This is a genomic window from Afipia sp. DC4300-2b1, assembly GCF_049895725.1.
Taxonomy (GTDB): domain Bacteria; phylum Pseudomonadota; class Alphaproteobacteria; order Rhizobiales; family Xanthobacteraceae; genus Afipia; species Afipia broomeae.
This window is the reverse complement of sequence record NZ_JAFCSX010000003.1, coordinates 400,001-510,819: the sequence shown is the minus strand read 5'-3', so window position 1 is coordinate 510,819 and position 110,819 is coordinate 400,001. Positions and strand designations below refer to the sequence as shown.

Here is a 110,819-nt window from a genome sequence, read left to right as displayed (position 1 = left end):
TAGCCCTGTATGAAGCAGTCCGTTTTCACAGCACCTGGCAGAGACTATAGCGGCATCTTTCTTGGCGCGATTCTGCTCGGAATCGTCGCAGTTGTTACTGGGCTGGCGCTGGTCGTGAGCTAGCCCAATACTGTTTGCGTCACTCACCGGGGCGGTGGCGGATTTACCATAAGCGCCGACAGGTATATTTTCCCGCTCCGGGAACCACTTGGCGACGCTTACATTAATCCATTCGCGAGACATTCAGGCCGGGCGGGATTGCGCCCAACGACCCGGCAGCATCAGAGCACCCATGATTATCAGTTCGGCATTCGATTACCGTTTCCACCGAAGCCGCGTTGGTTGTTGGTGGTCATTTTCATCCCCGCTTTTCGAGTAACTGCGTGCTCCGTCTCGGTTTCATCATCGGACTGATGGCGATCATCGGGCTGGTCCTCTCCGGTCTCGTCGCCATGAAGGTTTACGATCAGGAACTGTCGCTCGGCCGGAGCGATCTTGCGCGCGCGGTCGATACCCACGCCAGCCTGGTTCAGGAACGTCTGAGCGAGCGCGAATTGCTGGCGCGGGTTGCGGTCGGTCTGTTCCGGTCGCCCTCGACCAATATGGCCAATGCATTGCAGCCGCTGCGGTCGTCGATCTATGCCTTCAAGACCGATTTTCTTGTCGCAAGCTGGGTGGCTCGCATCCAGCGCGCCGATTTCGGCCGGGCCCAGAACGAACTGAAGGCCGCCGGTTTTCCGAACCCGACAATCCGGAACTTCAACGACACGCCATTGAATCCGGAGGCGGTACCCGATCCGGCGACTGTCGTGATGGATGTCGAGCCGCAGAACGATGAAACCAAGACCTTTGTCGGTCGCATGCTGAACAACCATCCGGTGATCGCGCCGATGTTCAACCGTGCGGTGGAGGAGGACAGGCCGGTATCGTCCGATCCCTTCGTGCTGCTGCGTACCGGCGGCCCCATGGGCATCGTGCTGGCCTCGCCGGTGCGGGCGGATACGAGCCCCACCGTTGCAGGTTTTCTGACCATATCCTATCGGCTGGCGCCGCTGATGCTCACCAATGACGAACTGTCGCTGTTCTCGGTGGCGCTGCGTGATCCGCGAAATGCCTCGGATAATCTGATCGCCGATGCGGAAGGAAACGTCAAATCCGTTCCGCTGCAACTTGATGCCGACAATCCGCCCTTGCTGCGGGTCGTTTCGTTCGGCGCGCGGGACTGGACGCTGATCTATTACGCGAAAACGAACGCAGCGACGCGCGCCCAGGAGCTGGCAGGCATTGTCATGCTGATCGGCGCAGCGCTGACCCTGATTTTCTGCGGCCTGTTTGGATACGTGTCCTACAACAACATCCGGCTCAGCCGGGAGATCCAGACCCGCATCGACTTCGAGCGGCGGCTCACGGCTGTCATCGATGAGCTCAATCATCGCGTGAAGAATATCCTTGCCGTAATTCAGTCGATCGTGACCCGCACGATGCGTCACGGTGCCGACATCGACGTTGCACGCGAACTCCTGATCGGTCGCATTCACGCCATGTCGCATGTCGTGTCACTGCTCAGTGAAAGCCAGTGGCAGGGCGTCAAACTCAAGGGACTGTTCGAGTCGCGCGCGATTCCCCACGCGGACCGCATTGCGCTTACGGGGCCGGACATCACCGTCAGCGCGCGCGCGGCGCAAAGCCTGTCGCTGCTGTTTTTTGAACTGGCGTCTCATGCGGATGAGGGCCTGTCGCTGGTCGGCAAGCATCCGCATATTGTCGCCGGCTGGACGGTGTCGGACGAACCCGACCCGGTCTTTAATTTTCGCTGGGAGGAATTCAACACCAGCGCGGCGACGCGCCGCGCCGACAGCGAATTCGGGCTGGTACTTCTGGACCGGGTTGCGCCGGAAGCGCTGGGCGGTACGTCGAAGCGCTACTTCACGGATGTGAGCTACGTCTACGAACTCACGGCGCCGATGGCGACGGTGGTGGACGAGGCTGAAATGGACCGTACCGAGCGCATCGCCAAGCCGGTGAAGAAGAAGCGCTGACCCGGCCGGCAGAGGAACAAACTTTCCCGCGACGAATTAAGCAGCAAACGCTGTCACGCAAAGGAAAGTATGATGGGACGATATCTGCTGTTGTGGTTTCTCGGGATTCCTATTCCCGTTCTGATCCTGATCTGGGCCTTTGGCGGCCTCAACTGAATCGCAAACAATAAAAAGCGGCCACCTCAAGTGGCCGCTTTTTCTGTCTGTTGAGGTGACGGCCTAGCCGCCGCCTCCGCCGATGACGGCGCGAATGGTGTTGTCCGGGCCGAAGTCTTCCGCACCCTCGACGTAGAGCAGGGCGCTCAGCTTCGAGCGTGCGCGATTGACGCGGCTCTTGATGGTGCCGACCGCGCAACCGCAGATGGCTGCGGCATCTTCATAAGAGAAGCCGGATGCACCGACGAGAATAAGCGCCTCGCGTTGATCCTGCGGAAGCTTGTCGAGCGCCGTCCTGAACTCCTCGAACTCCAGATGCGAACTTTGAGCCGGCTGGGACTTCAGCGTCTTGGCATAGCTGCCATCGGCATCCTCAACCTCACGCCGCCGCTTGCGATAGTCCGAGCGGAACAGATTGCGCAGGATTGTGAACAGCCAAGCTGGAAGATTCGATCCCGGCTGGAACGAGTCGATATGCGCAAGTGCACGCAGCAGCGTTTCCTGCACGAGGTCGTCGGCGCGATCGGCATTGCCGCTCAGCGAAATAGCGAACGCACGCAGACTCGGAACGGTGGCGAGAATATCGTCGCGAAGTGAATCAGTGAGAGGCATTAGTCCCTCCCATCTTTTGTCGGTTCTCCGGATATCTGTGAAGCCGCCTCTTGTGAATCAAGCTGACGAATCAGATCGGCAAAGCGATCCGGTACGCCTTGACGCACGACATCGTCGTACATGGCGCGCAACTGATGTCCGATCCTGGATTGAATTTCGGAATTCAGCCCTCCCGGCTTGCCCGGTGGCCTGCTTGACGGCGGCTTTTGATCTTTCATTGGCGTTATCCGTTTTCCCCATGAGCTAACTAGCTAGAAATACGGGAGTTTTTGTCCCCCGGCGAAGCTTTAGCCCGCCTGATCCAGTCATAAACGGGGGGGTAAGCGGAAAGTTCCGACCGGGAGGAACTTTTCTCCGATTTATGCGTAGATAGTCCGAAGCGGGGGAACCGGCGGTCGCTTCAATCGCGTTGCCGGGCCAAACCTGAATTTAAGACCGATTGGAGGGGGTATGTCTCGTTCTCAGCTCGTAGCTGAACATTTGCCACTGTTGCGGCGGTATGCCCGCGCTTTGACCGGAAGCCAGGCATCGGGAGATGCCTATGTCGCAGCCATGCTTGAAGCCCTGCTGCAAGACCCATCGCTGCTGGAAGAAAAATTGGGGCCGCGCGTGGGATTGTTCAGGCTGTTCACGCAGATCTGGAATTCCGTGTCCTTGAACGAGAGCGCCGACAAGGGGCCCGCGCAGGCCTCCGAACAGCGGCTTACAAATCTCACGGCGCTTCCGCGTCAGGCCTTCCTGCTGCTTTCGCTCGAAGGTTTCTCTGAGGAGGAAGTGGCTCATATCCTCGATACGGAAATCACACAGGTTCGTGAACTGGCAGATACTGCCGGCCGCGAACTGGCCGCGGAAATCGCAACCGATGTGCTGATCATCGAAGATGAGACGTTCATCGCGATGGATCTGGAGAGCCTGGTCAAGAACCTCGGACACAATGTCATCGGCGTGGCACGCACCCACACCGACGCCGTTGCGCTGGCGAAGTCCAAGAAGCCAGGTCTGATCCTGGCTGACATCCAGCTCGCCGACGGCAGTTCGGGGCTCGATGCCGTAAACGAGTTGCTGAAGACCTTTGAGGTGCCGGTGGTGTTCATCACCGCATATCCCGAGCGTTTTCTCACCGGCGAGCGGCCTGAACCGGCCTTCCTGATCTCGAAACCGTTCCAGCCGGCCATGGTGTCGGCTGTGGCAAGCCAGGCGCTGTTCTTCCAGCGTAACTCGCGCAGCCGGCCCAAGGCGGCGGCTTCCTGAGACATCAGGCATCGAGCACAAGAGACTGCGACAGAAGCCGGAACGCGGACATCCCGTGCTCCGGCTTTTTGTATGACCGCATTCCAGCGAGACAAAAAGAAAGGGGTGCGGTCGGCATCACCACGACCACACCCCCGTGAGCCGGTCGATTAGGGGCAGGGGGATTGACCGGCTTCGGGGATGACGCCCGCCACGCAAAAGTGTTCCAGGTCGCTCAAAACTTTTTTCTCCGGCGGTGCGCTGCCGAGCCCGGAACGAAAGCCGGGCGGACCACGTTGAATCCGAAAGCCGTGATCATGCGGCATGGCAACGTAGGGGCGGCAGATGTCAAACCTCGCTTCTGGAACTCTCGGAGTGGTGGCCGCGGTGCTGGCACTGGGTGCCGTGCATCTTGAAGTGTCGGCAGGAAACGATTTGCTTGGTCCGGTCCAGCGCGGCGAGGCGGCGGCGGCCATGCCGGCCGGTGAATCGACGGCGGTCAATGTGGATCGTTCGGCCAAGGGCGATCGCGATCCTGTGGCGGCTGTTCGGGGCGGCGTGACGATCTCCTTCAAGGTCCCCGGCATGACCGACTCCTCGGTCATGGTGCGGATGCCTTCGGGTGACGCCGCTGAGGCTGCGCGCAAGGCTCCATCGACAGTTGGTACAGGCAGGGGATCGTCCGCGGGGACACGCCCTGTTGCGTGCGAGCCCGTTGTAAGCGTTCTCACCGCCGTCGCGAGACAGCTTGCGCCTGGGCGCTGCATCACCTGATCCTTCCGCTAAGTCGGCATAAAAAAAGAGCGCCAGATGGCGCTCTTTTTTTATTTTGCGATAGCGGTTTACCCCTCCTCGGGTTCATCGTCGGGAGCTGCGCGGCGGCTCGCCATCACGCCCAGCGCAATGCCGCCGACCGCGATCAGTGGTATAATGCGCTTGAGTCCGATCGTTCGCACGATCTGCAAACCGGCGGCGAGCACCATGGGATCGCTGAGGGCTGTCTGCATGGTGGAGTTCGCCGCTTCAACGGGCCGCTTCCTGATCTGCCGCTTGCGCACGGCATAGCTGATCGCAGCCAGTATCGTCGCCACGAAAAACACTCCGGCTCCCGCGAAGCAGGCTTGCAGGAGGCCGTATTTCTGAAGCACGAAGACGAAGGCGGCCGCACACAGGAACGCCGTCGTGATGAAGAGGCAGACCGCAACCGCAATCGCCAGCGAGGTAAGCCGTAATGCGCTGCCGGTGCTCTCCCGGAAGTCATCCATGAATTTCTGAAGCATCGAGAATCCGATCAATATCCGTCAACGAAAGCATGCATCGGCGCCGCCGGCGGGGTCCGGCAGCGCCAGAAATTTGCTGACATCAACGGCGCCACGTCACCCCGATCAGGAAGCCGAGCCCGACGGCCAGGCCAACGGCGGCGAGGGGGCGTTGAGTGATCGCATCTTCGAGGGATTCCTCAAGCGTGCCGGCATACTCCTGCGCCGCGTCCAGTGCTTCGCTTCCACGCTTGCCGACATCGGACATCACGGAATCGACCTCCGATCGTGCCTGCTTGTAGGCCCGTTTGGCCTGCTTGCGGGCGTCGCCCTTGAATGCTTCGAGTACATCCGAGATCTGGTCTGCGAGTGCTGAGATATCATTTTTCACGGCGTCTACATCCTTCTGAAGGCGTTCATAGGTGGCTTTGTCCGTCATGTTCTTCATTGCGTCTTCACCGTCGGTGCTAGACATCTAAAACTCCCGATAGCCGCATGCTCGGTGCGGAAACGCACCGCGGATGCGAAGGTTCCATCGCTTACCCCTCCGGTAACTGGGTGTCCTTGACCGGCATCAAGTGCTCCTTGAGGACGAGGCCGACGATCAGGATCGGCGACGACAGAAACGCCCCCATCGGCCCCCACAGCCAGGTCCAGAAAGCGAGCGCGATGAAGACCGCGAGCGCATTCAGCGCCAGCCGCCGGCCGATGATCGACGGGGTCACGAAATGTCCCTCAATAAAGGCCACCACAGCAAAGCCGCCTGCGGCCGCCAATCCGCCGGCGAGAGTGGATGATGTGATGACACCTACCGCGGCGAGGACGAGGAATGTCACGATCGGACCGATGATCGGAATGTAGTTCAGCGTTGCGGCGAGTGCGCCGAGACCCGCAGGGTTGGGCATTCCCGTGGCGGCACAGATCAGTCCCGTCGCGATGCCGAGGCCCATATTGATCAGCGTCACCGTCAGAAGATAGCCGCCGAGATTGCTTTCGATCTCGTTCAGGATACGCAAGACGCGCAGCCGCTCGTCACGATCGGTGAAATTCAGCACCAGGGCGCGGCGCAGGTCGGGCCAGCTTGCAATGAAGAGCACGAGGACCGCGAAGAACAGCAGGATCTCGGTGAGCGTTGGAGACAGAAATTCCAGCGTCGGCTGGACCCATTCGATCTTTGGGAAAGAAAAAGTTGGCTCCCCGGGCGTGGCCGGTGTTCCGAACAGAATCTGTAACTGATGCCAGAACGCAAGCGGGCGGTCGAAGACGTGAAACTTGTCCTTCAGCGATGGGCCAAGCTCCGGAAGCCGCGTCGACCATTCCATCACCGGCGCGGAGATCAGCGCAATCATGAAGGCGAGCCCGGCAAAGGTCGCGGACACGATAAGGACCGCCGAGACAGATCGGGGGATTCCGTATCGCTCCAGAAATTTTGCGGCGGGGGAGAGCATCGTTCCGATCACCAGGGCGGTGACCGTGGGCAGGAAGAAGGCCCGCGCGACGTACAGAACGGCAATGACGCTGATAATCAATAATGCAACCAAAGAGAACGAAACAATGTCCGCGCGGCTCACGGCTCGAGGTCGTCGTTCTTTGCGCTCGTCCGGCGGTGTTGTCACCGCCGGATTCCTTGTCTCGCGCACCTCTCGGCGCACGTTGGCCATGGTCAGATTCTGCCGAGCAGCAGAAGAATGACCACGATCACCAGGATGGTGCCGACGATACCTGACGGGCCGTAACCCCAGTTCGCGCTATGGCCCCAGCTTGGAATGACGCCGAGCAGAATCAGAATCAAAATAATGACGAGAATGGTGCCTAGAGACATGACTAAAGTCCTCGATTTGCGCCGGGGCCCACTGTCATGCTCCGGCTTCAGGAACCGCTAACCGTCAGGCAGTCCCAATGTTCCGCCGCCGCGGCTTGAACCTGTTGGCTGCCGGTTCTCACAAATCATTTCGGGATGAGGTGCGTTCGGAACCAAAAGCGGTAAGCCCGCGTTCGCTCTGTATCAGCATCACACGATGCCATCGCAGAACTCGAGGCAGGTCATGACACATTCGATGCAGGCGAATTCAGTGTCTTCGAAATCCATTTCCCGGTTCTTCTCCGCATCCCTTTGCTCCGTCCGCGGTTATGCCGTCGCGGCGATTGCACTCCCGGCCTTTCTGGCGACACCGGCAATGTCTCAAACACTTGGATATGCTGGGGTTTACCAGGGATCGTCTCAAGGGACGTTCTGGTCCGACCAGCGGTCACTGCCATCGCCGGACGTAACCGAGGACGACAGCGCCACGGTTCTGCCCGAGCGGCTGCAGCGCAAGATCGTCTCGTTCGAGAGCCGCGAAGCGCCGGGCACCATCGTGATCGATACCGGCAATACCACGCTCTACTACGTGCTGGGCGGCGGCCGCGCCATTCGCTACGGCGTCGGCGTCGGCCGCGAGGGCTTCACCTGGTCAGGCGTCCAGACCGTATCTCGCAAGGCTGCATGGCCGGACTGGCATCCGCCGGCAGAGATGATCGCGCGCCAGCCCTATCTGCCGCGCTTCGTAGCAGGGGGGCCAGGAAATCCGCTGGGCGCAGCGGCAATGTATCTCGGCTCCAGCTCCTATCGCATCCACGGCACCAACGATCCGTCCACTATCGGAAAGTTCGTCTCCAGCGGCTGCATCCGTCTGACCAACGAGGACGTCCAGGATCTGGCCAGCCGCGTCACGGTCGGCACCAAGGTGATCGTGCTGCCGAAGAGCAGCCGTCTCGAAGCGGGTGTGAGCAAGGAACGAGTGGTGCCGAGGGCAGGCGCGCCGAAGCCGCTTCGCGTCAGCGACACGGCGCCGCACACGTCACAGAACGTCAAATTGTCCGGATTGTATTGAGCGAAAATTTGAGCATGCAGTGTAGCGGATGGACCGAGGCTGAAGGGGGCATGATGCGCCAGGGAAAGTTGTATTACCGGTCGATGGCGGCTGCCGTCGCGATGGGGCTTGCCGCAGTGTCCTTCAGTGCATCGTCAGCGCATGCGCGCGACTTCTTTTCCTCTTTTTTCGGCGGTGCCTTTAACGATAACCCAAGTCCGCAGCCGTCAATGCCGTTCGCATCGCCGTTCGGCGAAGCGCAGGCGAACAGGCGGGTCAACATCTATGGCGGCAGCTATAGCGGCGGATCGACGACGTACTGCGTGCGGACCTGCGATGGCCGCTACTTCCCGGTCACAGCATCTGACGGCCAGACCAAGGCGGAAGCCTGTAGAAGCTTCTGTCCGGCCACAGAAACAAAAATCTTTCACGGCGGATCGATCGACAACGCATCGAGCGATACGGGCAGATCTTACTCGGACCTGCCGAACGCATTCCGCTATCGCAAGGAGCTGGTCTCCGGCTGCACCTGCAACGGCAAGGATTCGGTGGGACTGGCCCCCGTCAAGATCGAAGACGATCCGACCCTGCGCAAGGGCGACATCGTCGCCGGCGCGGACGGGCTGATGGTCGCGAACAGCAGCCGCCGCAGCGCCGCGCTGAATTTTACGCCGGCGCCGAAATCCGTCCGGGAGAAGTTCGAGCGGCTGCCCGTCGTCGCGGCGCAGTAAGCACGACCATGATCGTTGTTCCCTAAAGGGAACCAAACCTCAGTGGAATGGTTGACGTACCGGGATACGGGACATGGCTCTCGCACCCAGCCGAACCGATTCATGAGGGGTTACCATGTCTTTGCTTATCAGCGTCCTGATTACATTCCTGGTCGTCATTCTTGTTCTTTATCTCGTCAACCTGTTGCCGATCGACGGCCGCGCCAAGCAGATCGTCCGCGCCATCGTCATCATCATCGGTATTATTTCGATTCTGAAATATCTCGCGGTGTTTTAAGCGTCAGTTTTTCGGTTTACTGAAGTTGTATCGACCTCCGCTCGTCCCCGCGAAAGCGGGGACCAGATCAGATAACTGGATTCCCGCTTGCGCGGGAATGAGCGGGTGGAGGGTGTTTGGATCAACTCACACGGGCACAGTGCGCGAGACGAACAAAAAGCCCCGGCGATGCCGGGGCTTTTTCAGTCTGAACGAGGTGTCACTTACTTCAGTGTTCCGAACCAGTCATCCACGTCCTTTTTGACCTGGTCCTTGGCATAGCCGTAGCGCTGCTGGAGCTTTCCTTCGAGCTGTTCGCGGCGGCCCTCGATGACATTGAGATCGTCATCGGTGAGCTTGCCCCATTTTTCCTTGGCGGCGCCCTTGAACTGCTTCCAGTTACCTTCAACGCGGTTCCAATCCATCGTCATCCTCCAGTGTTGGAAAGACCGATAACGATGGGGTGGCGCGAACGTTCCCGCTACGCCGCCTTCACGCTGCCGAGGAACACGCGAACCTCACTCTGCAATTCGTCGGACTGTTGCGACAACCGGCCAGCGGCACCAAGTACCTTCTCGGCAGCGGAACCGGTATCGGTTGCCGCCTGCCGTACGCCGCCAATGTTGGCGGTGACTTCCGCGGTGCCTGCCGAAGCGAGCTGCACGTTCTGGGCAATCTCCTTGGTTGCCACGGATTGCTCTTCGACTGCGGCAGCGATGGCGGACGCAATCTTGCTGATGTCGTTGATCGTCGTTCCGATGTTCTGCACCGCGCCGACGGCATCGCGCGTGGCGATCTGAATCTCGTCCACCAGCGCCGAGATTTCCTCGGTGGCCTTGGCGGTCTGGGTGGCGAGGCTTTTGACTTCCGTCGCAACGACGGCAAAGCCGCGCCCGGCTTCACCCGCGCGAGCCGCTTCGATCGTGGCATTGAGCGCAAGCAGGTTGGTCTGCGACGCAATGGTCTGGATCAGCGTGACCACTTCGCCGATCTTCTGGGCTCCTTGGGCAAGCGCCTGCACGGTCTGGTCGGTGCGCTGAGCCTCGGCCACTGCGGTGTTGGCAATGGTCGCCGACTGCGTGACCTGCCTGCTGATTTCGCCGATCGACGATGAAAGCTCCTCTGCCGCCGCGGCGACCGATTCGACGTTGAGCGACGCCGTTTCCGCGGCGGAAGCGACGGCGGTGGACTGCTGGTTGGTTTCTTCCGCGGTCGCCGACATCGATTGAGCTGTCATCTGCATGTCGCTCGACGCCTTCGACAGGAGTTGAACGAGATCGCCGACCTTTCCTTCGAACTCGAGCGTCAGCCGCTCCATCTGCGCGGCGCGGCGTTCCTTTGCCGAGCGCTCGTTGCGCTGCTCGGCTTCCAGCCGCTCGCGATCGATGCCGTTCTGCTTGAAGACCTGCACGGCGCGCGCCATGTCGCCGATTTCGTCCTGCCGCTGCGTGTTCGGCACCTCGGCGGCGTAGTCCTGCTTGGCAAGGCGCGTTACGACGGTGACCAGCTGAGTCAGCGGCGTGACCACACGGCGGTTGAACACGAAATAGAGGATCGCGATAAAAGTGACGGCGGACAGGATGGTCATCACCTCGGCGATGTTGCCCATCCAGCGTGCGCGGTTCTGGGCGCTTTCCGCTTCGAGCCTGGCACGGGTGTTCATCTTGCTCTGGAATTCATCGAGCGGCTGCACGATCACGGCCTTGTTGCGATCGTAGTTCGTATCGAACATCAGCTTGCGGGCCTGCTCGAGATCGCCTTTCTGCACGGCGGCCATCGCCGCTTCCTCGGTCTTGATCAGAGCGTCGGAATTGGCCTTGGCCTTTTCGATCAAGTCCAGTTCAGCCTTCGGCGCGCCGAGCTGGGTCAGGCGCTGGACGACGCGGTCGCGGGTTTTGGTCTGATTTACCTCGCGCCAGTACGTGTCGTAATGCTTCTTCTCGCCGAAAATGGTGTATCGCCGCGCTTCGTTGGTCAGCAGGTCGGAGCCGGCGGCGAGATCGGCGCCCAACTGCTTGAATTCGGCCTGCCGTCCGACCGCCTGCCGTTCGGATTCGATGCTGGCGTCCGCAATCCAGAGACTGGCGCCGGTGACTGCGGCGAGGCCGATCGCGACCATAGAGGACAGCTTCGTGGCAAGCGATGCACGCATAGAGTTCTTCTTCCTTGTTTGAAGCCTGCATTCGCGCAGGAAGGGCGGGACCGTCTTTGAGGGTGGTCAGCGCGAGGCGTGCCACCGAATCGATCATTCACGACCCGTTGTTAAGATGGCGTAAACCGTAAAACGGATGCCATCGGTATCCCGCTCAAACAAAAACCCCGGCGCGTGCGCCGGGGTTTTCATCTTCACGTCAATCAAGTCGGCCGATCAGCCTGCCGCTTTCGCTTCCTTGCGGCGCGCATGCAGGATGAATTCTGTGTAGCCGTTCGGCTGCTCGCGGCCCTTGAAGATCAGGTCGCAGGCGGCCTGGAATGCGACGCCGTCGAACTTCGGCGCCATCGGCTTGTAGAGCGCATCGCCTGCGTTCTGCTTGTCCACGATCGCCGCCATGCGCTTCAGGGACTCCATCACCTGATCCCTGGTGACGACGCCCTGATGCAGCCAGTTGGCGAGGTGCTGCGCGGAGATGCGCAGCGTGGCGCGGTCTTCCATCAGGCCGACATCGTGAATGTCCGGCACCTTGGAGCAGCCGACGCCCTGATCGATCCAGCGCACCACATAACCGAGGATGCCCTGGCAGTTGTTGTCGATCTCCTGCTTGACGTCGTCCGGCGCCCAGTTCGACTGCGACACCGGAATGGTCAGGATGTCCGACAGCTTCGCCTTCGGACGGCTCTTCAGTTCCTTCTGGCGCGCGCCGACGTCCACCTGATGATAGTGCAGGGCGTGCAGCGTTGCGGCGGTGGGCGAGGGGACCCACGCGGTCGATGCGCCGGCCTGCGGGTGCGCGATCTTCTGCGCCAGCATGTCGGCCATCTTGTCGGGAGCGGCCCACATGCCCTTGCCGACCTGGGCGTGACCCGGCAGGCCGTTGGCCAGACCGATGTCGACATTCCAGTCCTCGTAAGCCTTGATCCAGGGCTGCGCCTTCATGTCGTTCTTGCGGATCATCGGGCCTGCTTCCATCGACGTATGGATTTCGTCGCCGGTGCGATCGAGGAACCCCGTGTTGATGAAGCAGATGCGCTGCGCGGCGTTCTGGATGCACGCCTGGAGGTTCACCGTGGTGCGGCGCTCCTCGTCCATGATGCCGACCTTCATGGTGTTGGCCGGAAGGCCGAGCATCTTCTCGACGCGGCCGAACAGATCGACGGTCAGCGCGACTTCATCCGGGCCATGCATCTTCGGCTTGACGATGTAAACCGAGCCCTTGCGGCTGTTCTTCAGCTTGGTCTTGCCCTTCAGGTCGTGAAGCGCGAGCAGGCCGGTAACGGCGGCGTCGAGGAGGCCTTCCGGAATTTCCTCACCCGAGCTGTCGAGCACGGCATCCGTGAACATGTGATGGCCGACGTTGCGGATCAGCATCATGCTGCGGCCGTGCAGCTTCACTTCGCCCTTGCCGTCCGCCGCGGTGTAGACACGGTCGGCATTGAGCGCACGGGTCAGCGTCTTGCCGCCCTTTTCGAAGTCGGCCGACAGCGTGCCGTTCATCAGGCCGAGCACGTTGCGGTAGACCAGGACCTTGTCCTCGGCATCGACGGCGGCAACCGAGTCTTCCATGTCGAGAATGGTCGAGACGGCGGATTCGAGAATCATGTCGGCGACGCCGGCCGGATCGTCCTTGCCGATCGGGCTGTTGCGGCTGATCTGCACGTCGATGTGCAGGCCGTTGTTGACCAGCAGGATCGAGGCCGGGGAGGCGGCATCGCCCTGATAGCCCAGGAGCTGGGCCTTGTTCCTGAGCGCGGTGGCGTTGCCGCTCTTGAGCTTGGCGGCGAGCTGGCCGTGCTCGATGTGATAGCCGGTGACGTCGCTGTGGTTGCCGGTCGCGAGCGGCACGGCGGAATCGAGAAACGCCTTGGCTTTGGCGATGACCTTGTCGCCGCGCGCCTTGTTGTAGCCGCGGCCAGCCTCGGACGGATCGTGCGGGATCGCGTCGGTGCCATAGAGCGCGTCATAGAGGCTGCCCCAGCGGGCGTTCGCCGCGTTCAGCGAGTAGCGCGCATTGGTGAGCGGAACCACAAGCTGCGGCCCGAACATGGAGGCGAGTTCTTCATCGACATTCGCGGTCTGAACTTCCTTTGCGGCAGGCTCCGGCAGCAGGTAGCCGATTTCCTTCAGGAAGGCGGTGTAGGCATTCATGTCGAACGCCTTGCCCTTGTTCGCCTTGTGCCAGCCGTCGATCTTGGCCTGCAGCGCATCGCGGGTGGCGAGCAGTTCGCGGGTCCGGGGAGCCAGATCCTTGACGATTCCGGCAAGGCCGTCCCAGAAGGCGTCGGCTGAAACGCCGGTGCCGGCGGTTGCTTCCTTGGCAATGAAGTCGAACAGAACAGGAGCGATCTTAAGACCGCTGGCGTCGATACGTTTCATGATAAATCCCACGGAAAACGGCGTTTTGAAACGCTGTTTTGAGGCCTCAGGTAAGGTGGTGATGGCCACGGAAAAGTGGCGTCGTGCGGAAGGTTTTAGCGCCAAAGGCGGGCCTATGAGAAGGCCCTTCCCTCGTCCGAAAGGCGTATACCACCCTGTCCGCAGGGGCCGTCAACCGCTGCGTTTCACAAGCCATTCTGCAGCGGTTAGTGGCCAATTCCGCTGTGCGGTACTTCGCTGCTGTACCGTTCCAGCGCCACCTTGATCAGGATAGTGACCAGCGCCAGTGCAGTCAGCACCGTCGCGGCGGCGAAGGCGCCGGCGACATTGTAGTCCTGATAGAGCAGTTCGATCTGAAGCGGCAGCGTGGTGGTCTGGCCGCGGATGTTGCCAGAGACCACCGACACCGCGCCGAACTCCCCCATCACGCGCGCGTTGCAGAGGATGGCGCCGTAGACCACTGCCCATTTCACGTTCGGCAGCGTAACGCGCCAGAATGTGGTGAAGCCGCCTGCGCCGAGCGTCACCGCGGCCTCTTCCTCGTCGGTGCCCTGCACCTGCATCAGCGGAATCAGTTCGCGCGCGACGAAGGGTGCGGTCACGAACAGGCTCGCGAGGAAGATCGCAGGCAGCGCGAACATCACCTTGATGCCGAGAGATTCAAGCAGCGGCCCGAACAGGCCCTGCGAGCCATAGACGAAGAGATACGCGACACCGGCGACGATCGGCGAGATCGAGTAGGGCAACTCGATCAGCGAGATCAGCAGCGTCCGTCCCCTGAACTCGAATTTGGTCACCGTCCATGCCGCCGCGAGGCCGAACAGGATGTTGATCGGCACGACAATCAGCGCCGTCAGCAGGGTCAGGAAAATGGCGTGGACCGTCGCGGGCTCCGAGAGGTTGCGCATGAAAACGCCCACGCCGGAGGAGAGACCCGAGGTGACAATCAGCACCAGCGGCGCCACCAGAAAAAATGCCGTCAGCACCAGCACGGTCCACAGCACGATTCGCCGCGTCACGGTGCCCCCGCCAACGGGGTGATGCATCCACTCGGCCTGTTCGCTGGCGCGATCGGGTATAATGGACATCAGACTTCCCCGCGCCCGACATAGCGCAGGTGCCAGGCCTGCACCGCGTTGGTGAACAGCAGCATCACGAATGCCATCAGCAGCATGATCGTGGCGATCGCCGCCGCGGCCTCATAGTTGTATTCCTCGAGCCGGATGTAGGTCAGCAGCGCGACGATTTCGGTTTTCATCGGCTGGTTGCCAGCGATGAAAATCACCGCGCCGAATTCGCCGAGGCTGCGGGCGAACGACAGTGAGCAGCCGGCAAGGAAGGCCGGGAAGATCGCAGGGAAGATGATCTTCCACAAAATCTGGAAATCGTTGGCGCCGAGCGAGCGGCCCGCTTCCTCGACTTCCGAGCCGAGATCCTCCATCACCGGCTGCACCGTGCGCACCACGAACGGAATGCTGGTGAACGCCATCGCCATGGCGATGCCGAGCGGCGTGTAGGCGACCGCGATGCCGATCCTGTCGAGCGGCGCACCGAACCAGCCGTTCTTGGCGAACAGCGCGGTCAGCGCGAGGCCCGCGACCGCGGTCGGCAGCGCGAACGGAACATCGACCAGCGCATCGAGGATGCGCTTGCCGGGAAACTCGTAGCGCGCCAGCACCCATGCCAGCAGCAAACCGTAAATGGCGTTGAAGATGGTGGCCGCGAAGGCCATCGACACCGTGACCCGGATCGCCGACAGCGTGCGGGGCGACGACAGGATGTCCCAGAGCTGCGCCGCGCCGATGCCTGAGGCTTTCAGCAGCAGCGCGCAAAGCGGAAGCAGGACGATCGCCCCGAGATAGAGGACGGTCGTTCCCAGCGCCAATCCGAAACCTGGGATGACCCGGCGTCGCAAATTGAATCATCCACTTCCGAAGTGAAAGAAACGATCTTTCCCTGTCATTGCGAGGAGCGTAGCGACGAAGCAATCCATTTTCCATAGACCGGTGGATTGCTTCGCTTCGCTCGCAATGACGAAAATCGCCTTATCTGTTGGCGCCGCCAAACAACTGATCGAGCTTGGCGCCGGGATTGAGGTGCTCGGCGTTGACCTTGTCCCAGCCGCCGAACTCCTTTTCGATGGTGACGAGCTTCACCGCCGGGAACTTGTCCTTGAATTTCTCGGCGACGGTCTTGTCGTTCACGCGGTTGTACTGCTTGGCCAGAATGGTTTGCCCTTCCGGCGTGTACAGGAATTCCAGATAGGCCCTGGCGAGCGCCTGCGTGCCGTGCTTGTCGGCATATTTGTCAACCACAGCTACCGGAAATTCGGCGAGCAGGCTCTGCGAGGGCACGACGACCTGATACTTGTCGGCGCCTGCGATGTCGCGGATGCCGTTGGTTTCGGCCTCGAAGGTGATCAGCACGTCGCCGGTCTGACGCTCGACGAAGGTGGTGGTCGCCGCGCGGCCGCCGGTGTCGAACACCGGAACGTTGGCAAACAGCTTCTTGACGAACTCGTCGGCCTTCTCGGCGCTGTCATACTTGGTCTTCGCGTAAGCATAGGCGGCCAGATAGGTGTACTTGGCGTTGCCCGACGTCTTCGGGTTCGGGAAGATCACCTGCACGCCGGGCTTCACCAGATCGTCCCAGTCCTTGATGTTCTTCGGGTTGCCTGCCCGCACCAGGAATGCCGGAAGAGAATAGTACGGAGACGAGTTGTTCGGCAGCCGCTTCTGCCAGTCGGCGGTAATGAGCTTGCCCTTGTCGGCGAGCACCTGCACGTCCGGCACCTGATTGAAGGTGACGACGTCGGCTTCGAGGCCTTCGAGAATGGCGCGGGCCTGACGCGTCGAGCCGTTGTGCGACTGGTTGATGGTGACGTCCTGGCCGGTCTTGGCCTTCCACTGCTTGGCGAATTCGACATTGACCGCCGCATAGAGTTCGCGGGCGATGTCATAGGACACGTTCAGAAGCGTGTTCGGCGTCTGCGCGTGGGCCGCGGTGACGAAGCTGAGGCTGGCGGCGAAAGCGATGAGGGTCTTGCGCAATAGAGTCTCCTGTACGCGTCGAGCGGATTCTTAAATGTTGGCGGCGAGATCGCCGAGTTCGCCGAACAGAACGCCGGTATTTGCCAGCAGCCGCTCAATCTCGTCGGTGGCGTCAGCGACCGAACGTGTCGAGGTGTCGATGGTCAGCTCGGCGTTGGCAGGCGGCTGATAGTCGTTGGCGATGCCGGTGAAGCTCGGCAGGTTGCCCGCGCGCGCCTTGGCATAGTGGCCTTTCGGATCGCGGCTTTCGCAGACCTCGGCCGGCGTGGCGACATAGACCTCGCGGAACAGGTCGTCGGCGATGCGCCGCGCCTGTGCCCGGTCGTCGCTGGAGGGAGAGACGGCGGCGACAATGGCGATATGGCCGTTGCGTGCCAGATGCGTCGCCATCTCGGCAAGGCGGCGGATGTTTTCGGTGCGATCCTTCGGCGAGAACCCGAGATCGCCGTTGAGACCCGCGCGCAAGGTGTCGCCATCGAGCAGCAGCGGTGAACCGCCGCGGCTGAACAGCTTGCGTTCCAAAGCGCGCGCCAGCGTCGACTTGCCCGAACCGGGCAGGCCGGTCAGCCAGACCACGGCGCCGCCGTGACCGTAACGCGCCGAGCGCTCTTCCGGGCGCAGTGCGGATTCGACCGGCACGATGTCGATGGGAATCGCGCGCTGACCGGAATCGACGCTAAGCACGAGGCCGCCGCCCGCGATGCGGCCGTTGACTTCGATGACAAGGCGTCCGGTGCGCGGATTGTCGGTATAGGGGTCGGCTGCGACGGGCTTCGCCAGCGCAATGTCGATTTCGCCGACATGGTTGCGGCCGATCGCGGTCGTCTCGACGCTCGCAAGCTCGCCGGGATCAACAGCCTTGTTGATCTCGACGATGGTGGCGCGGGTCTCCATGGTGCCGAGACGGACCAGAACCGACATGCCTGCTTTCAGCGGCGTATCGTGCAGCCAGAAAATCCGGGCATGGAGACGGCGGGTGTCGCGGGGCGTGGCGTGCGAATGCGCGATGATGTCGCCGCGTTCCAGAAACAGTTCGCGGTCGAGCGTGATGCCGACCGAGCGGCCCGCGCCTTGCCGCGCGAGCAACGGCGTCTGCGGCCAGCTCTCGACCGACTTGACCTTGGCGATCTTGCCCGCGGGCATGATCACGATTTCGTCGCCCGTGCCGATGTTGCCGGATTCGACACGGCCTGCGACGATGCGGCGGTCATCGAACTTGTAGATCGCCTGCACCGGAAACCGCAGCGCCAGCTCGTCCAGCGCCCGTGCCGGGGTCAGCGCATCGAGCGCCTCGACCACCGTGGGTCCGCTGTACCAGTTGATGTTGGCGGTACGTTCGGCAACGCCGTCGCCGTCGCGTGCCGAAATCGGCACGATGGCTGTCGGCGTGACGCCAAGACCAGTGAGATGCGCCGAAATCTCGTCGCTGATCTCCTTGAAGCGCGCCGCGCTGTAATCGACGCGGTCCATCTTGTTGACCACAACGGCGACCTGTTTGACGCCGAGCAGATGCAGCAGATAGCCGTGACGGCGGGTCTGGTCGCGCACGCCTTCGAGCGCGTCGATGATGAGCACTGCGGCATCGGCCTGCGAGGCACCGGTGATCATGTTGCGCAGGAATTCGGCGTGGCCCGGCGCGTCGATCAGCACGACATCGCGCGAGGGCGTGCGGAAACGGATCTGGGTGGTATCGATGGTGATGCCCTGGTCGCGCTCGGTCTGCAATGCGTCGAGCAGGAACGACCATTCGAACGGCATGCCGCGCCGCGCGCTGACGGCCTTCAGCATCTCCAGCTTGCCGTCGGGCAGGCTGCCGGTTTCATGCAGCAGGCGTCCGACCAGCGTCGACTTGCCGTGATCGACGTGTCCGACGATGACGATGCGGACCTGAGGACGGGTCGCACTATGCGGCGCGGGGGCGATTGAAGCCTTGGACTCGATTTTGGAAACAGCGATGTTCATCGGGGCGCTCATCTAACGTCAGAGATAACCGGCGACACGAAGCCGCTCGAAGGCATCTTCGGTTTCGTGGTCGAGCGCGCGTCCGGCACGCTCCGGCACTTTCGTGGCTTTCAGTTCGGCCAGGATTTCGTCGATGTTCGAGGCGTTCGATACAACGGGATTGGTGATGTCCTGATCGCCGAGCGAGCGGTAGCGCTTGCCGTTCTTCGACAGATAGAGCGGGATGATCGGAATGTTTTCGCGCTGGGTGTAGGCCCAGATGTCTTCCTCGGTCCAATGCAGGATCGGATGGATGCGCAGATGCGCGCCCTGCGGCGGCGAGGCATTGAAATGGTCCCAGAATTCCGGGGGCTGATCGCGCACGTCCCAGCCGCCTTCAAGCCCGCGCGGCGAGAATACGCGCTCCTTCGCGCGCGTCGCTTCTTCGTCGCGGCGGATGCCGGCGATCAGTCCGTCGAAACCATACTTGGCGAGTGCGAGCTTCAGGCCCTCGGTCTTGCGCGCGGCAGAGCGTGCGGCGGGCGGCAGCGTCGGATCGATCTCCTCGATCGGCGGGCAGAAATCGACTTTCAGGTCGAGGCCCCATTCCTTCGCGTACTGATCGCGAAAGGCGTACATCTCGGGGAATTTCTTTTGGGTATCGACGTGCAGCGCCGGGAACGGCACCTTGCCGAAGAACGCCTTGCGCGCCAGCCAGATCATCACATTGGAGTCTTTGCCGAGCGACCAGAGCAGCGCGAGCTTCTTCAGCCGCGCGAAGGCTTCCCGGAAAATGTAGATGCTCTGTGCTTCGAGCTCATCGAGATGGTCCATGGAAGGCACGGACAATTTCGAAGGTGTGGAAGAAGTCGCCATGACGTTACTCCATCCCGGACGCGAACGGCGCCCACGGGCCATCGGTTTCGCGGGATGCAGCGGCACTCAGACGGGACGGATCGCCATCCAGATGTGTCATGAGAAGATGCATCTCTTTTGCGCGCGGTTTGTGGTACCAAATTCTAATTTTGCGGCGCAGCGTAGAAGAAATAATTTTCTCTTTATGCCGCTTGCAAGATACATAAATAGAAAATAATTTCAGTCAACCCTGTAAATGGGGAAGCGGAGTTTCGCATGCGGTTTCTGCCGGTGTTCCTTGATCTGCAAACCGGCCCCATCGTTCTGGTGGGGGAAGGCGAGCCTGCGCAGGCAAAATTGCGCCTGCTGCTGGCGGCGGATGCGCGCGTGCGATGGTTCGCGACCGACGGCAATCATGATGTCTCGCGGCTCGATGCTGCGTCGGCCGGGCGCATTGAGCGCGCCGCAGGCGATCCGCTCACCGCCGATCTTTCCAATGTCATTGCCATTCTCTGCGCGGGCGCCGGTGATACCGGTCACGCCATGGCGGCGCGTGCACGCGTCCTCGGCATTCCCGTCAACGTGATGGACGAAACTGCGCATTCCACATTCATTGTTCCGGCCATCGTCGATCGCGGTGACGTTGTGGTCGCCGTCGGCACCGGCGGCACATCGCCTGTTGTCGCGCGCCGTGTGCGCGAGCGCATCGAGGCGCTGCTGCCTGCGCGGATCGGCGATCTCGCGTCCTTCGCCGGGCGCTGGCGCGATTCGATCAAGGCGCGGCTTCCCGACCTGGCGATGCGCCGGCTGTTCTGGGAGCGCGTGATCGACGGGCCGATCGGCGCGGACGTTCTTGCGGGGCGCGTACAGGACGCCGAGCGCAAGCTGATCTCGATTCATGATCCGGTGGCGTTCGCGGCGAGCGGCGGCGAAGGTTTCGTCACGCTGGTCGGTGCAGGGCCGGGCGATCCGGACCTGCTGACGGTCAAGGCGCTGCGCGCATTGCAGGACGCCGACGTCGTATTCTATGACGACCTCGTTTCACCTGAAATTCTCGATCGCGTGCGCCGTGACGCGGCGCGGGTGCCGGTTGGCCGCCGGGTCGGCAAGCCCGGCATCGGGCAGGACAAGATTCATCGTCTGCTGATCGAGGCCGCGCAATCCGGCAAACGTGCTGTGCGTCTGAAAGGCGGCGATCCCTTTATCTTCGGGCGCGGTGGCGAAGAGATTGCGGCGCTGCGTGCGGCCGGCGTTGCTTACTCTGTCATTCCCGGCATCACCGCTGGATTGGGCGCCGCAGCCCAGTCCGAGGTGCCGCTGACCTATCGCCAGGAAGCGCTGCGCATCACCTTCCTGACCGCCCACAAGGCGGAAGATGCCGGCAACGTCGACTGGTCGGCGCTGACCGATAAGAAAATGACCGTCGTGGTCTACATGGGCATGACGGCTGCGCCGACCATTCGCGAAGGCCTGCTGACCGCTGGACGCTCGCCCGACACGCCGGTCGGCGTGTTCGCGCGCGCGACCCGGCCAGATGCCAAGGCCGTGGTCGGCAAGCTTCGCGATCTGCCTGCGCTCGCCGAACAGGTCGAACGCGGTCCTGCAATCCTGATTATCGGCGACGTCGTCGCTCGATCCGCCCCGTGGCGCAATGCGAACCCGGATGACCTCATCTCTGACCTGTTAATGGCTGCCGAATGACCTCACCTCTGCAACAGAAAATCAAAATCACCGGCCCGTCCATCGTCACCGCCAACCGCACCGGCGATGGAGCCGTGATCTATCGTACCGTTTCTCATGGCTGGTCGGTCAGGCTATCCGACGCCGCCATCGTCCGGAACGCAGATGATGCGCGCGCCCTGCTCGCTGAATCTGTCGCCGATGACGTCGGCGCCGTAGGCGCCTACATCGCGCCGGTGGAGATCGGCGAGGACGGTATCCAGCCGGGCAATCTGCGCGAGAAAATCCGCCAGCAAGGCGTCACCATCGATCTTCTCGTTTCGGCCTGAGCCGCGACCCTTCAAGGCAATCGTTATGTATGCTTACGACGAACTCGACCGGACCATCGTCAACGAACGCGTCCTGGAATTCCGCGATCAGGTGGCGCGCCGTCTGTCCGGCGAACTGACGGAAGACGAATTCAAGTCCCTGCGCCTGATGAACGGCGTCTATCTGCAACTGCACGCCTACATGCTGCGGATCGCGATCCCGTACGGGACGCTGTCGTCGAAGCAGATGCGCGCGCTGGCGCATGTCGCGCGCAAGTATGACCGCGGCTACGGCCATTTCACCACCCGGCAGAATATCCAGTACAACTGGATCAAGCTCGCTGAACTGCCCGACGCGCTGGCGGATCTCGCCGAGGTCGGCATTCACGGCATGCAGACCTCGGGCAACTGCATCCGCAACGTGACGTCCGACCAGTGGGCGGGCGTGGCGCCGGGCGAAGTCGAAGACCCGCGCATCTGGGCGGAAATCCTGCGTCAGTATTCGACGCTGCATCCGGAGTTCTCGTTCCTGCCGCGCAAGTTCAAGTTCGCCATCACCGCAAGCGAACACGATCGCGCCGCCATCAAGGTTCACGACATCGGCCTGCGCATTCACAGGAATGCCGCAGGCGAGACCGGCTTCGAGGTGCTGGTCGGCGGCGGTCTCGGCCGCACGCCGTTCATCGGCAAGACCATCAACGAATTCGTCAGCCACCGCGACATCCTGAGCTATGTCGAGGCGATCCTGCGCGTCTACAACCAGTACGGCCGCCGCGACAACATCTACAAGGCGCGCATCAAGATCCTGGTCCACGAGCTTGGCATCGAGAAGTTCAAGCAGGAGGTCGAGGAAGAGTGGGTGCAGATGCGCGACGGCGCGCTGGCGCTCGACAATGCCGAAATCGAGGATATCCGCTCGCGCTTCTTCTATCCGAAGTACGAAAAGCTCTCGGACACGCCGGACGAACTGAAGAAGGCGTTGCTGAATCCGAATTTCGAGGCCTGGTACAAGAACTCCGTCGCCGAGCACAAGCAGCCCGGTTACGGCATCGTCACGCTGTCATTGAAGCCGGTGGGCGGACCTCCGGGCGACGCCACGGCCGAGCAGATGGACGAGATCGCTGATCTCGCGGACAAGTATTCGTTCGGCGAAATCCGTGTCGGTCACGAGCAGAATCTGGCGCTGCCGCATGTCGCCAGGCGCGATCTGCCGGCGCTGTGGCGTGCGCTCGACAGGATCGGGGTCGCGACGCCGAACGTAAACCTCGTCACCGATATCATTGCCTGCCCCGGTCTCGATTACTGCTCGCTCGCCAACGCCCGTTCGATTCCGATCGCACAGGAGATCACCCGTCGGTTCGCCAACCACGACACCGCGAACCTGATCGGCCGGCTGCACATCAATATCTCGGGCTGCATCAATGCCTGCGGTCATCATCATGTCGGCCATATCGGCATTCTCGGCGTCGAAAAGAACGGCGAGGAATTCTACCAGATCACCATCGGCGGCCGCGCCGACGAGAATGCCGTGCTCGGCAATCTCGTGGGGCCTGCGGTGCCGTTCGATCAGGTGGCCGATGTGATCGAGGATATTGTCGAGGCCTATCTGGCGCTGCGCCAGCGTCCTCAAGAGCTGTTCGTCGATGCAGTGAAGCGTCTTGGCGTCGAGCCTTTCAAGGAGCGGGTCTATGCCACTCGTTAAGGGCAACGCCATCGTCACCGACGAATTCGTGCATCTTGCCGACGACGCGGAGATTCCTGCGGACGGCGCGGTGCTGGTCTCGGCCGAGCGGTTTCTTGCCGATCCAGAGAAGGCGCTTTCGCGCAAGGACAAAACCGGCGTGATCTGGCCGAACAACCGCGACGTCGACGATCTCTTGCCATATCTCGGCAGACTGGCGGCGGTGGCGCTGGTGTTTCCGGTGTTCCGGGACGGCCGCGCCTACACACAGGCGCGCCTGCTGCGTGAGCGTTACAAGTTCCGCGGCGAACTCCGCGCAACCGGTCAGGTGCTCCGCGATCAGTTTGTGTTCATGCTGCGCGCCGGGTTCGATGCGTTTGAAGTGAAGAAGCAGAGCGACGCCGAAGCTTTCGCCATCGTCGCGAAGCGTTATTCGGTGTTCTATCAGCCGACCGGCGACGGCCGCGTCACGGCGTTTCACCGCCGGCTGATGCATCTGCCGGAAGGAGTGCGTTCATGACCACTGCTGCACCCTCATTCCTGTCGCAGTCTCCCGAGACACCGTCGTCATCGCTGATCGTTGCCGAAGCGGCCGAACTCGACCGCGCGCTCGCCAAGGCGTCGCCGGGAGAGATCATCGCGGCTGCCATCAAGGCTGTCGGGCGCGACAGGCTCGCCGTGGTGTCGTCGTTCGGCACCGAGTCCGCAGCGCTGCTGAAGATTGCGGCGGATGTCGATCCGGCGATTCCGGTGGTGTTTCTCGACACCGGCTGGCTGTTCGAGGAAACGCTGGCCTATCGCGATACGCTGACGAAGCTGCTCGGATTGACCGATGTCCGCACCATTCATCCGCTGGACGATACACTGGAGCGCGAGGACAAGGACCGCGACCTGTGGTTCTCCAATCCCGATCAGTGCTGTTTCATCCGCAAGGTCGAGCCGCTGGCGCGTGCGCTGTCGTCGTTCGATGGCTGGATCAATGGCCGCAAGCGTTTCCAGGGCGGCGACCGCGCCGCCATTCCGGTCGTCGAGGCCGACGGTGCGCGACTGAAATTCAATCCGCTGGCGAACGCGACGCTGGAGGAACTCAAGGCGCTGTATGCAACGATGAATCTGCCGCCGCATCCTTTGGTCGCATCCGGCTTCACCTCGATCGGGTGTATGCCTTGCACCAGCCGCACGCTTCCCGGCGAGGATCCGCGCGCGGGCCGCTGGCGCGACCGCGGCAAGACGGAGTGCGGGATTCACGTCACCAAAACTTCGTAAAATTTTGCCTTCTTGAAAATCGGTATTTCCTGGAACGTTTGTCCTGCAATCCTGCTAACAATGAAATCCGGTTTCGTTGACATAACCACGCGAGTTCCAGAATTTCACGCCTTCCCTGATGGCGATGATGTCGTCAGTTCGAATGGAGTTTGAAATGGTTCGCCCCAATTCAGTGATTAGCCGTCTTCTCGTGATCGGAAGTCTGATCTGGGCAGGCTCGGCGCTTGCCGCGGATGTGTCGCTGCTCAACGTGTCGTACGATCCCACGCGCGAGCTCTATGGTGATTTCAACAAGGCGTTCGCTGCCGCGTATCAGAAGGACACCGGCAAGAGCATCGAGATCAAGCAGTCGCATGGCGGCTCGGGATCGCAGGCGCGTTCGGTGATCGACGGTTTGCAGGCCGATGTGGTGACGCTGGCGCTCGCCTATGACATCGATGCGATCGCGGGCAAGGGGCTGCTGAAGAAGGACTGGCAGAAGAGCCTGCCGCAGAATTCGTCGCCGTACACCTCGACCATCGTGTTCCTCGTGCGCAAGGGTAATCCGAAGGGCATCAAGGACTGGGACGATCTGATCAAGAGCGGCGTGCAGGTCATCACGCCGAATCCGAAGACCTCCGGTGGCGCGCGCTGGAATTATCTCGCGGCCTGGGGCTACGCGCTGAAGAAGTACGGCTCTGAGGACAAGGCCAAGAAGTTCGTCGGCGACATCTTCAAGAACGTGCCGGTGCTCGATACCGGTGCACGCGGATCGACGGTGACGTTTGTCGAGCGCGGCGTCGGCGATGTGCTGCTGGCGTGGGAGAATGAGGCGTTCCTCGCGGTGAAGGAATTCGGCAAGGACAAGTTCGAGATCGTGGCGCCGCCGCTGTCGATCCTGGCCGAACCGCCGATTGCGGTGGTCGACACGGTCGCCGACAAGAAGGGCACCCGCGCCGCTGCTGAAGCCTACCTGAAATACTGGTACACCAAGGAAGGCCAGGAAATTGCGGCGCGGAATTTCTATCGCCCGCGCGACGCAGCGGTCGGCGAGAAATACGCGGACGCCTTTGCAAAGGTTGAACTTTTCACCATCGACGACGTGTTCGGCGGCTGGACCAAGGCGCAAAAGGAGCACTTCGGTGAAGGCGGTGTTTTCGATCAGATCTACAAGAACTGATCTGATCGCGGAGTGATGGGGGCATCGTGAGCGGAGGAGCAGGACGACGACGGGCATTGCCGGGTTTTGGCCTTACCATGGGGCTGACGCTGACATGGCTGTCGATCATTGTGCTGATTCCGCTCGCGGGCCTCTTCCTGAAGACCTCGGAATTGAGCCTGTTCCAGTTCTGGGACATTCTCACCGCCCGCCGCACCCTCAACGCGCTGAAGATTTCGTTCGGCCTCGCGTTCCTCGCCGCCATCGTCAATCTGGTGATGGGCATGGTGATCGTCTGGGTGCTGGTGCGTTACCGGTTTCCCGGCCGCCGCATCTTCGACGCCATTGTTGACGTTCCGTTCGCGCTGCCGACCGCCGTTGCGGGCGTGGCGCTGACGGCGCTGTTCGCGCAGAAGGGCTGGCTCGGCGCGCCGCTGGCGGAGTGGGGCATTAAAGTCGCCTTCACGCCGATCGGCATTTTCGTTGCGATGATCTTTATCGGATTTCCGTTTGTGGTTCGCACGGTCCAGCCGGTGCTGCTTGATCTTGAAGTCGAGGTCGAGGAAGCCGCCGCAAGTCTTGGCGCGTCGCGCTGGGACATTATCCGGCGCGTGATCCTGCCAAGCCTGACGCCGGCGATCCTCACCGGCTTTGCGCTGGCGTTCGCGCGGGCCGTCGGCGAGTACGGCTCTGTCATCTTCATCGCCGGCAACCTGCCGAACGTCTCGGAAATCGCGCCGCTGCTGATCGTGATCCGGCTGTCGGAGTTTCGTTACGCGGATGCGACGGCGATTGCTGTCATCATGCTGGTCGTCTCGTTCCTGATTATCTTCACCATCAACCGCATTCAACGCTGGGCGCAAACGCGCGGCGTCGCGGTCTCGGTCTGAGCGGCGTCATGGCCACCAAACAACGCATCGCGCCCGCGTATCAGGTCAGAACCGAGCCCGCATTGGTGCGCTGGTTTCTCATCACCATTGCCGTCGGCTTCCTGACGATCTTCGTTGTGCTGCCGCTGGTCGTGGTGTTCACCGAAGCGTTCTCGAAAGGCATCGGCGCCTATCTCGCCGCGCTCTCCGATCCGGAGGCATTGTCCGCAATCAGGCTGACGCTGACCGTCGCGGTCATCTCGGTGGGACTGAACCTCGTGTTCGGCGTGATCGCGGCGTGGGCGATCGCAAAGTTCGAATTTCCCGGCAAGGTGTTTCTGATCACCCTGATCGATCTTCCGTTCTCCGTCAGTCCGGTGATCTCGGGTCTGGTGTTCGTGCTGCTGTTCGGCGCGCAGGGCTATTTCGGCACCTGGCTGATGGAGCATGGCGTCCAGATCCTGTTCGCGGTGCCCGGCATTGCGCTGGCGACAACCTTCGTGACGTTTCCGTTCGTGGCGCGCGAACTGATCCCGCTGATGCAGGAGCAGGGCACCCAGGAGGAAGAGGCGGCGATTTCGCTCGGTGCATCCGGCCTGCGCACCTTCCTGCGCGTCACCATCCCCAACATCAAATGGGGTATCCTTTACGGCGTGCTGCTGTGCAACGCCCGCGCCATGGGCGAATTCGGCGCGGTTTCGGTGGTCTCGGGCCATATCCGCGGCGAGACCAACACCATGCCGCTGCTCGTCGAAATCCTGTACAATGAGTACCAGTTTGTGGCTTCGTTCGCGATCGCCTCGCTGCTCGCATTCCTGGCGCTCGTCACGCTGATCGTGAAAACGGTCCTCGAAAGCCATCTCGAAGAAGGACAGACCGCAAGTGACGATTGAAGTCCGCAACATCGTGAAGAAGTTCGGTGCCTTTGCCGCGCTCGATCACGTCGATCTCAAGGTCGCCACCGGCGAGCTGGTGGCGCTCCTCGGCCCGTCAGGCTCGGGCAAGACCTCGCTGCTGCGGATCATCGCCGGCCTCGACTGGCCGGACGAAGGCTCGGTGATCTTCGACGGCGAGGATGCGCTGTCCCGCGGCGCCGGCGAGCGCCACGTCGGATTCGTGTTCCAGCACTACGCGCTGTTCCGCCACATGAGCGTGTTCGAGAACGTCGCGTTCGGTCTTCGCGTGCAGCCGCGATCGATCCGCAAGGACGAGGCGCACATCAGGAAACGCGTGAAGGAGTTGCTCGATCTGGTGCAGCTCGACTGGCTGGCGGACCGCTATCCGAGCCAGTTGTCTGGCGGTCAGCGGCAGCGCATCGCGCTGGCGCGTGCGCTCGCCATCGAGCCGCGCATCCTGCTGCTCGACGAGCCGTTCGGCGCGCTGGACGCCAAGGTGCGCAAGGAGCTGCGCCGCTGGTTGCGCCAGCTCCATGATGAGATTCACGTCACCTCCATCTTCGTCACCCACGATCAGGAAGAAGCGCTGGAAGTCGCCAACCGCGTGGTGGTGATGGACAAGGGCAAGATTGAACAGATCGGCACGCCTGGTGACGTTTACGACAATCCGGCCACCGCCTTCGTTCACGGCTTCATCGGCGAATCCATCGTGCTGCCGGTGCAGGTGGCCGACGGCAAGGTCCGGCTCGGCGACAAGGTTCTGAACCTCGAGCCGCGCGACGCCGCGTCGGGTCCGTCGAACCTGTTCATCCGTCGCCATGACGTCTCGATCGTACCGAACGGCAGCGGCATCTTCGAGGGCGACGTCAAGCATGTGCGGGCGTTCGGCCCGACCCAGCGCGCCGACGTGGTGCTGCACAACGGCGCGACCGAGACCCTGATCGAGATCGATGCGCCGCGCGACCGCGATCTCAAGCCCGGCGACGTCGTCAGCCTTCAGCCTCGGCGCTACCGGCTGTTCCCGGCCGCGTCCTGATCGCTCTTTTCCGTCAATGCGAGGAGCGTAAGCGACGAAGCAATCCAGCTTTCCCAGGAATGGATTGCTTCGCTTCGCCCGCAATGACGGTTGGGACTGTCGCCGGAATGGCAGGTTCCCCCTAATCAGCGCCGCGTTCACCTTTCAGCCACGGTTGGTGTGCAACAAATGCCGACCATTGGTTGGGGAAGCATATGATACGCGTGGCGGGGGCCATTCTGGCGCTGACGATCCTGAGCGGCTGCGGAACGGGCGGCGAACCGTCCACCGAGCAGCCGGCGTTCTATCTCAGCATGGCCAGTGCCGGCGCGAAGCTCGACCCGAATGTCGCGGCCTCGATGATCTCCGGCTATCGGCAGAACAACGGCCTCGGCGCGGTCCAGGTCGACCCCCTGCTAATGAAGGCGGCGGAAGCCCAGTCCCAAGCCATGGGCAGCCGCAACAAGCTCGACCACAATGTCGCCGGTCCGCTGGACAAGCGCATCAAGGCTTCCGGTTTCGACGCCACCAAGGCGGTCGAGAACGTCTCGGCGGGCTATCACACCCTCGCGGAAGCCTTCTCTGGCTGGCGGGACTCGCCGCCGCACAAGGCCAACATGCTGGCCAGCGGTGTCACAAAAATGGGCATCGCGGCGACCTACGTTCCGAATACCAAATACAAGGTGTTCTGGACCCTCATCTTGGCTGCACCGGATTCCAGATAAATCTTCTGTGACATAACCGCAATTTTCGCCAATTGACGCGGCTGCGAACTGGGGCCACCGTGCTGCAACATATCCGGGGTTCGCTCGGAGAGTGATGCATACCGAAACGAACCTCGGATACGGGACGCTAGGTGAGTGATGGCCATGGATCAGCTTTCCCCCCATAGAGAGACCGCAGTATCGATCCCCGCAGAGGCGGAGCGCGTGCTGGTGCTGCAAGGTGGTGGTGCGCTCGGCTCCTATCAGGCCGGCGCCTATCAGGCGCTCTGCCATCATGATTTCGAGCCCAAGTGGGTTGCAGGCATTTCGATCGGTGCGATCAACGCTGCGATCATCGCCGGGAATGACCGCGAAAAGCGGGTCGGCAAGCTCAAGGAGTTCTGGGAAATGGTGTCGTCGGGTTCGCCGATGCCATGGGCTCCGCTGGTGCAGAGTGACCAGGCGCGCTCGGTCTTCAACGAGACCAGCGCCGCGCTGATCGCGACATTCGGCGTGCCGGGCTTTTTCACGCCGCGCTTTCCGCCGGCCCCGGTCTGGCCGCCGGGCAGCCCGCAATCGCAGAGCTATTACGACACCACACCGCTGCGCGCGACGCTGGAGCGGCTGGTGGATTTCGACCGCATCAACGATCTGAAGACAAGGCTCAGCGTGGGCGCGGTCAGCGTCACCAGCGGCAACTTCCGCTATTTCGACAATGTCGAGTTCAAGAAGCTGGGCAAGAAAATCGGGCCGGAGCATATCATGGCCTCCGGCGCGCTGCCGCCGGGCTTCCCCTCCATCGAGATCGAGGGCGAGCATTACTGGGACGGCGGCGTCGCATCCAACACGCCGCTGGACTATGTGCTCGATGCTGAAACCAAAACGGATCTCCTGATCTTCCAGGTCGATCTGTTCAGCGCGCGCGGGCCGCTCCCGCAGGGCTTGATCGATGCGGCCGAGCGCGAAAAAGACATCCGCTATTCCAGCCGCACCCGGTTGAACACCGACAAGGCCAAAAGGATTCACGACGCCAAGAAGGCGGTGCGTGAACTGATCGCCAAATTGCCGGAGAGCTTCAAGGACGATCCGCTGGTCGCGCAGCTCAACGAAGCAGCGAAAGAAAACACCATCACGGTGGTTCACCTGATCTATCGCAGCAAGACCCATGAAGCCTCGTCGAAGGATTACGATTTCTCGCGGATCGGGATGGTCGAGCACTGGGCCGCGGGTGAGCGCGATGTCTACGCTTCGATGAACCATCCGGAGTGGCTGGAGCGGCCGCAATCCGATGAAACCATGGTGATGTATGACCTGTGCGAAAGCGGGTTGCAGTATATCAAGAAGTAAACAGGAGCGAAGAATGGGTACTCTTTCCGGCAAGACGGCAGTGGTGACGGGTTCGACCAGCGGCATTGGTCTCGCCTATGCGCGGGCCTTCGCGGGCGCGGGCGCGAATATCGTGATCAACGGCTTCGGCGCGCCGGCCGACATCGAGAAAGAGCGCTCGGCCATCGAAAAGGATTTTGGCGTCAAGGCGGTGCATTCGCCCGCCGACATGACCAAGCCCGAGGAAATCGCCGAGATGATTGCGCTCGGTGAGAAGACCTACGGTTCGGTCGACATCCTCGTGAACAATGCTGGCGTCCAGTTCGTCTCGCCGATCGAGGAATTCCCGATCGACAAGTGGAACATGATCATCGCGATCAACCTGTCGTCGGCGTTTCACAGCATTCGCGCCGCGGTGCCCGGCATGAAGAAGCGCGGCTGGGGCCGCATCATCAACACCGCTTCTGCGCATTCGCTGGTCGCGTCGCCGTTCAAGTCGGCTTACGTGTCGGCCAAGCACGGCATCGCCGGCCTGACCAAGACCGTGGCGCTGGAGCTTGCGACCCACAAGATTACCGCGAACTGCATCTCGCCGGGCTATGTCTGGACACCGCTGGTGGAGAAACAGATTCCCGACACGATGAAGGCGCGGGGCATGACCAAGGAACAGGTCATCAACGACGTGATGCTCGATGCGCAGCCCACCAAGGAGTTCGTGACGGTCGAGCAGGTCGCAGCGCTGGCGCTGTTCCTTTGCGGCGACGACGCAGCACAGATCACCGGTGCGAATCTGTCGATCGATGGCGGCTGGACGGCGGCGTGATTATCGCCGTCATTCCGGGGCGCGAGCATAGCGAGCGAGCCCGGAATCCAGATGCTATAAGTTCTGATGTCAGACTGATCGAGATTCCGGGCCCGCGCGAAGAGCGCGTCCCGGAATGACGGTTATGTTGAGAGCGTCTTCTTCCCGAACGCGAGAACGTGAAAGCCGAGGCGGTTTCTGGTGATCCAGAACAGCAGGATCGTCTCGAACACCAGCGCGATGGAGGTTGCGGCGGCGGCGCCGTAACCGCCGAAGCGCGGCACCAGCAGCACGCACAGCACGAGGTTGACCAGGAACGCCAGCGCGTAGGCCAGCGCGCACATGTTCTGGTGACCGAGCATGTTCAGCAGCCGTTCCACCGGGCCGATGGCGGAGCGCACGATCAGGCCGATCGCAGCGACGAACATGATGCCATAACCGGCGGTGAACTGCGGCCCGAACAGCCAGAGCAGCGGCTTGCCCAGCGCCAGCAGCACGGCAGTCGCAGCCACCGACGGCCAGAACGTCCACTTGATCGCGTGGGCGATATAGGCCGACAGGCGCTCCTTGTCGCCGGAGGCGTGATATTCGCTGAAGCGGTGGGCGGTGGTGGCCGACATCGCATAGTGAATGAACGACACCAGCGCGAGCGTCTTCACCACGGCGAAGTAGACGCCGACTTCTTCCGATGACCGGAACTGCTGCAGCACCAGCACGTCGGTGTACGACAGCAGCAGGTAGAAGCCCTCGACCATCATGATCGGCAGCGACACCTTCAGCCAGCTCCGCACATCGTAGGTCTTCGGTCCGGGTTCGACGCTGGCCTTGAGGCGGCGGTTGAGAACGATCAACTGGCCGATCATCGCGATCCACACCGCGGCTGCGCTGGCGATCATCGCATCGGTCGCGCCGAGATTCATGCCGAGTGCCACCGCGCCTGCGGTGAATCCGATAATCAGCGTCTGCCGCACGATGAACTGCGGCATCAGCCCGAGGCGCATCCAGTCATGGGAACGCGCGAGGCCGTCCTGGGTGTTGGCGACGACGAACGCGGGCAGGACGAGACAGCCGATGTAAAGCGGGAGCACGGTCTTCGCATCGATCGACGGCGACAGGATTGTCACCAGACCCGCGAGCAGCAGCGCGACGGTGGTCGATGCGGCCAGCGTCATCCAGCGGCTGCCCGACAGAAAGCCGCGCAGCAACGAAAGCTGTCCGCCGGCACGATATTCGGGAATGATTTTTTGTGCGGACACGGCGATGCCGAAGTCCAGCACGCTGCCCAGCAGCAGCACCCAGGTCCAGACATAGACATAGATGCCGTAGTCGGAGCCGCCCATCCAGCGCGCCAGCAGCACCTGCGAGACATAGGCGAGGCCCGCGCTCAGCACGCGAATGAGGAACACGGTGCCCGCGAGCCGCTTGGTCAGTGAGGCTTCGGAGGTGCCGGTGAGCACATCGCGCAGCCGCGCGATCAGGCCTGCAGGCCTTGCTTCCGATGCGTTTTCAGCTTCCACCACCGCCACGGCATTCCATCCTCTTCCGCCACGCGGCGGCAGAATGCGCCTTAGCAAGGATTCGTTAAGATTTGGTGGTTGTGACCTCGCCCCGCTTGCGGGGAGAGGTCGGATCGCGCAGCGATCCGGGTGAGGGGCGCTATCATTTCGTTGCGGAAACTTGCCCCTCACCCCAACCCTCTCCCCGTAAACGGGGAGAGGGAGATTCACTTACCCCTTGAATCCACCCTCAGCCAGAAAAGCCGCCTCCTCCGGCGTCGTGGCTCGTCCCAGTACGGCATTGCGATGAGGGAAGCGGCCGAACTTGCGGATGATGTCGGCGTGCAGCACCGCCCATTTCAGGCTGTCCTCACCGAGCGGCGCGAACAGGGTGATGCTGCGCTCCTGATCGGCCATGTTCTCGGAATGCTCGAACGGCAGATAGATAAAAGCACGCAGGGCTTTCTCGGTGCGCAAGTCACGGCCTTCCGCGATGGCGCGTGCGGCAACTGCGCGGGCGAGCGGGTCGGTTACGAATGCGCGCGGATCATTGCGGAACATGTTGCGGGGAAACTGGTCGAGCACGATCACAAGCGCCAGCGCGCCGTCGTCGGAGTCCTGCCACGCGTCCAGCTTGCCGTCGCGGGCTGCTTCCCACACGCCCATGAAACGGTCGCGGATTTGCTGGTCGAACGCGTCGTCCTTGCCGTACCAGCGATCGTATCCGGCGTCGCGCCAGAACGTGAGGATGTCGGAGGGGGAGGAGATCATGAAGTATCTTTCGTCGTTGCGAGCGAAGCGAAGCAATCCACGCTTTGACAAACATGGATTGCTTCGTCGCTATCGCTCCTCGCAATGACGGCAGCCGGCCTCAGCTCGCCGCAGCGGCGGCGGCCTTGGGCTTCTCGTCGCGCAATTCGCGGCGCAGGATCTTGCCGACATTGGTCTTCGGCAATTCCGTCCTGAACTCGACGTGCTTGGGCACCTTGTAGCCGGTGAGTTCGGTCGCCGCGAACTTGATGACGTCCTGCGCGGTGAGGTTGGGGTCCTTCTTCACCACGAAGGCCTTCACGGCTTCGGTCGACTTGGCATCGGGAACGCCGATCACCGCGCATTCGAGCACGCCCGGATGGCTGGCGATCACTTCCTCGACCTCGTTCGGATAGACGTTGAAGCCCGAGACCAGGATCATGTCCTTCTTGCGGTCCACGATCTTGGTGTAGCCGTCCGGCGACATGATGCCGATGTCGCCGGTGCGGAAGTAGCCGTCGGCGGTCATCACCTTCGCGGTTTCTTCCGGCCGGTTCCAGTAACCCGCCATCACCTGCGGACCCTTGGCGCAGATTTCGCCAGGCTCGCCGAGCGGCACTTCGTTGCCGTCGTCGTCGCGGATCGAGAGCCATGTCGAGGGCACCGGAATGCCGATCGAGCCGGAGAACTTGTCGGTGTCCGCCGGGTTGCAGGTCAGCGTCGGCGAGGTTTCGGACAGGCCGTAGCCTTCCGACAGCGCGACGCCGGTCACCTGCGTCCACCTGTCGGCCACCGGCTTCTGCACCGCCATGCCGCCGCCGAAGCAGCTCTTCAGCTTGGAGAAGTCGAGCTTGTCGAAGCCGGGCGTATTGAGCAGGCCGTTGTAGAGCGTGTTCACCGCCGGGAAGCTGTTGACCTGATACTTCGATAGTTCCTTGACGAAGCCCGCCATGTCGCGCGGGTTCGGGATCAGGAGGTTCACGCCGCCGGCGCGCACCGCGAGCAGGAAGCACGCGGTCAGTGCGAAGATGTGATAGAGCGGCAGCGCACAGACGATGAAGAGCTGATCGACATGCGGCGGCTTCTTCAATGCAGGTTGCAGCCAGGCATCGTTCTGCAGCACGTTGGCGAGAATGTTGCGGTGGAGCAGCGTCGCGCCCTTGGACACGCCGGTGGTGCCGCCGGTGTATTGCAGGAACGCGACATCGTCGCCGGTCAGCGCCGGCTTGGCCAGCTTGAGCTTGCGGCCGGCGGCGAGCGCATCGTTGAACGACACTGCGCTCGGGATCGAATAGGCCGGGACCATCTTCTTCACGTTGCGGACGACGAAGTTGACGATCACGCCCTTGAAGCCGAGCAGGTCGCCCATCGAGCCGATGATGACATGCTTGACGCTGGTGTTCGGCAGCACCTTCTCCAGCGTGGTGGCGAAATTTTCCAGCAGCAGGATCGCTTCGGCGCCGGAGTCCTTGAGCTGATGCTCGAGTTCGCGCGGCGTGTAGAGCGGATTGACGTTCACCACGGTGAAGCCGGCGCGCAGGATGGCCGCCGATGCGACCGGGTTCTGCAGCACGTTCGGCATCATGATGGCAACGCGCGCGCCCTTCTTCAGGCCCCTGCTTTGCAGATAGGCGCCCATCGCCGCCGACATTTCGTCGAGGTCGCGATAGGTGATCGACTTGTCCATGCAGATGAAGGACTTGCGGTCGGCGAATTTCTTGAAGCTCTCTTCCAGCAGTTCAACCAGCGACGGATACTGGTTGACGTCGATGTCGGCGGGTACGCCGGCCGGATATTGCTTGAGCCAGATACGTTCCATGATGACTCCCCTCAGATGTTTCCTGATGGCCCCCGTCTTGTGGCGGGGTGCTCGGGCTATGTTCTCAAGTATTGAAATAAGTATTGAGCGAAGCCGCAGGCCATAGCAAGCCTGTGCGTGGTAACGACGCACTTGAGAGGCTCTAAACGCGGGCCTCCGGCGGCTCACGCATGCGGATTTCGCAAAGCACAATCATAGTCCCATGAGCGAGTTAGCCGCGAGGCGCGGCGTCAGGCTTCTGCTGGGCGGCAGGCTTGGCCGCCGGCTTGGCGGCGGGAGCGGCGGCAGGTTTGGCTGCCGAGTTGGCGGCGGGCTTGGCAGTTGCAGGTTTGGCCGCAGCAGGTTTGGTGGCCGCATCCGGCTTCTTGTCGGATTTCGGCGCGCCGGCAGGCTTGGCGGCAGGCGTCACTGCGGCAGCTTTCGGCTTTGGGGCCGCTGCCGCCGGTTTGGCGTCAGGCTTCGCGGCGGGTTTTGCGTCCTTCCTGGCGGCCTCGGCATCCGGTTTGGCGGCAAGTTTCGCCGCCTTGGCGCCCTTCTTCCGCTTCCCCACGGACGCTGCCTGGTTGGCGGCCTCGGCGGCATCGGCTTCCAGTATGGCCGCGCCGGTCCGGGCCGGGCCGGTATAGACGATGACCGGTGTTGCGGCGGCAGCCGGCATCGCCAGCAGGTCAGACACCTTCATGGTCGGGGGCTGAAGCCCGGCCGTGAACATCGACACGCCGGCTTCGTTATTGCTGCTGTTGTTGTCAGCCACGATATCCGGATCGTCTTCTTCGTTCTCGGCAGCCGGGCGCTTGCGCTTCGGTCCGCACATCTCGTCGCGCAGGTTTGGCGGCGAGGCGTCGATCGGCGCCAGCGCATCGACGGTGCCGAGCGAGGGCTTCAGCCACGACAGCTTGTTGCCGCCGAAGCCGCGTTCGAGCAGTTGCGCTGCTTTCGCCGCGCGCTGCGCGGACGACTGTGCGCCGAGCACGACGGCGATCAGCCGCCTGTTGTTGCGTGTCGCGGTGGCGACGAGGTTGAAGCCCGAGGCGCAGATGAAGCCGGTCTTCATGCCGTCGGCGCCGGGATAGCGGCCGATCAGCTTGTTGAAATTCGCGGTCACGCGGCGGCCGAACTTGATGGCCGGAATGTGCATGAAATATTCGTACTCGGGCAGATCGCGGATGATCGCGCGCGCCAGAATGCCGAGGTCGCGGGCGGAGGTGATCTGTCCTTCCGCAGGAAGGCCGTTCGGATTGACGTAGCTTGTCTGCGTCATGCCGAGCCGCTGCGCGGTCTTGTTCATTTCAGCGGAGAAACCGTCGATCGATCCTCCGACGCCTTCGGCGATGACAACGGCAATGTCGTTGGCCGACTTCACCATCATCATCTTGAGCGCGTTATCGAGCGTGACCTGCGTGCCGGGCCGGAAGCCCATTTTCGAGGGCGCTTGCGCAGCCGCCGTCGGTGACACGGTCAGCAGCGTGTCGAGCGTCATGCGGCCGTCCTTGACCGCCTTGAGCGCGACATAGGCCGTCATGATCTTGGTGACGGATGCGGGATACCACGGATAGGTCGCGTTCTCTGCCTGAAGGACCTTGCCGGTGTCGGCCTCGATGAGCAGCAGCGCTTCCGCCTGCGCGATGCGCGGCGCGATGACCACCAGCAGCATCGCTGCAACGAGCGCAGACGCTCGCAGCGGGAGCAGCCGGAACAGGGCAGGGAGCAACGCCACTACCGGATTCCGATGTTCAAGAGCACGCCTGCGGCGAATGAAACCATGGTCTTCTCGGCGTGTTGCATGCGGGTTGAGAGCAATCGAAATCGCCAAATCAGATGCGCACAATACTTATACCGTAGCGCACCCGTCCGAACAGGGGCTTTGAGGCTCAATCAAGCATGAAATGGGCCAAAATTCGACAATGCCCACACGTTGTTCTGTCATGGCCGGATGTGTTCCGGCCGTCCCGGCGGACGGGGCACTGTGCTCAATTTATCGGGATCACCGGGACAAGACCGGTGATGCATCACAACTTTATGTCCGCGAAACTGCGGTCGGTCGCACCGCCGGTTCCGGGTGAGCACCTTCCTGAACCATGAACTGCGCCCTTGCGAGCCTGGCGAAATAACCGCCGCTGGCCACCAGTTCATCGAACGTTCCGCTTTCGATCACCCTGCCCTTGTCGAACACCAGAATCCGCGTCGCATTGCGGATGGTCGAGAGCCGGTGGGCGATCACGAATGTGGTCCGGCCCTGCATGACGGTATCGAGAGCGGCGTTGACCTTGGCTTCGGTGACCGCATCGAGGGCGCTGGTCGCCTCGTCAAGGATCAGGATTGGCGGATTTTTCAGCAGCGCACGGGCGATCGAAAGGCGCTGACGTTCACCGCCGGAGAGCATGCGGCCGCGCTCACCGGCATTGGTTTCGAATTTCATGTCGCTGCGTTCGATGAAGTCGAGCGCCTGCGCGCCTTTGGCCGCCGCGCGCAACTCCTCGTCGGTGGCGTCGGGCTTGCCGACCCGCAGGTTCTCGGCGATGGAGCGGTTGAACAGCAGCGCTTCCTGAAACACCACGCCGATATTCCGGCGCAGCGCCGTGAGCGTCATGCCGCGAATGTCCATGCCGTCGACCTTGATGACGCCCGACTGCGGATCGAACGCGCGATGCAGGAGTGCAATCGCGGTAGATTTGCCGGCGCCGGTTTCACCGACTAGCGCGAAAGTCTGTCCCGGCAGCGCGGTGAACGAGACGTCCTCGACGGCGGGACGCTTGCCGTCATAGGAGAACGAGACGTCATTGAACTCCACAAGGCCGGTGAGACGGCCAGGATCGATGGCGTCGTGCCGGTCGCGCACTGCCGGCACCGCATCGAGCACGTCGAAGAATTCGCGCAGGCGAGGCGCTTCCATGAAGATGCTGTTAATGAAGCTGACGACCTGCTCGAGCTTCTGGATCAGCATGGTCGCGAAGCTCACGAACATCACGATTTCGCCGACGCTGGCGAGGCCTTGCCCGTGGAGAATGATGCCGACCACGAAGATCGCGAGGATGGTGACGGTGGTCGATGCGCGGGTCATCACCACGACCAGCGCCCACCATGACAGTACCGGAAGCTGCGCCGACAACAGGTTGTTGGCGATGCCGCGCAGGCCTTGCACCTCCGCATCGATGCGGACGAAACTTTGTACGAGGGCAACATTGCCGAGTGCGTCCGACGCACGGGCGGCGAGATCGCCGTAATAGTTCTCGACCTGCTCCTGCAGGCTGTAAGTCTTGCGCACCACCAGCGTCGTCAGCACCGTAAAGACCACGCACAGCACGAACAGCAGGCTGGCGAGCCGCCAGTTGATGTAGAGCGACAGCGGCAGCAGCACGACCAGCGAGACGATCGAGGCGAAATGTTCGCGAAAGAAACTCAGCCACAAACGCCACAATGCGTCGGTGCCCTGAAGCATCACCTTCATCAGGCGGCCCGAATGCGTGCCGGTGTGGAAGGTCAGGGGCAGCTGCATGATGTGTTCGAAATAGCCGGTGAGCACGGCCTGACGCTGACGATGCGCCAGCCGATCCGCCTGCAGGGCGACATACGCACTGATGACGATCGTCAGGAGGCCGAAGGCGACCCATGCGCCCAGCAGCGGCCACGGCGAGTTCGGCGCTGCGCCGACCATCCCGGCGATCGTGGCCGCAGTCGCATTCGCATTGCCCGACAGCACATCGATGATGCGGCCGAACAGCACCGGTTCGGCGAACTGCGCCACAGCGAGTGCCAGGTTGGCAGCAGCGAGAAACCAGCCGAGCCGGGATTCCTTGCCGAGCAATTCAAGAACGCGAATGTAAAGACGGATCAAGGGACGGCCTTAAAGTCTGGCATCAACGAAAGGGCATCATTCTAGCTGGGGATTTTTGGTGAATATAGTGTGCATTTGACGTCCGCGGGAACATGTCAACGAAAGCATCCGCGCGCGGGGGTTCGCTCATCACCTAAATGGATCGTATCGTTACAAGCGGAGATAAAGATGTGACGCCGCCGGTGGTGCCCGCCTGACGATGTCGCCCTCGCGATCGGTCGAGAACGTCGGGGAACCATCGCAAAATAGCCGACAAATCGGCTGACTCATGCCCCGCTTATTCGTATCCTCTCATTCGCCCTCGGGGGAATGCAGTACGGGGGCGTTCAGCGGGGTCAACTCCAATGCGTCTCGCATGTCGGTTTACTGTTGCCGCGACGGCATGGTTGCTGATCGCCGGTTTCTCCTTGCTCCTCTCGACAATGGAATCGCAGGCCCAGGTGCCAGCCGGCATCTGCAAGGACTCCGCCGAGTTGACGGTCCTGCCTTCGCCGCTTGCGCCCTGGACGGGCGCACCGCTGCGGGTCATGGTCGTCACCGAGAAGCCGCTCAAGGGCGTGTTCTCGCTGACCGCGCCTGATGGACGCGTGGCGGCGAAGTCATCCGACCGGCACGGCGGCTCTCCGTACTTCTGGCTCGCCGAGATTGCCGCACCGGCTGCGGGCACCTGGCACGCGACGCTGGCGCTGAACGATGGCCCGGCGGAATGCCGCACCATCACGCGCGACATCGCCGTGAGCGCAAAGAAACCTGCGCCTGTGCCGGTGACGGCGGCGAGCTTCTGGCAGGTGCGCGGCGGCTGGAACAGCACCACGGAAACATTGTTCGCTGCCTGGATCGAAAAACTGTTCGACGCACCGCCGGACCAGGATCTGTCCTGGAAGGTGTGGCATGAAGTGCTGCACGACCGGTCGCGCAACTTCCTGTTCAATCATCTCGGCCGCGGCGAGGACAATGCGCGCTCTGGCCTTCGCCCCGACTGCGCCGACTTCGTCTATTTCCTGCGCGCCTATTTCGCTTACAAGATGGGTCTGCCGTTCGGCTATTCGAACTGCTCGCGCGGCACCGGCGGCAAGCCGCCCAAGTGCTATCAGTGGTTCGACATCGAGCATCCCGAGGTGACGCGTCCGCCGCCGCCGCCCGAACCGGACAGCGCATCGGCTGCGCCAGCGGCACCGGCTGCGCCGGCGCCTCGGAGTTTGTTCGCCGGAGCACAGCCCGTCGAAATGCCGGTGCCACTGCCTGTCACGCCGCCGGCGCCGAAGCGCCCGGCGACGTTCGGCGAATATCTCAAGGATGTCGGCGACGTCGTTCACACCGGCGCGGTGCGTGTGGCAGGTGCCGACGACAATACCGACTTCTACACCGTGGCGCTGACGGAGCACGCGCTGCGGCCGGGTACGGTCTACGCCGATCCCTACGGGCATGTGCTGATGCTGGTGCATCGTGAGCCGGAGGTTGATGGCAAGCCGGGCGTCTTCCTCGCCGTCGACGCCGAGCCTGATGGCTCGATCACCCGAAAGCGGTTCTGGCGCGGCAATTTTCTGTTCGTCCACGATCCTGCGCTTGGCAGTTCGGGCTTCAAACGCTTCCGGCCGATCGTGCGCGACAGGAACGGCCCGTTGCGGCGGCTGGCCAATGCCGAGATCGCCAAAAATCCGAACTACGGAGATTTCTCACTCGATCCGTCGCAGATGAAGGTCGAGGACTTTTACGATCGCATGGATGACGTGATGTCGCCAGATCCGCTCGATCCCGTGAAGGCGATGTCGGACGCCATCGCGAGCCTCCACGAGCAGGTGAAGACGCGCGTCACCTCGGTGGAAAACGGACGAAAGTATCAGGAGAAGAAACCCGGCGAGATCGCGATGCCGAACGGCCCCTCGATTTTCCAGACCACGGGAGCCTGGGAGGATTACTCCACGCCGGCGCGCGATTTCCGTCTGCTGATTGCGATCGATGTGGTGCGCGGATTTCCGGATCGCTTCGCGCGGCGGGCGGCGCGTTACGCGGTGCCGGCCGGCAAGAGCATCGAGTCCGTGAAAGGCGAGTTGCAGGGCGTGCTGGCCTCCGAACTCGCCTCGCGAAAAATCACATATACCCGCAGCGACGGTTCTCCATGGACGCTGTCGTTGAAGGACGTCCTCGACCGGATGACGGATTTCGAGATGGCCTACAATCCGAACGACTGCGCCGAACTGCGGTGGGCGGCGCGGGACAACACCGAGGAGGCTTCGACGTGCAAGCGGCATGCGCCGCAGGCGCAGCGCGCGAAGATGTCGTCGGACTATCGCGCCTGGTTCCGCGAGCGGCACTGGCCGACGCGGACTTAGGTCGGAAGCCGGGCGGATAGCGCCGCCGGACGGCAAGGCTATCCAGTGAGGCGCCCGCTTCTCAACGGGCGCAGTTCACGGCGATGAATGCCGCAGAAACGCATCGCCGAAATCTCCACGGCGAGTGCAGGTGCATTGTCTTTCCGAGGAACCAATCGGGCTACCAGGGTTTGTCCGGCATACCCCAAAACCGGGAGATCGCCATGAAACTCGCAAACATCGCTGTGGCTGGGACGGTGATCCTCGCCACGATCAGCGCGGCAGCTTGGGCCCAGCAAGGTCTCACCGGACTGGTGAAGAAAATCGACCGGACCAGGGGCACGATCGCGATTCAACAGGAGCAAAGCGGGACCGTCGGAGCGAATACCGGCGGCGCCGCGGAAGAGTTCAAGGCGCAGGATCGCGCGTCGCTGGATGCCGTGCATGCAGGTGACAAGGTCACGTATTACGTGACGGACACCGGTGGAATGAAGACGATCACAAAACTTCAGAAGCAGTAGACCTTCGCATCCGTCACTCAGCTCGATGAAGCCCTGCGCTGCTGCTTCCGGGCCGGGCGCGGCAAGGCCCGCATATCCGCAGGTCCGATCACGCGGCCATCCCGCGCCTTGAGTTCGAGCGGGAGAAACGGCTTCTGCGTATCCTTGTCGACCATGTCGTGGGTGAGTTCGCCCGGCGCGAAGCAGAATTCCTCGCCCCATTGCCAGAGCGCAATCAGGACGACGTAGAGCTTCTTTCCCTTCCGGGTGAGGACATATTCCTTGTAGGCCGTGCCGTCCGACGCCGGAGCGGTGGCAAGGATTCCGTGCTCGACAAGTTTTTGCAGCCGGGCGGACAGGATGTTTTTCGCCGTCCCGAGGCTTTTCTGAAACTCACCGAAGCGCCGCTTTCCAGCCAGCGCATCGCGGATGATCAGGAGCGACCACCAGTCGCCAATCACGCCGAGCGACCGCGCAATGGCGCAGGCTGTGCCGTCAAGGCTGGTGCGTTTGCCTTTCACTGCATTCCTTGTCTGCGGCGCCCTCCGGGCGGCCCAATCCAAATACCGGTTGCAAACTTAAACCATTTGCATCATGTTGTCATCCGGTTTCAAAATTAAACCAAAACGGCGGATGCCAGGCGGCTTCTGCCGTTCTCAACCCCGAGGGATAATCCATGAGTTCCGCGCACCTGTTCGCCCCGCTCAAGCTTGGCCGCTACACACTCGCGCATCGCGTCGTGATGGCGCCGCTCACGCGCATGCGCTCCACCGGCAATACGCCGACGGATCTTGCCGTCGAGTACTATTCGCAGCGTGCATCGTCCGGCGGATTGATTATTGCCGAAGCCTCACAGGTCACGCCTTATGGGCAGGGCTATCCGGCAACGCCGGGTGTCCATTCCGCCGAACAGATCGCGGGATGGAAGAAGATCACCGACGCGGTGCACGCCAAGGGCGGCATCATCTTCCTTCAACTCTGGCACACCGGCCGCATTTCCCATCCAAGCTTCCAGCCCGGCGGCGTGCAGCCCGTCGCGCCATCGGCGATTGCGCCGGCAGGCAAGGCCTTCACGCCGTCATTCGAGATGGTGCCGTTCGAGACGCCGCGGGCGCTCGACACCGGAGAAATTCCGGCGATCGTTGAGGCTTATCGTGAAGGCGCGCGCAACGCGCTGGCCGCCGGCTTCGACGGTGTCGAACTGCACGGCGCCAACGGTTATCTGATCGAGCAGTTTCTTCACAGCAAGACCAATCAGCGCACAGATGCGTACGGCGGTTCGGTCGAAAATCGTACCCGTCTGCTGATGGAAGTGATGACGGCGCTGGTCGAGATCTGGGGCGCAGATCGCGTCGGCGTCCGGTTGTCGCCTTTCGGCGTGGTCAACGATGCGGGCGAAGCGGACCCGATCGGACTCTACAGCCACGTCCTGGCCCGGCTTGCGACACTCAACATCGCGTATGTGCATCTGATCGAATCCCGCAACACCGATGCCGGCGAAGTCGGCGCACCGCTTGCGATCAGTGATCTTCGTCCGTTCTGGCCGGGCACATTGATTCTCGCCGGCGGCTTCATCGGCCCGTCCGCCGATGCGGCGATCCGCGCCGGTCAGGGCGACGCCGTTGCCTTCGGACGGCACTTCATCGCCAACCCGGACCTGCCGCACCGCCTGAAACTTGGCGCCGCGCTCAATCCGTACAATCGCGCGACGTTCTATGGCGGCGGCGCCGTGGGTTATGTCGATTATCCCGCGCTGGAAACGGCGCAAGCCGCGGAGTAAGCCGGAAGTCGGCGTGCTCACAAATTCGCCGAGGCTGGAAGCAGCCTCGGCGAGGGCCTGTATCGGCCTTCTATGATGGAGCTTCGCTGTTCCACAGCGATATGGCACATTCTTTTCAGGGTGGAGACACATGCGCGCATACGTTCTCAAAAAATACGGCGGTCCTGAAGGCTCGCTGTTGATGGATGTCCCGGCGCCCACGCCCGGGCCGCGCGATATTCTCATTGCGGTGCGCGCTGCGGGCCTGAATCCGGTGGATTTCAAGATCCGGCAAGGAATGCTGCGGGTCATCCTGCGCTCAAGGCTTCCGCTCGTGCTCGGCAACGAACTTGCGGGCGAAGTGATTGCCGTTGGCAGCCAGGTCACGCGGTTCCGCGTGGGCGACCGTGTGTTTGCCCGGGTTGCGAAGGACAGTGCCGGCGCATTTGCTGAGCAGGCTTGCGTCGATGAGGATCACGCTGCGCATATGCCCCGGAATCTGGATTTCACATCCGCCGCGGCTGTCCCCCTCGCGGGGCTGACCGCTCTGCAGGCGCTGAGGGATGAACTCCACGTCAAACCGGGACAGAAAGTGTTCATCTCGGGCGGGGCCGGAGGGGTCGGCACCTTTGCGATTCAGATCGCGAAATGGCTCGGCGCGAATGTAACAACGACAGCATCGCAGCGAGGTGAAGCGCTCGTGCGCTCGCTCGGCTGTGACGAGGTGATCGACTATACGTCACAGGACATCTCCAGCGTCAAAGAAAGGTTTGATGCGGGGTTCGATCTGATCGGCGGCCAGACCCTGGACCAGATGTTCAAGGTCATGAAGCCGGAAGCGACAATCGTTTCCGTCGCCGCTTTGCCCGAGCCGCAAACCGCGATCAGGGATCTTGGCGGGCGCCGGACTCTTGCCGCCATCTTCTGGCTGTTGAGCTACAGCATCCGGGCCCGGGCCCGGCGTGCGCGCGTCCACTATCGTTATCTGTTCATGCATCCAAGCGGCGCCGATCTTTCGCTGCTTTCCGGACTCATCGAACAGGGGAAGCTGAAGATCATTGTCGACAAAACGTATCCATTTGCGCAGATTGCCGACGCTCTCGGCTACGTCGAAAGCGGACGTGCCAAAGGGAAAGTTGTTGTCACGATCCCATCGTAGACGCGCGGGGACCTGTAAGGACGGGGGTAAACCGACCGGAGAAAATGCAATGCGCACCAGCCTGGCATTATCTCTCTTGATCGCTCTCTGTGTGTCCGCCACCGCTGCCGCAAAAACGCATCGCGCCAAATCGCGGCATGACATCGCGCGTTCCGGTCAGTCTGTTGCGCCCGCCTACGTCACTCCGCGTGGTGGACGGGTCTACCGCGACGACACCGCTCCGGGTGGTTTTCGGAGGGACCACGACGAGCCGGTTTCCTACGACGATCCGTCCAAGTTTGGCGGCGTCTGATTTGCAATCTGAACTGCGGCTCAGTGATCCCGCGCGCTCGCAAAGCCGTGGACGTATCAGCGAGACACCGTCGGCAGGGCCGCGCGAATGCGCTGCGGGAAATCCGGTGCACCGTCGGCGGCCCGCGCGGCCTCGTTAATCAGGGAGCGCCGCCGCAGTTCGTCGAACGGCAGCGTCGTATCCACCCGGCCCGAATGGTAGAGGTAGCTGTCGATCAGACCGTTCAAAAGATGACGGATGTCGAACCGGCCGGCACGTCCGGCCGCATTCGCGTAACGCACGATGTTGATCGTGCAACTGTTGGTCAGCAGATGATAGAACTCTGGCCGGTCGGCGAGTTCGTTGATCCGCGTCAGGTAAATCATAAACAGCCGGCGCGCATCGTCGGCGGAGGTGTTGAGGCGATAGAGATAGACGGGCTCGCCGCGATGGTTGGTGCGCACACCGACGAGGTCGCGCTCCTCGCCCACCACATAGATCAGCTCGAATTGCTTGAACAGGGACGCAACGGGCGCAAAGCCCTCACCGACCTCCGGCCGCGTCTCGATGGAGATACTCAGCGGCGGTGCATTGTCGAAGATGAAGCTCACGAACGTATGCCCGACCGGCCCTTCGTGGAAGTAGGCCACGTAGAAATCGAGGGCGGTCAGGTGTGACAGCCACACTTCGCGCTCCTCCCAGCGCTCCGTGAAATCATTCCGGCTGCGGTAGTCGAAATTGCGCACCCCGGTGATACGCACGCGGTCGCCGTCGATGAATGCCCGCGGCATCACCGCCACTTCCGGCCGCCATGGGCGGTCGTGTGAGGGCGGAATCGATATCCACCACGCGGCCACGCCGAGGAACAGCACACCGAAGACCGCCGGCATGCGCCGCTGACGCGAGAACCAGAGGGCCCAGATCGCAAACACCGCAAAGGCAGCCGCCAGTGCAAGGCGCAGCTCGGTCCATGGCAGGTTTGAAAAATAGATGGCAAGCGCAGCCCACGCGATGAGCACGACGCGGCAAAGAAACCAGAGTCCAGCAATCAACCAGCCGAGGATTCTGGACAGCAATCCGCGATGTGAACTCAATCGGCCCTCGCTTTGATGCTTACTTGGTCTTTATTTCGCCAGTGCGTTTTTGTAGATGACGCCGTCCTTCATGATGACCGTGAAATTCTTGGGATCGGCGACGAGGCTGATATTGTCCAGCGGATTGCCGTCGACCAGCAGCAGGTCGGCAAACGCGCCTTGCTCCACCACGCCGAGCTTGCCCGGATAGGGATTGCGTTTTCCGGACAGCGCCAGCAGTTCGGCATTTGTTGACGTCGCCATGATCAACGCTTCGGCCGGCGTGTACCAGCGCACAAGCGAGGCCAGAATGGCGCCCTGTTGCTGCGCCAGCGCGCGGGAGAACAGCACGTCGGTGCCCCACGCCGTCTTGAGTTTGTACTTCTTCGCCAGTTCGTAAGACCTCGCTATGCCGGGCCAGATCTCATCCGCCTTGGCCCGTTGGACCGACCCCACCGGAAAGCCCAGCCTCAAGGCGTCGGGGAGCGGCTGCATGCTCACCCAGATTCCTTTCTCGGCAAGCAGCTTGGCGGTTGCTTCGTCCATCAGCGTGGCATGTTCGATGCATTTCACGCCAGCCGCAACAGCCCCCTGGATCGCGGCCGGCGTAAAGGCGTGCGCGGCGACATAGGTGCCCCAATTCTCGGCCGCTTCAACTGCGGCGCGCAGTTCGGGGCCGGTGAAGGTGGTCACGTCGATCGGACTGAAGGGTGACGACACGCCGCCGCCCGCCGTCAATTTGACCTGGGAGGCGCCCTGCATGAGTTGTTCGCGGGTGCGCACGCGGACCTCGTCAGGGCTGTCCGCAATCACAGCGCCGCCGATCAGCTCCATGCGGGTGAGCATGCCGCCGATCGTGCGGGGCAGATCGGTGAGCTTGCGGAAATCCCCATGCCCGCTGGTGATCGTGATCATGGCGCCGGACGGATAGATGCGCGGACCCTTGACGATGCCCTCGTCGATGGCTTGCTTGAGACCGAACGCCGGTCCGCCAACGTCGCGAACGGTGGTGAAGCCGCGCATGAGGGTGTCGGTCGCTTCGTCACCAGCCAAGAGATTGTTGTAGCCGACGTCACCGAACGCCTGCGCCGGGGTCGCCCGTATTAGCATCGCGTGCCAATGCGCGTCGATCAGGCCCGGCATCAGCGTCCTGCCGCCGCCGTCGATGATGCTGGTGGTCGCGCTGCGATCCACCGCAATAGGCGCGGGGGAAATTCTTTCGATCTGGTTGCCGCGGACCAGTACATTCGCCGGATCGGACAACGCAGCATTCTTGCCGTCAAAGATGCGGACGTTCTGAAAAAGCGTGACTGCGTCGCCGGTCAAGGTGGAAGGAGGGGCCGAGCCCGGCGCTTCCGGCGTCTTCTGCGCAAGACCCGCCTGGCAAAGTCCGATGAAAATCGCGGCCGACACCAGCGATAGACCGCTTAAGCGTTTTTGCTTACAGGCCGTCATCAGGCCACACAACGTGCTCGACTCTTCTTTTGAGTTCATTGTGCGATCTCCTTTGCTTTTTGACTCCAGAACTGAAGCTGATAGCGGAGACTTTTTCGCGAGGGCACAGCGTTATGAGATCGCATGGACCTCGTCATACGCTGTGATCTCGGTCACTGATGCAGCACCCTGTCGGGCAGCTTGAACGGCGTGAACTCTATCATCACCTGCCAGCCCAAGCTATCGCAGGAACGCGAGCCTGCGATGGCTCCCGGACCTGGTGGAATGTCTGTCGTTAGGAGAAGATTTGATGGGCCGCTATCATTCAATTTAATCTGCAAGTACGCAGCTTAGTTGAGCTTCCGCGCGTTCGGCGGCGGCAGGAACGAATCGTCGAAAATGTCGCTGACCGACGGACGCTTGCGGAATTCGTAGGTGTCGGCGATCTGGCCGACGCCAATGTCGAAGCGGACGGCGTCGATGCCGCCAAGTCCGTTTCGCTTCACCTCGTCGGTGACGATGTTGTCGTGAATGACTGCGCGCAGCCGCTCGAGTTCGAGCTCGCGTGAGCCGCCGCTCATTTGCGTAACCACCTCGTCGGCGGCACGCACCGGCTCCTTGATCGCGAGCCGCAGGCCGGCGATCGTCGCGCGCACGAATGCTTTCACTGCGTCCGGATTGGCGGCGGCGTATTTCGGGTTGACGATCAGCGCGTGTCCATAGACCTCGCTGCCGAATTCGGAGAAGCGAAGCACCGCAAGATCGTTGGCCGGAACGCCGCGGTCGCGCAGATTGATCGCGGACAGGAACGAGAATCCGGTGACGCCGTCGACCTGACCGGCGGAGAGCATCGGTTCGCGCACCGCGGCGCTGATTTTCTCCGTCCGGACCTTGTCGAGCTTGATGTCGTTCTTGCGTGCAATGGTCGGCCACATCCGCGCGGCGAGATCGCCGTCCACCACGCCGATGGTCTTGCCGTCGATGTCCGACATGGTCGCGATGCCGCGGCTCTTGCGTGCGATGATCGCGTAGGGCGCCTTGTTGTAGACGACGAACACGGCCTTGATCGGAAGGCTGCCTTCCGTATCGCGATAGCGAATGAGCGCGTTGATGTCCGCCAGCGCCATGTCGCTGTTGCCGGATGCGACGCGTGCAATGGCATCCTGTGATCCGGTCGCGGCATCGGTAGTCACGTTAAGACCTTCCGCACGAAACAGGCCCTTGCTGGATGCGAGGATAAATGGTGCCGCCGAGCCATCGATCGGCCGGTCGAACGAAAAGTGCAGGGCCGACGCAGCCACGCCGGGCATCGCGCCGAGGAAGGGCGCGCACAGGAGCGCGATCAGCAGCGGGACGATTTTATAGAGGATGCGGTCCGGATTTTTGGGCATGCGCGGCACTTGGTCTTGGGAAGCGTGGGGCGGCTTTTGAGCATCGGCTGTGTTGGTATGATGACAAGCACACAAGGCGGCGTCCGTCACCTTTTGGCCCTTTCCGCGCGGGTTTGCCGCAGTTTTGCCCTTTGCCCTTCAGCTTGCATTCAGGTCCGGGAACCCAATGTAATAAAAAGGGTTATCCGTCGACTGGTCATTCAGGCCAGGGATGGCCTGTGAGGACGTTGAAATGTTCGTTCGTAAGACTTTGCCTTCACGCTTCAGCCGAGCTGTGGTTCTGGCGACGGCTGCCGCGCTGGTTTCGACACTAGTTGTTCCGCCTGTCGCTCAGGCGTATCCGCTCGCTTCATCGGCCGCCAAAACCTCGTCCGCCGAGCCCGCGAACGCCAGCGAGGCGACCGATTTGAGCGCGCGCGCCCGTCGCCGGGTCGTGCGCCGCAGCTATCGCAACAACGCTGCCGGAGCCGCTTTCATGGGTCTGGCGCTGGGTACGGTCGGCGCCATCGTCGCCGAACAGCGCCGCCGCGACTATTATCGCGACAATTACTATTACGGCGGTGGTCCCTATTATGGTGGCCGTTACTACGGTGGGCCGGCTTATTACGGCGGCAATCCGTATGTCGGTGGCGGCTACTACGCCGTCCCGCACTACTGAGCGTCGGCCCAGTCGCGCTGCGGTCATCGGCCTCGCCGGGAGGAATCCCGGCGATTGCTTTTTGGAGCATTTTCAGCCAGTTGGGGCGGCGTTAACACGCTGGCGAGGGTTTTGATCTAGGTTCGAACAATGAGTGATTCGCTAGAACGGCTTTATCACGCAGTTATCGCGGCCAAGGATCTCGATCCGGCGACGTCGCGTACCGCACGGCTGTTTCAACGCGGGCCAGCTAAAATGGCCAAGAAACTTGCCGAAGAAGCCATCGAAGTCGTGATCGATGCCGTCAATGGCGACTCCGACGCCGTGGTCCGGGAAAGCGCCGATTTGCTCTACAACCTGTCGGTTCTCTGGGTGGCGGCAGGTGTTCGCCCGGAAGATGTGTGGGCCGAAATGGATCGCCGTGAGCGGGTCCAGGGCATCGCCGAGAAGCTGCCCAAGGTCTATGCGGACAAGCCGGTGCAAAAGGCTGTTGCCGACAAGCCTCGCGCTGCCGCGAAGGCGCCGCCGAAAATCGCCGCGGCGGCCCCGGAAAAGGTGGCTCGGCGACCAATTGTCGCGCTCCAGGGCGGCCGGCTCAAGAAACGGCGCTAATTAGCCGCAAAATTACACATTTCCATACATGGACAAATCGGCTGGACGGTGGTTGATCGCGCCATGCTGAAACGAATGTATGACTGGTGCATAGCCGCCGCCGATAAACCTTACGCCCTCTGGCTGATGGGCGCTGTGTCCTTCGCGGAAAGCTCGTTCTTTCCGATTCCGCCGGATGTCATGCTGATCCCGATGTCGCTGGCGCGGCCGCAGAAGGCGTGGCTTTACGCGCTGGTCTGTACGGTGACGTCGGTCGCAGGCGGCGTTGTCGGCTACGCCATCGGTGCGTTGCTTTATGATTCCGTCGGACAGTGGCTGATCAATCTCTATGGCTACGGCGACAAGGTGGAGGCGTTCCGCGCGTCCTACGCCGAATACGGCGCATGGATCATCCTGCTGAAGGGCCTGACGCCGATCCCCTACAAGCTGGTCACCATCACGTCCGGTTTCGCCAACTACAACCTTCTGCTGTTCATTGTCTTTTCGGTCATCGCGCGTGGTGGCCGATTTTTCATCGTCGCGATCGTGCTGAATCGCTACGGCACATGGATTCGTGAAGTCATCGAGAAGCGCCTTGGTCTTTGGGTCGCGATATTGGCCGGCGGTCTGGTGCTCGGCTTCATCGTCGCGTTCAGGCTGTTCTAGGAATTAGTTTCAAGCGAAGCGGCAGCGGTTTGCGTGACGAAACACGCCGAACATAAAGCCTTTTCCCCGCGGCAACGGCGGGCTACGTTCAAGTCATGTCCAATCACTCCAGCGATTTGTTTGTAGACGTTCGGGGACGCATTGTCCTGATCGCCATGCTCACAGCCGTGTTTGGACCGACGGCGGCTTGGTCGCAGCAGGCGCAACCGCAGCCTCAGATCGCGCCGTCGCAGCAGGCAGCTCCGCCAGAGCCTCCCGCACCGTCACCCAACAATCCGGGACTGGTCGAGGAGATCGGCAAGTTACTGAAGGACTCGGCATCGGGTCTGACGTCGACGCTGCCCAGTCCGGGCCGGGCGCTCGAAGGTCTCAATTCCAGCGCCAAGGATGCAAGCGACAGTTTGAAACGGATCGCACCCCCGTCCGGCCAGACGATGGCCAGCGGGCGCACCCTTTGTCCGCCCGCGGCCAATGGCGCGCCGGACTGCAAGCGCGGGGCAGACCAGCTCTGCAAGGAAAAAGGCTACGCCGAGGGCAGGAGCGTCGATATCGAATCCACCCAGAAATGCTCGGCAAAATCATATTTTTCGGGACAGGGTGCGTGCCGGACAGAAAATTTCGTCACCCGGGCCGTCTGCCAGTAAACGCAAGCCTCTTTCAAGAAATGGCTATAGCCCCTAAGACCGTGGCAGGTGCTGCGGCCTTGGTGCTCGCGCGTGTTTCATTCTGCGGAAGAGGATTTTCCGATGTCGATGCCCGCCTTGTTCAAAAATCGTCTTTCAATTCCGGCGATCGGTTCGCCGTTGTTCATCGTGTCGGGACCTGACCTCGTCATCGCACAATGCAAGGCAGGAATCGTCGGCTCGTTTCCGGCATTGAATGCCCGTCCTGCCGCGCTGCTGGACGAATGGCTGCACCGGATCAAGGAAGAACTCGCGGCGCACGACAAGGCGCATCCGGACCGTCTGTCCGCGCCGTTCGCGGTCAACCAGATCGTTCACAAGTCCAACAACCGTCTCGATCAGGATCTTGCGGTTTGCGAGAAACACAAGGTGCCGATGGTCATCACGTCGCTCGGCGCGCGTGAGGAACTGAACCAGGCAGTTCATGCCTGGGGCGGCATCACGTTCCACGACGTGATCAATCAGAAGTTTGCGCGCAAGGCGATCGAGAAGGGCGCCGACGGCCTCGTGCTGGTGGCCGCGGGCGCAGGCGGTCATGCCGGTGCAATCTCGCCGTTCGCGTTCGTGGCGGAGACCCGCCAGTGGTTCGATGGCCCGATCGCGCTTTCGGGCGCCATGGGCACCGGCCGCGCCATCCGCGCCGCCCGCGTGCTCGGCGCCGACTTCGCCTATATCGGCTCGGCGTTCATCGCGACGCTCGAAGCCAATGCTCCGGAAAATTACAAGCAAATGATCGCGTCGTCGTCCGCCGACGACATCGTCTATTCCAACCTGTTCACCGGCGTGCACGGCAATTATCTCAAGCCGTCGATCGTGGCCGCCGGCATGGATCCCGACAATCTGCCGGTGTCCGATCCGTCGAAGATGAACTTCGGCACCGACGCCAGCGGCGAACGCAACAAGCCGAAGGCCTGGAAGGAAATCTGGGGCAGCGGCCAAGGCATCGGAAGCATCGACAAGGTGCAGCCGGTTTCCGAACTCGTGGCCCGCCTCAAGAAGGAATACGAGGCCGCCATCGACCCGCCGCTCTGACTGGAAGATATCGCGTTGCCTGTACCGGCTACCACGATGGAAGCGGTCTTCCGCGTCGAGGGTGATCGCGTGTTCACGAGCGAGCATGCGGGGGGGCCGTGGCACCCCAGCATGCAGCATGGCGGCGCGCCATCATCCCTCGTTGTTTGGGCGGCAGAGCGAATTCCGACGCCGCAGCCGATGCATGTCGCACGGCTGACCATCGATCTGATGCGTCCGGTGCCGGTGGCGCCGCTGACCCTCGAGACTGAAGTGGTTCGCGAGGGGCGCAAGATTCAGCTCTGTGCAGTTCGCCTTTTCGCGGAGGGCGTGGAGGTTGTGCGCGCCACCGTTCTCAAGGTCAGGGCGCTGGCGATCGACTTGCCCGATACCGTGCCGGCGGTGCCGCTCGATGTGCCGGGTCCCGATGCAGGCCGGGATGAGCCGCAGGTTTCCAACAAATTCCTCGCCGGCGTCTCCATGCGCGCGGTGAAGGGCGGCTTCCTCAGGCTGGGCCCCGGTGCGATCTGGTTTCGTCCCGATCGCCCGATTGTCGATGGATCACCGATCTCGCAGGCGATGCGCACGGTTCTCGCCGCCGATTGCGGTAATGGCGTCGGATCGGTGCTCGACTTCAAGAAATGGACATTCATCAACGCCGACCTCACGGTGACGCTCGCGCGTCCGCCAGTGGGCGACTGGATCTTGCTGAACTCGGAGATGATGTTGGGCGCCGATGGCGCAGGGCTCGCGGTCTCGCGCCTCGGCGATGCTCGGGGTTACTTCGGCTCGGCGATACAGTGTCTTGTGGTCGAGCCGCGCTGAGCAAAGCCGGCAGGCGTGCGCCTTGAATCAGTCGACAATCCGCGTGAGCACGGCCTTGAATGCCAGGCTCGGAAACTCGGCCGCTGTTCCTTCGCAGATCGCAAAGCTACCCTTCACCGTTCCGTTGAAACTGATCCTGACCTCGTCGAAACCGAACACCGAAGGGTGGGTGGAATCCTGCGTGTGCCGAATGCTGGACACGTTGCCCACGAACGATGGGCCGTCCTGGGTGTAGGATCCCATATAAGCAAAAGCGGAACTCCCGCCCCGGAGCTTTCCATTTTCGGCATGGATCACGCCCAGGGCTTTCCCTCGCGGCGTTTCAAATTCCACTTTGTACAGGCCCTGAAGCAGAGGTTTATCGGAGGCCGCTGTCGGCTGCGGGCTGGTCTGGTGTTGCATGCGCTGTCATTCCGGTATTGCCGCTGAAGTCAGGCCTTCGAGCGTGACGCCTTGTATCGTCGGTAGTCTGTGTTCGCGCAGTCAGAAGGAGCATAACGTCACCGGAGGGTCTCTCCGATGGGCCGGACTTTAGATAAAAGCCTAGTATAGAGGTCTTGGTGCCCCTGGCCGGAGTCGAACCAGCACTCCTTGCGGAACTCGATTTTGAGTCGAGCGCGTCTACCAATTCCGCCACAGGGGCCAACAGGACCGTCGCCGGAAGGCGAGGGGTCTTGAAGCGGGCGGAATATAGCTCGCGCGCGGGTGCGGTCAACCGCCTGTGATCGCGCCAGGCGTCGACAGCAGACGGCGGGCAAGCTAGGACCCACGCCGGACAGGAGATTTCACGTGTCAAACGGGACAACGACGGCATCAGGACATATGAACCGCCCGCGTGACGCAATATTTGTCGCCAGTGCGGGCATTGCGGCGATTGCCGCCGCGACCATCGCCGGTGCGTGGTTCTTCGAACTGGTGCTCGACATCCGGCCCTGCCCGCTGTGCCTCGAACAGCGTTATGCCTATTACCTCGCCATTCCGCTGGCGGCCCTTGTTGCGTTTGGCGCCTCGCAGGGTGTCTCCCGGCGTTTGCTCGGTGCGGGTCTTGTCATTCTCGCCCTCGCGCTGCTCGCCAATGCCGGTCTCGGCGCCTATCACGCCGGCGTCGAATGGGGATTCTGGCAGGGGCCGACCGATTGCAGCGGGCCGATCGTCGATTTCGGCAACACCGGAAATCTGCTGGATAGCCTGAACAAGGTGAAGGTGATCCGCTGCGACGAGGTGCAGTGGCGTTTTCTCGGGCTGTCGCTGGCAGGCTACAACGCATTGATCTCGCTTGGCATGGCGGCGCTGGCCGCGTGGGGTGCTGCCAAGGCGCGATAGACTCTGGGATCATGCCCTAGTCATCCGCATCGACCTGCGGGCGCCCGAACAGATGAACAATGCCCGGTGTCGCCACCGAGACGAAAACGAATCGCGACAGATGATGTGCGCCGACGAAAATCGGATCGATGTGCAGCGTCAGAGCCAGCGCCAGCATGGCGTCCATCGCGCCCGGCGCGAAGGAGACTACGATGTCGCCGAACCGCGCAGGCGTGACCAGCGCCGCGATTGCGATGAAAATCGCTGAAATGACGATCGCCACCGCGAACGATCCGATCGCAGCGGCCATGTAGCTCAGCAACGTGCGTGCCGAAATTTTCGCAAATCGCGTGCCGATCAGCGCTCCGATCCCGATCAGCGCGGCGGCGTAAGCCCAGTTCGGCAAGCCGCCTTCGATCGATCCGGTGCCGTGCAGGATGCTGGAGCCGAGCATGGCGCCGAACATCCAGCTCGCCGGAAACCTCACGAGACGCAGCAGCAGCGATGTCGCCACGCATGCCGCGGCGAGGACGGCGAGCGCAAGCGGCGTTGCGGGCGCTGCGTGTATCGCCGCCCCGCCGTGCTGCGCCAGCCCGGATGCCGCGAGGATCAGCGGCAGCGCCGCGGTCAGAACGATCACGCGCATGGTCTGCACCACCGCGATGCCGGCGACATCGGCAGGCTGCTCGTTGGCGAGCATGATGATCTGCGACAGCGCGCCGGGGCTGCCCGCGAGCAGGGCGGATGTGCGGTCCCATTTGTGGATGTGCTGCAGATAGAAGCTGCTGCCGAACGTGGCGCAGAAGGTCGACGCGGCAAGGATCGCGATGCTGAGCGGATAGCCCGCCATGTTGGTCAGCATTTGCGGCGACACCATCGAGCCCAGCGACAGGCCGAGCGTCATCAGTATGATATGCGCCATCAGCGGCGGCAGGCCCATCGGACGCCCGGCGATCGCGGCGGCACCCACTGCGATCATCGCGCCCGAGATCAACCCGCCGGGCAATTCCAGCCATCGAAACACGGCTCCTCCGCCCAGGCCGATGAGGAGCGTTTCAAACGTATGGAGGATGTCGCGCGGAGTGACGCTGCGAAAAATTCGCGACAGCTTTTGAGGGACAGGCGTCATTGCGGCGGGATTTGAGGAACGGAAACGCCGTTATCACAAATCCAGCGTTACGCCGCAAATGAGTGCGATTATGGCTCAGGCACTCTCCATGCGCGGCTTGATGAAAGATCGAAGGCGAGCCAGCCGAAAGCTGACTCGCCTTGCGTCGTTGGATTAGTTCGGTTTGCCCGCAGTCTTCTTGCACTCGGAGCGGAATTTCTTGCGCTCCTTGCCGTGCAGTCCCTTGGCGTCGGCCTGTTTCGAACATTCGAGGGAGGCGGCGGTGCGTTCGGCTTTCTCCTTGGGCGCCGCCATCTTGGCTGGCGGGGTTTTGGCCGGCTCAGCCTTGGTTGCAGGCGCAGCCGGAGCTGCAGGCGTCGCGGTTTGCGCGAAGGCGGCACCGGCTAGCATCAGCGAGGCGACGGTGATGGCAAGGATACGTGAAGGGAGGGTGATCATGGGTAATGTCTCGCGTTGCAGATGGGCGCGAGCCTTGGCCCGCGAGGATGAACCGCCCGTGAACGCCGCAGCGCGGAGTGTCCTTCGCCGTTCATTATTTTTTGATCGCCGGGCGTGGCAGCGCGTTGAATGCAAATCGGCGTGGGCTAGGATGTGTCGCTTTCGAGATCCCTCATTCAGGAGAGTTCGATGACAATCCGAGCCAATCTGTTGTGTGCGGCGCTGCTGGCTGGTGCGGCGACCTTCGCGGCCATGCCGGCGCAGGCCCTGACCGCCCAGGAATGCAGCGCCAAGTATCAGGCTGCGAAGGCCGCGGGCACCCTTGGCGACCAGAAGTGGAACGACTTCCGGAAGGCCCAGTGCGGCGCCGACGCGACGCCTGCGGCCGCGACAACAGCGCCTCCCAAGGAGGCTCCAAAGGCGGCCGCAGCGCCGAAGGAAGCACCAAAGGCTGCCGCGGCTCCCGCTGCTGCTCCCGCCGCCCCGGCAGGACCCGCAGTCTTCCCGACCGCAATTGCGCCGAAGTATTCCAGCGAGACCGCTGGCAAGGCGCGCATGCACACCTGCGTCGACCAATACAACGCCAACAAGGCCACCAATGCGAACGGCGGGCTGAAGTGGATTCAGAAGGGCGGCGGCTATTACAGCGAATGCACCAAGCGGCTGAAAGGCTGAGATTGGCTGAACGGTCATGGACCGGCCGGCTGTGAGTCCGGCTGGTCCAGCGCGGCCACCGTCGCGCCGTATGAAGCGGGTGCTCATGGCGCTCGCCGTTTTTCTCGTCGCCTACGGCGTAATCGCTTATCTGCTTCTGCCCTCGTTCTGGCGGCACTACGAACATCAGAGGAAACTCGATGGCCTGCCGATGGTGACAGTCACCGCGCAGGGCATTCCCGCCGATCCGATCAATATCGGGCTGGTCGGATCGTCGAATGACATCCTCTGCGCCATGCGCGAAGCAGGATGGTTTCCAGCCGATCCGGTGACATTGCGCTCCTCGCTGGAAATATCGGGCAGTGTATTGCTCGACAGGCCCTATCCCGACGCGCCGGTCAGTCCGCTGTTTTACGATGGCCGCCGCGAAGATCTCGCTTTCGAGAAGCCGGTCGGCAAGAGCGCCGACCAGCGCCATCACATCCGTTTGTGGATGGTGCTCAAGGATGGTGAAGAGAAGCGCCCGGTCTGGCTCGGTGCGGTGACATTCGACCGCAGTGTCGGGTTCAGTCACTACACCGGCGCGATCACGCATCACATCGCGCCCGATGTCGATGCGGAGCGGCAGTTGATCGAAACCGATCTGCAGGCCGCCGGGATGATAGAGGCGCGCTACACCGTGGCCGGTGTAGGTCCCACACTGCGCGGTCGTAATGGCGAGGGCGATCTTTACTACACCGACGGCGAGGTCTGGGTGCTGCGGCTGGTCGAAGGCTGCATCAAGCGCCACAGGCCTCCAGTCGTTCTGACGGGACCGGTCGCGAACGCACTCAAGGATACGATCTGGAAGAACATTGCCGACCTTTATCGGCGCTCGCAGCAGTGACGGTGCCTCCATGCATGTGGCGCGATTGACAGCGGCGAGCCGTCTCGCGTGTTATGCAGCGTATCCGCGCCGGAGCCGCCCATGATCGCCAGCCTGAGTGTCATTCTGATCTGTCAGTTGATCGGTGAGGTGATCGTCCGCGGATTGCGGGTGCCTGTGCCGGGGCCGGTGGTGGGCCTGGCGCTTCTGTTTGTGGTGCTCATCGCCCGCGATCGCTTCCCGGGATTGGCGCGAGGGCCGCTGCGCGACAACGCAGTGGAGGGGACCGCGAAAGGCATGCTGGCGCATCTGTCGCTGCTGTTTGTCCCGGCAGGCGTCGGCGTGGTGCAGCAACTTGATCTGATCGCGCAGCGCGGTCTTGCAATTTTCGTGATCCTGGCCGCGTCGGTCCTGGTGACTCTGGTTGTCACCGTCGGCACGTTCCTGATCACCAGCCGGCTGATGCGCCGGGGACGCGGCGCGTCATGAGCGGCAATCCGTTTTCGCTGTGGGTGTATCTGTCGCAGACGCCGCTGCTGTGGCTGACCGTGACTCTGGCGGTCTACGCAATCGCCGACGCGGCCTCGCTGGCCACCCATCGCAATCCGCTGATGAATCCCGTGCTGCACTCGATCTGGATCGTCGGCCTGTTTCTCCACGTGACCGGGACCAGCTATACGACCTATTTCAGCGGTGCGCAGTTCGTGCATTTCCTGCTCGGTCCCGCCACCGTCGCGCTCGCGGTGCCGCTTTATGAAAACCGCGAGACCGTGATGACGGCGATTATCCCGATGCTGATGGCGCTCGTCGTGGGCTGCATCACGGCCATCGTCTCGGTGGTGCTGTTTGCGGAAGCAGCCGGCTTGCCGCGTGAGATCGTGCTGTCGCTGGCGCCGAAATCGGTGACCGCGGGTGTCGCCATGGGCATCAGCGAAACGCTGGGCGCCAATCCCGCCATCACGGCGGTCGCAACCGTCCTGACCGGCATCATGGGCGCGATCGTGGTGACCCCGACGATGAACCGGCTGGGAATCACCGACTTTCGCGCGCGGGGGTTCGCGGCGGGGCTCGCCTCGCACGGGATCGGCACCGCGCGCGCGTTTCAGGTCGACGAGGTGGCAGGCACATTCGCCGGCATTGCGATGGGACTGAACGCACTGGTGACGTCGCTGCTGGTGCCGGTCGCAGCCACGCTGCTGTTGCGCTGAAAAAGCCCCCGCCGCTGGGCGAGGGCCTTGTTCGTTCGAGCGGAAGTTATGCTGCGCTTTTTTTCTTGTAACGGTCGGCAGCCTGCGCCCGTGACAGCTTCGGCGTGAGCGCCTTTCTTGCCGCATCGTAGTTTTCCCATTCCTTCACATCAGGCAGTGACGGGATGGTGATGAGTTCGCCGATGTCGAGGCCAACCAGCGAAGCATCGACCATTTCGTCCGCCTGCATCACGATGCCCTGCGGCAGGTGGGCGACCGGCACGCCTGCAATATCCCAGAAATTCGTTGCGGTCGCGCCCGGCAACACAGCCTGAACCCGGACGCCGCTGTCCTTGAATTCCTTGTGCAGCGCCTGGGTGAAATTGACGACATAAGCCTTGGTGCCGCTGTAGGTGCCGTTGAGCACATCGGTATCGAGCGCCACGATCGACGCGATGTTGATGATGAGTCCGTTCTTGCGCGCGACGAAAGCCGGGGCGGCGGCGAGCGCCAGACGGGTCAGCGCCACGACGTTGAGCTGGATCATCGCATCCATCTGATCGACATCCGAGGTCAGCAGCGGTCCGGCGGAGCCGATGCCGGCATTGTTGATCAGTGCAGTAATGCTCGGGTCGGTTTTCAGGCGCTCCTCGACGCGGCGCAAGTCGGCCTTCGCATTGAGGTCAGCGGGCAAAACCTCGACCTTGCGGCCGGTGGCCTTGGCGAGTTTGGCTGCGAGCGTGTCGAGCTTCGCCTTGTCGCGCGCGACCAGGATGAGGTCGTAGCCACGCCGAGCGAGGCGGTCCGCATAGATCGCGCCGATGCCTGAGGAGGAACCTGTTACGAGAGCCGTACCCTTGTTCTGATTTGCCATTGTCGTGTCCATAGTTTGCTGGTGTCTCCGGCGGAAGGCCGGGCTTGACGGGATCAACCTAGGAGTTTAGGGGTTTGTCTTGAATGTCATAGATACCTCGTTTTAGGACAATGATGAGAGAGGCGAGCTGGCATGAAGCGCATCGGTCTCGTGATCTTTCCGGGCTTCCAAATCCTTGATCTGGCTGCGATTTCGGTGTTCGAGCTGGCGAACATGGTGGGATATTCGCCGTCCTATGAGATCGAGCTTTTGTCGGAGCGCGGCGGGCCGGTCGCCAGTTCATCGGGCGTCCCGATCGAGACCAAACCCTTCAGCGCGGCGAAATTCGACACGGTCCTGGTGACCGGCTGGATGTCGCCCGTTCCAGCATCCGCTGGACTGCTCGCTTTCATGAGTGCGGCGAGCAAGGTGTCGCGGCGGATCGCCAGCATCTGCACCGGTGCCTTTGTGCTCGCGGAAGCCGGCATCCTTGACGGGCGGCGCGCCACCACGCACTGGGCGTTCGCACGGGACATGCAGGCCCGCTTTCCGAAGATCAAAGTTCAGGAAGACAAAATCTTCATTGTCGATGGATCGGTGTGGACGTCAGCCGGCATGACATCATGCATCGATCTTTGTCTGGCGATGGTCGAGGACGATCTCGGCGCCGACATTGCGCGCGGTATCGCACGCAAGATGGTGGTCTATCATCGCAGGACTGGCGGGCAGTCGCAGTTCTCGGCGCTGCTCGAACTTCAGCCGAAGTCTGACCGCATTCAGGATGCGCTCGCTTTCGCAAAGAAAAATCTGAAGACCGATTTGTCGGTCGAGGTGCTGGCGGAAGCCGCGCGGCTCAGTCCGCGCCAGTTCAGCCGTGCGTTCCGCTCGGAAACCGGACAGTCGCCGGCGAAAGCCGTCGAGAATCTTCGTGTCGAAGCGGCGCGCCTCATGATGGAGGAGGCACAGCATCCCGTTGATGTGATCGCGCGCGAGACCGGGTTTTCCGATCCCGAGCGGATGCGCCGTGCATTCCTGCGGGCATTCGGCCAGCCGCCTCAGGCGATCAAGCGCGCGGCGCGGAGGGCGGCTGCCTAGGCCCACGGTGATCTGTGAGGCTCCGGTTCAACAGGTGCGCAGTGATGTCTGCGCGTTCGCGTCCAGGAAGTTCCTGACCTTTATTATTTTTTGCGTGCCGCGCTCAGGAACAACTGCTTTCCTTCAAAGGTTGCTCCACAAGTTGATGTGGAGATTACAGATGTTGTTCCTCATGCCTCGTGTCATGACGAGTATTGCCTTGTCCATATTTTGGTCGGCGATGACCTTGAATCAGAATGCTGGCGATCCCGCTGTGAAATCTGGTGTGGAAGACGACGCATCGGCGCGACAATAGGAAATTTGCCTCCGGCGATCGAATGCGTAGCTTGGACGGCGGCCGAGTCATCGGAGCGTAGGTCTGCCATGCGCGCGCGAAATGAAGAGAAAAAACGCAAGCTGTGATAACGCGTCAAAACCTTGATGCAGACCCCGGAGCTTGCGTGATGTCCTCCTCGCTTTTCTCTCCCCTGAAAGTTGGGCCGTATCAGCTCAGCCACCGCGTCGTCATGGCTCCGCTGACCCGGATGCGAGCCGCGCAGCAGGATAACGCGCCGCATCCGTTGAACCTCGAATACTACCAGCAGCGCGCCACGCAGGGCGGCTTGATTATCGCCGAAGCATCGCCGGTCGTTCAAACCGGACGAGGGAATCCCAGAACGCCGGGCATCTATTCGCGCGAGCAGATTGCTGGATGGCGCGAAATCACCGATGCGGTTCATGCCAAGGGCGGCATCATCTTCCTGCAGCTCTGGCACGTCGGGCGTGTCTCGCACTCCTCGTTCCAGCCTGGCGGGGCCTTGCCGGTCGCGCCGTCAGCGGTTCCGATCTCCCGCAATTTCACCGCCATGACGGCCGATGGAAAGCAGGTGCCTTACGAGACGCCGCGGGCGCTCGAAACCGGCGAGATCGCGGGAATCGTCGACAGCTTCCGCGAGGGAGCGCGGAACGCGCAGGAAGCCGGGTTCGACGGCGTCGAGATCCATGGCGCGAACGGCTATCTGCTTGAGCAGTTTCTTCAGTCGCGCATCAACCAGCGGACAGATGCGTACGGCGGATCGATCGAGAACCGCGCGCGTCTGCTCGCCGAAGTCACCGATGCTGCCATCGGCGTCTGGGGCGCCGATCGTGTGGCCGTGCGTCTGTCGCCTTACGGTGTCGCCAACGACACCGGCGAGGCCGATCCAATGCCGCTCTACAGCCATGTGGTGCGGATGCTGGGCACGCGCGGTCTGGCTTATCTGCATTTCATCGAGCCGCGCAGCAGCGGCGCGGGCCGTGCCGAGGTCAACCATCAGAACGTGCCGTCGGCGATGGAGTTGTTCAGGCCGCTCTGGCCAGGCGTCCTGATCACAGCGGGTGGCTTCACCGGTGAGACCGCAGAAAATGCGATCGCATCAGGTAAGGCCGATGCGATCGCTTTCGGCCGTCACTTTATTTCGAATCCGGATCTGCCGCTTCGCCTCAAACGCAAGTCGCCGCTCACGCCGTACAATCGGGCGACGTTTTATGGCGGCGCGGAAGCGGGCTACACGGATTATCCGTTCCATCAGGAAGCCTGAGCGCGAACGCTTACGGATCGAGCTCGGTATCACAGCAGGGAGTGACTTCTCTCCCTGAACGCCGCGAGCGACTGGCCATTAAGCCGGAATCCTACGGGTCGAGTTCGGTGTCCCAGTAGAGATAGTCGAGCCAGCTTTCGTGCAGGTAGTTCGGCGGGAACAGCCGGCCGTTGCGGTGAAGCTGGTGCACCGTCGGTGCGAACGGCATCTGGCGCGGATGCATTTTCGCCTGCGCCATCGTCATGTTGCCCTTGCGCAGGTTGCACGGCGAGCATGCCGCGACGACGTTTTCCCACGTGGTCTGGCCGCCGCGGGAGCGCGGGATGATGTGATCGAAGGTCAGGTCTTCCTGCGAGGTGCAGTACTGGCAGGAGAAGCGGTCGCGCAAAAAAACATTGAACCGGGTGAAGGCGGGATGCGTCGTCGGCTTCACGAACGACTTGAGCGAAACCACGCTCGGCAGCCGCATCTCGAAGGTCGGGCTGTGAACTGCGTGGTCGTAGTTGGCGACGATATTGACGCGGTCGAGAAACACGGCCTTGACAGCGTCCTGCCAGGACCACAGCGAGAGTGGATAGTAGCTCAGCGGCCGGAAGTCCGCATTCAGCACGAGGACCGGCCAACCGCCTTGTGACACATGTGCGTTCAAGTAACGCTCCTGGCCCCAACCCCAATTGGCTGCGAAGCAGCTTGGGATGACATACTACAGGCAGCGTGACGGGATTGTGAAGAGCGTTTCCGCTCACCTGCCGGTGAGCGCTTCGCCTCAATCGGCCATCGACAGCATGTGCGCTTGTGCCGGTTTTACGCGGCCTTTGAGCGTATCCAGGTAAACCTGCTGGACCGCGTCGGAACCCCGGCTTTCGATCACATCGAGCTTGGGGCCCATTGCGGCGGTGAAGCCGGACCAGACCGCGCCGAATCGCTGGTCGATTCCTCCGGGGCCCCATTCCTTGGCACGCTTGCGAATCTGGTCCGGCGCAAAGAACCATGTTGGCTTGGCGCCGGGCAGGGCGTCGTCGTCGGGCGCTGCGTCCTGATGGGTCAGGCCGACCCGTCCGCTGTAAACCAACTGGCCGCCGAAGTGCCTGTGCAGCCGGGTGCGCAGATCGGGATTGCCCGCCATATCGACGAAGGCGACCGGCTGATCCGCGGGAATGGTCTCGATGTTGTCGTATGTCACGACCTCGTCGTAACAGCCGAGCGATGTCACGAAGTCCATATTCCCCGCCGCCGTGAGTCCGATCACGCGCACCGGCTTGCGGTGGCTGTGCAGCAGCCACGCCAGCCCGAACGCGGTCTTGCTCGATGCGCTGGAAAGGATCACGGTTTTCGCGCCGAAGAAGTCCTTGTCGGCGAGGAAATCGTCCACCAGGAACGAGAGCATGAACAGCGGCCGCAGCAGCGCCTGATAGTCGCCTTCGCGGCCCTCGAAGGCCGGATCGCTGGTAACGCGGGCATAGGCATTGTAAACCGGCGAAACGCTCTGCCGGTGCGCGGCGGCATCGCGAAAACCTGTTTTCCTGACGTCGGCGGCTTCGATCACGAGATGCGTCGCCATCGGCAGATAGCCGAACAGCACTTCGCCCGCTGCGATCTCCGGATGACGCGATTCGATGACCCGGCCGAATCCCCAGACCGGAATGTTGCCGAAGCCTTCTGGCGTCGGAAACAGATGCCAGTACTTCAACTGGTCGCCGAGCATCGCGTAGGTGATGTTGTTCGCGGTGAATGCGAAACGCTCGACCTTCACCAGCAATCCATCCTCGGGCAACTGCATCACACCTGGCAGCGGCGTCTCGATCAGCCTGCACTTCGCCAGATCGTTCCGCTCCACAATGAATTGAGTGGACGATGTCATTTCCGCGCTCTCGTTGTCTTCGCTGCTTTCTTTCGTAGCGCATTCTTCGCCGGCTTCGCTGACGCTTTTGCGACGCGGGATTTGTTTAAAACGCCCTTGGTGTTTGAAACGGTTTTCGCTTTTGCAGGTTTCTTCTTGGTGGCCGTTTTTGGCGACGCTGTCGCTGTTTCTGCGATCACGCCTTCGCGCTTCTTGATAGCGTGATAGTACGACCACCACAGATGCGCGGCTGCGCCGCGAAACGGCCGCCACGGCTCCGCCAGCGGATGCATCTCCTTGACCGTTGGCCGCGACTTCAAGGCGAGGCCGATGCGCATCGCCTCCTGAATGGCAAGATCGCCCGCCGGCCATGCATCGCCGTGACCGAGACAGAACAGCAGATAGATGTCCGCGGTCCATGGCCCGATGCCGTGCAACTTCGTCAGGGTCGCATGGGCGGCGTCCGCGTCTTCCTCCGCGAGCACTTCGAGGTTGAGCCGTTCCTCGCTCAGTTCGCGCGCGATGAATTTCAGCGATTTGATTTTCGCCGCAGACAGGCCGAGCCGTCCGAGCCGGTCCGCGCGTGCGCTCTTGAGCTTGTCATGATGAAAGGGATCGAACGTCGTGCTGACACGGCCCCAGATGGCGGCGGCGGCCTTTGTCGACAACTGCTGTCCGCAGACGATGGCCGCGAGACCTGCGAAGCCGGGCTCGCGCCGCCGCAGGTTCGGCATCCCGGCGACATCGAGCACGGGGCCGAGCCGGGGATCGAAACGGACCAGCGCATGAACCGCGTCTTCAAGGTCCGCTTGCGTGTTGAGATGGACTGTCATTGGTTTTGTGAGCATGAAGGGAATCGGACGCGAGTGCAATTGCCGGGGCACGATGCGTCGAACAGGATCGAACCATGCCGCCACCCGTTTTCCGTTTCGCGCCAAGTCCGAATGGATTTCTTCATCTTGGACATGCGCGCTCGGCGCTGCTGAACTTCGATCTCGCCCGTCAAAGTGGCGGGCGGCTGCTGCTGCGCATCGAAGACATCGACACCACCCGTTGCCGGCCTGAATACGAGCAGGCGATCTATGAGGATCTCGCGTGGCTGGGCCTGACATGGGAAGAGCCGGTGCGGCGGCAGTCGGAACACCTCGCGCTCTATCGCGAGGCCGTCGACCGCCTGATGCGCGAGGGCCTGCTGTATCCCGCATTTGAAAGCCGCGCAGAAATCGCCCGGCTGGTCGATGCGAAGGACCGGGCGGGACCATGGCCGCGCGATCCCGATGGCGCTCCGGTCTATCCCGGAACCGGCAGGCATCTGGCGATCGACGAGCGTGATCGAAGCCTGTCGTCGGGAGCGCCCTACGCCTTGCGGCTCGATATGGACGCGGCAGCGGCGCGCGCCGGTCCCCTGTTCTGGACGGAGCAAGGCGCCGGTCCGGGTGGCGAGACCGGACAGGTGCCGGCAAAGCCTGAGCAGTGGGGCGACGTCATCCTGGCCCGCAAGGACACGCCGACGAGTTACCATCTGTCGGTTGTGATCGACGACGCCCTGCAAGGCATAACCGATGTCGTGCGGGGCCAGGACCTGTTCTGGGCGACCGGCGTGCACCGGCTGTTGCAGGAATTACTCGGGCTGCCGCAGCCGGTTTACCGCCACCATGGCCTCGTGCTGGACGAGGCAGGACAGAAGCTGTCGAAATCGACGCGGTCCACGGCGCTCCGGGATTTGCGGGCCGCTGGCACGACACCGGCGCAGGTGCGGCGTCTTGTTGGTATTAACCCCGCTTAAACCCGCCGTAGCGTGACTCGGCAGCCTCCGACATGTCATGTTGGAGGCTGGATGGGTGGGGAATCATGGCGGCGAAATCGCGCGTCAAGCGTAGCCTGAAGACGCGCGTCAAGCGCGGCGCCAAGACACCTGCGCGGAAGAAGCGTGGGGCGAAGCCGGTTGCCTCGAAAAAGGCGGCCGTCAAAAAGGCTGCTGCGAAGCGGCGGGGCAAACAGCCGGCTTCGGAATCGCGGATCGTCGAGACGGCGCTGGCGGCCTTCGCCCACGAAGTCCGCACCCCGCTGACCGGCATTCTGGCAATCAGTTCACTGCTGGCGACATCCGAACTCGGTGAGCGCGAGCGGCGCTGGGTGGATACGATCAAGGTCGGTGCGGAGCATCTCGCCGCACTGGCCACCTTGTTCGTCGATGCGGCGCGCCACGACACCACCGGGCTGGCGGTGCGCCAGGACTTTTTCGATCTTCAGGCGCTGTCACGGGCGATGGGGGATTCCCTGGCTGGGCGGGCCGCGGCGAAGGGGCTGCAATCGCAGGTCGAGATCGCGGCAAAACTGCCGGTCTTTGTGACCGGCGATCCGGTGCGCCTGCGGGCGGCGCTGGAAAACCTGATCGACAACGCCGTCAAGTTTACCCAGCAGGGCACGGTGGCCCTCGACGTTTCGGCCAGCGCAGGCCCAGGCGACAGACTGGATGTGACGTTCTCGGTCTCCGACAGTGGCATCGGTCTTTCGCTCGCGGAGATCAAGCGGCTGTTCAAGCCGTTCTCGCAGGCGAATGTCAGTATCGCGTCGCGTTTCGGCGGTGCGGGACTTGGATTATCGTCGGTCAAGCAACTCGCCCGCGCCATGGGCGGCGACATCACGGCAAGCCAGCGACCGGGCGGCGGCATGACATTCGTGCTGACCGTTGCGCTCAAGCGGGCGAAGGCGCTGAAGCCACCGGCGCCGGGATCGGATGTGCCGCGCGCATCGCGAGGTCTTCGCATCCTGAGCATTGAAGACAATCCATTCGGCCGCGTCGTGCTCAACGCCATTCTGACCGAGCTCGGCCATCAGACCGAATTCATCGGACGCGGCGAGGCGGCGCCGGAGCGGATCGCGCAGGGCGACTTTGATGCGGTGCTGATGGACATGGTGCTTCCGGGCATCGACGGCGTTGAAGCGATCCGGCGCGTCCGGGCGCTTGAAGGACGTTGCGGGCGTATCGCCATTATCGGCGTTTCGGGGCGAGCAGATGATGAGCAGGCCTCGCTCGCCGCCGGCGCCGATGCGTTCCTGACCAAACCGGTCAGCCCGCGCGCGCTGGCGACGGCGCTTCTTCAGGCGACGCAGCGTTCTGCCACTTGACGATCGAGGCGTTGAGTTCGCCGCCGTACACGAAAATCGCCGCGATGAAATACAGAAACACCAGCGCGATCATCACCGACGCCAGGCCGGCATAGGTCGTGACGTAGTTGCTGGCGAAACGCGCGAGGTACTGGCCGAACACCACGCCGGAGACGAGCGATCCGATCATCGTGAAGACAACGCCCGGCATAATCTCGCGCATGCGGCGCGTTCCGGCCGGCAGCCACTTGTGCAGGATCACAAGCGTCACGATCAGCGCGACAATGGTCAGCCCAAAGCGCAGGATCGTAAACAGATCTTCGTTCGGTTCGATCCGAAGCGGAATGTGGCGCCGCGCGGCGGCCAGGATCAGCGGACCCAGCACGATCAGGAACGCCATCGCCAGTGAGGTCACGGCGGCGACCATGGTGTAGCCGATCGATTCCAGCCGTAGCCAGTACCAGCTCCGCTTTTCGACGACGCCATAGGCCCGGTTCAGCCCGACGCGCAGGCTTTCGACACCGTTCGATGCGAAGTACAGCGCGAGCACGACGCCGACGGTGAAAACACCGCTATGCGATTGGGTCAGCACGTTATGGATTTCGCCGGACAGCGCATCGGCGACCTGCGTGGGCCACGTCTCCAGCATCATTTCGGCAGCCCGGTCGGCCAGTTCCTTCGATCCGAACACACCGGCAAGGGAGGTGATCACGATCAGGAAGGGAAACAGCGCCATCAGCGCCGATAGTGCGATATGGCTCGCGATCGCCCAGCCATCATCGGCCAGAAACGTGTAGAACGCATCGAGTGCGACATTGAAAGCGTCTCGGATCAGCCTCACGTGCCACCCTGATTCATTGCCCCTGAGATGTAACGCGCCGGGCACTTAAAGTCATGTCCGGTTGAGAAAGTTCTCTCCAGCACTTTCAGGCAGGCGATGGCGCGACGCCATCGGGAGTGTTATGTACCCCTCATGACAACGTTTCTTTCGAATATAGCTCTCCCCATTGCATTGGCCGCGGTCACGATTGTGCTGCTGCTCGGCCTGTTCAACATGATGCGCGGCGGCTCGCCCAACACCTCGCAACGATTGATGCGGCTGCGCGTGCTGTTTCAGTTTATCGCCATCGTCATCGCCATGCTCGCCGTCTGGGCGCTCGGCAAGAGCTGATCGGCGGAGGCTGACGGGACTTCAACCGCTACAACGGATCGACGCGATGGTCATTCTGAACCGGATTTACACGCGCACCGGCGATGACGGGACGACAGCGCTCGGCAGCGGCGAGCGCCGCCCGAAATACGATCTTCGCGTCAGCGCTTATGGAACTGTCGATGAAACCAACGCCGTGATCGGCGTGGCCCGTCTTCATCTGGCGCAGGCCCCGGCCATCGATGCCATGCTCGGACGGGTGCAGAATGACCTGTTCGATCTCGGCGCCGATCTGGCTGTTCCGCAGCGGGAGGGCAAGGCCGAGCGGCTGCGCGTGCTGGCCACGCAGGTTGAGCGTCTGGAGCAGGACATCGACGCGCTCAATGCCGATCTGGCGCCGCTGAACTCGTTTATTTTGCCTGGCGGAACACCCGCCGCCGCTCACCTGCATCTGGCCCGCACCGTCTGCCGCCGGGCGGAACGCATGGTGGTAGAACTGGCATCCCAGCCCAACGAGCCGGTGAGCGATGCAGCCGTGCAGTATCTGAACCGGCTGTCGGATTTCCTGTTCGTGGCAGGCCGCGCGGTCAATGATAACGGGGCCCGCGACGTGCTTTGGGTTCCGGGCCAAAACCGCTGAGCGGAGATATTAGGTATACCTTCCTTGTTTTCCAATTTTCGCGCGTTGACCCGGATTGGCGGGACCATTAGGTTCCGCCGCCAACCGCTTTAGAGTGGATGTGATCAACCATTTCAGGACGAAAGGGAACCGATGAAGGTTCTGGTGCCGGTTAAGCGCGTCGTTGACTACAACGTCAAAATTCGCGTCAAGAGCGACGGGACGGGTGTCGAACTCGCCAACGTCAAGATGTCGATGAATCCGTTCGACGAAATCGCCGTCGAGGAAGCCCTGCGCCTGAAAGAGGCCGGCAAGGCGACTGAGGTCGTGGTGGTGTCGATCGGACCTGCGCAGGCGTCGGAGACGATCCGCACCGGCCTCGCCATGGGCGCCGACCGCGGCATCCTCGTGAAGACCGACAGCAACGTCGAGCCGCTTAACGTCGCCAAGATTCTCAAGGCCGTCGCGGACGAAGAAAAGCCGGGCCTGATCATTCTCGGCAAGCAGGCGATTGACGACGACAGCAACCAGACCGGCCAGATGCTGGCAGCATTGCTTGGCTGGGCGCAGGCAACCTTCGCATCGAAGCTCGAAGTCGACGGATCGGACTTCAAGGTCACGCGCGAGGTCGACGGCGGCCTTCAGACCGTGAAGGTCAAGGGTCCGGCGATCGTCACCACCGACCTGCGTCTCAACGAGCCGCGCTATGCGAGCCTTCCCAACATCATGAAGGCGAAGAAGAAGCCGATCGACGAGAAGGCTGCCGACAGTTTCGGTGTTGATCTGTCGCCGCGTCTCGAAGTTCTCAAGACAACCGAGCCTCCGGGCCGCAAGGCGGGCGTCAAGGTCAAGGACGTCGCTGAGCTGGTGTCGAAACTCAAGGAAGCGGGGGCGCTCTGATGGCCACGTTGCTGATTGCTGAACACGATAACGCATCGATCAAGGACGCCACCAACAAGGCGCTGACCGCCGCCGCCGCGCTCGGCGGCGACGTGGACGTGCTGGTGGCAGGCGAAGGCGCCAAGGGCGCGGCTGAAGCTGCTGCGAAGCTCAAGGGCGTCCGCAAGGTGCTGCTGGCCGACAACGCCGCCTATGCGCACGATCTGGCCGAGCCGCTGGCCGCGCTGATCGTCTCGCTTGCAGGTCCGTACGACGCCATCGTTGCGCCGGCGACCACCCGCTACAAGAACACGCTGCCGCGTGTTGCGGCCCTCCTCGACGTGGCGCAGATCTCCGAGATCATCAAGGTTGTGTCGCCCGACACGTTCGAGCGGCCGATCTATGCCGGCAACGCGATCCAGACCGTGAAGTCGAAGGACGCCAAGAAGGTCATCACCGTCCGCACCTCGACCTTCGGTGCGACTGGCGACGGCGGCAGCGCATCGATCGACAACGCGGCGGCCGCGGCCGATCCGGCCCTGTCGAGCTTCGTCGGCGAGGAAGTCGCCAAGAGCGATCGTCCGGAACTGACCTCGGCGAAGATCATCGTCTCCGGCGGCCGCGCCATGCAGAGCCGCGAGAACTTCACCAAGTACATCGAGCCGCTGGCGGACAAGCTCGGCGCCGGCGTCGGTGCTTCGCGCGCCGCGGTGGACGCAGGCTATGCCCCGAACGACTGGCAGGTCGGCCAGACCGGCAAGGTGGTCGCGCCTGAACTGTACATCGCCATCGGTATTTCCGGAGCGATCCAGCATCTGGCCGGCATGAAGGACTCCAAGGTGATCGTCGCGATCAACAAGGACGAAGACGCGCCGATCTTCCAGGTCGCGGATTTCGGTCTGGTCGCCGATCTCTATCAGGCGGTTCCTGAACTCACCGCCGCCCTTTAAGATCGACATCCGGGCGCACGATGCGCCCGGAACCTGCTATGTTGGGCGTTCGGGCGGGAATTTCCCAACCCCGACAGGTGTTTGACGTAATGTTAAAGGGGGTGCGGCAAGGTCATTGCCGCATCCAGCGATAGCGAGCACAGAGACCGGAAGCGAATGGCAGCGATCAAGACGGTTGGTGTGATTGGATCGGGGCAGATGGGCAACGGCATTGCGCATGTTGCCGCGCTCGCTGGCTTTAACGTGGTCCTCTACGATGTGTCCGCCGATCGCCTGAAGTCCGCGATGGCCACCATCAACGGCAATCTGACTCGTCAGGTCGCCAAGAAGACCATCACCGAAGACGCGCACAAGAAGGCGCTCACCAGGATCACCTCGTGCGACAGCCTCGACGGGCTGGCCGCCTGCGATCTCGTGATCGAGACCGCGGTCGAGAAGGAAGAGATCAAGCGCAAGATTTTCCACGATCTGTGCGCCGTGCTGAAGCCCGAGGCGATCATCGCGTCGAATACGTCGTCAATCTCGATTACCCGGCTTGCGGCCACGACGGACCGGCCCGAGAAATTCATCGGCATCCATTTCATGAACCCGGTTCCGGTGATGGAGCTGGCTGAACTGATCCGCGGCATCGCCACCGATGATGCGACGTTCGACGCCGCGCGCGAATTCGTCACCGCGATGGGCAAGCAGATTGCCGTCTCGGAAGACTTCCCGGCCTTCATCGTCAACCGCATCCTGCTGCCGATGATCAACGAGGCGATCTACACGCTGTACGAAGGCGTCGGAAACGTCGAAGCCATCGATGCGGCGATGAAACTCGGCGCGCATCATCCGATGGGCCCGCTGGAACTGGCCGACTTCATCGGCCTCGATACCTGTCTGTCCATCATGCAGGTGCTGCACGAAGGACTGGCGGATTCGAAGTATCGCCCGTGCCCGCTGCTGGTGAAGTATGTCGAAGCCGGCTGGCTCGGCCGCAAATCGCAGCGCGGCTTCTACGACTATCGTGGCGACAAGCCGGTCCCGACGCGCTAATCCGCCGCCCGCCACAAAATCCGCTTCAGAAAAAATTTGTTAACCGTCTCCGGGCTAGGTTCTCCGCAACTTGAGTCGCGGAGAGTGCGTTTCCAATGGACGTAATGAGCATCGTTAGCAGCATGATGGCCATGCAGGCTGCCAACACCCAGCAGCAGATCGCGACCAGCGTCATGAAGCAGAACATCGATTCGGAGAAATCGGTGCTGCAACTGCTCCAGCCCGCCGCGAACAATCCGCCCGGCGTCGGCGGCAATCTCGATATTTCGGTCTGATCAATCGGCCGGCGTAATCCACCCGATGCCCGCGCCGCCAGGCTCGGTCAGGATGGCGATGCGGCCCACATGCGGCACGTCGAAGATCGGCCGCATCAATTGCGCGCCTGCCGCAATCGCCGCCTTCACCCGCGCATCGACGTCGTCGACAGCCAGATAGGACATCCAGCCCTCTGGAACGCCATCGAAGGCGGGCCTGTTGGTCGGAAAAATTCCGGCGGCCATTTCGCCGTCGGCATAGGCCACCCAGTAGGTCGCGCCGTCTTCCATCGGCATGCCCTCGAACGTCCAGCCGATGGTTTTCTGATAGAACTGCTTGGCGCGTTCCGGGTCCGGCGTCATCAATTCGTTCCAGTGGAAATGGCCGTGGGACGTCATGGTGATTTCCTCGTTACATCATGCCATTGGCATCGAGCACGGACAGGATATTGCCGGCCGGATCCTTGAACCATGCGATGGTCGGACCGCCGTTGCCGCGGGAAATGCCCTTCGCGTCGGTTTTGAATTCCGGCTCGTTGTAGATTTCGAAGCGCACGCCGCGCTTTCCCAGCTCGTCGACGGCCTTGTCGACATCGTCGACCGGAAAGTTGAGAACGGTGAAGGTTGCGGGTGTGTGATTGGCTTTCGGATAGATCAGCACATTGGCGCCGCCGCCAAGATGCAGGTTCAGTATTCCGTGGTCTTCGGACACTTCGAGTCCCAGCGTGCCGCTGTAGAATTCCCTGGCTTTCCCGATATCGTTGGCCGAGAAGCCGCTGAATGCATGGCTTGCTTTCAACATGGCTGCGCTCCTTTGCATCACGATGGTTTCGGCTTGCGCCCACGCGGCATGGAACGCGCGGGTGTAGAGATTGGTTGCGGCCTGGGAGGGAATGGCGAAACCGCCATTCCCTGCACAGGAGGCACGCTGGAGAGTGTCAGGCCGCCTGGTCATAGGCTTGTTTCAAGGTCTTGATGTCGAGCTTGACCATCTTCATCATGGCTTCCATCACCTTCTGTGATTGCGAAGGCGTGCCGCTTTTCATCATCTCGCCAAGAGCGGTCGGAACGATCTGCCACGACAGGCCGAATTTGTCCTTGAGCCAACCGCATCTCGATTCCTCGCCGCCGTCGGCGGTTAGTTTGTTCCAGAAGTAGTCCACCTCTTCCTGGCTCTCGACGCTGACAAAGAAGGAGACGGCCTCGTTGAATTTGAATTGCGGGCCGCCATTGAGAGCGTTGAACCTCTGTCCTTCGAGTTCAAAGGTCGCCATGAAATCATTGACGGTTTCGACTTTGGCATTGGGAAACACCGACTTGTAGAAGGCGACAGCCTCGGGGACGTTGTTATCGAACCAGAGGAACGGCGTGATCGAAGTCATGGGATGTCCTTGGTTGAACTGGGCACGGACTCTGTCGTTGAGAGGAGTCACGAGCGCCTAGCGGTTTCAGAACCGTGATGAGTGGCTCTACGCCGTGACGATGGTGTCGAACCCGCCGAAGAACATGCGCTTGGCATCGAACGGCATCTTCTTCGGATCCATCATTTTCGCGAGGCGCGGATCTTTCATCACCTTGGCCATCACGGCGTCGCGATGCTTGCGCGACCTGTAGGTGATCCATGAGAAGACCACGGTCTCGCCGGTCTTCAGTTTCACGCTCTGCGGAAACGACGTCAGCTTGCCGGGCTTGACGTCTTCGGCGACGCATTCGCGGTAATCGAGCGCGCCATGATCGAGCCAGACCTTGCAGGCCAGCTTCGCCAGAGCTTTGTAGGCTTTCAGATTCTTCTTCGGCACCGGCAAAACAAATCCGTCGACATACTGCATTTCAAACTCCCTTGGTGTTTTCCAGGTTTAAGCCGGTGGCGGTCGCCGCCGGCGCCGTTGTGCATTTCAGGCGAAAAACTTCTCGAGCTTGTCGAGCGTTCCGGTCCAGCCGCGCTTGTGGCCGTCGCGGGCAGCTTCATCGAAGAACTTGTCGTGGGTGAGCGTGAGCAGTGTCACGTCGCCTTCCTCGCGCAGCACCACGGTCACCTGTGAGACGCGCTCCGGTGTCGAGTGCCACGCCCAACTGAAGACCAGCCGCTGATACGGCGTCACTTCCAGATATCTGCCGCCCACCTGATGCGACTGACCGTCATCGGTGCTGAAATTGATCTTGAAGTGGCCGCCGACACGTACATCCATGTCGGCCTTGACGCTGTCGCCTATGGTGTGTCCGGGTCCGAACCACTGGACGATTTTCGTGGGGTCCGTCCACGCTTCGAAGACTTTGGAGGCTGGGGCTTTGAGCCGTCGGGCGAGGGTGAGGCTGGGCTGGGTGAGCATAGGTCCTTCTCCACAAAAGCGGCGAGACGATCGAGTTGCGCGGTCCAGAATCGCTGGTAGCGGCTGAGCCATTCCATTGCCTGCTCCATCGGGGCCGCTGTCAGGCGGCACGTGACTGTGCGGCCTGTCTTGCTCCTGGTGATGAGCCCGGCGTCCGACAGCACATCGAGATGCTTCATGACCGCGGGCAGCGACATCGCGAACGGCTTCGCGAGTTCGCTGATCGTGACGCTCTCGCGCCCCTCCAATTCCGCCAGCAGCGCGCGCCGCGTCGGATCGGCGACGGCGGCAAAGACGCGATTCAGGCGGTCAGCAGAATAGTAAACCATGTGGTTAAGTATAGGGGCGCGCGCGATGCCGTCAAGTGGCTGTCGTCAGATGGAACTGCGGCGTTATTTCGCGGTCGCGGCCTTGATTAGGTTCATCGCGTCGTCGCTCGCCCATTCGGCGGGGCCTGCAATGGTGGCGATCTCGCATCCCGCACCATCGACCAGCACCGAGGTCGGCATTCCAAGTGCACGCCCGGCGCTCTTCAACTCCTGAAACACCTTTGCCTTCTGGTCATGGAAATAGGCGAGCTTGGTGAGGTTACCTTCCTTCAGGAAGTTCTTCGGCTTCTCAGGGTCGCGGGTGTCGATATTGATCGCGACCACCTCGAAGTCCTTGCCGCCGAGCGTCTCCTGCAGCTTGTCGAGCGCCGGCATTTCCTTGCGGCATGGCACGCACCAGGTCGCCCACAGATTGATGAGGACGGTGCGGCCCCTCCACTCCGACAGCTTTCTTGTCTTGCCCTCGGAATCCTCGAAAGCGAGATCGGGCAACTGAAGCGGCGCCGTGGCCATGGTTAATGCCGCGACCTCGCCTTTGGCAAAAGGCGCGATTTTCCTGGCCAGATCGACCGCGGGCGCACATTGGGCCTGCGCATGCGCATTGCGCATTAACCCACCGATCCCGTATACCCCACCCATTCCCGCTGCGGCCGCTATAATGACGGAAACGACGGTCATCCGGATGCGATAAGCATTCGCGCGGGGCAATTTGGGCGTCGATGGATCGATGTCGGGCATGAGGTCTCGTCTGACGGAAGCTTCGGTTGATGGTTGGATTTCTGAGCAGGAACGCGTGAGTACCAGAATATGAGCAACAAGATGTGGGGCGGCCGCTTCGGTGAAAGTCCCGACGCGATCATGGAGGAGATCAACGTCTCGATCGACGTTGATCAGCACCTTTACGCCCAGGATATCGCCGCGTCCAAGGCTCACGCAGCCATGCTCGCCGCTCAAGGCATCATTACGGCCAACGATGCAAAAAACATCACCGGCGGTCTAGACACGATTTTGTCAGAAATCGGCAAGGGCTCGTTCTCGTTCAAGCGCGCGCTCGAAGACATTCACATGAATGTCGAAAGCCGTCTCGGCGAACTGATCGGACCGGCCGCAGGCCGCCTGCATACCGCACGCTCGCGCAACGATCAGGTTGCGACCGATTTCCGGCTTTACGTCCGCGACGTCATCGACGACATCGACAGGGCGCTCGCCGCGTTTCAGCGCGCGCTGGTGGATCGCGCCATCGAGCATGCCGACACCGTGATGCCGGGCTTCACCCATTTGCAGACCGCGCAGCCTGTGACATTCGGTCATCATCTGCTCGCTTACACGGAGATGGCGTCGCGCGACCGCGGACGTTTCGCGGACGCCCGCAAGCGGCTGAACGAAAGTCCGCTCGGCGCTGCTGCACTGGCTGGGACATCGTTTCCGATCGACCGCCACGCGACCGCCAGCGCGCTCGGATTCGACCGCCCGATGGCGAATTCGCTCGACGCGGTCTCCGACCGGGATTTCGTGCTGGAGGCGCTGTCGGCGTCGGCGATCGCGGCGGTTCACCTGTCCCGCTTCGCCGAGGAGATCGTGATCTGGACATCGCCGCTGGTCGGGCTGGTGTCGCTGTCGGACAAGTTCACCACCGGCTCCTCGATCATGCCGCAAAAGAGAAATCCGGATGCCGCCGAACTGGTGCGCGCCAAGACCGGCCGCGTCATCGGTTCGCTGACGGCGCTGCTGATCGTGATGAAGGGGCTGCCGCTCGCCTATCAAAAGGACATGCAGGAAGACAAGCAGGGCGCGATGGAAGCGTTCGCCGCACTCTCGCTTGCGATCCGCGCCATGACCGGCATGACGCTCGATCTGGTGCCGGAAGAAGCGCGCATGAAGGTCGCGGCCGGCGAAGGTTATGCGACGGCGACCGATCTCGCCGACTGGCTGGTGCGCACGCTGAAAATGCCGTTCCGCGACGCCCATCACGTGACCGGCCGCATCGTGGCGAAGGCGTCGGAGCAGGGACTGGCGCTGCACAAGGTACCGCTTGCGGAGATGCAGGCGGTCGAGCCCAGAATCACGGCGTCGGTATTCGATGTTCTGTCCGTGCAGGCTTCGGTGGAAAGCCGCACCAGCTATGGCGGGACCGCGCCGGACAACGTGCGCAAGCAGGCCAAGGAGTGGCTCAAACGGCTTGAAAAAGAGCAAAATTCGGGCTGACCCCGGATATTTTCGTTCAATCCGGGCCTCGCCAGAACGGCACCTTCTTTGTATGGTGGCGCGCAATTTCAAGGACTGACTCGTGTCTCGTTCTCATCCTTCCTTCTCGAAGCTGACGGCCATTGGGCTGATTGCACTGTCGTGCGCGCTCGCCGGCTGCGGCCGCAAGGCCTATCTCGATGCTCCTCCGGGGGCTTCCGTGGATCAGACCAACCCGCAGAACTCAGACTTCGGCATTGCTGATCGGAATTCGGCGGGCAGCCTTCAGAGCGAGGTCTATCGGCCGCCCGGCAGTGCCAACGCACCGCTTGCGCCGCGCGGAGATAAAAAGCGGATTCCGCTCGACGCGATTCTGGACTGATCTCATGAACCATTTTCAGTATCGCAACGGCGTGCTGCACGCCGAAGACGTGAGCTTGGCCCGCCTCGCCGATGAGGTGGGAACGCCTTTCTATTGCTATTCGACCGCAACCCTCGAGCGTCACTACCGGGTGTTCGCCGAAGCCTTTGCGGACGTGCCGTCGCTGGTGTGCTACGCGATGAAGGCGAATTCCAACCAGTCGGTGCTGCGCACCCTGGCCAGGCTCGGTGCCGGAGCCGACGTGGTATCCGGCGGCGAATTGAAGCGCGCCCGGGCCGCCGGCATTCCCGCATCGAAGATTTTGTTCTCCGGTGTCGGCAAGACCGAAGCCGAACTGCGGCAGGCGCTCGCTGAAGATATCCTCTGCATCAATGTGGAATCCGAGCCCGAGCTCGAACTGCTGTCGAAACTCGCCAGCGAGACGGGGCGTACCGCGCGCATCTCCATCCGCATCAATCCGGATGTCGATGCTAAGACGCATGCCAAGATTTCAACGGGCAAGTCCGAGAACAAGTTCGGCATTCCATTGAGCCGCGCGCGCGAAGTTTACGCCCGCGCCGCGAAGCTGCCCGGCATCAAGGTCACCGGCGTGGACACGCACATCGGCAGCCAGATCACCGATCTCGGCCCGCTGGAGGATGCGTTCAAGCTGATGGTGGATTTCGTCGCAACGCTGCGTGCCGATGGCCATACCATCTCGCATGTCGATTTCGGCGGCGGCCTCGGCATTCCCTATGAGCACGACCTGCCTAATCCGCCGGAACCCTCCATCTATGCCGCGATGGTCAAGCGCGTCACCAAGGGGATCGACGCGACATTGATGTTCGAGCCGGGCCGCCTGATCGTGGGCAATGCCGGAATTCTCGTCGCCCGCGTGATCTATGTGAAGCATGGCGATGCAAAGAACTTCGTCGTCATCGATGCGGCGATGAACGACCTCATTCGTCCGACGCTGTATGAAGCGCATCACGACGTGCTGCCGGTTCGCGAAGACGCGGCGCGTAATTTTGTCGCGGACGTGGTCGGACCGGTCTGCGAGACCGGCGACTATCTCGCGCTCGACCGCAAGATGGCCGAACCGAGACCGGCCGATCTGGTGGCGATCATGACGGCGGGCGCTTACGGCGCGGTGCAGTCCGGCAGCTACAATACCCGCGCGCTGGTGCCCGAGGTTCTTGTGAACGGCGAGCGGTATGCGGTGGTGCGGCCGCGCATCGATGCCGAAGCCCTGATTGCGATGGATCGCGTCGCGCCGTGGCTGTAGCGGCGTAGCGCCAAAGGCGCCGCGCTGAGCGGCATTTCCCCAGACAGAAAAATTATCTTCTCATCGCTGTTCCGGCGCGAGATGAATCCGCCAGTGCGCCATATCATTTCGCAATAGCATTTCATTGCTGAAAGGCCGTTGCGAGATGATCTTTAGAGCTCATCGATGCGCTCCGCTCCACTGAAGCGGCCGCGCAGCCGATCAGGTCATCAGCGCGCCTCCGCCGCGATCATGCGGCGAAAGTAGTGATGCACGACAAGTCCTGATCGAAATGGCAGGGGATTCGTCATGCGCTCTTTTGGATTTCATCGTTTTCTTGTCGCAGCGGCTGCTGCATCCAGTCTTCTTGTCGGCATCAGTACGGGCGCTTTCGCGGACGCGTGGCCGAGCCGCACGATCAAGCTGATCGTGCCGTTCCCCGCTGGCGGTGCTGCGGACACCATCGCGCGGATCTACAGCGAGAAGCTCAGCGAGGCGCTGAAGCAGCCTGTCGTGGTTGAAAACAAGGCGGGCGCCGGCACGGCCATCGCGGCTGAAACCGTGGCCGCGGCCGATCCTGACGGATACACGCTGTCGCTGGCGCCCGCGGGACAGCTCACCATTCTCCCGCACGTGAACACGGCCATTAAATTCGATCCGTTCAAGAGTTTCGCGCCGGTATCGCCGTTGGCGTCGGTGCCTTACGTACTTGCAGCGAGCCCTGACGCGCCGGTATCGAGCGTGAAGGATCTCGTCGCCGCGGCAAAGAAGGAGCCGGGCAAGTTCACCTATTCGTCGTGCGGTCCGGGAACGCTCTGCCATCTGAGCGGCGAACTGTTCAAGAGCCTGACCGGCACGGACTTGCTACATGTTCCGTTCAAGGGCAGCGCGCCTGCCGTCAACGCCTTGCTCGGCAATCAGGTGAATCTCGCGTTCGATACACTTACTGTGCTCGCGCCCCAGATCAGGGATGGCAAGGTCAAGGGGTTGGCAGTGACAAGCCGCGAACGTTCTCCGTTGCTTCCCAACGTGCCGACCGCCGCGGAAGCCGGCGTGGCTGACTTCGTGGTGGACTCCTGGTTCGGCCTCGTCGTGCCTGCGGCGACGCCGGCACCGATCGTGGAGCGCCTGAACGCGGAAGTGATCCGCATCGGAAAGCTCCCGGACGTGCGCGAGCGTCTTGAAGCGCAAGGCCTGAGCGTCACCACCTCGACCCCTGAGGCGTTCGCGCAGTTGATCCGCACCGATTATGAGCGTTGGGGAAGGGTCGTGGACACAGCAGGGGCGAAGCTCAATTGACCAGCGGAGCAGGACGGGCGGTGATTTCCGCCGCCTGTTCCGGGGTGTGTCACATTCGCCTTCTGAAATCCGGTTTGACCTTCTCTGTCACGTGTTCGTGAGAGTTCGGCTGCCCTTGCGGCAGGCTGTTTGCATGTGGGTACGCAGGACTGAAGCCATGCCTCATTGCCGCCGCTGTGCTAGGCTGCACTGAGTTGACTCTGGAGAGCCTGTTGAACGGACCGACCCCAGACCCATCCGAGCGTCCGCGCGCTGCCGAGGAGGCCCGGCGTCTTCAGCTTGCGCAAGCCTTGCGGCGGGCGCGGCTTGCGGTCGCATGGGAGCGCGGCTGGCCGCACTTCGCGCGGCTGCTGACGGTCGTGGGTCTGTTCCTTGCGGCATCCTGGGCGGGTCTCTGGGTCGCGTTCCCCTTCTCGGTGCGCATTTTTGCATTCGCGGTCTTCGCCCTGCTTGCAGTCGCCGCCCTGATCCCGGCAATCCGGTTTCGCTGGCCGACACGTGAGGATGCACTGCGCCGCCTCGATCGCGGAACCGGAATTCCCCATCGTCCGGCCACGGCGCTGACCGATACGCTGAAGTCGCAGGACCCGATCACCCAGGCGCTGTGGCAGGAGCAGCATGCGCGGACACTGGCGTCGATCAAGCGCATCCGCGCCGGTCTGCCGTCGCCGCGTCTCGCGCTTCACGATCCGTGGGCGCTGCGCGCGCTGGTTGTCGTGCTGATGGTCGCGACCTTCATCGCCGCCGGCAGCGATCGTTTGGCGCGCGTCGTCGCGGCGTTCGACTGGGACGGCGCCTTTTCCGCGGCGAATGTTCGCGTCGATGCGTGGGTGACACCGCCGCCCTACACCAGCCGTCCGCCGATCATCCTGTCGAACTCCCTGAACAAGGACGCACCTCCGTCAGACATGGGACCTGTCTCGGTTCCGGCGGGCAGCACGCTGATCGTCCGTTCCAGCGGCGGCAGGCTCGACGTCTCCGCAGCAGGCGGCGTGACGGAAGTCCCGGCGGCAGCGAACGCGCCGCACGGCACCAGCGAGCGGCACTTCACCATTGCCGGTGACGGCACTGCGCATGTCCGCTCGCCGTCGGGCCAGCCGCAATGGACGTTCAGGGCGATGCCTGATCGTGCGCCGAGTATCTCGCTCGCCAAGGATCCAGAGCGCCAGGCCAAGGGCGCTCTGCTGCTGTCCTACAAGCTTGAAGACGATTACGGCGTGACCGAAGCGCAGGCGCAGTTCGCGCCTCGCGCCGGCAAGCAGGAGGACGATAGCGCCAGGCCGCAGCCGCTGTTCGATCCGCCGTCGATTACGCTCGGATTGCCGAACGTGCGCACCCGCAACGGCGTCGGCCAGACCGTCAAGGATCTCAGCGAAAATCCCTATGCCGGCGCGGATGTCACGCTGACGCTGACGGCGAAGGATGAAGCCGGCAACGAAGGGCGCAGCGAGCCGTTCGACATGCGGCTGCCGGAGCGGCTGTTCGTAAAGCCGCTGGCGCGCGCGCTGATCGAGCAGCGCCGCAATCTTGCACTCGACGCCAACCAGAAGCCGCTGGTGCTGATCGCGCTCGATGCGCTGATGATCGCCCCCGAAGCGTTCACACCGGAGCTTGGGCACTATCTCGGCCTGCGCAGCATCGCGTCCCAGCTTGGCCATGCCAGTACGCGTGAGGCCATGCGCGAGACTGTCGACAACCTATGGGCGCTCGCTGTCGCGATCGAGGACGGCAACATCACCGATGTCGAGAAGGCGTTGCGGGCTGCGCAGGACGCCCTGAAGGAAGCGCTCGATCGCGGCGCCAGCGACGAAGAGATCAAGAAGCTGACGGAGAACCTGCGCGCTGCGCTGGATAAGTTCATCCGGCAACTGGCCGAACAGCAGCGTAACAACCCGCAGCAACTGGCGCGGCCGCTGGACCCCAATGCCAAGGTGTTGAGCCAGCAGGATCTGAAAAACATGATCGATCGCATGGAGCGGCTGTCGCGCTCCGGCGACAAGGATGCCGCGCGGGCGCTGCTCGAGCAGTTGCAGCAGATGCTGGAAAACCTGCAGATGGCGCAGCCGGGGCAGGGCGACGGCGAGATGGAGCAGGCGCTGAACGAACTCGGCGACATGATCCGCAAGCAGCAGCAGTTGCGCGACAAGACATACAAGCAGGGCCAGGATTCGCGCCGGGACCGCAGCCGCGGCGAGCAGGGCGACCAGAACCAGATGGAGGGCCTGCGTCAGGACCAGCAGGCGCTGCGCGACCGGCTGAGCAAGCTGCTCGACGATATGAAGAAAAACGGCATGATGCCGGGGCGGCGCGGTGACAAAGGCCAGCCGGGTCAGGGGCAGCAGCCGGGCCAGGGACAGGACGGCCAGCAGGACGACGGCGACGCGCTCGGCGACGCCGATTCGGCGATGGGCGACGCGGGCAACCAGCTTGGCCAGGGCAATGCCGACAGCGCGGCGGATTCGCAGGGCCGTGCGCTCGAAGCCCTGCGCAAGGGTGCGCAGAATCTCGCGCAGTCGATGCAGCAGGGCGAAGGGCAGGACGGCGGCCCGGGAAATCGCACGGGCCGTCAACAGAACAGCGGCAACACCACCGATCCGCTCGGGCGGCCGCTCAATGGCCGCGAGTGGAGTGACGATCTCACCGTGAAGATCCCCGGCGAGATCGATGTGCAGCGCGTGCGGCGGATTCTCGAAGAGCTGCGCCGCCGTCTTGCGGACCCGCAGCGGCCGCAGATCGAGCTCGATTACATCGAGCGTTTGCTCAAGGATTATTGAGCCTTACGCCGCCGCTGCTCGCTTCTGGCCGCCGCGGAATAGCCCACACGATTTTTTCAGATCAGGAGAGCGCTTGACAGTTTCAGGCTACGGCTGTACTTAACCAAAAGGTTATTTAACCAAATGGTTACATGAGAACGCCGATGGACCCGCTCAGCACCAAATTCGCAGCACTGGCAGACCCCACCCGCCGCGCCATTCTCGCCCGGCTGGTGCTCGGCGAAACCTCGGTCACGGAGCTCGCCGAACCGTTCGCCATGAGCATGCCGGCGGTCTCGAAGCATCTGAAGGTGCTGGAGCATGCCGGTCTGGTGACGCGCGGCCGAGCGGCGCAGTGGCGTCCATGCAAGATCGAACCGGCGGCGCTCAAGGAAGTCGACGACTGGCTCGAGAGCTATCGCCGGTTCTGGGAGGCGGGACTGGATCGCCTCGAGGAATATCTCGGCGAGTTGCAGGCGAAGGAGAAGCTGGAAGCTGCCCCAAAGCCGCGCAACACGGCGAAGCGGAAATCTCCACGGCGCGCGCCTTCAAAGAAATAAAGCGCCGCCTTGCGGCGACGCTCCCACATCACATCAAGCACCCCAAAGTATCGGAGTTACCCATGGCCGACCAATCAGTTCAGCTTCCCCCGCTCGTTCCGCATCTCGTTGTCGATGCCGCCGTCGATGCGCTGGCGTTCTACAGCAAGGCCTTCGGTGCGACCGAAACGCTGCGCATGCCGGCGGAAGACGGCAAGCGTCTGATGCACGCCCAGATGACCGTGAACGGCGCGGCCGTGTATCTGATGGACTACTTCCCGGAGTATTGCAGCCACGGCGACGGCAAGACCGAATCTCCCGGCAAGCTCGGCGGCTCGACATTCCTTATCCATCTCGAAGTGCCGAACTGCGACGAAGCCTACAAGCGCGCGATCGCCGCCGGCGCCACATCGATCCTCGAGCCCTGGGATGCATTCTGGGGCGCGCGTTACGCGCAGGTGCGCGATCCGTTCGGCCACGGCTGGAGCCTCGCGCATCCGCAGCCGGCGCCAGCCGCCTGATCGCCGGCGCCCAAAGCAATATCTTTCGGAGAAAAGAAAATGGCTTCAGCTCAATCCGCCATTGCGGAAACCTACAGCAAGGAATTCGTCATCGAGCGTCTGTTCGATGCGCCGCGCGACCTCGTCTGGAAGGTGTTCACCCAGAGCGATCATTTGATGAAATGGTGGGGTCCGAAGGGATTCAAGATGCTCGTCGGCGATCTCGATCTCCGGCCGGGCGGGACGTTTCACTACGGCATGCAGGCGCCGGACGGCAGCGAGATGTGGGGCAGGTGGGTGTTCCGCGAGATCGTCAAGCCCGAGCGGCTGGTCTTTGTCAGTTCGTTTTCCGACAAGGATGGCGGTCTCTCTCGTCATCCGATGGCGCCGACATGGCCGATCGAAATGCTGGGAACCGCAACCTTCATCGATAAGGGCGGCAAGACCCTGCTGGTCAATCGCACGGTCGCGCTCAATGGCTCGGATGAAGAGCGTGCGACCTTCGAGGGCAACTTCGCCAGCATGACGCAGGGGTGGGGCGGAACGTGGGATCAGCTCGCCGCGTATCTCGCATCGCTGCAAGCCTGACATCCGGAGCAGGCACCATGAACGAGCTTGTTCCGATTTCGACGACGGCGCTGTGGACCGGACGCGTTCTCAGCGGCCTGGTGATCGTGTTCCTGCTGTTCGACGCCGTCATCAAGCTGATTCCGCTCGATGTCGTCGTCGAGACATCGCGCCAGCTTGGTATTCCGACGAATCTCGCGGTGACGCTGGGTGTGCTGACCCTGCTTGGTACGCTGCTCTATGCGTATCCGCGGACCTCGGTGCTCGGCGCGATTTTGCTGACCGGATATCTCGGCGGCGCGATCTATGTGCACGTGCGCGCCGGCAGCCCGCTGTTCAGCCACACGCTGTTCGGCGTCTATCTGGGCATTCTGCTTTGGGGCGGGCTCTACCTGCGCGACGAGCGGCTGCGTCTGATTTTTCCCTGGCGTCGCTGACGCCCGAACTCAATCACATCTGAGACGGAGAGTAGCATGACGACCCTGATGTATATTGCCATCATCCTGGCGATCGTGATCGCGATCGTTCTGATCCTCGCTGCGCTACGGCCGAACACGTTCCGCATCGAACGTTCGATCGATATCAATGCACCGGCGGACAAGATATTTCCGCTGATCAACGATTACAAAAACTGGGGATCATGGTCGCCATACGAGCATGTCGATCCCGCCATGCAGCGGACCTTCAGCGGTGCACCGAACGGCAAGGGCTCCGTGTACGAATGGCGCGGCAACAAGAATATCGGCCATGGCCGCATGGAGATTCTCGATGCGACGCCGCCGTCGAAGATCGTCATCAAGCTGGATTTCTTCAGCCCGTTCGAGGCCCACAACATCGCCGAGTTCACCATGCGGCCGCTGGGCAGCACGACGACCGTGACCTGGGCCATGCATGGTCCGGCGCCCTACATGGCGAAGATCATGCACATGGTCTTCAAGATGGATCGCATGGTCGGCGGCCAGTTTCAGCAGGGCCTGACCAGCATGAAGGCGGTTGCGGAAAAGTGACGGAGCGATGCGGTGTCCATGCTATCGATCAAACAATCGTGCGCCCGGACCCCGCTTACTTGCCTTGTCACCCGGATTGCGCAATGGGCAGGTCTTCAGCGACAGGCAACCGCATCCGATACAGCCGCTCAACTGGTCGCGCAGGCGGGTCAATGTGGCGATCCGGTCGTCGAGATCGGCGCGCCACGCCGCCGACAGCCTGGCCCAGTCCCTGACCGTCGGGACCCGTCCGTCCGGCAGCGACGCCAGCGCATTGCGGATTGTCGCCAGCGGCAATCCGGTGCTCTGCGCCACCTTGATGACGGCGACACGGCGCAACACCGCTCGCGGATAGCGGCGCTGATTGCCGCGGTTCCGCGAGCTCGTAATCAGTCCCTTGGATTCATAGAAGTGAAGAGTGGAGACAGGGACACCGCAGCGTTCAGCCACCTCGCCGACGCTCAGCTCCCGTGCAATTCCGGTGGGTTTGTTCTGCTTCATCGTTGCTTGACCTCAACCATGGTTGAGGTTCTAGGCTGCCCTCATCGCCGCCGCAAGCATCGCAATGTGGTGAGTGACCGACAATCAGAGATGGAAACATGCCAGAAGCGAAGTATCAGGATCGGAATCAATCACAGGACAGCCCGCCGCGGCCGTTCGTGCTCATCAACAGTTTCACGCCCAAGCCGGGTAAGATCGACGAACTGGCGAACCTGCTCGGGGCTGCGCGCGATCGCTTCGCCGACCGGGTCCCCGGTTTTCACGGCGGCCGGGTCTACCGCGACGTCGATGGAAACTCGGCTCTGCTCATCAGCGTGTTTGAAACCGAAGATCACTACGAAGACTGGATCTCGACCGCGATGTTTGCCGAATATCAGAGGCAGATCACGGATATTACCGACGGCATGGGACAATCCCGGATCGAAGCCGGCCGTCCACGGCGAACCGGCAGCCGCAGAACGATGCACATGGGAGACGCAGCCGCTTAAACGTCGAAATGGCGGACGTGACCTGTTCTCAGCCGTTGCGGCCCTCGCCGCGCAGTGTCGGCAGGCCGATGCCGGTGGCTTCGAATCCGCCGTCGACACAAAGCATCTGTCCGGTGATGTAACTGGCGCGGTCGCTGCACAGGAAGAAGATCGCCTCCGCGAGTTCTTCCTCGAGGCCGTAGCGGTTGAGCGGAATGGTGTCGTGATAGTCGGCGCGGATCGCGGGCGTGTGTACCGCCTTCGCCATCGCGGTGTCGACCGGGCCCGGCGCAACGGCGTTGACGCGAATCCCGAGCGTGGCGAGTTCGACCGCGAACTGCTTGGTGAGATGAGCCAGGCCGGCCTTGCTCGTGCCGTAAGCCGTGCGCAGCGTCGAGGCGCGAAGCGCCGAAATCGAGGTGATGTTTACGATCGCTCCGCCGCCGGTCTCGCGCATCAGCGGCGCTGCCGCCTGGGTGCAAAGGAACGGACCGGTCAGATTGACCGCCAGGACGCGATCCCAATCGGCCTGCGTCGTTTCCAGCAGCGGCTTGAAGATCGCGATGCCGGCATTGTTGACCAGCGCATCGAGCCGTCCGAAATGCTGGATCGCCTGCTTGAATGCCGCAGCGACCGCGTCGGCATCCGATACATCGCAATGGATTGCCAGCGTGGTCTCGGGTGCTGCAAGCGCCTTGAAAGTCTGGGCAAGCAGATCTTTTTCGATGTCGAGCAGCGCGACCTGCCAGCCTTCCGCCAGAAACCGTTTCGCAGCGGCAAGCCCGATGCCGCGCGCCGCGCCGGTCACCAGTGCGACCTTCTGTTGTCCCTTGGTCATGTCCCGTCCCGTTTCTTGATTGACGCCATCGGCGCTCTCCATGGCATTGACCATTTTTCGCGGGCCGCCACAACAACTTCACATGCCGGCCACGCGGTCTGATCGCGCGTCCGCTCACACAAACGACAATAATATTCAGGATACGTCACGCCATGTCTTCTACATCATCAAGCTTTGCCAGGAACGCGATCGTGCTCGGCCTGCTGTCCGCGATCGGGCCCTTTGCCATTGATATGTATCTGCCCGCGCTGCCGGCGATCGCGGCGGATCTCCAGGCGTCCACCGCGGCCACGCAGATGACGCTGATGGCGTTCTTCGTGGCGTTCGGGGTCTGCCAGATCGTCTATGGTCCGGTCTCCGACATGGTGGGCCGCAAGCCGCCGCTCTATTTCGGGATCGTGGTCTTTGCGCTCGGCAGCATCGGTTGCGGACTTGCGCCGAGTATCGCGTGGCTGATCTTCTTCCGCTTCGTGCAGGGCCTTGGCGCGGCGGCGGTGATGGTGATTCCGCGCGCGGTGATCCGCGACCTGCATACTGGCGTCGATGCGACACGCCTGATGTCGCTGGTCATGCTGGTGTTCAGCGTGTCGCCGATCCTGGCGCCGCTGGTCGGCAGCGGGCTGATCGTCCCGTTCGGGTGGCGCTCCGTATTCGCTGCCGTCACCGTTGCATCGGTTATCTCGTTTCTGCTGGTCGCTTTCGTGCTTCACGAGACCCGGCCGCCCGAGGAACGCGTGGAAGTCAGCGTCCGCAGCGTGCTTGACGGTTTTGCCGAACTGTTCCGCGACTGGCGCTTTCTCGGGCTGACATTCATCGGCGGCTTCGCCATGGCGGGCTTCTTTGCCTTCCTTGCCAGTTCGTCCTTCATCTATATGGGGCACTTCGGCCTGACGCCGACCCAGTACGGCCTGACATTCTCGCTCAACGCCATCGGCTTCATCGGCGCTTCCCAGTTCAGCGCATATCTTGCATCACGCTTCGGCATCACGCGGGTGGTGTCGGTGGCGGTGACCTGCTTCACGGTGGCGACGCTGGCTCTGTTTGCGGTGACCGCCGCCGGTATCGACAGCCTCGTTGTGCTGGTTGTGATGCTGTTCATCGCCAACGCCTGGCTTGGGCTGGTGATTCCTTCCACCATGGTGCTGTCGCTGGAAGATCATGGCCCGATCGCCGGCATGGCGTCGGCGCTGGGCGGAACGCTGCAGATGATCACGGGCGCGGTGACGATCGTTGTCGCCAGCGCATTCTTCAACGGAACGGCGCTGCCGATGGTGACCACGATTGCGGTGTGCGCGGTCGCGGCTTTCATCCTGACGCGGCTGACGCTCGGTCCACGCAAGAGCGTTTCGCAACTGGCGGAGTGACCTAGTCGCTGCGCGACGCCAGCGCGTCCGCAACCGCCGTGCGGATGTCTGCCACCGCAAACGGCTTGGTGATGACGTCGTGGACGATGGCTTCCAGCCCGGACGCCCGCTCGCGCTGATCGGCGAAGCCCGTCATCAGCAAAATCGTCAGCCGCGGGAAATCGCGCGCGGCGGCCAGCGCCAGCGCGATTCCGTCCATCACCGGCATTTTGATATCGGTCAGCAGAAGATCGAACGCGCCCTCGTCGCGGGTCAGGATTTCAAGCGCCTCGGCGCCGTCTTCCGCCGTGACAATCTCATGACCGTCCATGGCGATCGCACGCGCCACCAGCAGGCGCATCGACTCCTCGTCGTCGGCGATCAAAACGCGGGGCATTCAGGTTCCTCCGGTCGCGATATCCCGCTTGTGGAAGAACCTCACGGCAATTTCGCGGCCTTCGGCCGGCGGCGATGCCAGCCGTGTCTTGAACCATGCCCGCTCGCCGGGATTGAGCACGGGCTGCTCCAGCACGGCATTCCACGCATAGATGTCCGCGCCATTGGCATCGCGCACGATGAATCGCAGCCGCGGAATTTCCACCGACCGGCGTGCGACATCGATGATGGCTCCCTCGATCAGCAAGACCGTCTTGTTGTTCACTGTCTCGGTGCTGATCTTGAGATCCTCGAAGGCGAGGCCGCGCAGGTTCACACCCATGCCGATCATTTTGAAGAACGCGGCGGTTTGCGGCATCGCGCGCACCACGTCGGCGCGCCAGGCAAGCAGGGCGAACACCACCGCGCCGAGCGCCATGCAGGCGGTCGGCAAGGTCAGCACACCGGGGAGGGCTTTTGCCCAGTTCGCGGACTTCAGGAACGGTGCGAGGGATAAGCCAAGCTTCCCGAACCGGGAGGGTTTGGCGGGGCGGGCATCGGTCATGGCCTCCTGCTGGGCCAGGGCGGTCCAGTCGGCCTCGACGGCCTGTTGCGCGGCCGGGGGCTGCGGCCATTCACTGGAAATGGATGGGCTTTCGACATGCGGCACATCGCTGCGGTGCCAATCGGGCGATCCGCGATCCTTTCCGTCAAAGTCGTCCGGCGGAGGGGAGTCTTCCACGTCATACCCGGACATGGCCGAGGCCAGTTCCTGCGGCACGGCGAGCCAGACTTCCTGGCAGCGGGCGCAACGGACGCGGCGCCCCGCCGCGCTGAAATTCGCCGGATCGACCGCGTAAGATGTCGTACAATGGGGGCAAACGATGTGCATGGAATCGCCAGAATGAACGCACCGGAATCAGACGGCTAGAAGCTATCTGGCGTCCGTTAACGAATCGGAAACCATAACGGACGCAAAAGCGTTTTATGGCATCCGTCGCTGCGGTTGCCGGCCGAACGGGGGCACCCGGGCGGCGTCTCCATCGGTCATGTCGAACGGAGCTGAGATTGGTCCGGTTCGAAAATGTCGGTTTGCGTTACGGGCTCGGCCCGGAGATTCTGCGCGACCTGACCTTCCAGATCCCCGCCCGCTCATTCCAGTTTCTCACCGGGCCGTCCGGCGCTGGCAAGACCTCGCTGCTGCGCATGCTGTTCCTGTCGCTGCGGCCGACGCGGGGTCTGGTCAATCTGTTCGGGAAGGACGTGTCGCTGCTCGACAAGGATGCGCGCGCCGATCTGCGTTCGCGCATCGGCATCGTGTTGCAGGACTTCCGGCTGCTCGACCACATGACGACATATGAAAACGTCGCGCTGCCGTTCCGCGTCATGGGACGCAGCGAATCCAGCTATCGCAAGGAAGTCATCGATCTGCTCAACTGGGTCGGTCTCGGCAAGCGAATGGATGCGCTGCCGCCGATCCTGTCGGGCGGTGAGAAGCAGCGCGCCGCGATTGCGCGCGCGGTCATCTCCCGGCCGCAACTGCTGCTGGCGGACGAGCCGACCGGCAACGTCGATCCGTCGCTGGCGCGGCGGCTGCTCAGTCTTTTCATTCAATTGAACAAGTCCGGCACCGCCGTCATCATCGCGACCCACGACATCGCGTTGATGGATCAATACGAGGCGCGACGCATGGTGCTGCATGAATCGCGGCTGCACATCTATGATTGATGACCGCAAGATCATGATGGATCTGGGCGACAACACGTCGGAAGTCACGGCGAGTGCGCGCAACCTGTCGCCGATCGTCCCGCGTGGCTCGATTTCGGGGCGCGCGCTGATCGCGGTCGTCGCCATCATGACGTATCTGGCGTCGATGACCACCGGAGCGGTATTGCTGGTGCGCGCATCGGCCGCCGAATGGCAATCAGATGTCTCCAGCGAACTCACGATCCAGTTGCGGCCCTCGCCAGGCCGCGACATCGAGCGCGATGTTCGCAGCGTCATCGATGCGGCGCGTGCGCAGCCCGGAATTCTGGAAGTGCGGCCGTTCAGCAAGGCCGAGTCGGCGCGGCTTCTGGAGCCGTGGCTGGGCACCGGACTGTCGCTCGACGATCTTCCTGTTCCGCGCGTGATCGTCCTGCGCGTCGCGCCGGGTTCGACGCCGGATCTTGCGGCCCTGCGCCGCAGTGTCGCGCAGGCCGCGCCGTCCGCCACCATCGACGATCATCGTGCGTGGATCGAGCGCATGCGATCGATGACCGGCGCGATTGTTCTGGCCGGCACCGGCATTCTGATCCTCGTGATCGTGGCGACCGTGATCTCGGTGTCGTTTGCCACACGCGGTGCGATGGCAGCCAACCGGCCGATCGTCGAGGTGCTGCACTTCGTGGGCGCGCAGGATCGCTACATCGCCAACCGTTTCCTCCGCCATTTTCTGCGGCTGGGTCTCGAGGGCGGGCTGATCGGGGGCCTCGCCGCGATGCTGACATTCGGATTTTCGGAATCCATCGCAAACTGGTTCTCGGGGACGCCGGTGGGCGATCAGTTCGCGGCGCTATTGGGGACGTTCGCGCTGCCGGCCTCGGGTTATCTGGCGCTTGCCGCCCAGACCCTGATGATCGCCGCAGTCACGGCGTGGGCTTCGCGGCGAACGCTGTTTGCGACCCTTGAAGAAATCGACTGAGTGTGTTTTCAGGCGAGGAAAGCGCCGGCTTCGGCTGAAGATAACCTGTCAAAACATGGTGTTGGCGGCGTTTGAGGCCACAGCCGCGCCGGATTTTGATATAGACTGAGAACCGCGCGACAACGCGATCTGCGCCTGAGCGAGTTGAGATTGCCCGAGACCACACACAGCCGCGATACCACGCCGACGCACGGGCGCTTGCGCCATCGCGTCGTGATGCTGGCCTGTGCCGGAATTCTTCTCTTTATCGGACTGGGCTTTGTCGACTTCCTCTCGCGGGTGCCGCCGTCCGAGGAAAAGCCGTCGCGCAATGCCGACGGCATCGTGGTTCTCACCGGCGGCTCGTCGCGCGTCTCGGACGCGCTGGAATTGTTGTCGGTGGGATACGGCCGCCGGCTGCTGATCTCCGGCGTGCACCCGACCAACGGCTACAGCGATATTCAGCGCACGCTGCCCGACAGCCAGCGCCTGCTTACCTGCTGCGTCGATCTGGACCGGTCGGCGGTCAATACCCGGAGCAATGCGACGGAGACGCGGCGCTGGGTGGTCGAGCGCGGCTTCCACTCCCTGATTGTGGTGACGTCGAATTATCACATGCCGCGCGCCATCGTTGAACTGTCCCACGCCATGCCCGATATCGAACTGGTTCCGTTTGCCGTGGTCGGCGACAAATGGCGCGAGGAGCCTTGGTGGACGAGTGGCGCCGCATTGCGGCTCCTGCTATCGGAATACGCGAAGTATGTTTTTGCGCAGACGCGGGTCGCTTTCGGCGGCGTGGGGCAGGGCGGCATGCCGGAAATCGGCACACAGGCTGTCCCGCCATCGAAGCCGGCTACTGCGTCCGCTAACTAATCAGGTCTGTCGATGGTTTCGGTATTTTTGCGTTCGCTGCTCTATAATGTCGTTTTCTATCTGAACCTTGCTTTCTGGGTGATCCTCGGACTCCCGACGTATGCGATGCCGCGCGCGGGCATTGTCTGGATCGCGACCAACTGGGGCAAGACGAGCATCTGGTGGATGCGGATCATCTGCAACACCAGGGTCGAATATCGCGGCCTCGATAAAATTCCGAAAGGTCCGCTGATCGTCGCCTCGAAACATCAGTCGGCTTGGGAAACTTTCGCGCTGCTGCAATTCTTCGATCAGCCGCTTTACATCCTCAAGCGCGAACTGACATGGCTGCCGCTGTTCGGCTGGTATCTGCTCAAGGCCGGCATGATCGGCGTCAACCGCAGCGCCGGCGGCCGCACGTTGATCGACATCACCAGGCGCGCCGCCGAGGAAATCAGGCGCGGCCGTCAGCTCCTGATTTTTCCGGAAGGAACGCGCCGCGCTGTCGGCGCGCCACCGGACTACAAGAATGGCGTCAGCCTGATCTATGGCGAGGCCGGCGTGCCCTGCATTCCCGTCGCGCTGAATTCCGGTCTGTTCTGGCCGCGCCGGACTTTCCTGCGTTATCCCGGAACGATCGTGATCGAATTCCTCGATCCGATCCCGCCGGGTCTGAAGCGTCAGGAGTTCACGCCGCGCCTGCAAGCCGCGATCGAAGAGGCGACCGATCGGCTGGTGAAGGCGGGACGCGAGGAACAGGTGCGCCTGATCGGTTTTTCTGCGCCGGTGGCAGCGTCGGTCAGGTCCTGATCGTATTGACTAGCTGTGGCGGTGCAGGGCGCCTTCGCCATGGAGCATCGCCGCGAGACGATGCAGCGGCGCGTCACGGATGCCTTGCGCCTCCAGTGCGGTTACCGTCGCAATGACGTATTCGTCGTTCGGCCCATACGCGCCGTGACCTTGGCGGACGAGCCGTAACTGCTCGTCAATGGTCAGACGTCCCGCGTACTGATCGTGACTGCGGTCGGCGACATAGGCGAGCGCCCTAACGCGCGCATCGCCCTTGAGCCAGACCGAGCGCATGACTTCGCGGTAGACGCCGGTGACCTGCTCGCGTTCGCGCAAGTAAGCGACGGTGGCTTTTCGCTCAGCCGCCGCCACCCGGAACGCGACGCCCTGACAGGCTCCGCCGCGATCGAGCCCCAGCACCAGTCCGGGTTTTTCGTAGGTGCCGCGATGGACCATCGAGTAGATGCACAGCGAGCGATGCTCGCCGATCAGCCGCGCCGGCTTCTGTTCGAGGAAAGCAAAACCCGGCTTCCAGATCAGCGATCCATAGCCGAACACCCACAGGTCGCCCTCGGGAAACTCGGATTCGGCAAGGATCTTTGCGGCCATGATTGTTTACCTGGTCGATCACGCCTACCAGCCCGATGACGTGCGTGCAACCATATGGACTTCAAAGCGATTTACGAGAACAGTGCATCTTTCAATTGCCTGATTCCGGTGCTCTAGCTCCCGCCATGCATACATCTCCAGCCGTTCCGCGCCGCCGCCTCTGGCCCGTTTTCGTGATGCCTGTTCTGGTCCTCGTCGCAGCCGCGGCGTGGAGCGGGTTCTGGTTCTATGCCGCGTCTCATGTCGACGAGAAATTCGACGAGTGGCGCACCCGCGAGGCGAAATCCGGCCGCGTCTATGAATGCGCCAATCGTTCGGTCGCAGGATTCCCCTTCCGCATGGAAGTCCGATGCACCGATCCGGTGGTGACACTGACGTCGCAAACCGCCGACCAGACCCAGCTCACCGCGCGCCTGAAGGATATTCTGGTCGTCGCGCAAGTTTACGATCCGACGAAAATCATCGCCGAATTCACCGGCCCGGCTACCGTCGCAAGCCGGGGCGAAGCACCGTCGTTCGTCGCCGGCTGGACCACAGGCCGTGCCAGCGCGTCCGGTCTGCCCACGCCGCAGCGCGTCTCGCTGGTGTTCGACGATCCGGCGCTCGATCGCATGAGCGGTTCAACTCAGTCGCCACTGTTGCGTGCAAAACATCTCGAGCTGCATACGCGCCTGCTGGAAGGCTCGTTGTCCAACAATCCCGTGGTGGAAACCGCGCTTCAGGTGACAGCCGGAAACCTGCAGGGATTGCATCCAATTCTCGCCGAGCCGTTTGACGCAGACATCCGCGCGCTGCTGCGCGGCCTGAAAGACTTTGCACCGAAGCCCTGGCCCGAACGCTTTCGCGAAATCCAGGCTGCGGGCGGCCGCCTCGACTTCACCCAGTCCCGCGTGCAGCAGGGCGAGACCATCGCGGTCGCCGCAGGTTCGCTGGCCCTGACGCCGGCCGGTTATCTCGACGGCGAACTGACGATGACGGTTGCCGGGCTTGAGCGGGTCGTATCGCAGCTTGGCATCGACAAGCTGTTGATGGAGGGCGTGCCGCAATCGTCAGTCGATCGCATCGCGCCCGGCATCAGCGCACAGGACGTCAACAAGGTAATCGGTGCGCTCGACCGGATGATTCCGGGCCTCGGCAATGTCGCGCGCAAGAACGCCAATGCCGGCGTGGTCGCGGGCATCAACATGCTCGGTCAGGCCTCGACGCTCGAAGGCAAACCCGCGCGGGCGTTTCCGTTGAAATTCACCGAGGGCGTGATTTCCATCGGCCCTCTGCGGATCGCGCAGACCGCGCCGCTGTTTTGAGTTCTCCGTCATTGCGAGGAGCCATTAGCGCGTTTACGCGCGTTTTCGACGCGCTATGGCGACGAAGCAATCCACTTTGATTTAGCAATGGATTGCTTCGCTACGCTCGCAACGACGTTTTGATAGATCAGAGGTAATCTATTTCCCGTCCGGCTTCGGCAAATTCGCGTGCTTGCGGCCGAAGTCGGGATCGGCGGTTTCCTGCCCGAGGCTGACGATGCCGCGGCGAATCGCGCGGGTCCGCGTGAAGTGATCAAACAGCGCTTCGCCATCGCCGCGCCGGATCGCGCGGGTGAGCTTCGAGAGATCTTCCTGAAACGCGCCGAGCATTTCCAGCACGGCATCCTTGTTAGCGAGGAACACGTCGCGCCACATGGTCGGGTCGGATGCGGCGATGCGGGTGAAGTCGCGGAAGCCGCCCGCCGAGAACTTCAGCACCTCCGCCTGCGTCACGTCTTCCAGCTCATCGGCGGTGCCGACGATGGTGTAGGCGATCAGATGCGGCAGGTGACTGGTGACGGCGAGCACGAGGTCATGATGATCGGCGGCCATGGTCTCAACATTGGCGCCGAGCGCGCGCCAGAATGCCGCGAGCTTCTCGACGGCGGCCGGATCGGCGTCCGGCGGCGGCGTCAGGATGCACCAGCGGTTGATGAACAGTTCGGCGAAGCCTGAATCAGGGCCGGAATGTTCGGTGCCCGCAACGGGATGCGCCGGAACGAAATGCACGGTCTTTGGCAGATGCGCGGACATATCCCGCAGCACCATGCCTTTGACGGAGCCGACATCGGAGACGATGGCGCCCGGTTTGAGATGCGGCGCAATTTCCTCCGCGACCGGTCCACACGCGCCGACCGGGATGGACAGGATCACGAGGTCAGCGTCCTTCACCGCCTCCGCGTTCGTCTCCACCACGCGATCGACGATGCCAAGCTCCTGCACCCGGGCGCGGGTCGCCGGCGAACGCGCTGTGGCCACGATCTCGCCGGCAAGCCCCTGAGCGCGCGCTGCGCGCGCGATCGAGCCGCCGATCAGGCCGAAGCCGATCAGCGCGATCCGCCCGAACATGGGTGTGGTGCTCACTTCTGCCCCATGAATTCGGCAAGCGCTGCGACCACGAGGCGGTTGGCTTCCTCGGTGCCGACGGTCATACGCAGGGCATGCGGCAGCTTGTAGTTCTTCAGCGCGCGCAGGATCAGCCCGCGCCTGGTGAGGAACGCGTCGGCATCTTCCGCCGTCTTGCCCTTCGTTTGCGGGAAGTGGATCAAGACGAAGTTCGCCACGCTCGGCGTCACCTCAAGCCCGAGCTTGCCGATTTCATCGGTCAGCCAGGTGCGCCAGGTGTCGTTATGCGCGCGGGACTTGTTCTGATGCTCGGTGTCTTCCAGCGATGCGATGGCTGCTTCGGAGGCGGGCGTCGAGACATTGAACGGGCCGCGAATGCGGTTCACCGCGTCGATGATGTTGGCAGGGCCATACATCCAGCCGACGCGCAGTGCCGCGAGGCCGTGAATTTTCGAGAAGGTGCGCGTCATCACCGTGTTGTCGGTGGTGGCGACCATCTCGATGCCGGCCTCATAGTCGTTCTTCGAGACGTATTCAGAATAGGCCGCGTCGATCACCAGCAGCACATGCGACGGCAGTCCGGCGCGCAGGCGCTTGACCTCGTCGAACGGCACATAGGTGCCGGTCGGGTTGTTCGGATTGGCGAGCCAAACCATCTTGGTGCGCGGCGTCACCGCACCGAGAATCGCGTCGACATCGGCGGTGTAGTTCTTCTCCGCCGCGATCACATTGATGGCGCCGTTGCCCATGGTCGCGATCGGGTAAACCAGAAAGCCGTGGGTGGTGTGGATCGCCTCGTCACCGGGGCCGAGATAGGTGTGCGCGAGATAGTTCAGCAGTTCGTCCGAGCCCGCGCCGCAGATGATGCGGTCGGGATCGAGGCCGTAGGTGCGTCCGATGGTTTCGCGCAGCGCGCGCGAGGTGCCTTCCGGGTAATCCTCCAGATGATCGGCGGCCGCCTTGTAGGCGGCAATGGCTTTCGGCGACGGCCCGAGCGGGGTCTCGTTCGCGGACAGCTTGAAGACGCGGCCGGTCAGCCCGGCGCCGCTCTTGCCGGGCGTGTAAGGCGCAATATCGAGAATTCCTGGCTTCGGCACAGGACGAGACATCAACTCAACTCCGAAAGAAGACTATTTGGATGTAGTAGCAGGCGGCACCGTATAGCGCGTTGCATGGCTCCCGACGAGAGCCGATGAACGCACCGATGCTCCGGCCGCGACCAGCGCAGCGGTGATTTTCGTCAGCCCATCCGGGCCCGGAACCGAGATCAGCAAGGCGGCGCCGTCGGACGCGGTGTCGGGGACAGCGATAATCTCGGAAAACGGCGACAGCGCACGCGCGACATCCGCGCTCCAGCCGGACACGCGCACGCTCCACATCCCGACCTCGGTGACCATCGCATCGGCGGCGACGCGCGACACCACGAACACCGGCAGCGCCGCCGGATGATCGGCGCGCTCGACGAACGGCAGGCGCGCGATGATCTTCGGCGCGGCCGCAGGCTCGAGCGCGATCCACCACGGCAGACGGCTGCTGACCGCCGAGATCAGCGCGAGATCGCCCTTTGACTTTGCAACGGCTTCGACCGCAGCTTCGGCATTGAAGTGCGCAAGAAACGGAACGGTGAAACCGAAATGAAACCGCGCCGAATCCCGCATCGCGGACTCGCCGGCGGACAGGTCGGCATGCACCGAGAACGGAGCCTGGACGTAAGTGAACGTCGAGATGATGACACGCCAGATGCTCTCGACGGTGTCCAGCGGCAGGATGCCGCGATGACGCTGCACCAGACGGCGCATCATGTCGGCTTCGCGCGCGGGCCGGAACGCCGAGCCGACTTCCTGCGTCTTCTTCACCGAGATCAGGCGGTCGATGATGTCGCCGCGCTTCATCAGGAGTTCGTGCACCTGCTCATCGATGGAATCGATTTCGCGGCGCAGTTCCTGCAGTGATGGCGGTTGCTTGGTCATCGGTTCAACCTGGGTCCGAACGCGGCTTGCGGCGCGAAGGCCTTCCGGATTCATCGAAAACGGGATTTGTCGGGCGCATTGATAGGCAGGAGAGCGCCTGAAAGCAAAGAAAACATTGGCAATTCCGGCCTCACACCAAAGCAGGGTGGCCTTGCGATGTCGCGGTGCAGCTTGACGAAAAGGCCGTTCGTGACTAGTAACTTAGTCATTCTGTGGTCATTTGAGCCGGCCGGCTTGCAGCCACGTTAAACAACTCGCTAAACAGGCCGGGGACACAAGTGATCCCGGCCGAACCTCGTTTCAGGCCGGGTTTTTTATGGCCTGATTTCCGATGTTGGTCTTCGCGACCTGCTGAGGAGGCCAGTAACAAGATGGTTAATGTCAAACCGTTGAAGAGTGACACTGCGGCCGCTGAACGCGCGCACGAGGCGGATCATCCGTCATCGCTGGTCGCGCAGTTCGGTGCGGACAAGCCGCTGCGGCTGGACTGCGGCATCGATCTCGCGCCATTCCAGATCGCCTATCAGGCCTACGGCCAGCTCAACGCGGACCGCTCCAACGCCATTCTGATCTGCCATGCGCTCACCGGGGATCAGCATGTCGCGAACGTGCACCCGGTCACCGGCAAGCGCGGCTGGTGGGAGACGCTGGTCGGCCCCGGCAAGCCGATCGACACCGATCGCTATTACGTCGTGTGCGCCAACGTGGTCGGCGGCTGCATGGGATCGACCGGTCCGTCATCGACCAATCCCGCCACCGGTAAACTGTGGGGACTGGATTTTCCCGTCATCACCATTCCCGATATGGTGCGGGCGCAGGCGATGCTGCTCGATCATCTCGGCATCGACAAACTGTTCGCCTTGGTCGGCGGCTCGATGGGCGGCATGCAGGCGCTGCAATGGACGGCGGCCTATCCCGAACGCGTGTTCTCTGCGCTCGCGGTGGCGTGCAGCACGCGGCATTCGGCGCAGAACATCGCGTTTCACGAACTGGGCCGTCAGGCAGTGATGGCCGATCCGGACTGGAATGGCGGGCGCTATTTCGAGGACGGCACCCGTCCGCATCGCGGGCTCGGTGTCGCGCGCATGGCCGCGCACATCACCTATCTTTCAGACGCCGCGCTGCATCGCAAGTTCGGCCGCCGCTTGCAGGACCGCGAGGTGCCGACGTTCTCGTTCGATGCCGACTTCGAGGTGGAAAGCTATCTGCGCCATCAGGGCTCGTCGTTCGTCGAGCGCTTCGACGCCAACAGCTATCTCTATCTGACGCGTGCGATGGATTATTTCGACATCGCCGCCGACCACAATGGAGTGCTGGCGGAAGCCTGGCGCGGCACCCGCACGCGCTTCTGCGTGGTGTCGTTCACCAGCGACTGGCTGTTTCCGACGTCAGAGGCGCGTGCGGTGGTGCACGCGCTCAACGCCAGCAGCGCGCGGGTGTCGTTCGCGGAAATCGAGACCGACAGGGGACACGATGCGTTCCTGCTCGACGTGCCCGAGTTCATCGAGATTTCCCGCGCATTCCTGGAATCGGCTGCTTCGGCGCACGGCCTGACCTCGGCCAGCAGGTAGGAGCGCCAGGATGACAATTCAGGATCAGGCGTTCCGGCCGACCGCGGTTCTTCCCGTCACCGAGAACGGCTATCGCGCCGACCATCTGCTGGTCGCGCAGATGGTCGAGCCCGGCTCGCGGGTGCTCGATGTCGGCTGCGGCGAAGGCGATCTGCTGCGGCTTCTGGAAACACGCGGCGTCGACGGGCGCGGCATCGAACTGTCGCGCGAGGGCGTCAACCGCTGCGTCGCCAAGGGCCTCGCGGTGGTGCAGGGCGACGCCGACACCGATCTGATCAATTATCCCGACGACGCGTTCGATTACGTGATCCTGTCGCAGACCCTGCAGGCGACGCGCCAGCCGCGCGTGGTGCTGGAAAACCTGCTGCGCATCGGCCACCGCGCCATCGTGTCGTTTCCGAATTTCGGCCACTGGAAAATGCGTCTCCAGTTGCTGGTGAAGGGCCAGATGCCGCGCACCGACAATCTGCCGGCGACATGGTACGACACGCCGAACATTCATTTCTGCACCATCAAGGATTTCGTGCAGCTCTGTAACGAGATCAACGTCAACATGGAGCGCGCTGTTGCGCTCGATCTCTATGGCCGGCCGCTGCGGCTCAACGCACCGTGGTGGTTCTGGAACATGTTCGGCGAGCAGGGCGTCTTCCTGCTCACGCGCCGCGATTAATATTCGCGGCTCCAATGTGGCCTTGTATGTTCGCATTCTCGCCGTGAAATGATCCCGTTATCGCCGCGAAATGAATCCGCCGGCGCCTTTTCCTGTCTTGCTCTCGTCACACCCACCCGTTTTTTGCGCTGCGGAATGTCGTTCGCGTGCGAACGATGGGCACAGGGGGTGTCACGAGGAATAATGGATGACTCTATCGCGTAAACTTCGCCTGCCACTTCGAGGCGCCGCGCTGGCGCTGTGTTCGGTGGCAATCGTCGCACTGGCAACTCCGGCTTCGGCGAGGCCGCATCACGGAGCAAGCCGGTACACTCACGCTCACCATTCCAAGCATCACGCCAGGAAGCATTACGGCCATAGCACTCGCCATCATGCGCGGCGCGGGCGTTACGCAGCGGCTGCGGAAGCGTCAGCTTCGCAGGGCTTCGGTGGCGGCTTCGGCGGATCGAATGTCGTCGCCGAAGCGCGGCGTTATATCGGCAGCGGAAATCCGACGGGCCGCTCCAGCCTCTGGTGCGCGCGCTTCATGAACATGGTTCTTGAGCGTTCCGGCCACAAAGGCACCGGCTCCGACATGGCGCGTTCGTTCGCGGGCTACGGCCAGCGCATCTCGGGCCCGCAGGTTGGCGCTATCGCGGTGATGTCGCGTGGCCGCCGTGGCGGTCATGTCGGGATCGTCAGCGGCATCGACCCCAAGGGCAATCCGATCGTGATCTCGGGCAACCATGGCCACCGCGTCGCCGAGGCTACCTATTCGCGTGGGCGGGTCTACGCCTACGTCATGCCGTCGAGCTGAGTTCTGTGATGGTATCGCCGGCGGCAATTGTGCCGCCGGCGATCACTTCGGCGTAGACGCCGCAATCGGCGTGATCGAACATTTGCATCAGTGCGTGCGGGATATTCAGGTCCCGTTCTGCGGTGACCGGATCGACATTGACGGCGGCACAGCGGACGATCCGCTTGATCACCTTGAGCCGCGTATCGCCGATCGTCAGTTGTTTTTCCAAGAGATCGAACTCGTGCCATGCGGGCCATCCGCTGACATAGAGATTGCCGCGAAAGCGCAGCGGATTGACCGGCTGGCCGACGATGGTCTCAATGGCGGCCACGCTGGCCAGATTGATGATCGACACCACCTTTGCGGCGACGTCCGAAAAGCTGTGACCGGGAGCAGAGAGGACCTTCGGCGGCCCCTTCAACTCCGGCGAAAAATTCTCAGCGAAGAACATCTCGATGGCCGCGCGCCCTTCCGGCGTCTCCAGATTGCCGCGCGCGGCTTCCGCGCCGTTGTACCTGATCGTCAGAGTATTGCTGGCGTCGTCGAACCGGGTCTGAAGGCCGGCGAGACGCTCGTTCCGCATCAGCATTAAAAAGCGGATTTTCGGAAAATGCTTCGGATTGGCAGGCTCGAAGCCGATCGGGCCGTTCTCGATCGCGTAGCGGCGGTCGGTGGGCAAGGTTCGGCCTGCCTGCAAGGCGACATTCGGGAGCAATTCCGGCGACAGGCCTTTGACGGGATAGCGATAGATGCTCTGGAGGGTCGCGGTGGTGTTTGTCATTCCCGATTCTTAGGTGGATTCGCGGCTTCCCGCCACTTTCGCCAAATTTTCAGCCCTGCCTCTTTCACAGGCGCAACCCAGTTCCCACATGACGCTCAGGCCGGTGCAACGCCGGTCCCCGCCACGGGTTGAGGAACGTCAATGCCGGCGGCGGAACCCCATTGAAGATGCTAATATCCGTGCCTTCGGGGCGGACATGGCAGGCTGAGGGAAACCCGAAATGAACATTGAAAAATATACCGACCGTGTGAAGGGATTCATCCAGTCGGCACAGACGTTGGCCATGCGTGAGGGCCATCAGCAATTCACGCCCCTGCATATCCTGAAAGTGCTTCTCGACGACAGCGAAGGTCTTGCGGGCGGTCTGATCGATCGCTCGGGCGGTAATTCGCGCGCGATCCTGAAGGCCACCGAGGATGCGCTGGCGAAAATGCCGAAAGTGTCAGGCGCAGGAGCGGGACAGGTTTACCTGGCCCCGGCGACGGCGCGCGCTTTCGATGCCGCCGAGCAGGCGGCCGAGAAGGCCGGCGACAGCTTCGTCACCGTTGAGCGGCTGCTTCAGGCGCTCGCTGCCGACAAGGACAGCGACGCGGGCTCGCTGCTCGCCAAGGGCGGCGTCACGCCGCAGAATCTCAATGCTGCGATCAACGCCCTGCGCAAGGGCCGCACCGCCGACAGCGCGTCGGCAGAAAACGCCTATGACGCACTGAAGAAATATGCCCGCGACCTGACCCAGGCCGCGCATGACGGCAAGCTCGACCCGGTGATCGGCCGTGACGAGGAAATCCGTCGCACGATTCAAGTGTTGTCACGCCGCACCAAGAACAATCCGGTGCTGATCGGCGAGCCCGGCGTCGGCAAGACCGCCATCGTCGAAGGCCTCGCACTGCGCATCATCAACGGTGACGTGCCGGAAGGTCTCAAGGACAAGAAGGTCCTGTCGCTCGACATGGGCGCGCTGATCGCAGGTGCGAAGTACCGCGGCGAGTTCGAGGAACGGCTGAAGGCTGTGCTCTCGGAAGTCACCAGCTCGGACGGCCAGATCATCCTGTTCATCGACGAGATGCACACGCTGGTCGGCGCCGGAAAAGCCGATGGCGCGATGGATGCGTCCAACCTGCTGAAGCCCGCGCTGGCGCGCGGCGAACTGCATTGTATTGGCGCGACCACGCTCGACGAATACCGCAAGCATGTCGAGAAGGACGCCGCATTGGCCCGCCGTTTCCAGCCGGTGTTCGTCTCCGAGCCCACCGTCGAAGACGCGGTGTCGATCCTGCGCGGCCTGAAGGAAAAGTACGAGCTGCATCACGGTGTCCGCATTACGGATTCCGCGATCGTGGCTGCGGCAACGCTGTCGAACCGCTACATCACCGACCGCTTTCTGCCGGACAAGGCGATCGACCTGATCGACGAAGCCGCGGCGCGGCTGAAGATGCAGATCGATTCCAAGCCGGAAGAGCTCGACAACATCGATCGCGAGATCGTGCGGCTGAAGATCGAGCAGGAGGCGCTGAAGAAGGAAACCGATTCGGCGTCGAAGGATCGCTTGCAGCGGCTCGAGAAGGAGTTGGCCGACCTTGAGGAGAAGGGCGCTGCACTGACTGCGAAGTGGCAGTCGGAGCGTGACAAGCTGTCCAATGCCCAGAAGGTCAAGAGCGAACTGGAGCAGGCGCGCCAGGAACTCGCCGACGCGCAGCGGCGCGGCGAATTCCAGAAGGCGGGCGAACTCGCCTATGGCCGGATCCCCGAACTGGAAAAGAAGCTGAAGGCGCTGGAAGAAAGCGAGAAGGCCGGCAACGTCGTGCTCGAAGAGGCTGTCACGTCCAGCCATGTCGCGCAGGTCGTGTCGCGCTGGACCGGCATTCCGGTCGACAAGATGCTGGAAGGCGAACGCGAGAAGCTGCTCAAGATGGAGTTGCAGCTTGCGGAGCGCGTGATCGGCCAGGCCGAAGCTGTCAGCGCGGTATCGACTGCGGTGCGGCGTTCGCGCGCCGGCCTGCAGGACCCGAACCGGCCGATCGGCTCGTTCATGTTCCTCGGCCCGACCGGCGTCGGCAAGACCGAACTGACAAAGGCGCTCGCCGAATATCTGTTTGACGACGAGACGGCGCTGGTGCGCATGGACATGTCCGAATACATGGAGAAGCACTCGGTTGCCCGGCTGATCGGCGCGCCTCCGGGCTATGTGGGTTATGACGAAGGCGGCGCGCTCACCGAAGCGGTGCGGCGCAGGCCGTACCAGGTGGTGCTGTTCGACGAGATCGAGAAGGCGCATCCCGATGTGTTCAACGTGCTGCTGCAGGTGCTCGACGACGGCCGCCTGACTGATGGTCAGGGCCGCACTGTCGATTTCCGCAACACGCTGATCATCATGACCTCGAACCTCGGCTCCGAATTTCTGGTCAGCCAGGGAGAGGGCGAGGATACGTCGGCGGTGCGCGATCAGGTGATGGCGGTGGTGCGGGCGAGTTTCCGTCCGGAATTCCTCAACCGTATCGACGAGATCATCCTGTTCCATCGGCTGCAGCGGACCGAGATGGGCCGCATTGTCGATATCCAGATGCGGCGGCTGCTGAAGCTGCTGGCGGATCGCAAGATCACGCTGACGCTCGATGACAAGGCGCGCGACTGGCTGGCGGCGAAGGGATGGGATCCGGCTTACGGCGCGCGTCCGCTGAAACGTGCGATCCAGCGCGCGTTGCAAGACCCGCTGGCGGAAATGATCCTGTCCGGCCGCATCCATGACGGTGAAAACGTCGCGGTCTCGGCGACGGATGCAGGTCTGACCTTCAACGGTCAGCTTGCAAAGATCGATAGCGAGATGCCGCCGGTGCCGAAGAGCAAGCTGAACTAAGGACTGCGCACTCGGTCATCACGGGGCATAGCCGTTCGAAGAACGGTGTCGCTCCACTGTCACGGTGATCCCGATGGGTTGGGCACAATGCCCTATTCGTCGGGATGGCCGTGACAGGCCCGGCCATGAGTCGCGGAGGCGACAAACCCATGGATCACGGCGATAGCCTCCCGGCTGCTTTTAAGTCTTGTGCAGCGAGTATTTGTCGCGTCGCTTTGCCTGGCAATCAAAACCAGCATTGCATCTCACGCGCGATGCAAACGGCATGCGTTGCTTTAAACGAAAAATAATTGTCGTGAAATTTAGCGGTCGTTGACCTGCGCCGTCTTCTGGCCCTTGGCGGCCTGCGGCTGTGGACGATTGACGCCGGGACGATTGCTGATCATGCCGTCGAGCCGGTCGCGCTCGGCTTCAAAGCTCGCCAGCATCGGCCCTTCGAGGGAGCGGCCGCGCGGCAGCTTGATGCGCATCGGATCGACGAAGCGGCCGTTGACCAGAATTTCGTAGTGCACGTGCGCGCCCGTGGACAGGCCGGTCGAACCGACAAAGCCGATCACCTGACCCTGCCGCACGCGCTTGCCGGGCTCCATGCCCTTGGCGAACGCGGTCATGTGACCGTAGGCGGTTTCGTATCCGTTGGGATGCTTGACGCGGATATATTTGCCGTAGCCGCCTTCCCATCCGGCCTTTTCGATCACGCCGTTGCCCGATGCGAAGATCGGCGTGCCGTAAGGAGCCGCCCAGTCCACGCCGGTGTGCATCTTGGTGTAGCCGAGAATTGGATGGCGTCGGCCGCCGAAGCCGGAGCGCATGATCGCGTTGCTGACGGGTTTGCGGACCAGGAACTTCTTCGCGCTCTTTCCGGTCTCGTCGTAGTAGTCGACGATGGAATCGTCCGGCGCCTGGAAGCGGTAGTATTTCTTGGTTTCGCCGCCGACGGTGAGGGAGGCGTAGAGCACTTCGGTCTTTTCGTTGTTGACCGGTGTCTCGTCTTCGCCGGCGAAGAACACCTCGAACGAGTCGCCGGCCTGGACCTTGCGCTGGAAATCGACGTCGTAGGAGTAGATGCGGATCATGTCCTCGATGACGGTCGCCGGAACCTTGTTGCGCAGCGCGGTCTCGTAAATGCTCTGGTAGAGCCGCACGCCGGTGCCGTCATCATCGTCGTCTTCGTCATTCGTGTTCGCGGTCTCGGTGACGGTGTTGAAGCTCTGGGGATCGACGGCGACGTATTTGCCGAGATCCGAAAGTGCGGCCACGGCTTCAATCGTGGTTTCGTTGGCGACGATCACCCGGACCGGCTGCTGGCGTTGAAGTCCGGGACCGGTGCCCGCCATCATGATGCGCAGCTTCTGGCCTTCCCTCAAACCGCCGTCGCGGCCGCGCGCGCCGAGATTGTTGGCGATGGCGAGGGCTTCGCCGGGGCTGGCGCCCAGATCGCGCAGGATCGACTGCACGGTGTCGCCCTTTTTGACGATGTGGATTTTTTCGCTGGAGGGGTTGCCGCCGGTGATCTGATCCTTGGTTTTCGGCAGCAGTGTCACGTTTTCCGGCACCACGCGGGTCTCGAAGCCGGCATAGGGATCCGGCGTGCCTTCCGCGGCGTAGGCCATCTTGAGATCGGTCGGCATGGTCGATGCATATTTGACGGCGCTGTTGCCGCGCCAGCTTGAAGCGTCGCGCACCCGCAGCAGCACCTCGTCGATCGCCACGCTGGCGGCGATCTTGGCCCGGGGCAGCACCTGGGCGAGGTCGCGCGTCACAAACGAGACTTCGGCATCCGGCTCGGCGGCATTGGGATTTTGCGAATCGTCGCCGTCCGCAGGGGCGGCAGTGCCGACATCGGTCAGCATGCGCTGGGCATTGAAGGCGGGAACCTTGGCGGAAAGATCGCTGGTCGTCAGCGACAGGTTGCCGGCAATGCGGACGAACGGGCGTACCCGCATCACATCGCGTCCGCCGGCGCGCACGGCTGTCGAAACGCGAATCACCTGGCGCGCGGCGGCCGAATCGCTGGGAGGCGGAAGGCGATCGCTCTTGCGTGCGACGGCGCCCTTGTCATTGGCGCCGAATGCGCCGCGCAGTGCGCCTTCGACGCGCTCAGGAACCTTGGCGAAGGTCATTTCGCCGTCGAGCGACGCAAAAACGGCGCCGCCGATCAAAGCCGCGCCGCACAGACCGGTGAGAATCGTGCCGCTAAACCACTGTACGGAGACGCGGCGGCGGTCGATGACAGCGGCTTCCGAACCGTCAACTGACAACGGTGGCTCGTGACCGAGATCAATGATCCCGGCACGCCCGTAATTGCCCCCGCGTGACGTCCCGTGGTTCAAAACTGCCTTCCCCCCGCAAGTCTTCTCGTAGCAAGTCCAAGTCGTCGTCAGTGTCGTCGTCAGTGTCGTCGTCGGTCGTCGCTCAACGAGCTTCCAGTTCGCCGGTCTTGCGGCCCGCATCCCAAGGTGGGACAGCTCGAGCCAATAGCGTCTGGTTATTTTTCCGTCACTGCCGTTTTCGTCGCGCGCCAAGGTGCTGGCGAAACGGGCCTGACGTCAATGCCACGCAACTCGTCGGTGTTTTTCATCCCAAGTCAGGCGACGATCCCAAGTCATCGCCAAAGTTATCGCCGAATCTTTAAACCTGACCGGCCAAACTATACTGGTATTTGTCCGGCCAAGGCATATTTCCTGTGCAGGACGTCGCAGGAATGTGGCTCAAGTACGGCGCGAACCCCTGATAAATCAGGACTTCTCAGCGATTCGATTTTCTTGGGTGCGTTGCGACGATTTTTTGACATGGGCGTTGACAAGCTCAGACGGCAGGGCCTATAACCCGACCACTGAGCGCGGCGGCGCCGGGGCCCACAGCCCAGGCAAGCTTCCGCGCCTGTCAAGCTCCTCTCCTAGACGAGTGAACAAACAGCCGATAGTTGTCGGTTGTCATTCGGCGTCGGATAGGTTGCAGGGTTTCTTTAAGTAGAGACCGAAGATTTTTCGCCCGGCCACGGGCGAGTGAAACCCTCGGGTTTCGGGCTGTTTGACAAGTAAAGATGAAGAAAGAGAAACGTGGACGGCGGAGTCCTTGCGGGTCTCGGCAGATTGGGAAACCTCGGTTTTTCAGTCGGTTGGGACCGGACGAAAGACTTCGGCGGTACACGTTTTAAAGGTTACACCATCGTTGTCAGCGATGTGAATCGCAGACAGCATGTTGGCTTCGGCTAACAATGGTGGGACCTCGTCAAACGTTGTGATCAGCCGGTTTAAAGTTTCAAGTCCAACTTGAGAGTTTGATCCTGGCTCAGAGCGAACGCTGGCGGCAGGCTTAACACATGCAAGTCGAGCGGGCGTAGCAATACGTCAGCGGCAGACGGGTGAGTAACGCGTGGGAACGTACCTTTTGGTTCGGAACAACACAGGGAAACTTGTGCTAATACCGGATAAGCCCTTACGGGGAAAGATTTATCGCCGAAAGATCGGCCCGCGTCTGATTAGCTAGTTGGTGAGGTAACGGCTCACCAAGGCGACGATCAGTAGCTGGTCTGAGAGGATGATCAGCCACATTGGGACTGAGACACGGCCCAAACTCCTACGGGAGGCAGCAGTGGGGAATATTGGACAATGGGCGCAAGCCTGATCCAGCCATGCCGCGTGAGTGATGAAGGCCCTAGGGTTGTAAAGCTCTTTTGTGCGGGAAGATAATGACGGTACCGCAAGAATAAGCCCCGGCTAACTTCGTGCCAGCAGCCGCGGTAATACGAAGGGGGCTAGCGTTGCTCGGAATCACTGGGCGTAAAGGGTGCGTAGGCGGGTCTTTAAGTCAGGGGTGAAATCCTGGAGCTCAACTCCAGAACTGCCTTTGATACTGAAGATCTTGAGTTCGGGAGAGGTGAGTGGAACTGCGAGTGTAGAGGTGAAATTCGTAGATATTCGCAAGAACACCAGTGGCGAAGGCGGCTCACTGGCCCGATACTGACGCTGAGGCACGAAAGCGTGGGGAGCAAACAGGATTAGATACCCTGGTAGTCCACGCCGTAAACGATGAATGCCAGCCGTTGGAAAGTTTACTTTTCAGTGGCGCAGCTAACGCTTTAAGCATTCCGCCTGGGGAGTACGGTCGCAAGATTAAAACTCAAAGGAATTGACGGGGGCCCGCACAAGCGGTGGAGCATGTGGTTTAATTCGACGCAACGCGCAGAACCTTACCAGCCCTTGACATGTCTATGACCGGTACCAGAGATGGAACCTTCCCTTCGGGGCATAGAGCACAGGTGCTGCATGGCTGTCGTCAGCTCGTGTCGTGAGATGTTGGGTTAAGTCCCGCAACGAGCGCAACCCCCGTCCTTAGTTGCTACCATTTAGTTGAGCACTCTAAGGAGACTGCCGGTGATAAGCCGCGAGGAAGGTGGGGATGACGTCAAGTCCTCATGGCCCTTACGGGCTGGGCTACACACGTGCTACAATGGCGGTGACAATGGGACGCTAAGGGGCAACCCTTCGCAAATCTCAAAAAGCCGTCTCAGTTCGGATTGGGCTCTGCAACTCGAGCCCATGAAGTTGGAATCGCTAGTAATCGTGGATCAGCATGCCACGGTGAATACGTTCCCGGGCCTTGTACACACCGCCCGTCACACCATGGGAGTTGGTTTTACCTGAAGACGGTGCGCTAACCGAAAGGGGGCAGCCGGCCACGGTAGGGTCAGCGACTGGGGTGAAGTCGTAACAAGGTAGCCGTAGGGGAACCTGCGGCTGGATCACCTCCTTTCTAAGGATGAACCTTCAGATTGCTTCGGCAACTATCGGTTCGTTTTAGAAACATCAGTGGCCAGTGATTGGATCAATCGCTGAGCTGCATTGGCGGGACACCGCCGTCTTCGTTTCTCTTTCTTCGCGGACGAACACGCGCCAGGGGCGGCGCTGCAGCGTCTTGTCATCAGACAAGGTGCGCCAGCTTGAGCCTCATATCCTTTAATGGACATGGTCGTTAGGGCTTGTAGCTCAGTTGGTTAGAGCGCGCGCTTGATAAGCGTGAGGTCGGAAGTTCAAGTCTTCCCAGGCCCACCACTTTGATTGCGCCATGCGTCTCTTCAGTCGGCTTTCGAGCATTCGTCTTCTGGAACGGGGGCATAGCTCAGCTGGGAGAGCGCGTGCTTTGCAAGCATGAGGTCGTCGGTTCGATCCCGTCTGCCTCCACCAGAGGCTGGGTTGCCGATGCGACAATGTGCGTCAAACAATCGTCCGCGAAACATCGTTTCGCATGCAGAATGTCTTCACCAAGACTCTGCCTGCGTGATTTCTGACATCGTAAAGAGAAGATCGATCCGAGCAGGATCGCCACAAGGCGTTTTGCAAAACTTGTTTTGCCTGGCGCCGGCGACAACCTTGCGCGTATCTCCAGATCATTTTCGGCGCTCAAACATCGCGAGATGTGCGAGTTGTAAAATGATCTTTGTCGGCAACGCTTGACCGCATTGCCGTCGGTTCGATCTTACGAAGCAATCTGGTCTTTCTAATCATATCCAGCTGCATGCAGCCTCTATCGAGGGGGCGCGCCGATGATCTTCGGATCCTCGGCAAGTGTGCGGCCAACATTCTGCCGAGTGTGTGGATATTGATAATGAGAGCAATCAAGTGCCTTAAGGGTGTTCGGTGGATGCCTTGGCGATGAGAGGCGACGAAGGACGTGCTACGCTGCGATAAGCCGTGGGGAGCTGCGAAGGAGCTTTGATCCACGGATTTCCGAATGGGGAAACCCACCTTCGATAGCCGAAACTCTAAGTTCACAACGACGCAAGTCGGTGTGGATTTGGATTTTCGGTTATCAAGTGAAGGTATGAGACTTCTGAATACATAGGAGGTTTCAAGCGAACCCAGGGAACTGAAACATCTAAGTACCTGGAGGAAAGGACATCAACCGAGACTCCGCTAGTAGTGGCGAGCGAACGCGGACCAGGCC

At 62.2% G+C, this 110,819-nt stretch carries 113 protein-coding genes, 3 tRNA genes, 2 rRNA genes and 1 riboswitch (1 of these 119 cut by a window edge); of the genes, 69 read left to right on the top strand and 49 right to left on the bottom strand.

Annotation, left to right across the window (positions count from 1 at the left end; genetic code table 11):
* The first annotated feature begins 383 nt into the window (after nt 1-383).
* Nucleotides 384-2,039: a CHASE domain-containing protein gene (locus tag ACP7AL_RS14910; protein WP_425992441.1), complete on the top strand. Its 1,656-nt coding sequence runs from the start codon at nt 384-386 to the stop codon at nt 2,037-2,039.
* Between the two features lie 219 nt (nt 2,040-2,258).
* Here the strand turns inward: ACP7AL_RS14910 and ACP7AL_RS14905 are convergent, their stop codons facing one another.
* Nucleotides 2,259-2,807 (bottom strand): sigma-70 family RNA polymerase sigma factor, encoded by a 549-nt coding sequence (locus ACP7AL_RS14905; protein ID WP_111835330.1) that lies wholly within the window; start codon nt 2,805-2,807, stop codon nt 2,259-2,261.
* Entirely contained in the window at nt 2,807-3,025 is a 219-nt protein-coding gene (locus ACP7AL_RS14900; RefSeq protein WP_081710749.1) for a NepR family anti-sigma factor, read from the bottom strand. The genes ACP7AL_RS14905 and ACP7AL_RS14900 overlap by 1 nt, the downstream gene beginning before the upstream one ends.
* Nucleotides 3,026-3,257: 232 nt before the next feature.
* Between ACP7AL_RS14900 and ACP7AL_RS14895 the strand changes: the two genes are divergently transcribed.
* Nucleotides 3,258-4,058 (top strand): response regulator, encoded by an 801-nt coding sequence (locus tag ACP7AL_RS14895; protein WP_425992438.1) that lies wholly within the window; start codon nt 3,258-3,260, stop codon nt 4,056-4,058.
* Nucleotides 4,059-4,382: 324 nt separating this feature from the next.
* Nucleotides 4,383-4,811 (top strand): hypothetical protein, encoded by a 429-nt coding sequence (locus ACP7AL_RS14890; protein WP_425992436.1) that lies wholly within the window; start codon nt 4,383-4,385, stop codon nt 4,809-4,811.
* A gap of 68 nt (nt 4,812-4,879) precedes the next feature.
* Here ACP7AL_RS14890 and ACP7AL_RS14885 read toward each other — a convergent pair whose 3' ends face one another.
* From ACP7AL_RS14885 to ACP7AL_RS14870, 4 genes are all read right to left on the bottom strand, one after another.
* Nucleotides 4,880-5,317, bottom strand: a complete 438-nt coding sequence (locus ACP7AL_RS14885) for a hypothetical protein (protein WP_425992434.1) — start codon at nt 5,315-5,317, stop codon at nt 4,880-4,882.
* 82 nt (nt 5,318-5,399) lie between these two features.
* The gene (locus tag ACP7AL_RS14880; protein ID WP_006022709.1) at nt 5,400-5,771 is read right to left on the bottom strand and encodes a DUF883 family protein; all 372 of its coding nucleotides are present in this window, start codon (nt 5,769-5,771) and stop codon (nt 5,400-5,402) included.
* A 64-nt stretch (nt 5,772-5,835) separates the two neighbouring features.
* Nucleotides 5,836-6,957, bottom strand: coding sequence for an AI-2E family transporter (locus tag ACP7AL_RS14875; protein ID WP_425992431.1), 1,122 nt, complete (start codon nt 6,955-6,957; stop codon nt 5,836-5,838).
* Nucleotides 6,958-6,959: 2 nt separating this feature from the next.
* The gene (locus ACP7AL_RS14870) at nt 6,960-7,118 is read right to left on the bottom strand and encodes a DUF3309 family protein (protein WP_006022707.1); all 159 of its coding nucleotides are present in this window, start codon (nt 7,116-7,118) and stop codon (nt 6,960-6,962) included.
* 223 nt (nt 7,119-7,341) lie between these two features.
* On the opposite strand from ACP7AL_RS14870, the gene ACP7AL_RS14865 reads away from it, so the two are divergent.
* The 3 genes from ACP7AL_RS14865 (at nt 7,342) to ACP7AL_RS14855 (ending at nt 9,156) form a co-directional block, all read left to right on the top strand.
* Nucleotides 7,342-8,169, top strand: coding sequence for a L,D-transpeptidase (locus ACP7AL_RS14865; protein WP_425992429.1), 828 nt, complete (start codon nt 7,342-7,344; stop codon nt 8,167-8,169).
* A 53-nt stretch (nt 8,170-8,222) separates the two neighbouring features.
* Entirely contained in the window at nt 8,223-8,879 is a 657-nt protein-coding gene (locus ACP7AL_RS14860) for a DUF2865 domain-containing protein (protein WP_425992975.1), read from the top strand.
* Between the two features lie 115 nt (nt 8,880-8,994).
* Nucleotides 8,995-9,156, top strand: a complete 162-nt coding sequence (locus ACP7AL_RS14855) for a Thivi_2564 family membrane protein (protein WP_002714461.1) — start codon at nt 8,995-8,997, stop codon at nt 9,154-9,156.
* Nucleotides 9,157-9,359: 203 nt separating this feature from the next.
* On the opposite strand, the gene ACP7AL_RS14850 is transcribed toward ACP7AL_RS14855, so the two are convergent.
* The 8 genes from ACP7AL_RS14850 to cysD all read right to left on the bottom strand — a co-directional run bounded on the left by ACP7AL_RS14850 (nt 9,360) and on the right by cysD (nt 19,533).
* A complete protein-coding gene (locus tag ACP7AL_RS14850; RefSeq protein ID WP_002714462.1) occupies nt 9,360-9,560 on the bottom strand; it encodes a CsbD family protein in 201 nt (66 codons plus the stop codon).
* A gap of 56 nt (nt 9,561-9,616) precedes the next feature.
* Complete coding sequence (locus ACP7AL_RS14845; protein WP_425992426.1) at nt 9,617-11,287, bottom strand: methyl-accepting chemotaxis protein; 1,671 nt, start codon at nt 11,285-11,287, stop codon at nt 9,617-9,619.
* A 216-nt stretch (nt 11,288-11,503) separates the two neighbouring features.
* Entirely contained in the window at nt 11,504-13,666 is a 2,163-nt protein-coding gene (locus ACP7AL_RS14840; RefSeq protein WP_425992424.1) for a malate synthase G, read from the bottom strand.
* Between the two features lie 206 nt (nt 13,667-13,872).
* A complete protein-coding gene (gene cysW / locus ACP7AL_RS14835; RefSeq protein WP_425992422.1) occupies nt 13,873-14,754 on the bottom strand; it encodes a sulfate ABC transporter permease subunit CysW in 882 nt (293 codons plus the stop codon).
* On the bottom strand, nt 14,754-15,581 hold the full coding sequence (cysT, locus tag ACP7AL_RS14830; protein WP_425992420.1) for a sulfate ABC transporter permease subunit CysT: 828 nt from the start codon (nt 15,579-15,581) through the stop codon (nt 14,754-14,756). Before cysT (ACP7AL_RS14830) ends, cysW (ACP7AL_RS14835) begins: the two co-directional genes overlap by 1 nt.
* A 130-nt stretch (nt 15,582-15,711) precedes the next feature.
* The gene (gene cysP / locus ACP7AL_RS14825; protein WP_425992418.1) at nt 15,712-16,716 is read right to left on the bottom strand and encodes a thiosulfate ABC transporter substrate-binding protein CysP; all 1,005 of its coding nucleotides are present in this window, start codon (nt 16,714-16,716) and stop codon (nt 15,712-15,714) included.
* A 30-nt stretch (nt 16,717-16,746) separates the two neighbouring features.
* Entirely contained in the window at nt 16,747-18,678 is a 1,932-nt protein-coding gene (gene cysC, locus ACP7AL_RS14820) for an adenylyl-sulfate kinase (protein WP_425992416.1), read from the bottom strand.
* Nucleotides 18,679-18,696: 18 nt separating this feature from the next.
* On the bottom strand, nt 18,697-19,533 hold the full coding sequence (gene cysD / locus ACP7AL_RS14815; RefSeq protein ID WP_006022697.1) for a sulfate adenylyltransferase subunit CysD: 837 nt from the start codon (nt 19,531-19,533) through the stop codon (nt 18,697-18,699).
* Nucleotides 19,534-19,788: 255 nt separating this feature from the next.
* On the opposite strand from cysD, the gene cysG reads away from it, so the two are divergent.
* From cysG to ACP7AL_RS14755, 12 genes are all read left to right on the top strand, one after another.
* Nucleotides 19,789-21,213: a siroheme synthase CysG gene (gene cysG / locus ACP7AL_RS14810; protein WP_425992414.1), complete on the top strand. Its 1,425-nt coding sequence runs from the start codon at nt 19,789-19,791 to the stop codon at nt 21,211-21,213.
* Nucleotides 21,210-21,521: a DUF2849 domain-containing protein gene (locus ACP7AL_RS14805; protein ID WP_006022695.1), complete on the top strand. Its 312-nt coding sequence runs from the start codon at nt 21,210-21,212 to the stop codon at nt 21,519-21,521. The genes cysG and ACP7AL_RS14805 overlap by 4 nt, the downstream gene beginning before the upstream one ends.
* A gap of 25 nt (nt 21,522-21,546) precedes the next feature.
* Nucleotides 21,547-23,202 carry a nitrite/sulfite reductase gene (locus ACP7AL_RS14800; RefSeq protein WP_425992411.1) on the top strand — a complete coding sequence of 552 codons (1,656 nt, stop codon included), beginning with the start codon at nt 21,547-21,549 and terminating at the stop codon, nt 23,200-23,202.
* Nucleotides 23,189-23,701 (top strand): DUF934 domain-containing protein, encoded by a 513-nt coding sequence (locus tag ACP7AL_RS14795; RefSeq protein ID WP_425992409.1) that lies wholly within the window; start codon nt 23,189-23,191, stop codon nt 23,699-23,701. The genes ACP7AL_RS14800 and ACP7AL_RS14795 overlap by 14 nt, the downstream gene beginning before the upstream one ends.
* Complete coding sequence (locus tag ACP7AL_RS14790) at nt 23,698-24,447, top strand: phosphoadenylyl-sulfate reductase (protein WP_425992407.1); 750 nt, start codon at nt 23,698-23,700, stop codon at nt 24,445-24,447. Before ACP7AL_RS14795 ends, ACP7AL_RS14790 begins: the two co-directional genes overlap by 4 nt.
* A gap of 154 nt (nt 24,448-24,601) precedes the next feature.
* On the top strand, nt 24,602-25,606 hold the full coding sequence (locus ACP7AL_RS14785; protein ID WP_425992405.1) for a sulfate ABC transporter substrate-binding protein: 1,005 nt from the start codon (nt 24,602-24,604) through the stop codon (nt 25,604-25,606).
* A 26-nt stretch (nt 25,607-25,632) separates the two neighbouring features.
* On the top strand, nt 25,633-26,475 hold the full coding sequence (cysT, locus tag ACP7AL_RS14780) for a sulfate ABC transporter permease subunit CysT (protein ID WP_081758564.1): 843 nt from the start codon (nt 25,633-25,635) through the stop codon (nt 26,473-26,475).
* Nucleotides 26,476-26,483: 8 nt separating this feature from the next.
* Complete coding sequence (gene cysW / locus ACP7AL_RS14775) at nt 26,484-27,347, top strand: sulfate ABC transporter permease subunit CysW (protein WP_425992403.1); 864 nt, start codon at nt 26,484-26,486, stop codon at nt 27,345-27,347.
* On the top strand, nt 27,337-28,386 hold the full coding sequence (locus ACP7AL_RS14770; RefSeq protein ID WP_425992401.1) for a sulfate/molybdate ABC transporter ATP-binding protein: 1,050 nt from the start codon (nt 27,337-27,339) through the stop codon (nt 28,384-28,386). The genes cysW (ACP7AL_RS14775) and ACP7AL_RS14770 overlap by 11 nt, the downstream gene beginning before the upstream one ends.
* Nucleotides 28,387-28,580: 194 nt before the next feature.
* Nucleotides 28,581-29,090 carry a CAP domain-containing protein gene (locus ACP7AL_RS14765; RefSeq protein ID WP_006022687.1) on the top strand — a complete coding sequence of 170 codons (510 nt, stop codon included), beginning with the start codon at nt 28,581-28,583 and terminating at the stop codon, nt 29,088-29,090.
* 144 nt (nt 29,091-29,234) lie between these two features.
* Nucleotides 29,235-30,416 carry a DUF3734 domain-containing protein gene (locus tag ACP7AL_RS14760; protein ID WP_425992399.1) on the top strand — a complete coding sequence of 394 codons (1,182 nt, stop codon included), beginning with the start codon at nt 29,235-29,237 and terminating at the stop codon, nt 30,414-30,416.
* Between the two features lie 13 nt (nt 30,417-30,429).
* Entirely contained in the window at nt 30,430-31,218 is a 789-nt protein-coding gene (locus ACP7AL_RS14755; RefSeq protein ID WP_024919575.1) for a 3-hydroxybutyrate dehydrogenase, read from the top strand.
* A 122-nt stretch (nt 31,219-31,340) separates the two neighbouring features.
* Here ACP7AL_RS14755 and ACP7AL_RS14750 read toward each other — a convergent pair whose 3' ends face one another.
* The 5 genes from ACP7AL_RS14750 to ACP7AL_RS14730 form a co-directional block, all read right to left on the bottom strand.
* Complete coding sequence (locus ACP7AL_RS14750; RefSeq protein ID WP_425992396.1) at nt 31,341-32,723, bottom strand: oligosaccharide flippase family protein; 1,383 nt, start codon at nt 32,721-32,723, stop codon at nt 31,341-31,343.
* Nucleotides 32,724-32,924: 201 nt separating this feature from the next.
* Nucleotides 32,925-33,464: a DUF924 family protein gene (locus tag ACP7AL_RS14745; protein WP_425992394.1), complete on the bottom strand. Its 540-nt coding sequence runs from the start codon at nt 33,462-33,464 to the stop codon at nt 32,925-32,927.
* A 100-nt stretch (nt 33,465-33,564) separates the two neighbouring features.
* A complete protein-coding gene (locus tag ACP7AL_RS14740) occupies nt 33,565-35,262 on the bottom strand; it encodes a long-chain fatty acid--CoA ligase (RefSeq protein ID WP_425992392.1) in 1,698 nt (565 codons plus the stop codon).
* 211 nt (nt 35,263-35,473) lie between these two features.
* Nucleotides 35,474-36,916 carry a D-alanyl-D-alanine carboxypeptidase family protein gene (locus ACP7AL_RS14735; protein ID WP_425992973.1) on the bottom strand — a complete coding sequence of 481 codons (1,443 nt, stop codon included), beginning with the start codon at nt 36,914-36,916 and terminating at the stop codon, nt 35,474-35,476.
* 363 nt (nt 36,917-37,279) lie between these two features.
* Nucleotides 37,280-39,097, bottom strand: coding sequence for a glucan ABC transporter ATP-binding protein/ permease (locus ACP7AL_RS14730; protein ID WP_425992390.1), 1,818 nt, complete (start codon nt 39,095-39,097; stop codon nt 37,280-37,282).
* Nucleotides 39,098-39,441: 344 nt separating this feature from the next.
* Between ACP7AL_RS14730 and ACP7AL_RS14725 the strand changes: the two genes are divergently transcribed.
* Both ACP7AL_RS14725 and ACP7AL_RS14720 read left to right on the top strand, forming a co-directional pair.
* On the top strand, nt 39,442-41,430 hold the full coding sequence (locus ACP7AL_RS14725) for a hypothetical protein (RefSeq protein ID WP_425992388.1): 1,989 nt from the start codon (nt 39,442-39,444) through the stop codon (nt 41,428-41,430).
* A gap of 203 nt (nt 41,431-41,633) precedes the next feature.
* Nucleotides 41,634-41,930 carry a copper-binding protein gene (locus tag ACP7AL_RS14720; RefSeq protein ID WP_425992386.1) on the top strand — a complete coding sequence of 99 codons (297 nt, stop codon included), beginning with the start codon at nt 41,634-41,636 and terminating at the stop codon, nt 41,928-41,930.
* 17 nt (nt 41,931-41,947) lie between these two features.
* Here the strand turns inward: ACP7AL_RS14720 and ACP7AL_RS14715 are convergent, their stop codons facing one another.
* Nucleotides 41,948-42,430: a winged helix-turn-helix transcriptional regulator gene (locus ACP7AL_RS14715; RefSeq protein WP_425992384.1), complete on the bottom strand. Its 483-nt coding sequence runs from the start codon at nt 42,428-42,430 to the stop codon at nt 41,948-41,950.
* Nucleotides 42,431-42,585: 155 nt separating this feature from the next.
* Here ACP7AL_RS14715 and ACP7AL_RS14710 point away from each other — a divergent pair, with 155 nt between their 5' ends.
* The 3 genes from ACP7AL_RS14710 to ACP7AL_RS14700 all read left to right on the top strand — a co-directional run bounded on the left by ACP7AL_RS14710 (nt 42,586) and on the right by ACP7AL_RS14700 (nt 45,119).
* A complete protein-coding gene (locus tag ACP7AL_RS14710; protein ID WP_425992382.1) occupies nt 42,586-43,689 on the top strand; it encodes an alkene reductase in 1,104 nt (367 codons plus the stop codon).
* A 130-nt stretch (nt 43,690-43,819) separates the two neighbouring features.
* A complete protein-coding gene (locus tag ACP7AL_RS14705) occupies nt 43,820-44,827 on the top strand; it encodes an NADP-dependent oxidoreductase (protein WP_425992380.1) in 1,008 nt (335 codons plus the stop codon).
* A 49-nt stretch (nt 44,828-44,876) separates the two neighbouring features.
* Nucleotides 44,877-45,119 carry a hypothetical protein gene (locus ACP7AL_RS14700; protein WP_425992378.1) on the top strand — a complete coding sequence of 81 codons (243 nt, stop codon included), beginning with the start codon at nt 44,877-44,879 and terminating at the stop codon, nt 45,117-45,119.
* Between the two features lie 56 nt (nt 45,120-45,175).
* Here ACP7AL_RS14700 and ACP7AL_RS14695 read toward each other — a convergent pair whose 3' ends face one another.
* From ACP7AL_RS14695 to ACP7AL_RS14685, 3 genes are all read right to left on the bottom strand, one after another.
* Nucleotides 45,176-46,192, bottom strand: coding sequence for a DUF4105 domain-containing protein (locus ACP7AL_RS14695; RefSeq protein ID WP_425992376.1), 1,017 nt, complete (start codon nt 46,190-46,192; stop codon nt 45,176-45,178).
* Between the two features lie 30 nt (nt 46,193-46,222).
* Nucleotides 46,223-47,665, bottom strand: coding sequence for an amidohydrolase family protein (locus tag ACP7AL_RS14690; RefSeq protein ID WP_425992374.1), 1,443 nt, complete (start codon nt 47,663-47,665; stop codon nt 46,223-46,225).
* Nucleotides 47,666-47,955: 290 nt separating this feature from the next.
* Nucleotides 47,956-48,996, bottom strand: a complete 1,041-nt coding sequence (locus ACP7AL_RS14685) for an ABC transporter substrate-binding protein (RefSeq protein ID WP_425992372.1) — start codon at nt 48,994-48,996, stop codon at nt 47,956-47,958.
* Nucleotides 48,997-49,228: 232 nt separating this feature from the next.
* Here ACP7AL_RS14685 and ACP7AL_RS14680 point away from each other — a divergent pair, with 232 nt between their 5' ends.
* The 6 genes from ACP7AL_RS14680 (at nt 49,229) to ACP7AL_RS14655 (ending at nt 53,409) form a co-directional block, all read left to right on the top strand.
* Nucleotides 49,229-49,654: a hypothetical protein gene (locus tag ACP7AL_RS14680; RefSeq protein ID WP_006022668.1), complete on the top strand. Its 426-nt coding sequence runs from the start codon at nt 49,229-49,231 to the stop codon at nt 49,652-49,654.
* Nucleotides 49,655-49,783: 129 nt separating this feature from the next.
* Complete coding sequence (hisE, locus tag ACP7AL_RS14675) at nt 49,784-50,245, top strand: phosphoribosyl-ATP diphosphatase (protein WP_006022667.1); 462 nt, start codon at nt 49,784-49,786, stop codon at nt 50,243-50,245.
* A 63-nt stretch (nt 50,246-50,308) separates the two neighbouring features.
* Nucleotides 50,309-50,890: a YqaA family protein gene (locus ACP7AL_RS14670; protein ID WP_006022666.1), complete on the top strand. Its 582-nt coding sequence runs from the start codon at nt 50,309-50,311 to the stop codon at nt 50,888-50,890.
* Nucleotides 50,891-50,985: 95 nt separating this feature from the next.
* Nucleotides 50,986-51,534, top strand: coding sequence for a hypothetical protein (locus ACP7AL_RS14665; protein ID WP_425992369.1), 549 nt, complete (start codon nt 50,986-50,988; stop codon nt 51,532-51,534).
* A 102-nt stretch (nt 51,535-51,636) separates the two neighbouring features.
* A complete protein-coding gene (locus tag ACP7AL_RS14660; RefSeq protein WP_006022664.1) occupies nt 51,637-52,605 on the top strand; it encodes an NAD(P)H-dependent flavin oxidoreductase in 969 nt (322 codons plus the stop codon).
* Nucleotides 52,606-52,641: 36 nt separating this feature from the next.
* Nucleotides 52,642-53,409 carry a thioesterase family protein gene (locus tag ACP7AL_RS14655; RefSeq protein ID WP_425992971.1) on the top strand — a complete coding sequence of 256 codons (768 nt, stop codon included), beginning with the start codon at nt 52,642-52,644 and terminating at the stop codon, nt 53,407-53,409.
* A gap of 27 nt (nt 53,410-53,436) precedes the next feature.
* Here ACP7AL_RS14655 and ACP7AL_RS14650 read toward each other — a convergent pair whose 3' ends face one another.
* On the bottom strand, nt 53,437-53,811 hold the full coding sequence (locus ACP7AL_RS14650; RefSeq protein ID WP_425992366.1) for a GrlR family regulatory protein: 375 nt from the start codon (nt 53,809-53,811) through the stop codon (nt 53,437-53,439).
* A 156-nt stretch (nt 53,812-53,967) separates the two neighbouring features.
* A tRNA-Leu gene (locus ACP7AL_RS14645) sits at nt 53,968-54,052 on the bottom strand.
* A 179-nt stretch (nt 54,053-54,231) separates the two neighbouring features.
* Here ACP7AL_RS14645 and ACP7AL_RS14640 point away from each other — a divergent pair.
* A complete protein-coding gene (locus tag ACP7AL_RS14640; protein WP_425992969.1) occupies nt 54,232-54,732 on the top strand; it encodes a disulfide bond formation protein B in 501 nt (166 codons plus the stop codon).
* Nucleotides 54,733-54,748: 16 nt separating this feature from the next.
* Here ACP7AL_RS14640 and ACP7AL_RS14635 read toward each other — a convergent pair whose 3' ends face one another.
* A complete protein-coding gene (locus tag ACP7AL_RS14635) occupies nt 54,749-55,840 on the bottom strand; it encodes an AbrB family transcriptional regulator (RefSeq protein WP_425992364.1) in 1,092 nt (363 codons plus the stop codon).
* A 153-nt stretch (nt 55,841-55,993) separates the two neighbouring features.
* Entirely contained in the window at nt 55,994-56,278 is a 285-nt protein-coding gene (locus ACP7AL_RS14630) for a PsiF family protein (protein ID WP_425992362.1), read from the bottom strand.
* Between the two features lie 189 nt (nt 56,279-56,467).
* Here ACP7AL_RS14630 and ACP7AL_RS14625 point away from each other — a divergent pair, with 189 nt between their 5' ends.
* From ACP7AL_RS14625 to ACP7AL_RS14610, 4 genes are all read left to right on the top strand, one after another.
* Nucleotides 56,468-56,953 carry a hypothetical protein gene (locus ACP7AL_RS14625; protein WP_024919552.1) on the top strand — a complete coding sequence of 162 codons (486 nt, stop codon included), beginning with the start codon at nt 56,468-56,470 and terminating at the stop codon, nt 56,951-56,953.
* 16 nt (nt 56,954-56,969) lie between these two features.
* Nucleotides 56,970-57,818, top strand: coding sequence for an LssY C-terminal domain-containing protein (locus tag ACP7AL_RS14620; protein WP_425992359.1), 849 nt, complete (start codon nt 56,970-56,972; stop codon nt 57,816-57,818).
* Between the two features lie 81 nt (nt 57,819-57,899).
* Complete coding sequence (locus ACP7AL_RS14615) at nt 57,900-58,286, top strand: CidA/LrgA family protein (protein WP_425992357.1); 387 nt, start codon at nt 57,900-57,902, stop codon at nt 58,284-58,286.
* Nucleotides 58,283-59,005 (top strand): LrgB family protein, encoded by a 723-nt coding sequence (locus tag ACP7AL_RS14610; RefSeq protein ID WP_425992355.1) that lies wholly within the window; start codon nt 58,283-58,285, stop codon nt 59,003-59,005. The genes ACP7AL_RS14615 and ACP7AL_RS14610 overlap by 4 nt, the downstream gene beginning before the upstream one ends.
* A gap of 46 nt (nt 59,006-59,051) precedes the next feature.
* Here ACP7AL_RS14610 and ACP7AL_RS14605 read toward each other — a convergent pair whose 3' ends face one another.
* Nucleotides 59,052-59,858, bottom strand: a complete 807-nt coding sequence (locus tag ACP7AL_RS14605; protein ID WP_425992353.1) for an SDR family NAD(P)-dependent oxidoreductase — start codon at nt 59,856-59,858, stop codon at nt 59,052-59,054.
* A gap of 132 nt (nt 59,859-59,990) precedes the next feature.
* Between ACP7AL_RS14605 and ACP7AL_RS14600 the strand changes: the two genes are divergently transcribed.
* Both ACP7AL_RS14600 and ACP7AL_RS14595 read left to right on the top strand, forming a co-directional pair.
* Nucleotides 59,991-60,932 carry a GlxA family transcriptional regulator gene (locus tag ACP7AL_RS14600; RefSeq protein WP_425992351.1) on the top strand — a complete coding sequence of 314 codons (942 nt, stop codon included), beginning with the start codon at nt 59,991-59,993 and terminating at the stop codon, nt 60,930-60,932.
* 443 nt (nt 60,933-61,375) lie between these two features.
* Entirely contained in the window at nt 61,376-62,491 is a 1,116-nt protein-coding gene (locus ACP7AL_RS14595) for an alkene reductase (protein WP_425992349.1), read from the top strand.
* 91 nt (nt 62,492-62,582) lie between these two features.
* Here ACP7AL_RS14595 and ACP7AL_RS14590 read toward each other — a convergent pair whose 3' ends face one another.
* From ACP7AL_RS14590 to ACP7AL_RS14580, 3 genes are all read right to left on the bottom strand, one after another.
* Complete coding sequence (locus ACP7AL_RS14590; protein WP_006018785.1) at nt 62,583-63,140, bottom strand: HNH endonuclease; 558 nt, start codon at nt 63,138-63,140, stop codon at nt 62,583-62,585.
* A 117-nt stretch (nt 63,141-63,257) separates the two neighbouring features.
* Entirely contained in the window at nt 63,258-64,352 is a 1,095-nt protein-coding gene (locus ACP7AL_RS14585; protein ID WP_425992346.1) for a DUF2855 family protein, read from the bottom strand.
* Nucleotides 64,349-65,164 carry a DNA-3-methyladenine glycosylase family protein gene (locus tag ACP7AL_RS14580; protein WP_425992967.1) on the bottom strand — a complete coding sequence of 272 codons (816 nt, stop codon included), beginning with the start codon at nt 65,162-65,164 and terminating at the stop codon, nt 64,349-64,351. Before ACP7AL_RS14580 ends, ACP7AL_RS14585 begins: the two co-directional genes overlap by 4 nt.
* Before the next feature lie 74 nt (nt 65,165-65,238).
* Here ACP7AL_RS14580 and gluQRS point away from each other — a divergent pair, with 74 nt between their 5' ends.
* Both gluQRS and ACP7AL_RS14570 read left to right on the top strand, forming a co-directional pair.
* A complete protein-coding gene (gluQRS, locus tag ACP7AL_RS14575; RefSeq protein ID WP_425992344.1) occupies nt 65,239-66,117 on the top strand; it encodes a tRNA glutamyl-Q(34) synthetase GluQRS in 879 nt (292 codons plus the stop codon).
* Nucleotides 66,118-66,182: 65 nt separating this feature from the next.
* Nucleotides 66,183-67,463 (top strand): ATP-binding protein, encoded by a 1,281-nt coding sequence (locus ACP7AL_RS14570; RefSeq protein WP_425992342.1) that lies wholly within the window; start codon nt 66,183-66,185, stop codon nt 67,461-67,463.
* On the opposite strand, the gene ACP7AL_RS14565 is transcribed toward ACP7AL_RS14570, so the two are convergent.
* Complete coding sequence (locus ACP7AL_RS14565) at nt 67,405-68,283, bottom strand: YihY/virulence factor BrkB family protein (protein WP_425992340.1); 879 nt, start codon at nt 68,281-68,283, stop codon at nt 67,405-67,407. The two genes, ACP7AL_RS14570 and ACP7AL_RS14565, sit on opposite strands and share 59 nt — an antisense overlap.
* A gap of 132 nt (nt 68,284-68,415) precedes the next feature.
* Here ACP7AL_RS14565 and ACP7AL_RS14560 point away from each other — a divergent pair, with 132 nt between their 5' ends.
* From ACP7AL_RS14560 to ACP7AL_RS14535, 6 genes are all read left to right on the top strand, one after another.
* Nucleotides 68,416-68,613 carry a twin transmembrane helix small protein gene (locus ACP7AL_RS14560; protein WP_024919540.1) on the top strand — a complete coding sequence of 66 codons (198 nt, stop codon included), beginning with the start codon at nt 68,416-68,418 and terminating at the stop codon, nt 68,611-68,613.
* A 46-nt stretch (nt 68,614-68,659) separates the two neighbouring features.
* Complete coding sequence (locus ACP7AL_RS14555; RefSeq protein WP_425992338.1) at nt 68,660-69,232, top strand: cob(I)yrinic acid a,c-diamide adenosyltransferase; 573 nt, start codon at nt 68,660-68,662, stop codon at nt 69,230-69,232.
* A 132-nt stretch (nt 69,233-69,364) separates the two neighbouring features.
* On the top strand, nt 69,365-70,111 hold the full coding sequence (locus ACP7AL_RS14550) for an electron transfer flavoprotein subunit beta/FixA family protein (protein WP_006018793.1): 747 nt from the start codon (nt 69,365-69,367) through the stop codon (nt 70,109-70,111).
* Entirely contained in the window at nt 70,111-71,040 is a 930-nt protein-coding gene (locus ACP7AL_RS14545) for an electron transfer flavoprotein subunit alpha/FixB family protein (protein ID WP_006018794.1), read from the top strand. Before ACP7AL_RS14550 ends, ACP7AL_RS14545 begins: the two co-directional genes overlap by 1 nt.
* A gap of 156 nt (nt 71,041-71,196) precedes the next feature.
* On the top strand, nt 71,197-72,075 hold the full coding sequence (locus ACP7AL_RS14540; RefSeq protein ID WP_425992335.1) for a 3-hydroxybutyryl-CoA dehydrogenase: 879 nt from the start codon (nt 71,197-71,199) through the stop codon (nt 72,073-72,075).
* Between the two features lie 95 nt (nt 72,076-72,170).
* Nucleotides 72,171-72,350, top strand: coding sequence for a YjfB family protein (locus ACP7AL_RS14535; protein WP_006018796.1), 180 nt, complete (start codon nt 72,171-72,173; stop codon nt 72,348-72,350).
* Here ACP7AL_RS14535 and ACP7AL_RS14530 read toward each other — a convergent pair whose 3' ends face one another.
* The 7 genes from ACP7AL_RS14530 to tlpA form a co-directional block, all read right to left on the bottom strand.
* Nucleotides 72,351-72,728 (bottom strand): VOC family protein, encoded by a 378-nt coding sequence (locus tag ACP7AL_RS14530; protein WP_425992333.1) that lies wholly within the window; start codon nt 72,726-72,728, stop codon nt 72,351-72,353.
* 13 nt (nt 72,729-72,741) lie between these two features.
* Complete coding sequence (locus ACP7AL_RS14525; RefSeq protein ID WP_425992331.1) at nt 72,742-73,284, bottom strand: VOC family protein; 543 nt, start codon at nt 73,282-73,284, stop codon at nt 72,742-72,744.
* Nucleotides 73,268-73,711: a VOC family protein gene (locus tag ACP7AL_RS14520; RefSeq protein WP_006018799.1), complete on the bottom strand. Its 444-nt coding sequence runs from the start codon at nt 73,709-73,711 to the stop codon at nt 73,268-73,270. The genes ACP7AL_RS14525 and ACP7AL_RS14520 overlap by 17 nt, the downstream gene beginning before the upstream one ends.
* An 87-nt stretch (nt 73,712-73,798) precedes the next feature.
* Nucleotides 73,799-74,158 carry a DUF1428 domain-containing protein gene (locus tag ACP7AL_RS14515; RefSeq protein ID WP_006018801.1) on the bottom strand — a complete coding sequence of 120 codons (360 nt, stop codon included), beginning with the start codon at nt 74,156-74,158 and terminating at the stop codon, nt 73,799-73,801.
* Between the two features lie 66 nt (nt 74,159-74,224).
* Entirely contained in the window at nt 74,225-74,572 is a 348-nt protein-coding gene (locus tag ACP7AL_RS14510) for an SRPBCC family protein (RefSeq protein ID WP_425992965.1), read from the bottom strand.
* Nucleotides 74,539-74,988 carry an ArsR/SmtB family transcription factor gene (locus tag ACP7AL_RS14505; RefSeq protein WP_024919537.1) on the bottom strand — a complete coding sequence of 150 codons (450 nt, stop codon included), beginning with the start codon at nt 74,986-74,988 and terminating at the stop codon, nt 74,539-74,541. Before ACP7AL_RS14505 ends, ACP7AL_RS14510 begins: the two co-directional genes overlap by 34 nt.
* A gap of 63 nt (nt 74,989-75,051) precedes the next feature.
* Nucleotides 75,052-75,726 carry a thiol:disulfide interchange protein TlpA gene (gene tlpA / locus ACP7AL_RS14500; protein WP_425992327.1) on the bottom strand — a complete coding sequence of 225 codons (675 nt, stop codon included), beginning with the start codon at nt 75,724-75,726 and terminating at the stop codon, nt 75,052-75,054.
* A gap of 69 nt (nt 75,727-75,795) precedes the next feature.
* Between tlpA and argH the strand changes: the two genes are divergently transcribed.
* The 10 genes from argH (at nt 75,796) to ACP7AL_RS14450 (ending at nt 85,462) form a co-directional block, all read left to right on the top strand.
* The gene (gene argH / locus ACP7AL_RS14495) at nt 75,796-77,193 is read left to right on the top strand and encodes an argininosuccinate lyase (RefSeq protein ID WP_006018804.1); all 1,398 of its coding nucleotides are present in this window, start codon (nt 75,796-75,798) and stop codon (nt 77,191-77,193) included.
* Nucleotides 77,194-77,275: 82 nt separating this feature from the next.
* Nucleotides 77,276-77,554: a hypothetical protein gene (locus ACP7AL_RS14490; protein ID WP_425992325.1), complete on the top strand. Its 279-nt coding sequence runs from the start codon at nt 77,276-77,278 to the stop codon at nt 77,552-77,554.
* Between the two features lie 4 nt (nt 77,555-77,558).
* Entirely contained in the window at nt 77,559-78,818 is a 1,260-nt protein-coding gene (lysA, locus tag ACP7AL_RS14485) for a diaminopimelate decarboxylase (protein ID WP_425992323.1), read from the top strand.
* Nucleotides 78,819-79,106: 288 nt separating this feature from the next.
* Nucleotides 79,107-80,096 (top strand): Bug family tripartite tricarboxylate transporter substrate binding protein, encoded by a 990-nt coding sequence (locus tag ACP7AL_RS14480; protein WP_425992321.1) that lies wholly within the window; start codon nt 79,107-79,109, stop codon nt 80,094-80,096.
* Nucleotides 80,097-80,308: 212 nt separating this feature from the next.
* The gene (locus ACP7AL_RS14475) at nt 80,309-82,870 is read left to right on the top strand and encodes a TIGR02302 family protein (protein WP_425992319.1); all 2,562 of its coding nucleotides are present in this window, start codon (nt 80,309-80,311) and stop codon (nt 82,868-82,870) included.
* 143 nt (nt 82,871-83,013) lie between these two features.
* Nucleotides 83,014-83,409, top strand: a complete 396-nt coding sequence (locus tag ACP7AL_RS14470) for an ArsR/SmtB family transcription factor (RefSeq protein WP_425992317.1) — start codon at nt 83,014-83,016, stop codon at nt 83,407-83,409.
* A 62-nt stretch (nt 83,410-83,471) separates the two neighbouring features.
* Nucleotides 83,472-83,909, top strand: a complete 438-nt coding sequence (locus ACP7AL_RS14465; RefSeq protein WP_425992316.1) for a VOC family protein — start codon at nt 83,472-83,474, stop codon at nt 83,907-83,909.
* A gap of 39 nt (nt 83,910-83,948) precedes the next feature.
* Nucleotides 83,949-84,476, top strand: a complete 528-nt coding sequence (locus tag ACP7AL_RS14460; protein WP_425992314.1) for an SRPBCC family protein — start codon at nt 83,949-83,951, stop codon at nt 84,474-84,476.
* Nucleotides 84,477-84,493: 17 nt separating this feature from the next.
* Nucleotides 84,494-84,892 (top strand): DoxX family protein, encoded by a 399-nt coding sequence (locus tag ACP7AL_RS14455; protein WP_425992312.1) that lies wholly within the window; start codon nt 84,494-84,496, stop codon nt 84,890-84,892.
* Nucleotides 84,893-84,928: 36 nt separating this feature from the next.
* Nucleotides 84,929-85,462: an SRPBCC family protein gene (locus ACP7AL_RS14450; RefSeq protein WP_006018814.1), complete on the top strand. Its 534-nt coding sequence runs from the start codon at nt 84,929-84,931 to the stop codon at nt 85,460-85,462.
* A 21-nt stretch (nt 85,463-85,483) separates the two neighbouring features.
* Here the strand turns inward: ACP7AL_RS14450 and soxR are convergent, their stop codons facing one another.
* Nucleotides 85,484-85,942 carry a redox-sensitive transcriptional activator SoxR gene (gene soxR / locus ACP7AL_RS14445; RefSeq protein ID WP_425992309.1) on the bottom strand — a complete coding sequence of 153 codons (459 nt, stop codon included), beginning with the start codon at nt 85,940-85,942 and terminating at the stop codon, nt 85,484-85,486.
* A 98-nt stretch (nt 85,943-86,040) separates the two neighbouring features.
* On the opposite strand from soxR, the gene ACP7AL_RS14440 reads away from it, so the two are divergent.
* Nucleotides 86,041-86,430, top strand: coding sequence for an antibiotic biosynthesis monooxygenase family protein (locus ACP7AL_RS14440; RefSeq protein WP_006018816.1), 390 nt, complete (start codon nt 86,041-86,043; stop codon nt 86,428-86,430).
* Between the two features lie 28 nt (nt 86,431-86,458).
* On the opposite strand, the gene ACP7AL_RS14435 is transcribed toward ACP7AL_RS14440, so the two are convergent.
* Nucleotides 86,459-87,247 (bottom strand): SDR family NAD(P)-dependent oxidoreductase, encoded by a 789-nt coding sequence (locus ACP7AL_RS14435; RefSeq protein ID WP_024919523.1) that lies wholly within the window; start codon nt 87,245-87,247, stop codon nt 86,459-86,461.
* Between the two features lie 152 nt (nt 87,248-87,399).
* Here ACP7AL_RS14435 and ACP7AL_RS14430 point away from each other — a divergent pair, with 152 nt between their 5' ends.
* Complete coding sequence (locus ACP7AL_RS14430) at nt 87,400-88,611, top strand: multidrug effflux MFS transporter (protein ID WP_425992306.1); 1,212 nt, start codon at nt 87,400-87,402, stop codon at nt 88,609-88,611.
* A gap of 1 nt (nt 88,612) precedes the next feature.
* Here ACP7AL_RS14430 and ACP7AL_RS14425 read toward each other — a convergent pair whose 3' ends face one another.
* Both ACP7AL_RS14425 and ACP7AL_RS14420 read right to left on the bottom strand, forming a co-directional pair.
* Nucleotides 88,613-88,987 carry a response regulator gene (locus ACP7AL_RS14425; RefSeq protein WP_425992304.1) on the bottom strand — a complete coding sequence of 125 codons (375 nt, stop codon included), beginning with the start codon at nt 88,985-88,987 and terminating at the stop codon, nt 88,613-88,615.
* Nucleotides 88,988-89,857 carry an MJ0042-type zinc finger domain-containing protein gene (locus tag ACP7AL_RS14420; RefSeq protein ID WP_425992302.1) on the bottom strand — a complete coding sequence of 290 codons (870 nt, stop codon included), beginning with the start codon at nt 89,855-89,857 and terminating at the stop codon, nt 88,988-88,990.
* A gap of 176 nt (nt 89,858-90,033) precedes the next feature.
* Between ACP7AL_RS14420 and ftsE the strand changes: the two genes are divergently transcribed.
* The 4 genes from ftsE (at nt 90,034) to ACP7AL_RS14400 (ending at nt 93,289) form a co-directional block, all read left to right on the top strand.
* Nucleotides 90,034-90,693 (top strand): cell division ATP-binding protein FtsE, encoded by a 660-nt coding sequence (ftsE, locus tag ACP7AL_RS14415; RefSeq protein ID WP_006018821.1) that lies wholly within the window; start codon nt 90,034-90,036, stop codon nt 90,691-90,693.
* Nucleotides 90,686-91,648 (top strand): cell division protein FtsX, encoded by a 963-nt coding sequence (locus ACP7AL_RS14410; protein ID WP_425992300.1) that lies wholly within the window; start codon nt 90,686-90,688, stop codon nt 91,646-91,648. The genes ftsE and ACP7AL_RS14410 overlap by 8 nt, the downstream gene beginning before the upstream one ends.
* A gap of 216 nt (nt 91,649-91,864) precedes the next feature.
* Nucleotides 91,865-92,500, top strand: a complete 636-nt coding sequence (locus tag ACP7AL_RS14405; protein ID WP_081758565.1) for a YdcF family protein — start codon at nt 91,865-91,867, stop codon at nt 92,498-92,500.
* Between the two features lie 12 nt (nt 92,501-92,512).
* A complete protein-coding gene (locus ACP7AL_RS14400; RefSeq protein WP_425992298.1) occupies nt 92,513-93,289 on the top strand; it encodes a lysophospholipid acyltransferase family protein in 777 nt (258 codons plus the stop codon).
* A gap of 9 nt (nt 93,290-93,298) precedes the next feature.
* Here ACP7AL_RS14400 and ACP7AL_RS14395 read toward each other — a convergent pair whose 3' ends face one another.
* Entirely contained in the window at nt 93,299-93,877 is a 579-nt protein-coding gene (locus ACP7AL_RS14395) for a gamma-glutamylcyclotransferase (RefSeq protein ID WP_006018825.1), read from the bottom strand.
* 176 nt (nt 93,878-94,053) lie between these two features.
* On the opposite strand from ACP7AL_RS14395, the gene ACP7AL_RS14390 reads away from it, so the two are divergent.
* Nucleotides 94,054-95,181, top strand: coding sequence for a DUF2125 domain-containing protein (locus tag ACP7AL_RS14390; RefSeq protein WP_425992295.1), 1,128 nt, complete (start codon nt 94,054-94,056; stop codon nt 95,179-95,181).
* 138 nt (nt 95,182-95,319) lie between these two features.
* Here ACP7AL_RS14390 and ACP7AL_RS14385 read toward each other — a convergent pair whose 3' ends face one another.
* From ACP7AL_RS14385 to ACP7AL_RS14375, 3 genes are read right to left on the bottom strand one after another with little or no spacing between them, the layout of a single operon-like run.
* On the bottom strand, nt 95,320-96,264 hold the full coding sequence (locus ACP7AL_RS14385; protein ID WP_425992293.1) for a prephenate/arogenate dehydrogenase family protein: 945 nt from the start codon (nt 96,262-96,264) through the stop codon (nt 95,320-95,322).
* The gene (hisC, locus tag ACP7AL_RS14380; protein WP_425992291.1) at nt 96,261-97,355 is read right to left on the bottom strand and encodes a histidinol-phosphate transaminase; all 1,095 of its coding nucleotides are present in this window, start codon (nt 97,353-97,355) and stop codon (nt 96,261-96,263) included. The genes ACP7AL_RS14385 and hisC overlap by 4 nt, the downstream gene beginning before the upstream one ends.
* A 21-nt stretch (nt 97,356-97,376) precedes the next feature.
* The gene (locus ACP7AL_RS14375; RefSeq protein ID WP_425992289.1) at nt 97,377-98,216 is read right to left on the bottom strand and encodes a chorismate mutase; all 840 of its coding nucleotides are present in this window, start codon (nt 98,214-98,216) and stop codon (nt 97,377-97,379) included.
* A gap of 202 nt (nt 98,217-98,418) precedes the next feature.
* Nucleotides 98,419-98,498: riboswitch (SAM riboswitch) on the top strand.
* An 89-nt stretch (nt 98,499-98,587) separates the two neighbouring features.
* On the opposite strand from ACP7AL_RS14375, the gene metX reads away from it, so the two are divergent.
* The 3 genes from metX to ACP7AL_RS14360 all read left to right on the top strand — a co-directional run bounded on the left by metX (nt 98,588) and on the right by ACP7AL_RS14360 (nt 101,253).
* Complete coding sequence (metX, locus tag ACP7AL_RS14370) at nt 98,588-99,787, top strand: homoserine O-acetyltransferase MetX (protein WP_425992287.1); 1,200 nt, start codon at nt 98,588-98,590, stop codon at nt 99,785-99,787.
* 10 nt (nt 99,788-99,797) lie between these two features.
* Nucleotides 99,798-100,457 carry a methionine biosynthesis protein MetW gene (gene metW, locus ACP7AL_RS14365; protein WP_006018831.1) on the top strand — a complete coding sequence of 220 codons (660 nt, stop codon included), beginning with the start codon at nt 99,798-99,800 and terminating at the stop codon, nt 100,455-100,457.
* Between the two features lie 187 nt (nt 100,458-100,644).
* Nucleotides 100,645-101,253 (top strand): TIGR02594 family protein, encoded by a 609-nt coding sequence (locus ACP7AL_RS14360; RefSeq protein ID WP_006018832.1) that lies wholly within the window; start codon nt 100,645-100,647, stop codon nt 101,251-101,253.
* On the opposite strand, the gene ACP7AL_RS14355 is transcribed toward ACP7AL_RS14360, so the two are convergent.
* The gene (locus tag ACP7AL_RS14355; RefSeq protein ID WP_425992284.1) at nt 101,237-102,016 is read right to left on the bottom strand and encodes an MOSC domain-containing protein; all 780 of its coding nucleotides are present in this window, start codon (nt 102,014-102,016) and stop codon (nt 101,237-101,239) included. The two genes, ACP7AL_RS14360 and ACP7AL_RS14355, sit on opposite strands and share 17 nt — an antisense overlap.
* A 220-nt stretch (nt 102,017-102,236) precedes the next feature.
* Here ACP7AL_RS14355 and clpB point away from each other — a divergent pair, with 220 nt between their 5' ends.
* A complete protein-coding gene (gene clpB / locus ACP7AL_RS14350; RefSeq protein ID WP_425992282.1) occupies nt 102,237-104,870 on the top strand; it encodes an ATP-dependent chaperone ClpB in 2,634 nt (877 codons plus the stop codon).
* Nucleotides 104,871-105,172: 302 nt separating this feature from the next.
* Here clpB and ACP7AL_RS14345 read toward each other — a convergent pair whose 3' ends face one another.
* The gene (locus ACP7AL_RS14345; protein ID WP_425992280.1) at nt 105,173-107,203 is read right to left on the bottom strand and encodes a peptidoglycan DD-metalloendopeptidase family protein; all 2,031 of its coding nucleotides are present in this window, start codon (nt 107,201-107,203) and stop codon (nt 105,173-105,175) included.
* A 938-nt stretch (nt 107,204-108,141) separates the two neighbouring features.
* Here ACP7AL_RS14345 and ACP7AL_RS14340 point away from each other — a divergent pair.
* The 4 genes from ACP7AL_RS14340 to ACP7AL_RS14325 all read left to right on the top strand — a co-directional run.
* Nucleotides 108,142-109,628 (top strand): 16S ribosomal RNA (locus tag ACP7AL_RS14340).
* 222 nt (nt 109,629-109,850) lie between these two features.
* Nucleotides 109,851-109,927: transfer RNA gene (locus ACP7AL_RS14335), tRNA-Ile, on the top strand.
* A gap of 56 nt (nt 109,928-109,983) precedes the next feature.
* Nucleotides 109,984-110,059 (top strand) — tRNA-Ala (locus ACP7AL_RS14330).
* Between the two features lie 429 nt (nt 110,060-110,488).
* Nucleotides 110,489-110,819 (top strand): 23S ribosomal RNA (locus tag ACP7AL_RS14325) (it continues 2,487 nt past the right edge of the window).
* Together the 16S and 23S rRNA genes with 2 tRNA genes alongside form the textbook arrangement of a ribosomal RNA operon.

Bases quoted from the DNA above. Each gene is read 5' to 3' on its own strand.
- ACP7AL_RS14905 (WP_111835330.1), bottom strand. From the start codon at position 2,807: ATGCCTCTCACTGATTCACTTCGCGACGATATTCTCGCCACCGTTCCG.
- ACP7AL_RS14900 (WP_081710749.1), bottom strand. From the start codon at position 3,025: ATGAAAGATCAAAAGCCGCCGTCAAGCAGGCCACCGGGCAAGCCGGGA.
- ACP7AL_RS14895 (WP_425992438.1), top strand. From the start codon at position 3,258: ATGTCTCGTTCTCAGCTCGTAGCTGAACATTTGCCACTGTTGCGGCGG.
- ACP7AL_RS14890 (WP_425992436.1), top strand. From the start codon at position 4,383: ATGTCAAACCTCGCTTCTGGAACTCTCGGAGTGGTGGCCGCGGTGCTG.
- ACP7AL_RS14885 (WP_425992434.1), bottom strand. From the start codon at position 5,317: ATGCTTCAGAAATTCATGGATGACTTCCGGGAGAGCACCGGCAGCGCA.
- ACP7AL_RS14880 (WP_006022709.1), bottom strand. From the start codon at position 5,771: ATGTCTAGCACCGACGGTGAAGACGCAATGAAGAACATGACGGACAAA.
- ACP7AL_RS14875 (WP_425992431.1), bottom strand. From the start codon at position 6,957: ATGGCCAACGTGCGCCGAGAGGTGCGCGAGACAAGGAATCCGGCGGTG.
- ACP7AL_RS14870 (WP_006022707.1), bottom strand. From the start codon at position 7,118: ATGTCTCTAGGCACCATTCTCGTCATTATTTTGATTCTGATTCTGCTC.
- ACP7AL_RS14865 (WP_425992429.1), top strand. From the start codon at position 7,342: ATGACACATTCGATGCAGGCGAATTCAGTGTCTTCGAAATCCATTTCC.
- ACP7AL_RS14860 (WP_425992975.1), top strand. From the start codon at position 8,223: ATGCGCCAGGGAAAGTTGTATTACCGGTCGATGGCGGCTGCCGTCGCG.
- ACP7AL_RS14855 (WP_002714461.1), top strand. From the start codon at position 8,995: ATGTCTTTGCTTATCAGCGTCCTGATTACATTCCTGGTCGTCATTCTT.
- ACP7AL_RS14850 (WP_002714462.1), bottom strand. From the start codon at position 9,560: ATGGATTGGAACCGCGTTGAAGGTAACTGGAAGCAGTTCAAGGGCGCC.
- ACP7AL_RS14845 (WP_425992426.1), bottom strand. From the start codon at position 11,287: ATGCGTGCATCGCTTGCCACGAAGCTGTCCTCTATGGTCGCGATCGGC.
- ACP7AL_RS14840 (WP_425992424.1), bottom strand. From the start codon at position 13,666: ATGAAACGTATCGACGCCAGCGGTCTTAAGATCGCTCCTGTTCTGTTC.
- cysW (WP_425992422.1), bottom strand. From the start codon at position 14,754: ATGTCCATTATACCCGATCGCGCCAGCGAACAGGCCGAGTGGATGCAT.
- cysC (WP_425992416.1), bottom strand. From the start codon at position 18,678: ATGAACATCGCTGTTTCCAAAATCGAGTCCAAGGCTTCAATCGCCCCC.
- cysD (WP_006022697.1), bottom strand. From the start codon at position 19,533: ATGGCGACTTCTTCCACACCTTCGAAATTGTCCGTGCCTTCCATGGAC.
- cysG (WP_425992414.1), top strand. From the start codon at position 19,789: ATGCGGTTTCTGCCGGTGTTCCTTGATCTGCAAACCGGCCCCATCGTT.
- ACP7AL_RS14805 (WP_006022695.1), top strand. From the start codon at position 21,210: ATGACCTCACCTCTGCAACAGAAAATCAAAATCACCGGCCCGTCCATC.
- ACP7AL_RS14800 (WP_425992411.1), top strand. From the start codon at position 21,547: ATGTATGCTTACGACGAACTCGACCGGACCATCGTCAACGAACGCGTC.
- ACP7AL_RS14795 (WP_425992409.1), top strand. From the start codon at position 23,189: ATGCCACTCGTTAAGGGCAACGCCATCGTCACCGACGAATTCGTGCAT.
- ACP7AL_RS14790 (WP_425992407.1), top strand. From the start codon at position 23,698: ATGACCACTGCTGCACCCTCATTCCTGTCGCAGTCTCCCGAGACACCG.
- ACP7AL_RS14785 (WP_425992405.1), top strand. From the start codon at position 24,602: ATGGTTCGCCCCAATTCAGTGATTAGCCGTCTTCTCGTGATCGGAAGT.
- cysW (WP_425992403.1), top strand. From the start codon at position 26,484: ATGGCCACCAAACAACGCATCGCGCCCGCGTATCAGGTCAGAACCGAG.
- ACP7AL_RS14765 (WP_006022687.1), top strand. From the start codon at position 28,581: ATGATACGCGTGGCGGGGGCCATTCTGGCGCTGACGATCCTGAGCGGC.
- ACP7AL_RS14760 (WP_425992399.1), top strand. From the start codon at position 29,235: ATGGATCAGCTTTCCCCCCATAGAGAGACCGCAGTATCGATCCCCGCA.
- ACP7AL_RS14755 (WP_024919575.1), top strand. From the start codon at position 30,430: ATGGGTACTCTTTCCGGCAAGACGGCAGTGGTGACGGGTTCGACCAGC.
- ACP7AL_RS14745 (WP_425992394.1), bottom strand. From the start codon at position 33,464: ATGATCTCCTCCCCCTCCGACATCCTCACGTTCTGGCGCGACGCCGGA.
- ACP7AL_RS14740 (WP_425992392.1), bottom strand. From the start codon at position 35,262: ATGGAACGTATCTGGCTCAAGCAATATCCGGCCGGCGTACCCGCCGAC.
- ACP7AL_RS14735 (WP_425992973.1), bottom strand. From the start codon at position 36,916: ATGCTGCTGGTGGTCATCGCGCCGCGCATCGCGCAGGCGGAAGCGCTG.
- ACP7AL_RS14725 (WP_425992388.1), top strand. From the start codon at position 39,442: ATGCGTCTCGCATGTCGGTTTACTGTTGCCGCGACGGCATGGTTGCTG.
- ACP7AL_RS14720 (WP_425992386.1), top strand. From the start codon at position 41,634: ATGAAACTCGCAAACATCGCTGTGGCTGGGACGGTGATCCTCGCCACG.
- ACP7AL_RS14710 (WP_425992382.1), top strand. From the start codon at position 42,586: ATGAGTTCCGCGCACCTGTTCGCCCCGCTCAAGCTTGGCCGCTACACA.
- ACP7AL_RS14705 (WP_425992380.1), top strand. From the start codon at position 43,820: ATGCGCGCATACGTTCTCAAAAAATACGGCGGTCCTGAAGGCTCGCTG.
- ACP7AL_RS14700 (WP_425992378.1), top strand. From the start codon at position 44,877: ATGCGCACCAGCCTGGCATTATCTCTCTTGATCGCTCTCTGTGTGTCC.
- ACP7AL_RS14690 (WP_425992374.1), bottom strand. From the start codon at position 47,665: ATGAACTCAAAAGAAGAGTCGAGCACGTTGTGTGGCCTGATGACGGCC.
- ACP7AL_RS14685 (WP_425992372.1), bottom strand. From the start codon at position 48,996: ATGCCCAAAAATCCGGACCGCATCCTCTATAAAATCGTCCCGCTGCTG.
- ACP7AL_RS14680 (WP_006022668.1), top strand. From the start codon at position 49,229: ATGTTCGTTCGTAAGACTTTGCCTTCACGCTTCAGCCGAGCTGTGGTT.
- hisE (WP_006022667.1), top strand. From the start codon at position 49,784: ATGAGTGATTCGCTAGAACGGCTTTATCACGCAGTTATCGCGGCCAAG.
- ACP7AL_RS14670 (WP_006022666.1), top strand. From the start codon at position 50,309: ATGCTGAAACGAATGTATGACTGGTGCATAGCCGCCGCCGATAAACCT.
- ACP7AL_RS14665 (WP_425992369.1), top strand. From the start codon at position 50,986: ATGTCCAATCACTCCAGCGATTTGTTTGTAGACGTTCGGGGACGCATT.
- ACP7AL_RS14660 (WP_006022664.1), top strand. From the start codon at position 51,637: ATGTCGATGCCCGCCTTGTTCAAAAATCGTCTTTCAATTCCGGCGATC.
- ACP7AL_RS14655 (WP_425992971.1), top strand. From the start codon at position 52,642: ATGGAAGCGGTCTTCCGCGTCGAGGGTGATCGCGTGTTCACGAGCGAG.
- ACP7AL_RS14650 (WP_425992366.1), bottom strand. From the start codon at position 53,811: ATGCAACACCAGACCAGCCCGCAGCCGACAGCGGCCTCCGATAAACCT.
- ACP7AL_RS14640 (WP_425992969.1), top strand. From the start codon at position 54,232: ATGAACCGCCCGCGTGACGCAATATTTGTCGCCAGTGCGGGCATTGCG.
- ACP7AL_RS14635 (WP_425992364.1), bottom strand. From the start codon at position 55,840: ATGACGCCTGTCCCTCAAAAGCTGTCGCGAATTTTTCGCAGCGTCACT.
- ACP7AL_RS14630 (WP_425992362.1), bottom strand. From the start codon at position 56,278: ATGATCACCCTCCCTTCACGTATCCTTGCCATCACCGTCGCCTCGCTG.
- ACP7AL_RS14625 (WP_024919552.1), top strand. From the start codon at position 56,468: ATGACAATCCGAGCCAATCTGTTGTGTGCGGCGCTGCTGGCTGGTGCG.
- ACP7AL_RS14620 (WP_425992359.1), top strand. From the start codon at position 56,970: ATGGACCGGCCGGCTGTGAGTCCGGCTGGTCCAGCGCGGCCACCGTCG.
- ACP7AL_RS14615 (WP_425992357.1), top strand. From the start codon at position 57,900: ATGATCGCCAGCCTGAGTGTCATTCTGATCTGTCAGTTGATCGGTGAG.
- ACP7AL_RS14610 (WP_425992355.1), top strand. From the start codon at position 58,283: ATGAGCGGCAATCCGTTTTCGCTGTGGGTGTATCTGTCGCAGACGCCG.
- ACP7AL_RS14605 (WP_425992353.1), bottom strand. From the start codon at position 59,858: ATGGCAAATCAGAACAAGGGTACGGCTCTCGTAACAGGTTCCTCCTCA.
- ACP7AL_RS14600 (WP_425992351.1), top strand. From the start codon at position 59,991: ATGAAGCGCATCGGTCTCGTGATCTTTCCGGGCTTCCAAATCCTTGAT.
- ACP7AL_RS14595 (WP_425992349.1), top strand. From the start codon at position 61,376: ATGTCCTCCTCGCTTTTCTCTCCCCTGAAAGTTGGGCCGTATCAGCTC.
- ACP7AL_RS14585 (WP_425992346.1), bottom strand. From the start codon at position 64,352: ATGACATCGTCCACTCAATTCATTGTGGAGCGGAACGATCTGGCGAAG.
- ACP7AL_RS14580 (WP_425992967.1), bottom strand. From the start codon at position 65,164: ATGACAGTCCATCTCAACACGCAAGCGGACCTTGAAGACGCGGTTCAT.
- gluQRS (WP_425992344.1), top strand. From the start codon at position 65,239: ATGCCGCCACCCGTTTTCCGTTTCGCGCCAAGTCCGAATGGATTTCTT.
- ACP7AL_RS14570 (WP_425992342.1), top strand. From the start codon at position 66,183: ATGGCGGCGAAATCGCGCGTCAAGCGTAGCCTGAAGACGCGCGTCAAG.
- ACP7AL_RS14560 (WP_024919540.1), top strand. From the start codon at position 68,416: ATGACAACGTTTCTTTCGAATATAGCTCTCCCCATTGCATTGGCCGCG.
- ACP7AL_RS14555 (WP_425992338.1), top strand. From the start codon at position 68,660: ATGGTCATTCTGAACCGGATTTACACGCGCACCGGCGATGACGGGACG.
- ACP7AL_RS14550 (WP_006018793.1), top strand. From the start codon at position 69,365: ATGAAGGTTCTGGTGCCGGTTAAGCGCGTCGTTGACTACAACGTCAAA.
- ACP7AL_RS14545 (WP_006018794.1), top strand. From the start codon at position 70,111: ATGGCCACGTTGCTGATTGCTGAACACGATAACGCATCGATCAAGGAC.
- ACP7AL_RS14540 (WP_425992335.1), top strand. From the start codon at position 71,197: ATGGCAGCGATCAAGACGGTTGGTGTGATTGGATCGGGGCAGATGGGC.
- ACP7AL_RS14535 (WP_006018796.1), top strand. From the start codon at position 72,171: ATGGACGTAATGAGCATCGTTAGCAGCATGATGGCCATGCAGGCTGCC.
- ACP7AL_RS14530 (WP_425992333.1), bottom strand. From the start codon at position 72,728: ATGACGTCCCACGGCCATTTCCACTGGAACGAATTGATGACGCCGGAC.
- ACP7AL_RS14525 (WP_425992331.1), bottom strand. From the start codon at position 73,284: ATGACCAGGCGGCCTGACACTCTCCAGCGTGCCTCCTGTGCAGGGAAT.
- ACP7AL_RS14520 (WP_006018799.1), bottom strand. From the start codon at position 73,711: ATGACTTCGATCACGCCGTTCCTCTGGTTCGATAACAACGTCCCCGAG.
- ACP7AL_RS14515 (WP_006018801.1), bottom strand. From the start codon at position 74,158: ATGCAGTATGTCGACGGATTTGTTTTGCCGGTGCCGAAGAAGAATCTG.
- ACP7AL_RS14505 (WP_024919537.1), bottom strand. From the start codon at position 74,988: ATGGTTTACTATTCTGCTGACCGCCTGAATCGCGTCTTTGCCGCCGTC.
- tlpA (WP_425992327.1), bottom strand. From the start codon at position 75,726: ATGCCCGACATCGATCCATCGACGCCCAAATTGCCCCGCGCGAATGCT.
- argH (WP_006018804.1), top strand. From the start codon at position 75,796: ATGAGCAACAAGATGTGGGGCGGCCGCTTCGGTGAAAGTCCCGACGCG.
- lysA (WP_425992323.1), top strand. From the start codon at position 77,559: ATGAACCATTTTCAGTATCGCAACGGCGTGCTGCACGCCGAAGACGTG.
- ACP7AL_RS14480 (WP_425992321.1), top strand. From the start codon at position 79,107: ATGCGCTCTTTTGGATTTCATCGTTTTCTTGTCGCAGCGGCTGCTGCA.
- ACP7AL_RS14470 (WP_425992317.1), top strand. From the start codon at position 83,014: ATGGACCCGCTCAGCACCAAATTCGCAGCACTGGCAGACCCCACCCGC.
- ACP7AL_RS14465 (WP_425992316.1), top strand. From the start codon at position 83,472: ATGGCCGACCAATCAGTTCAGCTTCCCCCGCTCGTTCCGCATCTCGTT.
- ACP7AL_RS14460 (WP_425992314.1), top strand. From the start codon at position 83,949: ATGGCTTCAGCTCAATCCGCCATTGCGGAAACCTACAGCAAGGAATTC.
- ACP7AL_RS14455 (WP_425992312.1), top strand. From the start codon at position 84,494: ATGAACGAGCTTGTTCCGATTTCGACGACGGCGCTGTGGACCGGACGC.
- ACP7AL_RS14450 (WP_006018814.1), top strand. From the start codon at position 84,929: ATGACGACCCTGATGTATATTGCCATCATCCTGGCGATCGTGATCGCG.
- soxR (WP_425992309.1), bottom strand. From the start codon at position 85,942: ATGAAGCAGAACAAACCCACCGGAATTGCACGGGAGCTGAGCGTCGGC.
- ACP7AL_RS14440 (WP_006018816.1), top strand. From the start codon at position 86,041: ATGCCAGAAGCGAAGTATCAGGATCGGAATCAATCACAGGACAGCCCG.
- ACP7AL_RS14435 (WP_024919523.1), bottom strand. From the start codon at position 87,247: ATGACCAAGGGACAACAGAAGGTCGCACTGGTGACCGGCGCGGCGCGC.
- ACP7AL_RS14430 (WP_425992306.1), top strand. From the start codon at position 87,400: ATGTCTTCTACATCATCAAGCTTTGCCAGGAACGCGATCGTGCTCGGC.
- ACP7AL_RS14425 (WP_425992304.1), bottom strand. From the start codon at position 88,987: ATGCCCCGCGTTTTGATCGCCGACGACGAGGAGTCGATGCGCCTGCTG.
- ACP7AL_RS14420 (WP_425992302.1), bottom strand. From the start codon at position 89,857: ATGCACATCGTTTGCCCCCATTGTACGACATCTTACGCGGTCGATCCG.
- ACP7AL_RS14410 (WP_425992300.1), top strand. From the start codon at position 90,686: ATGATTGATGACCGCAAGATCATGATGGATCTGGGCGACAACACGTCG.
- ACP7AL_RS14405 (WP_081758565.1), top strand. From the start codon at position 91,865: ATGCTGGCCTGTGCCGGAATTCTTCTCTTTATCGGACTGGGCTTTGTC.
- ACP7AL_RS14400 (WP_425992298.1), top strand. From the start codon at position 92,513: ATGGTTTCGGTATTTTTGCGTTCGCTGCTCTATAATGTCGTTTTCTAT.
- ACP7AL_RS14395 (WP_006018825.1), bottom strand. From the start codon at position 93,877: ATGGCCGCAAAGATCCTTGCCGAATCCGAGTTTCCCGAGGGCGACCTG.
- ACP7AL_RS14390 (WP_425992295.1), top strand. From the start codon at position 94,054: ATGCCTGTTCTGGTCCTCGTCGCAGCCGCGGCGTGGAGCGGGTTCTGG.
- hisC (WP_425992291.1), bottom strand. From the start codon at position 97,355: ATGTCTCGTCCTGTGCCGAAGCCAGGAATTCTCGATATTGCGCCTTAC.
- ACP7AL_RS14375 (WP_425992289.1), bottom strand. From the start codon at position 98,216: ATGACCAAGCAACCGCCATCACTGCAGGAACTGCGCCGCGAAATCGAT.
- metX (WP_425992287.1), top strand. From the start codon at position 98,588: ATGGTTAATGTCAAACCGTTGAAGAGTGACACTGCGGCCGCTGAACGC.
- metW (WP_006018831.1), top strand. From the start codon at position 99,798: ATGACAATTCAGGATCAGGCGTTCCGGCCGACCGCGGTTCTTCCCGTC.
- ACP7AL_RS14360 (WP_006018832.1), top strand. From the start codon at position 100,645: ATGACTCTATCGCGTAAACTTCGCCTGCCACTTCGAGGCGCCGCGCTG.
- ACP7AL_RS14355 (WP_425992284.1), bottom strand. From the start codon at position 102,016: ATGACAAACACCACCGCGACCCTCCAGAGCATCTATCGCTATCCCGTC.
- clpB (WP_425992282.1), top strand. From the start codon at position 102,237: ATGAACATTGAAAAATATACCGACCGTGTGAAGGGATTCATCCAGTCG.